Here is a 115,343-nt window from a genome sequence, read left to right on the forward strand (position 1 = left end):
TGTATACAGAGTTGAACCCTTGTTTATCGGCGCTCAGTTCACGGATCAGTGTTTCTGTAAGACGTGTATCCACACGGCTCCAGATATCCACGATCTGGTTATAACGCTCGTTATTGGTGATCAATCCCATGTTATAGTTATCCCACACTTCATCTACCTCTCCTTTTGCATTGTCCAGCAATTCCTGTTTAATATCAGGAATGATCAGGTCATTGATGCTGAAGGACAAACCACCCTGGAAGGCGGTACGGAATCCTAATTGTTTGATATCATCCAGGAACTTCGCCGTTTTAGGAACGTCGGTGATCTCGATGATGTCGCCAATGATCTCCCGCAGGTTCTTCTTGGTGAGTAACGCGTTTACAAAACCTACTTCTTCCGGTACATTCTGGTTGAAAATAACACGGCCAACAGTGGTTTCAATTAATTTCTTTTCCAGCTCACCGGTGTTTTCATTCCGCACAATGCCTTTTACCTTGATCCATGCGTGCAGGTCGATCTGCTTTTCATTGTACGCAATGATCACTTCTTCTGCAGAATAAAAGGCCTTCCCTTCTCCGCGAACCTTTTCGGTTTCGGTAGATTTCTTTCCTTTGGTAATATAGTACAGACCCAGTACCATGTCCTGAGAAGGCAGGGTGATGGGCGTACCGTTCTGAGGGTTCAGGATGTTGTGGGAGGCCAGCATCAGCAGCTGGGCTTCCAGGATCGCCGCATTGCTCAGGGGTACGTGTACCGCCATCTGGTCACCATCAAAGTCAGCGTTGAAAGCCGCGGTAACCAACGGGTGCAGCTGGATCGCTTTTCCTTCGATCAGCTTCGGCTGGAAGGCCTGGATCGACAAACGGTGCAGCGTTGGGGCACGGTTTAACATTACCGGGTGCCCTTTTAAAATATTTTCAAGGATATCCCAAACCACCGCTTCTTTTTTATCAACCAGTTTACGGGCCGATTTTACGGTTTTTACGATACCTCTTTCAATCAGTTTACGAATGATGAACGGTTTAAATAATTCTGCCGCCATATCTTTTGGCAGACCGCACTCATGCATTTTCATTTCCGGACCTACCACGATTACCGAACGACCGGAGTAATCCACACGTTTACCCAACAGGTTCTGACGGAAACGTCCCTGTTTTCCTTTCAACACATCACTCAGGGATTTCAATGCACGTCCGCCTTCCGCCTTAACGGCATTGGATTTTCTTGAGTTATCAAACAACGAGTCGATCGCTTCCTGCAGCATCCGCTTTTCGTTACGCAGGATCACCTCAGGCGCTTTGATCTCCATCAAACGCTTCAGACGGTTGTTCCGGATAATTACCCGGCGATACAGGTCGTTCAGATCCGAAGATGCAAAACGGCCGCCATCCAGGGGCACTAACGGACGCAGTTCCGGCGGAATTACCGGAATGTACTGCATGATCATCCATTCCGGACGGTTGGTGATCCGTGTATTGGCATCGCGGAACGCTTCCACCACGCTCAACCGCTTTAAGGCATCAGCCTTACGCTGCTGGGAGGTTTCGGTAGCCGCGGAGTTTCTTAAATCAAAGGACAACTGATCCAGGTCGATGCGCTGCAACAGGTCGTGCACCGCTTCTGCACCCATCTTCGCGATGAACTTCTGCGGATCATCATCGGGCAGGTACTGGTTATCTTTTGGCAGCGTATCCAGGATATCGAGGTATTCTTCCTCTGTTAACAGGTCGCCGTAGTTTTGACCTTTATCTTCACGCACACCCGCCTGGATCACCACGTATCGTTCATAATAGATGATGGTCTCCAGTTTCTTGGAGCTCATTCCCAGCAGGTAACCAATTTTATTAGGCAGGGATTTGAAGTACCAGATATGTACCACCGGTACCACCAGTTTAATATGCCCCATCCGCTCACGGCGTACTTTCTTCTCCGTAACCTCCACACCACAACGATCACACACAATCCCTTTATAACGGATGCGCTTGTACTTTCCACAGGCACATTCATAGTCCTTTACCGGACCAAATATTCTTTCGCAAAACAAACCGTCACGCTCAGGCTTGTAAGTACGGTAGTTGATAGTTTCAGGCTTTAATACCTCACCATGACTTTTTTCCAGGATGGTATCCGGGGAAGCCAGGCCGATGGTGATTTTTGAAAACGCTGCCTTTGGGCGATTGTCTTTTTTAGTAGCCATAATCTTATTGAAGATTTGAGATTCAGGATTTGAGATTTGTGGTCTTCAAAATCCTGGTCTCTATTTTAATTATGTTTTTTTGCTTTTGTTATTGATTCCGATTTGATGATCAATAGTGAAAGTCAACGGTGCATTCACCATTGACCATTCACTATTTACTGTCTTTATTCAAAGGTCAGGTCTAATCCCAAACCTCTTAATTCGTGTATCAATACATTGAACGACTCCGGTACACCTGCTCTTGGAATGTTATCCCCTTTTACAATGCTCTCATAGGTTTTTGCACGACCTATGATATCATCCGATTTAATGGTTAACAGCTCCTGCAGGATGCTGGATGCCCCGTAGGCTTCCAGTGCCCATACCTCCATCTCACCAAAACGCTGACCACCAAACTGGGCTTTACCACCCAGCGGCTGTTGTGTAATCAAGCTGTATGGTCCGATAGAACGTGCGTGCATCTTGTCATCCACCATGTGGTGCAGTTTGATCATGTAGATCACACCCACGGTTGCTTTCTGGTGGAAGCGCTCCCCGGTTTCGCCATCGTACAGGAACGTGTGACCGAACTTAGGAATAGTGGCATCTGCACAATACTTTTCAATCTCTTCCGGCTCAGCACCATCAAAGATCGGAGTGGCAAATTTTACACCCAGTTCTTTACCGGCCCATCCCAGTACGGTTTCGTAGATCTGTCCCAGGTTCATACGGCTTGGTACCCCTAACGGGTTCAGCACAATATCCACCGGACTTCCGTCTTCCAGGAACGGCATATCTTCCTGACGAACAATTTTCGCTACGATCCCTTTGTTACCGTGGCGGCCCGCCATTTTATCCCCTACTTTCAGCTTCCGTTTTACAGCCAGGTATACTTTTGCCAGTTTCAATACACCTGCAGGCAATTCATCCCCGATAGAGATATTGAATTTCTCGCGTTTGTATCGTCCCAGCTCTTCGTTGAACTTGATATTGTAGTTGTGCAACAGGGTATTGATCTGATCATTGATCTTCTCGTCATTGGTCCAGCCCAACGGGTTGATGTTGGCATAATCCAATGAACCCAGATTTTTTGCATGGAATTTTGATCCCTTGCCGATCACGATCTCATCAAAGCTGTTCATTACACCGGAAGAAACCTGGTTTTCCAGGATGGTACCCAGTTTTTCCAGCAGTACATTCAGCAGGTCCTGTTCGTTCTTTTCGTGTGCCTTATCCAGTTTTTCGATCGCCGCTTTCTCACGCACTTTTGCATTCTTATCTTTCTTGGCGCGCTGGAACAGTTTTTTACCAATCACCACACCTTCTACCCCGTTCGGAGCTTTTAAAGAAGCGTCTTTTGCATCCCCGGCTTTGTCACCAAAGATGGCACGGAGCAGTTTTTCCTCAGGAGTCGGATCGCTCTCTCCTTTCGGAGTGATCTTACCGATCAGGATATCGCCTTCCTTCACCTGGGCGCCGATACGGATGATACCGTTTTCGTCCAGGTCCTTGGTCGCTTCTTCTGAAACGTTCGGGATATCGGAGGTCAGTTCTTCTTCACCCAGTTTTGTATCACGCACTTCCAGTTCGTATTCGGAAATGTGGATGGACGTGAACATATCTTCTTTTACCACCCGCTCGCTGATCACGATGGCATCCTCAAAGTTGTAACCTTTCCAGGGCATGAACGCCACTTTCAGGTTTTTACCCAGGGCCAGCTCACCGTTTCTGGTGGCATAACCATTGGTGAGGAAGTCGCCTGCTTTTACCTTCTGCCCTTTCTTAACGGCAGGGTTCAGGTTCATACAGGTTTCGTGGTTGGTTTTGATGAACTTGGTCAGTTTATATACCTTCAGGTCTTCTTCAAAGCTCACGAGTTTCTCATTCACATCACGGTCGTAGCGCACATGGATTTCGTTGGCATCTACAAACTCCACGACACCATTTCCTTCTGCATGGATCTGGATCCGGGAATCTCTTGCCGCCTTGCCTTCCAGGCCGGTACCCACGATGGGTTCGTCCGGACGCAGCAGCGGAACAGCCTGACGTTGCATGTTTGATCCCATCAGCGCACGGTTGGCATCATCATGCTCCAGGAACGGAATCAGAGAGGCGCTCAAACCTACGATCTGGTTGGGCGCTACATCCATATATTCAACCTCACTCTTATCAAGAATCGGGAAGTCACCGGTTTCGCGGCTTTCCACGCGCTCGTTTACAAAGTTGCCCTGCTCATCCAGTTTGGCACTGGCCTGCGCGATCTTTGCCGAATCTTCCTCTTCTGCGCTTAACAGTTCCAGTTCCTTCATATTTACCTTACCATCGGTAACCTTGCGGTAAGGCGTTTCGATAAAGCCCATTTCATTGATCTTCGCATGTACGCAAAGCGTAGAGATCAGACCGATGTTCGGACCTTCCGGAGTTTCAATCGTACAAAGACGACCGTAGTGCGAGTAGTGTACGTCACGCACCTCAAACCCGGCACGCTCACGGCTCAAACCGCCTGGCCCCAGTGCAGAGATACGGCGTTTGTGCGTGATTTCCGATAAGGGGTTGGTCTGATCCAGGAACTGCGACAACTGGGATGTTCCGAAGAACGAGTTGATCACAGAGGAAAGGGTACGCGCGTTGATCAGGTCAACCGGCGTAAACACCTCATTGTCCCTCACATTCATACGCTCACGGATGGTACGGGCCATACGGGCCAAACCAACACCGAATTGCGCATATAATTGTTCCCCTACTGTACGTACACGACGGTTGCTCAGGTGATCGATATCATCAATCTCCGCTTTACCGTTGGTTAACCGTACGAGGTATTTAATGATCTCAATAATATCTTCTTTTGTCAGCGTCTTCTGTGTAACCGGCGCATCGATATTCAGTTTGCGGTTGATCTTGTAACGGCCTACTTCACCCAGGTCATAACGCTTGTCGCTAAAGAACAATTTATCAATGATACCGCGGGCGGTTTCGTTATCCGGTGCATCTGCGCCTCTTAACTGGCGGTAGATGAACTGAACGGCTTCCAGCTCACTGTTAGAGGTATCTTTATTTAATGTATTGTAGATAATGGCATAATCTCCACCCACATCTTCGCGCTGTACAAAAACGCTCTTCACATCCATATCAGCAATGATGTCGATCGCTTCTTCATCCAGCACCACATCCCGCTCCATCACGATCTCATTCCGCTCAATGGAAACCACTTCACCGGTATCTTCATCTACAAAATCTTCCACCCAGGTACGTAAAACACGTGCAGCAAGGCGTTTGCCCAGTTGCTTTTCCAGCGATTTACGGTCGCCCGGAACTTCATCAGCCATACCAAACAGCTCCAGGATATCCTTATCGGTTTCATAGCCGATGGAACGCAGCAGCGTGGTAACAGGGAATTTTTTCTTCCGGTCGATATACGCATACATCACGTTATTGATGTCTGTCGCAAATTCCATCCAGGATCCTTTGAAAGGAATCACACGGGCAGAATAGATCTTTGTTCCGTTCGGGTGTACAGACTGGCCAAAGAATACGCCAGGAGAACGATGCAGCTGTGAAACCACTACGCGCTCTGCACCGTTAATCACAAAGGTACCGCGGGGCGTCATGTAAGGGATATTTCCCAGAAATACGTCCTGCACAATGGTTTGGAAATCCACATGTTCTTCATCATTACAGCTCAGCCGCAGCTTTGCTTTCAGGGGTACTGCATAGGTCAGTCCACGCTCCATACATTCATCGATCGAATAACGGGGCGGATCGATAAAGTAATCCAGAAACTCCAGTACAAAGATATTGCGGGTGTCAGTGATGGGGAAGTTGTCCTTAAATACCCGGAACAGGCCCTCAATATTGCGTTTGTCTGGTGTGGTTTCTAATTGGAAAAACTCCTTAAAGGATTGAATCTGAACTTCCAGAAGATCGGGTGTTTCAGCTAAATGCTTGATCTTTCCGAAATTTACTCTTGAATTCACTTTTGTTGATGACATATGTTATAAACCCGGTTTTTAATGATTGATCAGGTACAAAACAAGAACAGGATTACTCTTATTGCTAAAAGAAATCCATTGAAATTCAATTACATGAACCTATTTTGTTTAATCAATTTTTTATTGGCCAAAATAAAAGGAAGGCAAAGTTAAGGAAAACTTTGAAAAGAAGAAAACTTCTCACAAGAATATTGCCAGATACTGACATTTCTAAAAATTTATTGGAAAAGTTTGCGGAAATAAAAGCACCTGTTTTCCGCCGTTTTTTTGCAGGAGAGTCGTTGAAAATATATAAGCAACTGATTGTCAATTAAAGTTCTGTTCCGTTGACGGTCCTGCTCTAGTTCGGGTTTCCGGTCTTAAAAAATGCCGTACCAATCAAGAAGCAGGTCCGGATGTTTCCGGACCTGCTCAATATTTCCGGAATCAGCGCTTTGCTGCGTTCCGGTTTCTAAACTGCAATAAAGGTGTTTATTCTGCCACCACTTTTACAACTTTTGAATAATTGACGGTAGTGCCGTCTTTATTCACCTGACCAATTCTTACAAAGGTGGTTGGATACTGATCCATTTTATCCAGGTCCCGATCTTCTTTACGGCAGCCGATTCCTATGGTGATCAACAGCACGAGGGAGCCCAGCATCGCTCCTTTTTTAGCGCGTTTTGCCGAAACAACCACGGAGATCACCAGGAGCGCCATAATGGCCAGCTGCAGCGGGGAAAAACCAAATTTAGCCGCTATCTCCTGCCAGCTCTTGCTGTAGGTGTATTTGATCTGCTCGCTGGAATTGCCATCAGGAGCCTGGGTATTTACCTGGTCGATTTGAACAAATGTTTCGCCGTCTTTAGATCCCTCAATGATAAAGGATTTATTGTCCTTTTCGGAAAAGGTTTCCCAGTCCACCTTCAGTTTTCCGCCAGTAAAGCTGGCACTGGTAAATCCAAAGGCCACCGGCAATGCGCCGTCGGTGTAGGCATACGCAGAGGTATTGTCATTGTCTGTTCTGATATTGCCACCGGAACCGGTCTGAATATTTACATTTCCTCCGTTCTTGCTTTCCTGGGGGTCCGACTGTGCTGAAGCCGCGGTAAACCGGATGTCAATCGACACCGTACCGCCCACCGGAGTACCACCGGCGCCTGGTATATCGGCCTTCTGGGTACCGGTAATGGTAGGCACACCGGATATTAATGCATAGGTCCAGTCGAAGAAATCAGCTCCGGCACCGGTTATCTGAGGGGCATTGCCACCACCCAGCACAGGAGCCAGCTTGTTAAAACTGATCGTAACAGTGGTAGCCAATCCTCCTTTAACAATTGGAGCACCTGAAAGATTTTGAAAATTAAAACTAAATTTCCCCTGACCGTTTACCACTCCCGGGCTGGGTGTAATTACCGCTCCATTTACCGCAGGATCCTGGGCAAATAAAAAGTTGTTCACTAACAAAGCCAGGACAAAACCACATATCTTTTTCATTGTTGCTTATTTTTTGTTTTAAAATGTGTCTTTACATATTATGCAATGGGTAACGCTGGCGTACTAATTATTGGGCGCCGGCGTATACTTGATCGTTTCTGTATCCGCGTTATTCAATTCATTATTATCACCGCCGGAACCGAATACAATCGTAGCAAGTACATTATCCGAGCCGGAGTTATTACCACCGTTAAAGCTTACCGTAAATCCAAACGATGATACCGATGATGCGGCAATGGATGTTTTATTGTTGGTTCCTCCCAGTTTAAAGATATAGTTCAGACCTTGCTGATCTTCTCCTACATAGGTCCAATCCGCATTCTGTACTGCCTGGTTGGTGTTAATCACCGTTAAGCTTGGATTATACGGATCAATCGTGAAGTTGGGAGACTTGGCGATACGTACAGATACTTCAGTACCATTTGTAGCGCTGGTTCCGGTAAATACGGCTGCTTTTATATTTACTGTTTTTGCCCCAACTACCTGTGCAGGCAGTGCCATAAGGCTCATACCAATATCCACGGCTCCACCGGCGGTATATACATACAGGGTTCCATTGGCACTATTTCCTTTATTATCATGGATTTCATATGCGAACCGTGCGGTGCCGCTAAATCCGGCTTTAGGAGTAAAGGTATAAGCGCCGTCCGTTCCTACTGTAAATTGACCAAATGTTGGGTCGGTAACTGTTTGCTGCGTTACAGTTTGAGGATCGCCGTCCGGATCGATGTCATTATCTTTTACATTTCCGGATACCGCTATTCCCGCATTCGTTACAGCAAAATCATCCGTTGCGGTGGTAGTGTTGAGCGTGGCGGGTTTTACTTCTATAAACACATATGCATATCCGCAAAGATTGGTACCTGGTGTTTCGCAAACTTTGTATACGATCGTATCCTTTCCAACGAATCCATCTGCCGGTGTGTATACCAGCTGATTGCCATTCATGGTAGCGGTACCATTTGAACCTTGCTTGAATACTTCCGGTGTACCAAGTGTACCACCTTCATTACCGGCATGGTCATTTGCCAGTATATTCACGGTAACGGCTGCTCCGGCATTGGTTGCTGCGATATCCGTATTAGCGATCGGTGAATTTGTATTAACCGCAGGGTTTGTAACGATAATTGTAAGGTTCTGCACCTCTGTATACGTTCCGTTGCTGGCCGTAACATTGTAGCTATAAGAACCCGGAGCAGTAGTAACAAAAGTATAGTCACCACTTCCGTCCACATTCAGCGAAAGCGTTCCACCGGCAGGATTGGGCAAACCGTCTGCTCCGTTTACCGCAACCGCATTGGTGTATGCCGTTCCGGAAGGCACTTTATCGTTGGTAGCCACAGATCCGTTAACCGGTTTATTGATTATGGTATAGTTGATATCCGGATTGGTTTTGAAAATCGGACAGCTGATGCCCGGTGTACCGGGGGTAACAAATCGTGTATCAACCGTAGCGCCGTACACATCAATATCGAGGCTTGCAAGCAGATTGGCACTTACCAATCCGTCCTTCACAATGCGGATCTCGTCATAATCAGCAGGCGCGGTAAAGCCCACATTATATACAGCTCCCTGGGAAGAACCAACAGTGATCAGGTTCAGCAATTCGAGGCTCAACAATTGAGAACCAGTCGCGCTTCCAACCTTTGTACCATTGTTCCAGATTTCAATTGACAGCCCTTTAAACAGATCAAGTCCGACCAATGTATTATTGGTCCGGATGGTAAATCCGGCGATAGTACCTGCAGGGAATGTGCTTGCCGGTGCCTGAACAGAAATCGCGGTGTTTGATGCTACGTTTGCAGCAGCAATCATTCTTGCATAGTTATTCAAATTCGCATCGATAACATTGCCGATATTTTCAATGGAGCAACCGGCACAAATAGCACCAGATACGCCAGACCGTTCATTGTTTATGATCGCTCCAAAGCCGGTCGGGCTATTTACAATCACATTGGAAGTTTTACAATCAAGCGCATGGTCACAGCTTTTCTGGATATCAATTCCATATATCTTCACTTCGCCTAAATCGGCCCCAACCGGTTTGGTAAATTCGATAGAAGCTTCATCGAAATCAGCGCTTGCTACAACACCCACTTCCTGCCGGGTTCTATTATTGCCCAGCAAGGTCGTTTTTGCGCCAACCAATAGGGCGTTGCCACTGCTGGTTTGCACAGGTGCTACCTGCCCCGTTTTGTACAGTTTTACAATGGCGCTGCCCAGTACATTTGCACTAAGGATCGAATTGCTCTCTACATCAAATGCCACATAGGTACCTGTGGGATAGTTGGCGCCTGTAGCTTTTTTTACAGAGATAGTGGCATTCGATAATACATTGGCCGTCGTACTGATGGTGGCAGCGGTTGAAGTATTGCCATCGATAATGTTATCCAGGCCGGTTAAATTATTATTTACAGAAAGCACTCCGCCTACACCGGTTCTTGCCCAGTTAATATACACCGGGTCTATTGTACTATTTAAGGAAGTTAATGTATTGCAGGCAAAGCTCGGCCGCAGATCACAGAACTTCTTCACAACCACCTGGTAGATATTGGTGCTTCCCAGGTTTACATCAGCCAGGCCGGTGGAATTAAATACCAGCCGGGCCTTATCAAAGGCCACAGTAGATACACCCCCAAACATAAACCGGTTGCCGGTCAATGCATCAACACCCAGCAAGCCGCCTGTTCTGCTGATGGTTTGAAGTACGGCCCCATCATTGTTAGAGAGTTCAATGCTGTACCGCTCAAGCACACCCAATGATAAGATATTGGTGTTCTCAATATCAAATGCAATGTAAGTGCCTGCGGGATATTGCCCTACCGTATTTTTAATAGATACACCGTGAGAACCCAATGCACTGAGCACAGGTACCATTGTTGCCGCAGTGGCGGTGCTGTTATCAACCATGTTATCCAGGTTGGTAATACCACCGAGTGCCAGAACGGCGCTGGTGCTGTTTTCAGCAACTACCGGATACGCAGGAAAGGACTGCATCGTTTGTATGTTGCAGGCCAGGGCATTGGCATCAAATGTACACGAACCTGTACCGCGCATAAACGCATAGAAGATGCTATAGGAACCAAGACCGATCGTTGCATCAATCGTAATACGTGTTCCGTAAAAATCCTGGTTGGTATAAAAACCTACTTCAGATGCGCCACCCAGGGAAACTGCAAGCAGATCGGCACCGCTTTTACTTTCAATTACGTTTCCGCTTGCGTCCAGTGTAGATATTGTGATCGATCCCAATGCAGAAAGTCCCACAGATGTCAGCCGGAAACCAACATAGTTTCCAGCATTATACTTGGTATCATTTCCAACGTCCCTTACATTCAATGTAAGCGATCCGGTAACAGCAATTGTACCGGAGTAAGAATTCGTCAGGTCATTATCTGTTACTCGAGCGGCCTGACCTGCAGGCCCCCAAAAAGATAATCCGGATGTGCTGGTGGTAACGGCAAATCCATTCAGCGGCGAATTATCAGTGCCACTGCCTGGATCATTGGTCATAGGTACATTGGTCATACTACAGGTCAGCGCGCTTTGCTGTGCATGCGCCCGCCCTACATCAATGAGTAGCAGGCAGAGTAAAAACACAAATACGGCTGCCCTTTTAAGGGCAATTTCAAGAGGTTGATTGGTTCTCATAATAGATATATTTTATACCCCCAGGCAAAACAGAGCCCAGGTATCTTTAAATACAAAACACCATACAGTACCGTTCGAGCGCACGCTACAGCACATCACTGCTTAAGGTGACATACAGCTCCCTTTGCCCGATACAGCACATTAACTGGCAGCCCTGGTAACAGGACGTAGCCGTAAATTGATATGTCGACTCTATGTATTCACGTTAGCCGGTTTTGAGTAATCCAAAAACACAGCGCTTTGGTGCACACATTTACAAAACCTATAATGAAGAATAACATTTACTAAAGGGCCTTCTTCATTTGAGCTATCACAGTGTGGAAATTTTAGTAGTTTTTTAATAGTAAAAGTAGGTTTACAATGCAATAGCTGGTAGTAAAGATAAACTTCCCTATAACAATAATCCAAATTTTGTTAATTTTTTTTTTATAAAGTTTTTTTTTGTTATATTTCAGAAACACCATCCTTTAACCAATGCTAAAATGTTAATCTATGAACGCGTACTTACGATTTTCAAAAAAAGAGTTAGCAGGTTTACTGCTATTAATTATGGTGGTACTGCTTTTTGCAGTACAGCCTTTTATTCAGACAACAACAAAACGGCAAAAGCTGGATGCCGCTTCCCGAAGGGCTTTCAGCAAGATCATTAACACACTTGAAGTTGCTGACAACAATGATCAGCCGGATGCAATGCCGTCATCACCCAATGCCTATTCTTATTCAAAGCGAGCGTACACCTCCTCAACAAAAGGCAGGCTTTTTACATTTGATCCTAACACACTGGACGCAGCAGGCTGGCTACAGCTGGGGCTGCGGGAGCGCACCGTACAAACCATTATCCGCTACCGGAATAAGGGAGGCCACTTCCGGAAGCCGGAGGACCTGCAGAAAATTTATGGATTGCACAGGGATGAATTTGAGCGGATCAAACCTTATGTGGTTCTAACAACCCCGCCCTACCCGAATGCGGATGCCACATCCATTGCTTCAACGACGCGCAAAACATTTATCCGCTCAGTACCGCAACCGATCGATATTAATACAGCAGATACCACTGCTTATAAAGCACTGTATGGTATTGGCAGCCGGCTGGCTGCAAGGATCGTTCATTACCGGGAAAAGCTGGGCGGCTTTTACAGCATCGGGCAGGTGGGTGAAACCTATGGTGTTCCGGATTCGACCTTTCAGAAAATAAAGCCGCTGCTGCTGTTAAATCATCCGGACCTCCGGAAGCTTTCGATCAATACCGCATCGTACGAAGCGCTAAACGCACATCCTTATATCAGCAGCAAGCTGGCCTACCTGATCGTTAAGCAACGAAGCATTGCCCCCATTGCTTCCCCGGAGGCGCTGCAGGTCCTCGTAACCCAAACCAACGATGTATTTGAAAAGCTGGAGCCGTATATCCGGTTTGAATAAGTCACAGCGGCACTGAGTTTTGTTATTGAAGTGCCTTTGAAGGGAGCCCTGGAAGCGCTGAAGGTTTCTGTTCTTGAAGCAGCATCAAAATAGCCGGTAGCTCCGGCCTTGAAAGGCACCCTTTTAAAAATCTAAGTAATTCAGAGCTTCTGCGACTACCTTAAAATACTACTATGAAAAACAAAAATTTTAATCCAGGAAACTATCCGCTGCAACGGGAAACGGACATCATCATAAAATATGGAATCAATATCCATAAAACCCCTGGAGCTGGCTTCCTTGAAATCTTTTTATAAAGATGCTTTCGAATATGAGTTCAGAGAAAATAGCGTTCTTTATAACAGGGAAAGAAGATACCAAATACCGTATAAGAAAATTATTTTGCCGCATCGCTTTCATGCCGACTTCATTGTCTTCAACAACGTAATACTGGAAATAAAAGCCAAAGAAGGTGGCATTGCAGCGGAAGACCTGGCCCAACGATCAATTATCTTAAATGTTCCGGATGCAAAATAGGGTTGATCCTGAACTTTGGGAAAATGGTACTGCAGATCAGGCGGGTCATTTTTTGAATATGAAAATTGAAGCCTGTGCTTCAGTGGCATTCCATCTGCCACTGAGAAGCTGAAACACTGAGATACTTAGGACTACCAGGATCCGGACCACTCTAAAAAATTCAGCGCTTCTGTGGCATACCATTTGCCACCGAGGCACTGAAACATCGAAATATTTAGGGGCTACCAAGACCAGAACCACTCTAAAAAATTTAGTACTTCTGTGGCACAACAAAAAAAGTCCCATAAGATCCTGCGACCTTATGGGACAAATATGCTTTACAAAAGAATTAAGCTACTTCTACTTCAGCACCTGCTTCTTTCAATTTAGCAGCGATGTCTTCAGCTTCAGCTTTAGATACACCTTCTTTTACTGGCTTCGGAGCTCCGTCTACCAGTTCTTTTGCTTCTTTCAGACCTAAACCAGTCAGATCTTTAACGATCTTAACTACGTTCAATTTAGAAGCACCTGCACTCTTAAGGATTACGTCAAATGCTGTTTTTTCTTCAGCAGCAGCCGCACCACCTTCGCCACCGCCAGCTACTACTACCGCAGCTGCAGCAGGCTCGATGCCGTACTCAGACTTTAAAAAATCTGCTAATTCCTGTACTTCTTTTACAGTTAAACCTACCAGGCTTTCTGCTAATGTTTTGATATCTGCCATTTTGCTTTAATTTTTACCGTCTTCATTCCCCCCCGACAGTTATCGGGGACCGGGTCCGACGGCGGGTTTAAAAAAATTGTTTGTTTATTAAATATAGATCGTGACTATATTAAAAATTACTCAGCCGCCGGAGTGGCATCTGCTGCAGGTGCTTCCGCTTCAGGAGCTGCTGCAGTTTCAGTTGCCGGAGCTTCTGCTGCTACCGGTGCTGCTTCGCCTTCGGGTCTGTTCTGCAACGCACCAATCACACGCTGGATCGGAGACAGTAACAAGCCGATCACTTCACCGATCAGTTCATTCTTCGTTTTGATCTTAACCAGGGTAGCCAGTTGGTTATCGCCGGTATACAAATCTCCGTTAATGAACGCCAGTTTCAGTTCTGGTTTTTCTTTTTTTGCTTCGCTGCGGAAAGAGCTCAGGATTACAGCAGGATCCTTGGGGTTTTCAGAAAACATCAGGGCCGTTACCTTGTGCAGGGAATCATATACCCCTGTGTACTTTTCTGCATCCAGTCCTTCCAGGGCTTTCCGGATCAGGGTGTTTTTGGCCACTTTCATTTCTACATTCTTGTCGAAACAAGCGCGGCGCAATTTACCTACCTGCTCTACACTAAGCGACTCGGTATCTGTGATATAAAAGTTGCTGTATTGAGAGAATTTTCCCTTCAATACCTCAATTACTTCATTTTTTTGTTCTTTAGTCATTTTATTGCGGTTTGACTGATTTTAAAAATTAGAACCGGTTAAGCCGGGTGATTACTGTACAAAAGATTTTGTATCCAAAGCAATTCCAGGGCCCATAGAGCTGGCCATAGAAATTCCTTTCAAATAAGTACCTTTTGCTGTGGTGGGTTTTGCCTTAATGATGGCATTTAAAAACTCCTGGCCATTTTCAGCAATCTTCTCAGGGCTGAAACTTACGCGACCGATGGAAGCATGCACGATACCGGCTTTATCCACTTTAAAAGCGATCTTACCACCTTTTACCTCGTTAACAGCAGCAGCTACATCATTGGTTACTGTTCCTGTTTTAGGGTTCGGCATCAGGTTACGGGGTCCCAGGATCTTACCTAATTTACCAATCTTCGGCATTACTGCAGGCGTAGCGATCACTACATCCACATCTGTCCAGCCACCTTCAATTTTCTGTACAAATTCGTCCAAACCAACATAATCAGCGCCGGCGCTGTTTGCATCGGCTTCTTTATCGGGTGTACAAAGTACCAGTACACGTTTTGTTTTACCGGTTCCGTGGGGTAAGGTTACCGTACCACGAATGGCCTGATCGGCTTTTTTAGGATCTACACCCAAACGAACGTGCAGATCAACAGAAGCGTCAAACTTTGCAACGCTTGTATCTTTTACTATTGCAGAAGCCTCTTTCAGGCTATACGCTTTATTAGCGTCTACCTTTGCGTTTGCAACTTTTCTTTTTTTACTAATGAATGCCATTTGTCAATTCTTTTTAGGCCTGCCAGCCGGCAGGCGGGTTCGTAAAATGGATTAATTTTCCCACGGGGCTTTTCCTTCAACATTCAGTCCCATGCTGCGCGCTGTACCGGCTACCATTTTCATAGCAGAATCAACGGTAAAGCAGTTCAGGTCAGGCATTTTGTCTTTTGCAATAGCCTCTACCTGCTCCCAGGTAACCTTACCCACTTTGGCGCGGTTGCTTTCTTTAGAACCCTTCTGAATTTTAGCGGCTTCCATCAGCTGAATCGCTGCGGGAGGCGTTTTGATTACAAATTCAAAACTTTTGTCGCTGTAAACGGTGATTAATACGGGAAGTACTTTTCCCATTTTGTCTTGTGTGCGGGCGTTGAATTGTTTGCAGAATTCCATGATGTTTACACCTTTGGAACCTAACGCCGGCCCAATAGGAGGTGCAGGATTGGCCTGACCGCCCTTACACTGTAGCTTTACAAAGCCAGAGATTTCTTTTGCCATTTTATTCGATTTATTGGTTCAAACGTTCCGGCAATCACCGGAACTCCCAAATTCCTCCGTCCTGTTTTACTCCGGCATGTACCGGCACAGGAACTATAAAAGAACTAATTGGGGGTGCAAAGGTAGTTATTTTATGATCGTTAATATCGATTATTTCCAACAAAAAATAACTGACACCCCGATACCGACCTAAAAAACTGATTTTCAGTCGAAAAATCACGATACCGCTTCCTCTCAATTACCGCAAAAACAGTTTCCCCCTGTTTTTTCCGCTCAAAACAGCAGCGGCCCATCTCAGGATGCTATTTTCAACAGGATTTTTTTATCCAGGAACCAAAGCATTCCCTTACCCCCAGTTCCCAGGAAAATATCCGGGTTGCCTGTATAATCCGGTTTGCTAAACTGCAGCTCCGCCTGTTGCGCACTGTCAAGCCACGGAAAACCAAATTGTTCTTTTGCATAGTTCCCTTTGGGAAACCCCGCCTCCATATATGCATTCAGGATATCGCCATAGTTTTTTTCATCATAATAAAGAATGGCTTCCAACCCGCTTAGATCCCGGCCATTCCATTGAAAGGTAACGCCTGAAGGCGGATATGTTTTCAGGTCGATCAGCCGGCCCAGTGTTTCCCTGTCTTCGGAAATGCCCAGCCCCGTTTGTGGCTGTAACGGCGGCGCTGCTACATGTGCAGCGGGAGGCTGTTCCTGATTTTGACAGGCCAGCATCAACAGCGGTATCCAATATATAATAAGGAGTCGTTTCATAAAATTCAATCAGATCAGGTTGATCATCCGCGGTATAAAGATCAGTAATCCCACAACGAAGGCTCCGGCCGCTACCAGGAGAACGGCCGCCGCCGAAATATCCTTGATCTGTTTAACCCGGGCATCTGTTTGGGGATGCACCAGGTTACAGATCTTTTCAATGGAGGTATTGATCAGTTCGACCCCCGTTACGGCACTGATACATACGATAATAACAAGCCATTCATAAACAGTTATCCTGAAAACGAAGGCCAGCAATACCACTATGAATGCCGCAATTGCATGTATCCGGAAATTTTGCTCTGACCGGAATGCGGTCTTTAATCCGCTGAAAGCATATCCAAAATTTCGTATTAATTTCTTGAAGGAAAACAGGCGCCCCATATTCAAAGCTACGATAAAAGCCCAAAACAGTATTTCAGTGAGCTATTATATATATGCACCTGTTAGCGGAAGTTGAAAGCTTCGTTGCACAGGTACTGCAACACCGGTTTTACCGCTTTCCTTTTACAGCTTTTTGAGGTGCTGCTTTTTTTTCGTTGGATGCCGCTTTTTGGGCCTCTTCCTCCAGTGCCAGCGAAAATGCGGCCCATACGCAACGACGACAGCCCAGTTCGCTTCCTTTTTCCAGTACGTCCTTTGCTTTTCCCTGGTTTTGAAGTGCGGAATAATACCCGCCCAGCACGGCGTACCCTTCCATATCCCCCAGTTGCAGGGCTTTTTCTATAAGGGCCAGCACTTCCGGATCGGCGTCCTTGTTGAGCAACAGCTCCTTTCCACCCAGCAGTGCGCCAAGCCCACCCATGTTTTCGATGATCTTCAGTCCGGCATAATCTAAACAAGCCTTGGAAAGGCCGCTATCGCAAAGGTTTTTTATTTCTCCGGCAAAGCCATCGTCCGTTGCGCCCAGCAATGCCATCTTATTTTTTGAGGTTACTTCATAATACCGGTTCATCAATCCGGCAACCCGGTCTGCGGCTTCCGGGTCTGTGCGCTTATTTTCAATGACGGTATCTTTTGCCAGGGTCCACACTCCACCATCCACCCATTCGGAAACGCCCTGCAGCTGATCGCCGTTTAATAAAAACTTAAACATGCTTTTGTCCGGGTAAAGGATCAGGCTATCGCCCTTTTGAAAATAGTAGCCGTCTCCCAGGCCTCCAATATCTACTTTACCGTTTCCATCAAACGTAAAATGGCTGTAGAGCGTTGTATCGGAGGTAGCTTTAAAATATCCCTGCAGCCGGTTGGTGATCTCCTGTGCGTTGCTGCGGACAACACCCCCAAACCACAACACAACGGCCACAATGCTATATTGAAAATAACGGAGCTTTTTTCCAGGATGCTTCTTCATCATAACAAAATTTTAAACCCGCGCAAATATATCAAAAAGCCCGGCCGGACTGTTAGCCGTTGCAATAAGTTAAGCGGGATCAACCAGCGCCCATAAAAAATGCGGAGCCGCCGGGCTCCGCACTTAAAACAATTAAAAAGACAGGGGTTATGCTTCTTCGATGGCCGCGATACCCGGAAGTACCTTGCCTTCAAAAAACTCCAGCATGGCACCGCCACCGGTAGAAACATAACTTACTTTATCTGCAAAGCCAAACTTGTTCACCGCCGATACACTGTCGCCACCGCCTACCAGTGAGAAAGCTCCGTTCTGCGTAGCCTCCACCACCGCTTCCGCAATGGCCTTGGTTCCGCCCTGGAATTTTTCCATTTCAAACACGCCCATCGGGCCGTTCCAAAGAATGGTTTTAGATTTTTTGATCACATTTGCAAACTGCTCCCGGGCGTTCTCGGCAATATCTAATCCCATCCAGCCTTCGGGTATAGCGTTGCTGGGAGAGGCTGCAGTGTCCGCATCCGCCGCAAATTTGTCGGCAATAATACTATCGCTGGGCAGGTGGATACAAACTCCTTTTGCGGCTGCTTTTTCCAGGATCTCTTTGGCCGTATCCAGCCGGTCTTCCTCACAAAGCGATGTACCAATACTGCCACCCTGCGCCTTATAGAACGTATAGGCCATTCCGCCACCAATAATGATATCCGTAGCTTTTTCCATCAGGTTTTCGATGATCAGGATCTTATCCGAAACTTTTGCTCCGCCCAAAATTGCTGTAAATGGTTTTTCGCTTTGGGTCAACACCTTCTGAGCGCTGTTCACCTCGTTCTCCATCAGCAGCCCGAACATTTTTTTATCTGCAGGGAAGAATTTTGCAATAACCGCGGTAGAAGCATGCGCGCGATGCGCCGTACCAAAAGCGTCATTCACATACACATCTCCCAGTTTACTCAGTTTTTCGGCAAAAGCTTCATCGCCTTTTTCCTCTTCCTTATAAAAACGAAGGTTTTCCAGCAGCAGCACTTCGCCCGGACGCAGCATATCGGCCGTAAGATAGGCCTGCTCACCAATACAATCATTGGCAAACAACACGGTAACCCCCCCCAGCAATTCGCTGAGGTGGTTTACCAGGTGTTTGAGGGAGAATTTGTCCTCCGGCCCGTTCTTTGGACGGCCCAGGTGGCTCATCAGGATCACTTTACCACCATCTGCGAGGATCTTTTTGATGGTTGGAACGGCCGCCTTCATACGGGCATCCGAAGTAATTTCCAGCTGGTCGTTCAGCGGAACGTTGAAATCGACCCGGATCAGCGCTTTCTGATCTTTGAAGTTATAGTTTGAAAATTTTGACATTGTTAAAGGTTTTGAGATTTGAGAATTGAACGCTGAGCACCGGTAGCTATCAGGATGGCCGCCACATGCACTTCCGTTAAACTGAGCGTAGCAACAAAGATGCCATCTGTCCTGCAGCCGGTATATAAAAAGAAAAAAGCGGAACAAGCTGTTCCGCCTTCACTATTTTTTTCAGCGTTACTTGCTGATCAGTTTCGCAAAATACTCAACCGTGCGAACCAGCTGCGATACATAGCTCATTTCATTGTCATACCAGGAAACGGTACGTACCAGTTGCTTGTCGCCTACAGTGATCACCTTTGTTAACGTAGCATCGAACAAAGAACCGAAGTGCGTGCCAATTACATCGCTGCTCACGATTTCATCTTCGGTATAACCGAAGCTTTCGTTAGAAGCGGCCTTCATTGCAGCATTGATTTCTTCTGCAGAAGTTTGTTTCTTCAGAGTTACGTTCAGCTCAGTGATAGAACCCGTAATGGTAGGCACCCGCTGTGCGCTGCCATCCAGTTTTCCTTTCAGGCTGGGCAATACCAGGCCGATGGCTTTCGCAGCACCGGTGCTGTTGGGAACGATGTTGGCTGCTGCAGCTCTTGCTCTTCTCAGATCTCCTTTTGGATGCGGAGCATCCAGGGTGTTCTGATCGTTGGTATACGCGTGGATCGTGGTCATGATACCCAATTCGATACCAAAAGTATCATCCAGTACTTTCGCCATCGGAGCCAGACAGTTGGTGGTGCAGGAAGCACAGCTGATGATGGTTTCGCTGCCATCCAGGATATCATGGTTTACATTAAATACCACGGTTTTCAGTTCACCGGTAGCTGGTGCGGAGATCACTACTCTTTTAGCGCCGGCAGCGATATGTGCTTCTGCCTTTGTTTTATCGGTGAAGAATCCGGTGCATTCCAGCACCACGTCTACATCATGATCTTTCCATGGAATCTGGGAAGGATCTTTTTGTGCATATATTTTAATTTCATTACCGTCAACGATAATGGAGTTCTCAGTGCTTTTTACATCTTGATTAAAACCACCCTGGGCGGAGTCGTATTTTAACAGGTGAGCTAATACTTTAGGGCTGGTCAAATCATTGATGGCAACAACGTCGATACCTTGTTGGTTGTAGATTTGACGATAAGCCAAACGACCGATTCTGCCGAAGCCGTTGATGGCTACTTTTACTGTACTCATAGTTGTGTAAAAAATTTAATTAAGTAAGAACAATTTTTGGAGGCGTAAAGTTACAGCATTTTGTACGGAATACATATTAAACGATTTCGATTTTTCGACCCTATTTTTTTAAAAGCAATTATTTTTTAATTTTTTTTTGGCCAATCCATTTTGGTCCATTATCTTTGCACTCCCAAAAAACGGGTAACGCCGCGTTGGTCAAGGGGTTAAGACGCATCCCTTTCACGGATGAATCACGGGTTCGATTCCCGTACGCGGTACAAAGCCGGGCTTTTCAGCCCGGTTTTTTTATGCCCGGAATGGCCGGTGCTCGGTTATAATTTTCCGGATCTTATTTCTATTTTATTACAAACAAGGCAGGAAATAAAAACAGGATACCCGTACAGGATATCCTGGGACCAAGTCAGGCAAACTTTATTTAGAAATTCAGATACTGGCCTTGCGGAGTTAAATAGTCGTATTTCATATTAATATTTACCCCAAGTTTAGAAACTTTAGGCAACACCCTTACATTAAAACTAGCAGTTTGTGTAGACCCTCTAACTAAAATTCTGCTATCGGGCGCCCCGGCTACCGGCTGCAACGACGGATAGTCGGTTCCCACGGGCATGTCTGTTTCAGTTCCACCTACAACATTCTTCAACTCCCAAACCAGGGCGGCACCATCTGGTACAAAATCCAACCCGAATGTATAAGACCTTATAGTGCCGGGTCCGCTCCCAGGCCATTCATACGTATAGGGGATGTATGGATACACATATTCAAAAGCATACAAGTCTTCCTGAGAAAAGCCATCACCTTTCGCATAGGGCCATCCTGCCGCCATTGTGGTTGCAGTTTGCGTCCACGCTCCGTATACCCATCCATTCATGATGGAGCCCGGATCCGGGTTGGGGTTACTTGGTGAGGCAACCGGAGCAGTTGAAGATGCATTCACAAGGTTATATACCTGATAAGTAATTGGGTATCCCAGAGGCCAGAGTGTTGCATACCCCGGAGGTAAATCTGTATGCATAAATCCAATAGTATGTCCCAATTCATGTGTCATTAATGTTACTTTATACCGGGTTGCTCTATAATTGAAATTGTATCCCGTATTAATGACCATTTCAAAGCCGGGCTTTCCATCAAATGGCACTATCGCCATCCCGCCCCATTTATATAGGGAGGTATCCATATTTATCAACTTTACATCAATATCAGATGTACTACTTGACGCCACCCTGGTAAACCTGACATTAGATCCCGCTATCAGTGTATTAAAATTTGCTATTGCCCAATCCAGCGCATCTGAGTAATCATTCAGCTCATAAACGTCTATACCTGGTTGTGCCAATACATTGGAATCTACCTCCAGAGACACTTTAATGTTTCGCTGGTACTGATTTTCAACCAGAACATACCCCATTCCCGGTGCTAAACCGGTATTTTGTTTTGCACCTTTATCTCGGACTATTTTCGATTTTTTATTGAGCAAGGCTCCATCCCGGACCTCAAAATCTGAGTTAGTTACAGCAGTTTTTAAATTTTTCACAATAGTTATGCCCGGCTTTAACGCCGCATAGTCAATTCCTGCATTTTTCCCTTCTGTTTCTGGCACTTTGGTTTCCGGTGTTTTTGTTTCCTGGATATCCGACTTACGACAGCCTATAACCAGCATCAATGAAAGAGATGCTAATGCAACGATTTTGAAATTTTGTTTCATTTTGTGATTTTTAATTTGGTTTTTTAAAATTCCTGACTCAGTAAGATATATAGCGTTATTTTGAAAATAAAGGCCCTGAGCATACGACTAAGCGTCTTTCAAGCCGGTTATTCAAGACATCCGATAAATAACCGCCTTTATATATTTTATGATTTTCGTTTTTCTTTAAGCAGTCTTTGGGTTCTCCTTCTTAATACCTCCTGATTCTTTAAGTACATATGTAAAGAAATCATCGCAGTCATCTTGGCTTTTTTCAACCTGTTATTTGTTGAGTCAAACGGTTACCGCAAAAAATATCTACCCGGCACTATTACTTCTTGCCCCCCTTATAAAAAGGAGCCCGATATTTTCGATGGAACATTATTTGCTCACATGGATATAATCTGCGATCTCACAACGGACGTCCGGAATACCAATAACCCTGCCCTTCGGGCTCCGCTCACCGATGAAAATTCAGAATCGCAATTCAAAATCCAAGCAGCTTATTCATTACATTAAGCTGCACAAAATTTCTTTATTTAATTTTTAAGATTTATGTTTTGGGGTTAGATTTGGTTTGGGGTTTAGAAATTCCAGGCTCATTTATAATCTGATATAAATTTAAGAATATTAAGTTATATAACCAAATGGTTCTCTAAGATATTTTCAAAAAACAAGTAATTACTACTGTGACATATCTGTTTGTTTGGAATTATTATTATTGTCATCACAAATTCAGCATAGGGTACAAATTTTTTTATCCCATTGCCTTAGGTAAGGGAAAAATTCTACTGCATTTTCCCCTTTATTACAGGTATCATAAGATGATAATTTTTGTAGTAAACCCCACTTTAGTACCATATTTTACATTCCATAAAAGTTCACAAAACAGTTCACGGCAACTACGTTAAGGTAAATCAACTGATACGTTCTGCCATTCCCGGCAATTAGGTAAAGACAAACACTCCCGGGTTCAAAAACCGGCTAATCCCCAATGTCTTTACCAGACAGATAGCTGGGGGCGTATCCAAATCGTTTTTTAAAAGCAAAGGAAAAATGAGAGAGGTTTTCAAATCCCACTTCATAGCAAACGTCCAGAGGCTTTTTCTTCTTTTCGGTAAGTTGATAGTGTGCCAGCTCCAGCCGCTTTTGGGTTAGCCAGCGCTGCGGAGTCATACTGAAGGCTTTTTTAAAATCACGTTTAAAGGTTGTGAGGCTCCTGCCCGTGAGGTAACCGAATTGCTCCATAGACAGGTTGAACATAAAATGCTTTTCCATATAGTCCACCAGGCTGATTTTTCCCGGTTCTTCAAAATTAGCCAGCACATGATCAATCTCGTTGTCCAGTGTTCTGAGAATACTAATAGCTTCGGTGATCTTAATGGAGGCAATATCTTCCGGTATATCCTTCATGTCAAAATATGGAATAAGAGAGGCCAGGCAGCTTTCCAGCAAGGGATGATTACTGAAATGATAGATCTTCTGATACTTCATGGATTGAGATTTTATATTCCTGCCGGCATAAAAATCCCTGAGCCTTTCTACTGATAAATGCATCACTACCGTTTTATGTGGCTGCCCCTCTTTAGGGTAGTTAATAATAGTGGCCAGTTGATTTCTTGGGATCAAAAAAATATCGCCTTTCCTGAAAAAATAAGTTGCATCTGCCTGCACGATCTTGGTTTCGCCGGAGAGAAACCATACCAGCATATGTTGATCGAACATGATATCCGATTTAAAGAACTTGTCCTCGTAACTGGAAAGCTTTATGTCTTCAGTAATATACCTGGCGCTGTATTCCATGTTCTTGTATTTTTAAAGAAAGGAGTCACTAATTACAAAAATATTAAATAGATTGCCCTCCATCCACTAAAAAATTAGCGCCTGTGAGGAAAGCTGCTTCTTCGCCCGCCAGATAGTGTATCATGCTGGCCACTTCTTCGGCTTTACCCATTCTTCCGGCGGGGATACTTTGTACCAGCAGGGTCTCCAGCGCCTCATCGAGCCCTATCTTATTCATAATCTCTGTGGCTATCGGCCCCGGGCTTACAGCATTGACACGAATTTTACGGGATGCCAGTTCGAGCGCCGCAATTTTCACCACCGCATTGATGGCAGCCTTACTCGCTGCATATACCGAAGCGCTTTGCGGAGATATGGTTGCCGAGGTGGAGGACAACATAATCACTGATGCTCCGTCTTTGAGCAAGGGAATAAACCGGCTCAGTGTAAAATAGGCCCCTTTAAAATTAATACTCATCATTTCATCAAACAGGCTTTCTTCAACCTGCTCTATGGTTGAGAATCTGGTAATACCTGCATTAACCAGCAGGATATCTACTTTGCCGAATTGATCTTTAACCTGCCTTGCCAACGCATCAATATCCGTTAATTTCGCCTGGTCTGCAACCAGGCCTTCTACATGAAGTTCCGCTGCGGCTTTTTCAACAGCGTCCTTTCTTCTTCCGGTTATAATTACATCAGCTCCATATTCTTTGAATCTTTTTGCGGCGGCATAGCCAATACCGCTGTTACCACCCGTGATAACGGCAATTTTATTTTTAAGATTTTTCATCTTGTTTTTTAAATGGTAAAAATTGAGCAGATCTTATATTTCGAACTTTAAGCCCGTCATTTCCTCGGTCAGCGTCCATAGTTTTCTGGCAGCGGTTTCATCCAGGGAATAAGGATTCACTCCCTTTTGATGAGAAATGTCGGAACAGAGCACGGCAATATCTGCGTCTTCACAGTATACCCCACCTATGTTGTTCAACAAGGGACTGGAAGCACACCAAATTGTTGTAGCTGCTCCCTGAGGAATTGTTTTTAATGCCGCAGCCACTTCAGGCAGCATCTTACCGGCGGCATCTACAAAACCCATTTTCTGAAACAGCTCTAGAGGAGCTTCCCTTCCTAACTCGGTGCCGCCGATAGATCCGGGATGTACAGCATACACCCTGATATTGGATGCGCGGGCGCGATGGTCCAGTTCCATGGAAAAAAGATTAACAGCCGTTTTCGACTGTCCGTAACCTTGTAAGGTTTCGTATTCCCTGTGAAGAAAATTAGGGTCTTCAAAGTTAAACGGAGCGAAATGATGCCCGTGGGAAGAGACATTGATTACCCTGGCGCCGTTTGCTTTTTTTAATGACGGCCATAATTTTGAAGTAAGCCGGAAGAGCGCCAGATAATTAGTAGCCAGTTGTGATTCTATACCATCCCCATCCCTGCGTAGCGGCACCCACATAATGCCTGCATTGTTGATCAGTATATGTAACGGTCTTCCGGAAGCGAGAAAATGATCTGCAAATGCATCAATAGATGCCGGTGCCATTAAGTCCATTGTTGCTATTTCCACATTGGGAACGCCCTGTAGATTTTTACTGGCCTTATCTATGTCCCGCGCGGGTACAATAACGGTTGCACCGGCTGCAGCAAGTGTGCGGGTCGTTTCCAGGCCGATACCCGTATTACCGCCGGTTACTATGGCGATCTTACCGGTAAGGTTAACTCCTTTTATTACATCAGTGGTTGTTGATTTTGCATTGAAGCCTGAACCGATTGGATGTTGTAAGGCTCCCTGGTAATTGTTTTGTTTCATTTTAAATTTGTTTTTGTTGAAACAAAAGTAGAACGCCTTACACCCGGCCACTTTGTTGAAAAGGCCTAATTTACTTTGTTTAAAAGACCGGCCCCTGCCGTTATCATATAACCATTCCTATACATCCTTGATCACAGGATCCAGCAGCAGCAAGCCCTGCAGCCCGGTGATTACCCATATATGGATACTGCAGCAACCCGCACCTTTTTGACAGCCTGGATCCTTATTATTTTACCTATACCGATAATTTCACCATACCCGATCTGCAAAATGCCCAACGGTTCCGGTTCCGGCGCGGGCGGTCTTCAAAAGGTATTAACCTGATTCACTCCACAGCTAATGGAGCAACAGCCTCGACCTTTTTGGCATTCCCTGTGACAAGTAATGTTGTACCGCTACTCCCGGATCCAACGCCGCTGGCCGCATGCGGGCTTCGGTAAAGCAGCAGCCACGGAGCATAAAAATATTATTAAACTTGGTGATACGGCAGCTGCTGCAGCAACACGGTGCCCTGCCGCCCATGGACCGGGGCAATAAGGCGGCGGCGGGTTGACAGGCATCGGACAGCCGGAACTAACGGGCAATACACCCTGCATCAGATCGCGGATAAAAACCCGTAATGCAGGTAACAGTTTATAATAGCGCAAAACCATGCCGGCATTTTATACAAATTACAAGCCTGAGAAAAGATGATGACGTTGCCGGAGAAGGATTCGTTATTAAAGGGTTCTATTGATCTGCGTACAGCGGCAGGGCTACTGCAAAATGCCCACGCATACCAAAACGCTTTGCTCCTGGTGGCGCAGGGGGCCAGGCCTTCCTATCCTATTTAAAAAAGGCATACCTATCGCTGTTGCTGTTTTCATCTTTTCAAAACAATAGCCGGACACATGGTGAGTAGAGGCGTTATTCAAAGAGGCGTTCTTCCAACTTGACAAGAACGGTATCTCCGACTTCTTTTTGAATGAGGCTACGCAGCGCCGCTTTCACAGGTAGTTTGTGCGTGCCATTTCCTAATGCCATAAAAGAACTGCGAAATGGGTGATTATCTATAGTCCCCCGCACTTTGACAAGTCCTTTGGTACCAAAAAATGTGACAGATTCCAGCCACACCAGGTAGGTCCATCCTCCTTTGTTTTTACTCCTGACCAGCTTTGCTGTGAACTGCTTATTTAATTTCTGATTAACTGTTTGTTTCATATGTGTTAGATTTTAATCAGGCGGACATTCTATTTATGCCAAGGGTTGGTTCGGGTAATAACCAATAGTCCATTTAATACCAAATGGATCGCGAATCACTGCCATCTTCCCCGAAAAGAAGTCATGTAGGGGAAATATAATAGCGCCTCCTGCTGAAAGATTGGTGAGGTAGGTGTTCAGCTCGTCTTCTGTACTGCAGCTCAATGACAAAGACAGGGCATTCTCTATTGGATTTATCGTTTCATGAGAACCCATTTCGTCTGAGGCTAACAGCACTATTTCCCCCTTTGTAAGACTGGAATGCAGGATGCTATCTGCCATGTCAGTAGGAAACCGGGCAGCCATAGGAGATTGTCCTACTGTTATTATATCAAGGGGCACATTCAGCGCATCTTTGTAAAACATCATGGCGTTGCGACAGTTGCCGTTGAACGTAATATGCGGGTTAATCTGTGACATATCTGTTTGTTTTTGGGTCATCCATTATGATCACCACAAATGTAGCATGGGGCACATTATAGCAAGAGGTGGGATAACGTCAAAAACAAGGAGTTTTACGCTATGTATCTAACACTATAGTTACAGCGTATAATAAATTATGGTAATGGGCTACCTGATAGCAGGCCTAACAGAAAATATCTTTAATGAATCACGGCTCTTATGTTGCGGTTATTCTGTAGCGTGGCGCATGGCGCCAGCCACCTCTATAAATCAAAAGCGTGAAATTTTTTAGCGCTATATTTACCTGCCAGGTTGTACCTGCAACAACTCGTTAAAAAAAGTATTGATCCGGTTTTCCAGCTCAGCATTACCGGTGGCAATATTATTATGATCCCGATCAGGATAGATAAATAATGCTACCCGGTCTCCGGCGCCCGATTTTTTCATTTCGTTAAATAACAATTCCGCTTGCGTTGCCGGTGTTATACGATCGTTTTGGCCGCAATGAAGTTGTGTTTTGGGTAGCCGATTGCAAAAATATACCGGCGATGCAGCAATCATCCGTTTTCTTGTTTCCGCTATTGTAGCCGTTCCATTGATAAGCGCTTCTATAAATTGCCTTTTATAGGTAGGATCATTGTAAAGTGCAGCGGTCAAGGCTATAAAGTCTGAGTTGAAGGCAACCGGAGCCACCCGTTTAAAACGTTGATCACGTATACCAGCCAGCAGCGCCACGGTTCCTCCCCGGCTGCCGCCCCTGATCATTGCCCTGCCGATATCTGCCTGCTGAAACAGATACCCAACAGCGTTCAGGCTTGCAATAACATCGTCCGTTGCACCATCAAAAGCGTCGAACCTGGAGCCTCCTGATAAAGGAGATTTTAACCGTTTATCACCAACCTCCATGCTTACATACTGGCCTTTCATAGCCGGAACTATATACATAAAAGGAAGATCTTCCCCGGGCAATTTGATTTTTATGGAATTAACAGGCTCCTGGTCTGTACCAAATCCTCCGATATAAAATAACACGGGTATGCGTTGATCCGTTACAGGTGTTAATACTGCGGCATACTCTTTAATGTTGCCCAATTGGAAGGAAATAATATGCGCGGATAATTTGGTGTTGATCTGTTGGCTTTCTTCGATGGTCACCTGCTCAGGTTTTAAATTTCGCTGCGCCCAGGCCTGCTTCACGGCATCAATTTCAGCCGCAGTTGGCTGCGCAAACAAAGCAGCCTTGTCAAATCCCTTGAGCAGGTCTTTCTTTTTACAGGATGGCAAACCGAAAACCAGACAGATCAGGCAGAAAACAGAATACGTTTTCAATTTTTTAATTTTGCGATGAAAGTTATAACCAATGACAACAACGGATCGTTTATCTTTTGCCAATTAACAAAAGATAAACGATCCGTGCCATAAGTAACGCTGTTCATCAAAAGGCCCCAGGTTTACACTGGTGCGAATTAAAACGACCATGCAGACACACAATTATTCCATATAGCGTTCCACCCTATTCTATGTACAGCCTGCTATATATGCTGCGGAAATTTTATGCGGCAATCGCTTCGCTTTAAATCATTTGGGTTTAAATGTTGATTTAGTTTGATATCCACGGGCAAGAGCGGATTGAAGCTGTTTGTATCAACCCGGAATACGGTCCTCAATCTCCACCCGGTGTTTTATATCCCCGGCTACCATTGTCATGCGTATGTTTACCTGCGCATCAAAGAGCACGATATCTGCATCTTTGCCTGCTGCCAGTTCGCCCTTTGTTGCATTGACACCCATTATACGAGCGGGGTTCTGTGTCATCATTTTTACAGCCTCCTGCAACGGCACGCCGGCATCATTGATCATTGTACGCACCAGGCGGTCTGCTGTGGCCACACTACCCGCAAAGCCCGACCGGTCCGGCAATTTGGCCACTCCATCTTCTATGATCACCTTTAACCCGGTATGGATATTCCCCAATATACTTTCGCCTTCCGGCATGCCCGCGCCCCGCATGGCGTCTGTAACCAGGGCTACGCGATCGGGTCCTTTGATCTTGCAGATCAGCTTCAACAGCGGGGCAGGCAGGTGGATGCCATCCGCAATGGCTTCCACATCCATTTCATCGATCAGGTAACCGGCTTCTATGGCACCGGCATACCGGAATGCATTGCGGCGCGTAACCCCGCTCATGGCCGAATAGAAATGCGTGGCCAGGGTATAGCCATTGTTGAATCCTTCCAATACCTCCTCGTAAACAGCATCCGTATGGGCCAGCGCCAGTACCTTTCCTTTTGACCGTACATAGCGCCCAAACTCGATGGCGCCGGGAAGCTCCGGTGCGGCGCTCCATCGTACGATATCATCTGAATAGTCCAGTATTTTCTCATATTCCGCAGGATCGGGATTGCGGATATATTTCGGATCCTGTGCGCCCCGCTGGCTCAATGCAAAATAAGGTCCCTCCAGGTGCATACCCATCAACTGTGCTCCCCTGCTGTTTTGCCGGTTGGCTTCCTTGTAGGAATCGAGCGTGGCAAAAAGATCACTCACCTCGCTGGTTAAGGTGGTTGGGTACATCGCGGTAGTACCATAACGGACATGGGTTTCTGCAATGCCCAGGAAGGCTTCCACTGTGCCATCCATAAAATCATAGCCACCGCCACCGTGCACATGCATATCGATGAACCCCGGGGCAACATAAAGCCCGCGGGCATCGATAACTTCCTCACAGGGCAGGTCGATGGGTGCATTGCTGAGGGCCACTATTTTACCATTATCTATGACGATGCTTCCTCCATGAATGATCTCCCCGGGTGTAATAATCGTTCCATTTATAATTTTCAGCATACGGTTCTTTTACCAGTTATTATTTTATTGAACGCCTCCTGTTTTTAGTTTGCCCGGGCGCACCGGCCGTATCGGCGATCCTTTTTATAAACGATACCACCTCCCCGCTTTTCTCTGCTTCAATAATCCGGTAGGCGGCATGCCCCTTGCCCTCCATAATATGAAACTCGGACAAGTGATTGCCGGTTTCCGTCATTCGCTGTTGCAGGGCTGCTGCATAAGCTACATGGATGGTTTCATCCGCATTGCCATGATACACCAATACCGGCGGTGCCTCTTTTTTTATTACTGCCGCATCTTCCAGTCCGCCCCAGAAATCGATCACCCCGCTGATCTTCAGCGGAAGTGCCGGTTTTACATATGCTACATAGAGGGCCGTCATGGCTCCCGCAGAGCCGCCGGAAACCATTAGCTTTTGGGCATCCATCGAATAATGCGCCGCATGGTTCTTCAACCATTGCATTGCAAGCGCCGCATCGTCGGCTGCTATGCCGATGGCTTTTTGAAGCTCCGGATGAAAGTGCCCGCCTGCCGGCAGCCCTTTAGCCATATTGCCCCCCGCGCTTGCACCTGCAGTTTTATGGTATTTCAGATACAGACGGTAATTAACCGAAACCACCGCAATCCCCGATCGGGCAATTTTTTCGCAGAGCGTTGCATTGCCTCCTTTATCACCACCGGCAAATCCGCCGCCATGGATAAAGATCAGTACCGGCCATTTTTTGCCGGCCGGTGCTTCCGGAAGGTACAGATCGAGCGTTCTGTCGCAACTCGAATCCTTATCAAAAGGGGCGGAAGGCATGGGCGCATACCGGATATTTTTAATACGCGTTACGCGGCTTTCGGTTGTTTGCCCAAACACCATTGCCGGAGAAAAAAGTACGGTCACAATCAAAAGCAGGCCACCAATTATTTTTGTTTTTTCAGCACACATAAACGGATCATTTATTTTTTAAAAAATAATCAAAAAAGCGATACGCCGCTTCGTTGGACGCATCATTCGGATCATGCATGGGTCTGTTGGTCATGGCCACCCTGTTGGTATACCCCAGTAAGCGGTTTACCTGAACCACCTGGTTGAGCGCCGTCCACCGGCCTACCGGATCAGAAGACCCACCCGATACCAGGAAGGGGCGCGGCGCCATTAAAGCCATGATCTCATGCAGGTCATAGCCCTCCTTTATCAATTTAGGATAAAGGCCCCGCGCATCCGCCGTGCTTCCATTCTTTCGCCAGGTATCTTTCCAGGGTGGCGGGTAATACCCCAGGTACCAGGGCTCCCAGTAATTGACGGCACTTCCTTTGGTATCATCAAATACCACACCTGGGTCTGACCATACGGCACAGGCAAATTTATCAAACAGGCAGGAGGCAAACATGGCCCATTTACCGCCGAAGGAATGCCCCATGATCCCGATCCGCTTAGAATCAACATAAGAAAAGCCGGCCAAAAGGTACCAGGCATTTGCTGCCGTATAGGCCAGCATCGACAGCGGTGCTACCGTTGCATTTTCAATTGAAGGGTAATAAACCGAATAGGTGCCCGCTTTGGACGCTTCGGTGGTACCGATAGACAGGGTAACATAGCCTCTTTTAACCAGCTGATACGCAAAATCGCGGTTGGGCTTCCCGTTCCCGATGGCGGTTTCCGGTTCATAAAACGTGGTGATTACCGCCGGCAGCTTTCCCTTTGCCCTGGGCACGCAGAGGTACGCAACGGTTTTTTCATTGGGCGTCCAGTTGAACCGGATGCGGTACTGTGTAAACCCATCTCTTTGCGTGGTTTCCAGCACTTCCATTTGCTGCTTCTTTATAAAAGCCGGCCACCGGCCCATCATCCGGTTCCAGGTGGCTGCAATTTCGGTCCGCCGTTGCCTCCATGCCTGCCGGGTTAAAACGGTATCACCGTTATAAAACCGCAACAGCGGCCGGTACGGACCAAGGTCGTCTTTTAACGCAACGGGTGGGGAAAAGTACCCGGATATCCGCTCATCGACTGCATCCTTTGTGGACCGCTGGCTATGTGCCATACCCGTTACGCCAACGATTAACAGCAATACAAGCGGTATGTTTCTATGCTTCATATCTGGCTTTTAGAATGTTCTGTTTCGTTTATTTGTCATTATCTGACTGTATCAAAAATCTTCTACTTGTCATGCTGTCCCCATCAATCGGGACCGTTTCAGCATCTGTCTCCGTTAGGTCCTGAAACAGGAACAGATCCCGGAACAAGTCCGGGATGACATTGTTCAGGATACCTGTTGATACGGCCAGGTTGGTATCCAGGATCAGGGCGATGCGGATGCCCGTTTGTGCCCCCATCAGCGGCCATTAACCTGCTATCCGTCTTTTTTCCGGGTCCTCCGTTCCTGTACGGCCACTTCTGTAATCGAATCGCTGTTGTTATGCCCCCAACGGCTTCTTATAAAATTAAGCACCGCCGCCGCTTCTTCATTATTCAGAAATTTAAAGGACGGCATGCGGTTGGGATTGTCCTTTGTGCTTTTGCCAAACAAAAACACATCAATCAGCTGCTGCGGCTGCTTCAGCAAAGGTGTGGTCTGCAGTGAGGGAAATGTACCCGGACTGCCGGATCCATCTTCCTTATGACAGCTTGCACAGTAAACCGTATACAGTCCCATTGCATTTTCCCTGCTAACCTTTGTTGCGGGTGCTTTTCCAGGGAGCAGTTGGGCCGTAACACGATCCACTTTCGTGATGCGGATGATCTTATCGTCATCTGCCGCCGGTTTACTATACGGGTTCCAGTCGTGGTTACTGGTAGACAGGTACACATCGCCTTCCGGCGATACACAAACCGCCCGTAGCCGGCCATACATTTTATCCAGGTAGATCATCTCTTTTACAATAGAACGGCCGTCTTTTGAAAGGCTGAGCACCCGGAGGTTCCGGTCTTTTAAGGACACCAGCAGCAGGCTGTTTTTCCACTCGGGGATTTTGGGGTTATTATAAAACGCCATTCCTGCAGGAGCGATGGTAGGGGTCCAGGCCAGTAACGGATCCACGGCTTTTACACTGTCTGCAAATGCTTTTTCCTCTGCGAGGTTGGCATTTCCCTCGATAGCAGACCATCCGTAGTTACCGCCCCTGCGGATCAGGTTCACTTCATCGTCCGCGGCATCTCCATGCTCCGATGTATAGAGCCGGGCACTATCTGAAAACGTAAGTCCCTGTATGTTCCTGAACCCTTTGGCCCAAACCGGGCTTCCGGGCACCGGGTTGTCTGCCGGAATACTGCCATCCAGGTTAAAGCACAATATCTTTCCCTTAAGATTTGCTGCATCCTGGGTGCTGCCCTGCTGCGCCCCATCGCCTGTTGCCCAATACAGTTTTTGATCCGGCGATATGGCTACGCGGCTGCCATAATGCCCGCGAAAACCGGGAACAACAGCAATGATTTTAGGCTCAACGAGCGTGTCTTTCTGAACCAGGTACCGTACCAGCTTTAAACCAATGCTATCCTTTATGGCAAATGTAGAGGCCGCAAATAAATAAGACCGGCCGGTTGCCGGGTCTGGTGCAGAGGCCGCCATACCCAGGAGGCCCGCGGTGGTCTTTCCGGCCACATCATTCATACGAAGCATTAATGTACGCTTTCCGCTGGTAGGGTTCAACCGGTAAATGCGGCCTTCCTGTTCATTATACCAAAGCATATTATCAGGCCCCCACATGAGCTCCCAGGGCACTTTATTATTGGTTGAAATTTCCTGCACCCCCAGCACGGAAGCATCCAGCACAATATTGAACCGGGTCTGGGGATCCCGTTGCACCTGCCGGCATTGAAAAAGGATACAGCTGATGACCACAGCACATACACCGGTTATGATTTTAATACCCGCCGATCTTTTTTCCATTTTATTCTGGTTTATGGTTCTTTAATTTTTCCAGCAGCCAGCCGTCCATCCGTACCCGTTGCTCCGGGGTATACTGATGTCCGGATTCCTTAACAATGAGCAGTTCTTTAGGCGCCCGGATCGTATTATAAACAGCATATGTGGTTGTTGGCGGGCAGGTTTCGTCGTTGAACCCCCAGCTATAAAAGCCGGGTATGTTGATCAGCCGGGCAAAATTGGCCATATCATAATACGCAGAAGTTTCCACTTCCTCCTTTGTTACGTTAGCTGCATCCTTGAGCATATGCGGCCAGCCGCCGGTGCGGCCATGTAAGTAACCGGTTAAATCAGCCAGCCCGGGAAAATAGGCTACCATATAGCGCACCCGGCTGTCCAACGCCGCTGTTGCAATGGTAAGCGCGCCACCCTGGCTGCCGCCGGCTACGGCCAGGTTCGTTCCATCAAACTGGGGTAAGCTGTACAGAAAATCGACCGCACGGATACATCCCATAAATACCCGTTTAAAATAATAGCGATCCCTGTTGTCATGATCAAATAACGGGTATCCTTTAAGCCTCCCGTTTGCGATGGCTTTATAAGCGCTGTCCGGAAGTGTAAAGGGCAGGCCATGAATGCCGATCCGAAGCACGATCACTCCTTTTTCCGACAGGGAAATATCGGGGCTGTAACGCCCCACGCCTGCTCCCGGTACTTTTAAAACAGCCGGATACCGGCCTGTCTTTTTGGGCATGCTTAATACCCCGTAAATACGGGCGCCCCGCTGGTAATGCTGAACACTTACTTCATATACGTTTACCGTTTCAGTGCACTGCCCGGACAGCAAGGTCATCTTTGCATCCGCCGGGACCCGGCCGGCATCGGCCTTCGCTTTATCCCAAAATGCCATAAAGTCTGCCGGCATCGTTGTTGTGGGCCTGATCTGTTCCGGCTCAAAGGCGGCAGTGGCCAGTCCGCGGTAAGGCTTACCATCGATACTAACGGTAACAACGCAACGCAGAAAACCGGGTACGTTCAACGTGCCGCCATCGATCATTCCGCCGCCTTTTTTAAGGACCAAGTCACCCGTCACCGTTGGGGGCATACGCTCGAGACCTGTCTCGTACACAACCGTTACATCCTCCAAGGGCTTATTGTCCTTTGTTACCATTATTGAAAACCGGACCTTTTCCCCCGTTTTATAAACCCAGTCCGCATGATCCGCCACTACCTTAACGGCTACAGACTGTGCAGAAGCGGTTATACCGGTTACGGCCCAAAACAGGCAAACGGTCATGAATTGTATGGAACATCTTATCATACACAAAATGCGTTAAAGCGGTTATTATACGTGTAACTTCCAGGGTTCCCGGTACGCATACGACAGCCATTTATTGGCTTCTTCTGAATTTGTAAACCGTTCGTTTACTCCATCCCATTCCAGTCTTTGTTTTGTATGCATCGCTATGGTGCCTAAATGCGCCATGGTGGTGGACCGGTGACCTGTTTCCAGCGTGGCCCAGGGTTCTTTGCGCGATTTTACACAATCCAGGAAGTTCCGGATATTACTAAAGGTGCTGTTCTTATAGCTGCCCTGGGGAAGTTCCGGATCATGCTTATCCAATACAAAATTTTCCGCCGGCACCGGTGATGGCCAGGTTTGGAATTGCCCGGGTTGGGCAGGCACCACTTTATAATCATCCTCCCCGGTATATAAGGTTCCGTTAGTGCCTCTGAGCTCAAGAAAGCCATGCGGCACAAAACTGCCGCTACTAGCCTCCAGGATCGTTGCCGTTACTAAAACACCGGATCCGAATTCGTAGGTTACATGCATGGTATCCGGAATGGTGCGGTCATCATCCAGCACATACTTACCCCCATGCGCACTAACGGCAACCGGTGCTTCTTCGCCAATCAGCCAGCGGATAAGATCCAGGTAATGAATGCCATTATTTGACAACTGGTTTGCATAATCATCCCACCAGCGAAACATATAGGGCGCTATATTGTATTGATACGGCCGGTACGCTCTCGGACCCAGCCACAGATCCCAATTAAAATTTGCAGGCGGAGCTTCGGGCTTCAGTTTTCCAATGCCGTTGAAGCACATGTTGCTTACATGGCTGCAGGTGGCAAAGGTCACTTTCCCAATTTTGCCCGCCGGTATCTCCCTGGCCAGTTTTTGAAATGTGGGCGCAGCCCGCCGGTTCAGCCCAACCGTTATAATCTGTTTACTGTTCTTTCCTGCATTCACCATCGCCCTTCCTTCCTGAATTGTTTTTGACAGGGGCTTTTCAACATATACATCTTTCCCGGCTTTAATGGCATCGATGGTTTGTAACGCATGCCAGTGATCGGGGGTAGCAATACATACCGCATCAATACTCTTATCATCCAATACCCTGCGGTAATCGGCTACCCGCTTCACCTGGCCGGGAAACCGTTCTCCCATTTTGGGAATCTGGCGGGGCATTGCTTTTATATGCCGGGGATCCACCTCCGCGTAGTTGCGTGTAACATATGGTTTGTATACATCACAGAGCGCGGCCACCTCGCAGTCCGGCTGTTCCATAAATAAACTCAACAACTGGGTACCGCGGTTACCGACACCAATGAAGCCGGTACGCACCCGGTCATTAGCCCCTATAATCCTTCGCCCGGAATCGATGAATGGCGCGGCAAACGTTGTGGTACCCACTCCCGACACGGTTATGCCGGCCAACGCCAATGACGAGCTTTTTATAAAATTTCTCCTTGTCGGTTGTGTTGCCATACAATTGTTTTTAGTTGAAATTCATTTAATGCCTTTTACAAAAGATACCGGGCCGAACGCAAATAACCGTCATATGATTCTTTAGCCATTTTTAAACCCGCATTGCCGCCGATGCGCAGATTTGCCGGCGCGCATGCATTACAGCAATATTTCAAAAAATCCTTCTCTCCCAATATACGGGATCGACGGCCCAAACATTATGCAGCTGCTGAAACCCGGATCTTTACACCTGAAACATTGAACCCTCCCCTTACCAGCCCGGGTTTTGTTTCAGCTTGTCGTTCAGTAAAATTTCGCTTTCCGGAATGGAGTTCAGGTAGTCGCGGCCCAATTTGAAGCCATACCCGGAGGGCAGGGATTTCTGGAACGGGTCAAGGAACCCCTGCTCATCTACCGGGAAGGGATTTTTTGCAATCTGCGAAGCCTTGAAGCCCTTGGGCCGGGTGCCCACAATCAATTCATCCGCTGCGGCCCAGCGGGCAATATCATTCCACCGGAATCCTTCTGCGGCCAGCTCTACCCGGCGCTCGCGGCGGATCTCGTTGATCAATGGTGATAATGCCGGGAATTCCCATTTAGGATCCGTGGCAATGGCAGCCATCAACAGATTGGGCATGGCTACGCGATCGCGCAGCGGCTTAATTGTTTTGTCAATATCGGCCTGTGTAAGGGTACCCAGTTCGGCTTTGGCCTCCGCATAATTGAGCAGCACCTCCGCATACCGGTAAATGATGCCGGGCGACTCTTCGTATTGCTGCACATGGTATACAAGGTTGGGATTGTATCCCTTCTGGATGATATAGCCGCTGGGGGCGTTATAATCGGCGGCGCTATTGAGCTGGGCATAAGCCCCGCTCCAGTTTTCCGTACTGCCGTTGATCTGAATTTTCCAAACCTGGTCCGGTGTGGCAATTGTTTGATAAAAGCGGGGATCCCGGTTTTCGGCCTCCAGCGCCAGCGTGTTGTACCCGTGAAACTGTTCATTACCGGTGATGGGTTTGCCATTAGTGCACAGATAGGCGTCTGCCAGTTGCCGGGTGATGGTACGGTTGGTGGGAGTCCGCATCCGGTAAAAGCGGTCATTTGTGAAATCCGGATCGCCCCCCGTAAGGTTATTATCATACTTTCTCCAAAACATCATTTCGGTGTTGGTACTATAGTCCATCAGGGCAAACAGGTTTTTGTAATCGGACTGGGGATTACCGGTACTGTACACGCTGTATACTTTTGCATCCATCACTTTACCTGCGGCTTCGGCTGCTTTTGCAAAATACACTTCCGGTTTGGCGTTGTCTACTCCGAAGACCGTGCCGGCATGGTACTTCTCCCAACTGCCCTCGTACAATGCCACGCGGCTTTGGATCAGCAGGGCGATCCAGCGGTTGATACGCCCGGCACCGGAGGTTTTATCGGCGGTGAGATAAGTGGCCGCGGAATCCAGTTGCCCGATGATAAAATCGGCTACGGCATTCCGCGGGTCCCGCGGATTAAACAGCTCGGGCGAATCGACCCCTAACTCTTTTGTAACGACCTGTATCGCCCCATAGCTCTGCAATAACTTAAAATAGATCAACGCCCGGAAGAAATATGCTTCACCCAGGTATTGCTGGTATTGCGTAAGGGTATGATTTTTTTCTACCCGCTTGTAATTATCGAAGAAGAAATTGATCCGGCGCACATCGGTAAAGCTTATCGTACCGGAAGTGGTAACCGTACGTGTACCCTGGAGCCGCTGATTGGGCGTATTGGTTACCTGGTTGTCGCTTTCATAATCGCTCCCGTGATTTTCGTACTTTGGAAAATTGCCGGAATTATAGAACGTATTCATATAGGTACGCATCTGGTCGGGCGTTTCAAAAAACACGTCGGATGTGGTCGCATCCAGCGGTCTGCGGTCCAGAAAGTTTTTATTACAGGCACTGAGCCACACAATTGCGATGATGATGACAACATACTTTTTCATAATCTTCATGGTTAAATATTAGAAAGTAAGATTCAATCCGAATGAAAGGGAACTGGTTTGCGGGTAAATCATACCCGCCGTCTGGTAGCCTCCAAAGCTCCGGTCCGAAGCGATCATCGTTTCGGGATCAAACACTTTGGGTACGTTGGTAATCAGCAATAAATTTTCCCCGGAGAGATACACCCGGAGGTTATTGATCTTAACCCGGCGCAGCCAATCTGCCGGCAATGTATACCCCAGCTGAACGTTGCGGAGCCTGAGATAGGCCGCGTTGAGCAGGTACCGGCTTTGAACCAGGCGGTTCTTATTTGTTTCTGCCGTAAAATAGGGCTTCGCCAGGTACGCATCGGTATTGGGCCCCAGGATATTGGTTTCATCGGCCGGGCGCCAATAGTCCAGGTTCGGTGAGTTCTTAAACACAGCCGACCCGCCCCAGGCGGTGGTCAGGCCCCAAAACACCGGCGAATCCGTACCGGGATAGTAATCCTGTTTTCCAACGCCCTGCCAGAACATCGAAAAATCGAACTGCCGCCAGTTTACGCCACCGGTAACACCGATATTATACCGCGGCTGGTTGTTGCCGATCACCACCAGGTCCCCATGATTGCTTAGTGACCGCTGGCCATCGTTAATAATGCCATCCCCATTTACATCCCGGTACTTCATATCACCAGGCCCCCAGGTATTCCAGTATTTGGATTGGTCGGCCATCGGTTCACCCTGGCTTTGGATCAACCCGTCACTGATAAAGCCCCAGATCTCACCCACCTGTTTACCAATATACCATGTATCTATACTTCCTTTGTCATTGCGGTATTGCAGGATTTCTGAACGGCTGTCACCAAAGCTCACACTGGCATTGTATCCCAACCGGGGCGATACCTGGTCCCTCCAGGACAATACCAGCTCAAATCCCCGGGTCGACAACTTTGCATTATTGGTACGGGGAACGGCCGCGCCGATCTGGTAAGGCAGCGTAATGGACGGGCCCACCATATCATCCGTTATCCGTTTGTACCAGTCGAAGGTCAGGTTCAGCCGGTTATTCAAAAATCCGGCATCGATCCCCGCGTTAAACGAGGTAATGGTTTCCCAGGTCAGCTCATCGCTATGCAGCAGGGGAACGTCGGCATAGGGTGGCCGCTCCCCGTCGATGATCCAGTTCAACTGGCTGCCCGTTGGAATTGTGGCCAGGTACCGGTAATTGCTTGCGTTGTACCCGAGGCCTTCAATGATGTTTTGGTTGCCCAGGGCACCATACGAGGCCCGCAGCTTAAGGGTATTCACATATGCCTTGAGCGGCTCCCAAAAACGTTCCTTGGAAATCGCATATCCAACAGCTCCTGCCGGGAAGAAGCCCCAGCGTTTTCCCGGCGCAAACCGTGAAGATCCGTTATACCGCGCACTGAACTCGATCAGGTATTTTTCGTCGAAGTTGTAATTAAGCCGGCCGAAAACGCCCTGTGTGGCCCAATGGTAGATCTGGTCCGTTACCACCCGCTCACCCAGTGAGGTATTGATCGATGGTACATCTACATTGATGAGGTTGGCCCCCGAGCCGCTCAGCCCGGTATAATAACGGTATTCCTGTTCATAGCCCACCATCGCTTTCAGATAATGTCGGTCCAGCTTTCTTTCATAGGAACTTGTTCCGTTGATGAGCGTATAGATATTCTGAGAAAACGCCGAGGCATAGCCGGCAACGGGTTTGCCGATATTACCAAACTGGCCCGTGCCCAGCTCAACCGGTACCGGCCGCGGGTTAGACGTACTCCGGTAGCCCTGGTTATTGTAATTATAAGAAAACACGGTTTTCCATCCCTTAACCGGCTCAAGCTCTCCGCCTAACATGAGGAAAAAATCATTGGAATAACCATTGTCGCGCCCGGTGCCCTGCAGGTACCGTACCAGCGGGCTTTGTACCGTACCGTTGATATTGTAAAACGGCATCATCGGGGCAAAGGTCAGCAGCCCGTTAAAGAAATGCTCGCGTCCTACGGTCGTATAGCCGATAGGATAGTCTGTTTGCCCGGATGCATATTTTACACTGGAGTTGAATTTGAGCCAGGTAGTGATCGTTGTATTATAGTTACCGATGAAATTATACCGCTTATAGCTGTCATTGCCCCACTCGTAAAGCCCGTTCTCATTTACATACCCGCCTCCCAGGTAGTATTGATTCCGCTCATTGCCTCCCGAAACGTTGATGTTGTGTTTTTGACTGAATGCATTGTCGCGCATCAGCAGGTGCGGCCAATCGTTATTGGCATTCCCGTCCCGGCGGCCGCCAAATAAATTATCAATCGGTTTATCCGGGTTATACTCATACGGATAGGAACCATTGATATAATCCTGGATGCGCTTCATTTGCTCCTCGCTGTATACGGCCGTTGCCTTGGCATTGGCCGCCGCCTGGTTATAGGCTGTTGCCCAGGTGTAGGAATCTACAAAGCTGGGCAGGCGAACCGGGCTGCTCAGCGACAGGTTGTTGGTGTACTGAATATTGACACCGCCTGTTCTGCTTCCCTTTTTGGTGGTGATCAGGATCACCCCGAAAGGAGCCCGGGAGCCGTAAATGGCAGACGCGGAGGCATCTTTCAATATGGAAACGCTTTCGATGGATTCCGGATCCACATTATTGATGTTCATTTCCACCCCATCTACCAGGATCAACGGCGAGGCGTTCCCTTCAATGGAACCCATACCCCGGATATTCCAGCTGCTGCCGGAGCCTGGCTCACCGCCCCGCATATTCATTGAAATGGTAAGATTGGGCGAAGCCCCTTTTATAAGATCGCCAATATTATTTGCGGCACGATCTTTTAGCCGCTCACCGGAGATTACGTCAATGGCGCCTGTCAGGTTACTTTTTTTCTGTGTTCCATACCCCACTACTACCACTTCATCCATGGCACTTTTTGATAGTTTCATGACCACATCCGCCGTTGCTGCTGCACCCACCTCCAGCCTCACGGTATCCATGCCTACATAGGTAAAAATCAGCACCGCCTTTGCGCCGGCGTTGATTGCATACCGTCCTTCCTTGTCTGAAAGGGTATTATCAGCGGCCCCCTCCACATTTACGGTCACCCCTTCCAAAGGGGTATTGCTTCCCTCCTGCGTAACCCTGCCCGTAATGGTTTTTGTTTGGGCACGCAACTGAAAATGGCTGATGCCCGCAAACAAAAGCCAGAGAAGCAGGCATCGGTACAAGCGATTTCTTTTTTTCATGTGTAACCAATTTTTCGTTTTCGTTTAGTATTTATTAAGCGTCCGATAACCGCGGCCGATCAGCTGATTGGTTACCGGCTTTTTCTAAAGCATGCACTGAACTATGGTCCGCACAAGCTGTTCGCAACGCCAACCGGTGCCACACACCGTCAGGCTTGTACAGGTAACAGCACCGCCACGGACACCCCGGGAACCAACGGGCAAATGAAAAAATCCGGTTCCCTCCTGTTGATTTTAGTTTGAGCAGGCATCCTTCCTATTTAAAGAACATACTGATATCGCTCCAGCCGCTCCAGCCTTTGGATGCGGCTCCATACCTTGGAAAGCTGCCGATCATTACCCGGCCTGTTATTTGCTCGTTTTTATTATTGCGGATCTTTATAGCATCCGTATTGATACCAAACTGTTGCAGCAGCAATTTTTTCCGTTCATCCGGTTGTCCGTTCTCGAGTATCGTACCTTCGGCGGCCGTTAATAGGTAATGTTTACCTGCCGGGTCAAAACCATAATGATGAAAGGCAATGGCATACCGGGTATTTCTGAAACGATTGCCGGTAAATGTGTAGTGGGTGGCAAAGGTTTCATCACCGGGATCAATGTTATTGAAAAGCGGTATAGAAATAAACGGGTATACCGGGAATATGCCGGTTCTTATAAAGGTTGAGTTGGTAACGCTGCCATAATCGCAATGATCCCGGAACCGTACAAAGTCGCCGGTACAATCTTCAAAATAACAATCCCTTACCCGCACGTTGGATGCATGATGCGCATGATACATAAAGTGCGAATGGCTGTCGATACCCACCCGTTTAAATGTGCATCTGCTATATGTAACGGCGGACGTTCCCGGCTGATGCGCACCCGTTGCACCGAAAATGATCCCCCGCATATCCGTCCAGGAGCATTCCTCCACCAGTATGTTGCTGGTAGTTCCTCCTTCTCCGGATGTGATCTGCAGGGCATACCCCAGCTTTCCGCTGCCGGTAAAATTAAAATTACGGATCACCATGTTCCGCGTATTCTTTACCACCATCAATACAGGCTGTTGTGTATAACCAACGGGCACCGGGAATATCGTTCGATCTCCTTCCCCTTCCAATACCAACCTGTTTTTCCGATTTCCCATATCCGCCAGTATGAACGCTTTTTCGGTATACGCCCTCCGGTAATCGCCCCCGGTAAATGTTACGGTTACCGCCTCCTTCTGAAGGAGGATTTGAATACCGGCCCAAAAACCGGCATCTAAAAAATCTGCTGCATGGGCTGCAGTTAACCCGCTGCCATCACCCCGTTTATCAGGGGCCACATACCGGGTAGCCGCATTACCCGGTAATGCGGCAAACAGTACCCATAAGAAAAACAATTGTTTCATTTCATTTTCTTTTTCTGCAGCGGCCTTCGTTCATTTATAAGACCTGTAAAATCACTCGTACCGGTTTTGCATGCAGGCCGGCAAGCCGATCAATCGATCGTTTCTTTTGGCGGCAAGTTCCGCCCGGCTCCTACATAGCCCTTATTCTGATTGATGATCCCCTGCGAGTTGGCATCAATAACGGTTTGCGGCACCGGCCATAATACATGATAAGGGCTCAGCGTAAATTCATCTCCTGCAACCGTTTTAACGCCTTTGTTAAAAAATTCCGTTTTCTCCATTATACGGTCATACCAGAAATTCACCTCTGAAAAATTCTGCAGCGCATACACTTTACCGTTACCGGCCGCCTTCCCGGTTTTTGCAAACAGGAATGCGATCCTGGTCAGCTCACATTTCCGCGGCTCTTCATAGAAAAGCTCCCTTGCCCGTTCATCCAGGATGGTGCCTATATTCAGCGCGCCGGCATTCGTATAAGAAGCAGCTCCTGCCCTGTTCCTTACTGCATTTACATCGGCCAGTGCCAATGCATTTTCGCCCTTCCAATAATGCGCCTCTGCACGGAGCAGGTAGGTTTCTGCCAGCCGGAAAATATACCAGTCCGTATTGCCGCCCCGAGGCTGTACCCGTATGGGGTCCGGTATAAACAGTTTATAATGCGGCCATCCGCCACACCAGTTACGGATCGTATCCTTTGTTAACACGCGGCCCTGGTCATCTGTGAGCTGCAGATGCTTCCCATAGTAGGAATCCTTACCCTTTAACTGAGGATTGTTATAAACCAGGTCCTCCATGCGCATCCAGTTGCCCGGCGCATGCCGCAGGTCATTGGCATCGTCCCAGATCATGCGGGTACTGTAATTGGTACCCCGGCCTTTATTTACCCCGCCGCCTACCTGTTCTACCTGTGGGATCTCCAGGCCATTGACCTTGGAACATCCGGGATTGCCATTGGGCGTCATGATGGCATTGGTAGTATTACCCCAATTGGGCGTAAAAATATACATCGACGTCATGCCGGCGGCCACATTCCCCGGCATCCCGTACCGGTCGATCACTGAAAATATTTCTTCCTTATTGGCCGCACTTGTTTTGTTCAACGGCCGGTGCAGGTCCCAGATCACATTCCGCGCGGGATCATTTACATCTGTTCCAAACCTCGCCGTCATTAGTTTATAGTTACCGTCAATCACTTTTGAAGCCGCTGCAATGGCCTCATCAAATGCTCCCAGCGCCAGGTAAACCTTTGTGAGCAAATGATAACAGGCGGCCCGGGAAATTTTTCCCTTATCAATCGTTTCAGGCACCCACTGTGTAGCAAACTCAAGGTCTGCTCTTAGTTTCTTCAGGATCGCCTCCCTGCCTGTGGAATAAAAGTCCAGTTGGGGCGACGCTATCTGTTTGGAGATCCAGGGAACGTCTCCAAAACGGTTTACCAGGAGGTAATACCAGAAGGCCCGGTGAAAATAGGCGGTTCCCAAAACTGCATTTTTTTCTTTATCGCTTGCATAGGCAGGTTTGTCGATGTTATAAATAACAAGGGAAGCGCTTTTTATAGCATCGTACGCCTTGTTCCAGCAGTCGCCGATACGGTTGTAGCTGGGATCATTCAGTACGCCGTCAGGAACCACCAGGCGGTTCATATCCCTGCTGGGAAAGGTTTTATCCGTAGTACCGTCTATCATCGACTCTGTAAACAAGTACTCCGTAAACATCGCAGGTGCAAATGTGCCATCCATATAATGATCCCGGATGTTCCGGGTACTGGAGGCCAGTACGGCATACATAGCTTTTGCATCCACCAGGGTTGCGTCAGGTGTACTGATGGACAATGGATTCGGGCGCAGAAATTCTTTTTTACAGCCGGTTGCTATACAGATCGCTGCAAATAAGACCATTCCTTTTATAGATATCAATAACCGGTTCATAATAAAATAATTTTAAAAATTCCTATAATGAAAGATTCAGACCAAAGGTTACATAGGAAGGGGTTGGCCCTATATATTCCGGGTCCCAGAACACATAATTCTTTGTAAACACCGCCACATTCCTGGCTGAAACATTGAATCTTAACTGTGATAGTTTGGCGCGCTCCAGCCACTTTTTGGGCACGGTATAACCGATGGAAATATTATCGAGCCGTATAAACGAAATATTCTGCCATACATCGAATGTTACGCCGCCCACATTTGAATTGAGGCGGGCAAAATCATTGCGGGGATCTTCTGTCGTCCAGTAAGGTATCTTAAATGAATTGTATCGTTCCAGCGTGATGGAATAGCTGTGTTTTGCCTCGTTGAACAACCGTTTTTGCCCCCAATAGGAATAAGCGGAAAACGAAAAATCAATATTTTTAAATAACTGGAATTCGTTGCGCAGGGAGAACCGGAAACGCGGTTCCGTATACCCCAGGAACTGTTTGTCTTCATTGGTAAATGCGTAATCCTTATTCACATCCTCCAGTTTCATATCTCCGGGCGACAGTTTATATTTTGCGGCTTCTGCTTCTTCGCCCTGCTGCCATACTCCGGCCACTTTAAAACCCCAGATCGCATCAATGGCATGTCCTATAAACCATTTGTTCAACAGGTCATCCGCCTCCCGCTGTCCGGTAACATTACCCTGCGCATCCAGTATATTTGTTTTATTGCCATACAATGCAACGATCTTATTCCGGTTCAGTGAAAAATTGAAGGTTGTATTCCAGGAAAAATGATCCTTTATGATATTCCGCGACTGCAAGCTGATCTCAAAGCCCCTGTTATTTACCTGCCCCAGGTTGGCCGGCACCGATGCATATCCCGTAACGGAGGGCAGTACCCGGTTCACCAATAAATTATTGGTCATGATGGAATACCCTTCCAGGCTTCCGCTGATCCGCTGATCCAGTAAACTAAAATCCAGGCCCACATTTAACGACCGGCTGCGTTCCCATTGCAGGAACTCATTTCCCATCGCATTCGGGTACAAATAGGATTCCTGGTACGGGTTGCCGCTTCCGTCTACATAAGTGATCAGCCCATTGCTCAATGTGGGCAGTGCTTCATAGATACCAACAGAACGGTTGCCCGTTTCGCCCCAGGATACCCGCAGTTTTCCGTAGCTGAGCCAGGAAGTTTTCATAAAAGGTTCATCGGAAAATACATAACCCAAAGCAACCGACGGAAAGGTAGCCCGCGGATTATTGATGCCAAAGGCCGAATAGCCATCCCGCCGTACCGTTCCTGTGATCATGTATTTCGATTTAAAAGAGTAAAACAGGCGGGCCATATATGCATCTCCCGTGCTATAGGTATCTGAACTGGTTAGTTTGGTTACCGTGGCAGCGCCCATATCATGATAGCCCAGCACATCGCTTGGTACAAACCCGCGTCCGTCCATCGACTGCTGCCAGGTCTGGTATTTCTCCGCATTGGCCAGTAAGGTTACATCAAACTGGTGCACCTTATTGATCGTACGGCTCCATTTTAAGAGGTTATCCACCTGCCAGTTAAAGGCGCTGGAGGTGTTACGGATTGCTATTCCTCCCTGTACCTTATACTCCGGGTGCTGCGACATATTGTGCAGATACAGTTCATTGTTGGTGAACCGCGGTGAATAATATACTTCATAGGAGATCCCCAACGGGAGCGATAATTTGGCAAACAGGGTATTATCAAGCGATTTATAGGTATAGGACCGTTCTGTATAAAACCGGTCGATCAACGGATGCCGGTTGGCCACCGCATCATCGATCGGGTAGATCTTATAGGTGCCATCCGGATTGGTAGGCTGTCCCCAGGGTGAAATACCGTCATATTGCCCCCAGGCCACGGGTGCGCCACTTTCATCCCTTATGGAAAACATAGAGTTGACACCCACCATTAAAAAATCCGTAACATTCGCATTCAGCCGTAGCCGGCTCCGGTAAACCGAATAATCATCTCCAACCACGGCGCCTTCATTCTTGTCGTGCCCTACAGACCAATAGTAATTGATCCGGTTTGCTTTACCGGAGAGGTTGGCATTATAGCTCTGTTGCGATCCGGTTCTGAAAACCATATCCTTCCAGTCTGTACTCTGCCCTTTCACATAGTTTTGCCGTTCCACCTGCGACATGCCCAAACGGCGCAGCCAGATGTCCGTAGGATCGCCCTGTGCGTTATCGAAGGCCCGCCAGTTTTCCAATGTAACACCGGCAGGCAATTGATTGGGATCTTCAAACACATAGCCCGGTGCGGTGCGGTTACCGCTTTTTAACACATCCGACCGCCATTTAATAAATTCATACGGCCCATAAACATCTTCCGAACGGAAAAGGCTTACAATTCCCCTGGTAACGTTAACGCCAACCTTCGGTTTTTCTGTACGCCCGGTACGGGTATTTATAATGATTACCCCATTGGCTGATTTGGCCCCGAACACGGCGGCCGAACTGGCATCTTTCAGCACATCCATCGATTCAATATCGGTCGGATTGATATCTGCAAGATCCCCGTTATAGATCACCCCATCTAAAACGATCAACGGCGATGAAGCGTCCGTTTTCAATGTCCGTCGCCCCCGGATCTCAATACCGCCACCGCCTTTTGCGGTGGTGGTAAGCCCAATATTCAAACCGGACACATTTCCCCGCATCAGCTCCTGGATATTCCTGGGATTTTCAATCTCCAGCTTCGCTGTCTTTATGGTACTTACGGATCCCGTGAGATCTCTTTTGCGCATGGTTCCATATCCTACCACCACTACTTCGTCCATCGAGCTTTTGGACAACTTCATGATCACATCCACTGTTGCAGCAGCGCCGGCTTCGATCCGCACAGTATCCATTCCGATGTAGGTAAACACCAATACCGCAGCAGGCCCTGCTGCAATGGAATACCGGCCCTGCTTATCAGATACGGTGTTGCCGGCCGCTCCCGCTACATCTACGGTAACGCCTTCCAAAGGGGCATTACTTCCTTCCTGTGTAATTTTCCCCGTAATCGTTTTTGTTTGTGCATGCAGCCGGAAATGGGTTGCGCCTGCAAGCAAAAACGAAATAAGCAGACACCGGCACAACAGTTTTCTCTTTTTCATTTGTAACCAATTTTTCGTTTAATATTCATTCGTTCCTCGTTCATCACCGGCAATATGGTTATTGCCGGCCGCCCCGCTTTTCCCTTGTTGCTGTTACCAGGTAACCGCAACAAACCTGTACACCCGATCTATTTTATCATCTTCAGGTTGGTATCAAAATCCGTATAGTGATAGTAATTACCGGCCATCCAGAAAAGGAGCGGCCTCCGTCCCCGGCCTCTGCTAACCGCATAGGGACGTATGTTATCCACCAGCGACCGGCCGGTAACGGATACCCGTTGCGCGGTGTCCCCTGCCTTCAACTGCTCTATTTCAAACTTTCCGTTTATTTGCCGGGATAAATAGATGCTCCCGGGATTGGCATGATCCAGTACGATACCGCCCGAGTAATGGGCTTCCAGCAATTTTTTACCGGGCTTAATGATGGTTATATAAGGGCCCGCATCCGCGATCTTTTTTGTATTCCATTGTCGCCCGTTCCATCGGGCATAATAATACTCGTGCTTTGTTTCCGAAGGATATCTTGCATAGGTAACCACGGGCCGGTTTGCGGCATCCAGTGCGATGTCCCAGATCCAGCTCCGGGCTTTTCCTGCTTCCGGGTCATATACTTTGTTCACATCGCTGATCAACACGGGCAGGTCACCAAACCCGCCGATCTTCTTCCCGTTTGTCTGGAAGAAAGCGCCCTTTTCATAATACATATGATGTACCGAAATATCGGCGCCCTGTTTGGGATGACCATTTGTAAATAAGAAATCAATCCGCGATTTATTATCGGTGGCGTATTTTACATATTGGGGGGTATTGCGGCCGCTGTTATCGAGCAGGTTTGTTTTTTTGCTCCAGGTACTGCCATCGTCATCGCTGTAAATACAATAAATACCCGTTTCGCCCCAGGGCTGGTTGATGCCGTTTTTCCTGCGAACGATATTCCTTCCGAAAAGATAGATCCGGTTATGCTCATCCCGCAGCATAACGGGGTTCATATAGCAATATAAATTAACCGAATCTTTCTTCAGGATCACCCGTTCTTCTTCCCAGGAGCTGATATCCTCGGGATTTACCGTTTTACGCATAAAAATATCGCCGTTGTGATGGCAATAAAATGCCAGCAGCCGGTGATCGGGCAGGAAGAGAAAAGAAGGAACGTCATGATCATCCTGCTGCAGTTTTTCATGAAGGGTATATTCCTGCATTTTATGGGTGCGCAGATCCAGCGAGCGCACCATTACATCGCCACTGCTATTGATATATCCAAAGTATACCGCCTCTTTTTTCTCCCTGTGATAGAGGGCACGGGGATCTGAAAACCAGCACCAGGCAGCATCCGTTGCGGCCACCGTACTGCCCTCCTGCGCCTTTGCAGGTTTTGCCGGAAAAAGCAATGCCAGTAAAAAAACAAATAGACGATAGTTCATATAGATCATGATTCGTTGCGCGTTAACGACCGACCTCTTCCGCATCCGCTACTCCGGTTGCAGCAATTGTTCATCCAGCAAGCGGGCACTTTCTTCATCCAGGAACACCGATGCATTCTGATGCGTTGTTAAGATCGTAGAAGGATATAGCGGGGATAATGCTTTGTAAAACGTATTATATACCGCCTGTGCCTTTGCAGCCGATGGAACAATACAGTACAAACCGGATCCTTTCATCAATGCCGGAATGGTAAGGGTTAGTGCCGTTGCCGGTACTTCCTCCAGTAATTCAAAGCAGCCGTCGTTCACCTGCTGCTGTCTGCAAATAGCATCCAGCGCCACCACCTTCACCGTTTCACGATCTGCAAAATCAGCTACCGGAGGATCGTTGAACGCCAGGTGCCCGTTTTCACCAATGCCCAGGCAAACTACATCGATGGGGTGCTCATTGAGCAGTTCGGTATACCGGTTACATTCGGCAGCCAGGTCCTGCGCATTTCCATTTAAGTAATAAACGGCCCGGAACGGGGCTTTGGAAAACAACCGGTGTTTCAAAAAATTGCCAAACCCCTGCGGCGCATCGGCCGGCAATCCCACATACTCGTCCATGTGAAAAGCGTTGATCCGTTCCCATTCCATATCCTGTAGCAGCAAGGCAGCCAAAAACTCGTTTTGGGAGGGTGCTGCTGCAAAAATGATATTCACCACTTCCTGCTGCCGGAGCAACTGCCCCACCTGCCGGGCTACAGCAATTGCAGCAGCCTCACCCATAGCCCCACGCGTGGAATACTTTTTTATGCGCACATTACTTTTTACTTCACCCATTTCCATTTACTTCTTATTAATTGATTAAATTTTAAAGTGTCTTTCCCGTTAACCCACCATTCCTGAACAGGGTGCATACCGGCACAACGTTTGAAAAACCCGGTACGTATGATCCCTTCCCTTTCGTTGCTACCAGTTCCTGAGCCGGTGCCCGCGTATCGCATAAAATATTAAATAAGCATAACAGGGAATCAGGATCCCGTATGCAACGCGGACGTTGAACACATCCGCAAAGTATCCATATACCAACGGCATGATGGCGTTGCCGCAAAGCCCCATGATCATCAGCGAAGCGCCCAGTTTTGTAAAGCGGCCCAGCCCGTCCAGCGCCAGCGGCCAGATGCCCGCCCATACCAGTGAATTTGCCAATCCCAGCAACACCAGGAACCAGATGGAGATATCGGCTTTATGTCCCAGTATGGTAACCGGTCCTTTGGCAAAAAGGATCAGTACGGACAATACCAGCCCGAGGGTCGTACATATCTTCAAAGCCGTAGCCTGACTGAAGAACCGGGGTATACAAACAATTCCGATCAAATAGCCGGTGATGGTGGCCGCCAGGGTATACGAGGGAAAGACCTTGGCTTCCAGCAGCTGAATGCCCATGCTTCCTGCATAATTGATGATGGTATCGATGGCGACGATCTGTGTGCCTACGTGTAAGAAAATTGCGATGGCCCCCAGCACCAGGTGCGGAAACTGGAAAATGGAGGTTTTACCCAAATTAGCCTGCGCCACGGTTCCGCTTTCCGCTTCTGTATTGATCTCGGGCAGGGGAGAATACCGCACCATGATGCCCAAAACAAAAAGCACACTGCCCACCACGGTATAGGGAATAATTACCCGGCGGATCAGCTCATCCAGTGCAGCGGCTTTCTCAACAGGAGCCATTCCGGGGATCTGCTGAAACAAGGTCGCATCTGAAGACCGGAGAATAACCGCCGCAAAAATGAGGGGAGCCAGGATGCCGGCACCCTTATTGCAGATTCCCATAATGCTGATCCGTTGTGCAGCGCGTTCCTTTGCGCCCAATATCGTTATATAGGGATTGGCAGCGGTTTGCATGATCGCAAGACCGGTACCCAGCAAAAAAAGCCCCGTCAAAAAAAGTCCGTAGGTACGACTCAGTGCTGCCGGTACAAACATAAAGGCACCTGCCGCCATTACCCATAAGGCGATCATCATTCCCTTTTTAAACCCTGTGCGTTTCAGGAGATAGGACGATGGAACCGAGATCAGCAAATAGGAAATATAAAATGCCAGGGCTACGAGGTAGGATTGAAAATGGGTTAATTCGCAGGCTATTTTAAAATACGGGATCAGGATCGCATTGATCCAGGAAACAAATCCAAAAATAAAAAACAGTACCCCTATGATCAATAACGACGTAACCGTATCTCTTTTACTTAACAGGTTCCCTTCCATTACCGGCATTTTTATCTGAAAAAATTAATGACAAATCGCTCCCATTACCGTTCCGAAGCAGAACAGTACGCCTGGAGTTATACCCCATCCAGGTTACGCTATATGTAAACGTGCTTTACTAATTTATATACGCGGTTCCCAACCTTTTTCATAACTGCGCGTCCATAACTTCATGGCTGCTGCATCGGAGCGTATATGTCCGTTTGCAGGGTCGGTTATCAGCATTCCCGAGGTGCGCTGTGCAATGTTACCCAACTGCACCAGTAAGGTGCTTTTATACCCTTCCTGAATATCCGAATGAAGAGTAGCATTGCCCTTTATGGCTTCAAACATATTCTGAAAATGATATCCGTCCAGTTTTTCGGTAGGGTTGGACAGATCGCCGGCCTTGAACTCCGTGTTATCTTTTACTTCTTTTATCAGTTTATCATCCAACCCGTAAATGCTGTAACTATTTCCCCCGTTGATCTGCAGCGTTCCCTTCTCCCCGTAAAAAATCACCCCTACAGAAGCACCTTCGTTGAATTTACCATTGGCGCTGCGACCTTCCCAGGTGATCATGCTTTTGTTTGCAAACTCTAAGGCGATCATTTGTGTATCGGGTGTTTCCCAATCGTCTGAAAACGCAAAGGTGCCGCCACTGGATTGCACTTTTGTGGGATAGTCTACCTGCAGGCCCCAGCGGGCCAGGTCCACCATATGCGTACCATTATTGAGGGCTTCTCCAGTACCCCAGTGCCAGAACCAATGCCAGTTATAATGGATCAGGTTATCCTTGTAAGAACGCCGGGGTGCGGGCCCCTGCCACAGGTCAAAATTGAGCCACGCAGGTACCGCGGCGGGTTTACCAACCCCGATCGGTTTACGGCTGTTGGTATACCAGGTCTTTGCAAAATAAGGCCGGCCAATAACGCCATTATGAATTTCATGGATGGCCTGGGCAACATTGGGCCAGGAACGGCGCTGGTTGCCCATCTGCAATATTTTGCCATATTTTTTTTGAGCAGCTACCAGCATCTCCCCTTCCTTTGGATTGTGACTGCAGGGCTTTTCGAGGTATACATTTTTGCCTGCCTGCATGGCCAGCAATGCCGCCGGTGCATGCCAGTGATCCGGGGTCGCTATCACCATCACATCCAGGTCCTTTTTCTCCAGCGCTTTCCTGAAATCCGGCTGGGCTACCGGTTTAAACTTCTGGATCGTTTCCAGGCGGGTAATGCATTTATCCGCTGCCCGTTGGTCTACATCGCTTACATAACGCACCACGCAATTGGGCTGTTTGGCAAAGTTGCTGGCCAGCGCAAGCCCACGGCTGTTAACCCCCATTACGCCCATATTGAAGCGTTCATTGGAACCTACAATACTCTTATAACTCCTGGCGCTAAAAGAGGGTAATATACCTCCGAAAGTTAGCGCTGCAGAACCCAGCGCCGCCTTTTTCACAAAATCCCTTCTTGAATTGTTTTGTTGCTTATCCATAAAATAATTTTATTCCCTGTTCCGTTGCCTGCAGGGTTGGTTAAATGTATTTTTTCAATAAAAGGGTCATATCTACCGGGTTACCGCCGCCTTTTTTGCTTAAGTCGGCGGCTTCCATAAATGCCATGATCTCCAGTGTTTCTGCTTCCGGAACGGGTGCATTGCCGGTTTCAAAAAAACGTACGATCTCCATCAGCAAAGGATCATAGCCGGCAAAGGGGCCCAACACCAACTGATTGGTTGCGCCAAATACGGTACCGCCAAAGCCCTCTTTGCCACTGCGTATTCCGCGAAATGTGCCTACCCTTCCATCGTCCCAGGTACCAATCACAATATCTGTATCTGCGGTATAGATACGACGCACAGTCTTACAGCCCGTTCCCATGGCCGTAAACAGGGTTTCCACGCCGTGTATCCCATACCAGAACAGATCCGGATGCGTGGCCTCCAGTTTTGCCGGACTATATGTTTCTGCGCCGATCACTTTCCCGATCTTTCCATTTTTTACTTCCTGCATGCCGGTAATAAACCGGAGTGAAGAGCTCGAAAAAACCGGTGTTTTATACCTGCGGGCTGCTTCAAAAATAGCACTTCCATCTTTTAATGAAGCGGCCATCGGCTTATCGATAAACAACGGCTTACGCGCCTTCAGCACCTGCAGGGCCTGCTCCAGATGGAGGCGCCCGTCGTTGGTTTCCAGCAACACCACATCCACCAGGCTAAGCAGTTCCTGGATAGAGTTTGCGATCGTTACATTGTTTTTCTTTACCTCTTCTGTATACCCGGCAATGCGGTCCACACTGCTTTTAATGTCGCGGCTTCCATAAGGATACGCCGCAACCACTTTATATCCCATCCATTTTGCATCCGGATTTGCAGCATTCAATGTTTTTACAAATGCTACCGCATGTGAAGTATCCAGCCCGATAATACCCACTCTTTTACCCGCTGCTTTTTTGCCGGTTACCGCAGCCATCACCTTCATATTACCTCCGATCATACCGGCGGCGGATGCTGCGCCCATTATTTTTACAAATTTTCTCCTATGCATATAACATTGTTGTTAAAAAGTAAATCAGCTACTACTGCTATCATCAAAAACACCCTGTATACAGATCGCAACCCTGTACATTTAATAAAATCCTGCTGCGCAAAAACTGCACGTTTCCCTGTTGGGGCAAATGATGCAATGCGTGTTTACCTTATGCTGCACCGCAGGGGCGGAGCTGGTAATACCACTCATCGCGATGCTCTTTCCGGTTATCCCGAAGCCGCAACGCTTTGTTCCTACTTATTCCATATTACCTGCACTGTACCGGATCGGGCGCCAATCGTTGTACAGTGTCTGGTCTTTAACGTATCACCGGTATGATCTTTCATATGACCGGTTCCAGGTGCATCCGGGTCCTTTAAAGACCGGCCTGCATCCCTATAGCAATCCTTGAATATCGGGGGCCGCAATGATAGCCTTTATAGAGGCCCGTACATAAAATTAGCGGGCCCTGAGAAATTTATACGATCGATTTGCGCAATCAGTGTTTCAAAAAACGCAAATCTCAAACTGGTTTTGCAAATTTTTTCAGGTATGCGGTTGGTGTATATCCCTTGAATTTTTTAAACGTGCGTGACAGGTTCCTGCAATCACTAAAACCGGAGCGTATGGCCAACTCCAGCAACGATAACGCAGGATTCGCCAGCAGCAAGTCTGCCAGGTACTCGATCCGTTGTTTCAGTATAAACTGATAGAGCGAAATGCCCATCGAGTTTTTAAACTTTGTTTCCAGATTCCTTCTTGACAGCGGCACGCGGCGGATGAGTACATCAATAGATATGGGTGTTGTAAATGAAGACTCGATATACTGCACCACTTCCCGTATGTATTCATTGGATAGGTTATATTTTTCGGTAGACTGCCTCAGCTCGATCCGGACCGGGTTCACAATAATATTATAAGGTTTTGTTCGCTCCTTCAGCACCAGCTTATGAAGCAGCCGGCCGGCCTCGTAGCCACCCCGCTCTACATCCAGCTCTATCGATGAAATAGAAGGGTCTGAAAAATTACAGATCAAATCATCATTGTCTACCCCCAGCAGTGCCACATCCTCCGGAATTAAAATATTATTGATCTTACATATATCAGAAACCTGAAGCGCAAAATAATCATCACAGGCAAACAGGGCGACCGGCTTGGGAAGCGACATCAGCCATTTATCAAGCTCTTCATGATCACTTCCCCATTGTTCTTCATTCAGATGCTCGGATTCAAAATAATAAAACGTACCGCCATATTTTTCTACCTCCGTTTTATAGCCCTCGGCTCTTTCTATGGACCATACCACATTCTTACTGCCATAAAAAGCAAAGTTGCGGTACCGTCTTTGTATAAAAAAGCGGGCGGCCATTTCTCCGGTACCACGATAATCGCCGGTCAGATTGGAAAAATAATCACTCCGCTCTCTATAATTTTGAATAATTACGGGAATACCAAGTTTTTTCAGATAACCGATGTCATCCAGGTCTGCCTGGGCGATAACCGCGTCAGCCTTCCATTCCCGGGCCAGTTTCAGGATACCTGCTTCCCCATATAAGTTTTTATAATACGTAGGCAACCGGTAAAACAACCAGGGACCGTTATCCTTTGAATATTTCACCATTCCCCGCAGCAGTTTCCTGCTGAACTTACTGGAATGGTCGATGAGCAACAATATCCGGATCAATTTTTTTTGTTAAAAATAACATTCTAACGCATTGCATGACGCTGTAAACCGGAGTTGTTTCAATTTTTGTTGTTTAAAGAACCGGATAGCGAGGGCGGGCTTGTGTGTTCCCATCCAGGTGAAAATCTGTTTACATATAGTACCAGCAAGGCGTTGAAGCCGCGAGGCCACGCATTGGTCTGCACAACCGTAGCCCTTTTCCCATAAAGGAATATAAAAAAGGAGCGCTCAAAATACAAGGCCTTATTATAAATCGTGGGGCTTTGCAAATTTACGCATCCGCAATGCACCACAGACGGATGGCATACGCCGTTACCAGCAATACATTCCCCGGGGATAACCATCCGTAGCCCCGGGAAAGGAACCGATCCCGCATGCTCCTGCCTGCAGGATGGCGGCGGCTCAACCGCTGATCGTGTTTCCAAAGTATAGCACGAAAAATACCAATAGCCGGCTAATAAAAAGCCGGTTTGTCGCCATAAATACCTGGTTTGTTAACCCCCACACTGGCCTTTACATCTTTGCCAGGATGAAGGATAATAGCAGCGATATATGTGCCAACGGCTTTTCTCGCTACCTCTGTTCCGCGAAAAGCTTCTCCCTTTTGGGTGGTCTCATAATCTGTTTCGTCCTTGTTGGTTAGCCATGATGGACGAACAATCGTATAATCCAGATCCGAGTTTTCAATAACATCGGCAGCTTTTCGATATCGCACCAATTCAGCACCTATCATACGGTTGTTCCATTCGCCGAACTCGCCGGTCACCTCATTATAAATGCCCAGGGCCGTTACGAAAATCAAACGCCTAACCCCATGGGTATTCATGGTTGCCACAATCGATCTTGCCATCTGGTCTACAGGACCGGAAAGATTGGCATACACAATATCCTGCCCTTTAACAGCAGTACCTATATCTTCCTTATTTAACACATCACCCTCGATAATTTTTGCAGATGATTCAACATGCAACTGTTCAGCATTTCTTGCAAACAGCGTAAGTACTATATCGCTGTTTTTCTGAAGCGCCGATATCACATGACGAGCAATGGCTCCGCCAGCCCCCAATATCAAAACTTTTGTTTTCATGTTTACAACTTTTAAATATTTTTTACTGATTGTATTGCGAACCGGCCACCTGCTCAGGCCAAACTACAATACCCCTGTTAAAATAAAAAACTACAGAAGATCGTGGGACCTTCTGTAGCATTATTTTTAGTTCATATATTTATCCAGAAAAGCCAATGCCTTTTCCGGCGTTCTGCCAAAGTAGTTGTACCCATCCTTAAATCTCAATGTACTGTCGATCCAGATAAGTTCTTTGTTATTTCCCGGGATCGCATCAAATGTAGCCTGGTCTGTTTCGGGATTTTTTGTCCAGGAGTCGTGCTTCACCTGCCACATTAATAACGGCATTGTTACATTTTTTACATACTTTTTCGGATCCATTTCTCTGCGGGTAAACCCACCAGCTTTCAGCAATTCAAAATCCAATAAATCCAGGTATTGCGATACGCCCAATGGTTCGGTAAATGCCTGGAAAATAGCGCCCATATCCGGCACGAGCGGACTTAAGAAACATTGTACGTTAGTAAACAATTCCGGCTGTTTATCCAGGGCGATCCATTGTGAAATAGCTCCCAAACATTGATTGAACAGGGCTACTTTCATTTTGCCCAATCTTGGATGGTTGTCTACATATTTTTTTGCACCAACGCAATCACGCCATTCTAATTGGCCGATACCACTTACGCCACCATTTGCTGTTCCACTTTGTCCGTGATTTCTAAGATCATAAGCCAATACATTGTAGCCTGCATCGGTTAAAATTTTCATCTGGTATACGAAATCGATTTCAATGTCGGTAAAACCTGCCCAGGGCATTCCCATATGACCCTGAAAACCGGCACGGGACATGGGTAATGCGTGGTTAAAAATGATCAGTTTATTACTTTCACCGCCTTTTGCCGGAATGTACCATCCGCTAAGCGGCACGCCATCATCTGCGGGGAAATAAATATCCTCCCAATTTGCCATTCCATAATCGTCCGGCGTTTTGTGAAGGATACTGCGCCATTCTCTCTTGCACACATTAACCATGCCCATAATTTTAGCATAATCCTCCGCCGAAATTTCATCGATTTGTTTTTTGGCTGCTTCCAGTAATTCTTTTGACATTCTTGCGGTAGCAGTTGGCTGATGCTCCATTCCTGCCAAATTGATTTGATTTTCCATTTTTTAATTTTTATGTTGACTACTTGGTTTGAAATTACACACCCGATGCACTTATTTTCTGCACCCGTATAGAGACACATTGTTCAGTCGTCCACCACAGCACTTATCTCCTCCTTATGGATATGAAGGTTCGCCAATAAACATGGTTCGGCAGTGCATTAGCCCTGATAGCGGGCAGCAAAAGCAAGGACGATACATTCTCCGCTCACCCTTCCTGAAGCGTATATTCAGCCGGCTCCTGCCCTATGCCTCCGGAAGGCGATCAATACTATTCCTGGGATATATGTTTGTTTTGTAAAACCTTCACGAAGGAAAATACTTCCAATCATGACGGTTTCCGCATTTGTGAAATTTTATCTTCTGGATCATGACCTGATATTGTATTTGTTTCAACTTGATAGAACAAAGTTATACCGGTCAGTAGGCCATGCCTGAAAACAAATCACTTAAAAAAAGAAACATTTTACTGATTGCGATATGTTTTTGGAGCAATTCCGGTTTTTAACCGGAAGAAACGTGTAAAATAGGTGGGGTATTCAAAGCCCAGGCTATATGCTATTTCATTAATGGTAAGTTGGGTTTGACGGAGCTTTTCTTTGGCAACCTGGATAATGTATTGATGAATATGCTCCAGGGGCGATTTGCCGGTAAAGTGCTTGATAAGGTCACCGAAATAATTAACCGAGAGATTGCTCATTGCCGCAAAATAGGCTACGGTAGGAAAGCGCGGTTCCTCTTTTTCAGCAGCATAAAAACCATCGAGCTGCCGGTAAAAATCGGCGACAACCTGGTTGTAAATCTTGCTTCGCGACTGAAACTGCCTTTCATAAAACGTTTGGGTATAAGAAAGGATCAATGCCGTATAGGAGCCAAGTACGTCTTCGGAAAAATCGACCTGCTTGTATTCGTCATGAGCTTTTACAAAAAGATCGAGCAGGATCCTGCTTTCGCGCTCAGTTAAATAAAGCGCCTCATGCCTGTTATATCCCGTAAAGGTATAATCCTTGGCATACTTCTTCAATAACTTTTCACTGACAAAAATGCCATAGCCGAAAAAGGCATCGGGAAGATCCCATTCCAACAAATTTCCTGGTCTGTCCAGAAACAGGTAGGAAGCCGACATTTCCTCAATGGGAGGCTGTACATCGATGTTGCTTTTTATAGCAATAAGATAAAAGTCCAGCTCTACGGGTTTTGATTTCAGCAACAGATGCGGATGCTCATCATAGTGGATCACCTGGATGGTGTCACTTGCCGATCCATTAACATTAATGTATTTTAAAAATGAAGATATATTATACTTCTTTCCCATTGTTATCGTAGTAGCGTTACAATTCCCAAAGTTAGAAATTGGATAAATAAAAGCGCTATACTTTTAACGGATAAAACGAAACAAATCACCGTTCGTTTTATAGTATCCCAGGGAAAAACGCCGCATACCGCTCGGCAGGCATTTCACTCGAGCTAAAATCTAAAGGAACAAATATACCGGAACCGACGGCGTTGCATAACCGGTTAATCCCGGGATGGAACCAATGTAAAACGCCGTTTCAAGCGCAAAAAAGGTCTTTCAAAATAGTTGTAGGACAACAGGGAGATGCTTACCGTTATGAGAAAGGCTATTACAAGCCCCACTTCATGCTTCCATTCGTACAAACCGATGTTATTGCTGAAAGCGGCTAACTGATTTTTAAAAATATTGTATACGATCCAATAGATGGTAATATGAAAAACATACATTCCGTAAGATATACGCCCAAGATAGGCCAATACGGATGGCATGCGTTTTGCCGAAGACCCGAATAAGGAAAAAAAGAACGCCATTACGCCCAGAAGGATCAACAACCAACCGCTTACCGATTGAGCAATCGTAGCCTGGTGCGGCGCATCCGCATTCACCTCGCAAACGATTGAAGCAATTAACCAGCAGCCATATCCTGCAACAAACAACAGGATCCGTGTTGCGGCATTCCACCTGGGCTGTTTGCCTTTTAAATAAAGCGCCACCAGGATCCCCGCTCCAAAAAACTGGAACTGCACAAAACTGTTCGTCCACTGCCCGCTAAATCCGGCTGTAGGTCTTTGAGCATAATAAACGACAGCGATATATGCACCGATAAGCGCTAAAAAAGAAAAAACCGTCAATCCTTTTTTCCCGGTAACGTATAATATCAACGGAAGCAAAATATAAAGCTGCTCCTCCACAGATACACTCCACAACGGGTTGATGCAATAAGACTGCCATTCATTAAATGTAATGTACCAGTTGCCTGAAAACAAGGTAAACGCCAGCTGCGCCCCGGGTGGTATGCGGCCGCCAAACCATGATGTTGTGGAGGTCAGCAACACCATTAAAAAAAAGAAGGTGAAATACAATGGCCATATACGTAAGATCCGTCTTATATAAAAAGACTTAACGTTGATTTTACCAAACTGATCCTGTTCTCTTATCAGCAATTCGGTAATCAGAAACGCGCTTAAAAAAAAGAAAAGCGGTACCCCGTAATTGCCCACCAGGCTTATATGGTACCCCCAATAGTATTTTGCGGGATCAACCGGGGCCAGGTCCAGCCGGTGAACAAAGAATACAAAAAGAAATGCGCATAAACGAAGCACATCCAGTTCGGGCCGGTAATATCGTAGGATTGTCATATGAAAAGAATCGATTTAGGATGACTCATTTTCACCGGTTTGCGCAACCAATTCACAAATCCGGATCAATCATTTGCTTATAAAAATACGCATTTAGCGGATTCCCGTTCAGCTATCTTTAAATAGAACATTACAGCAGACGGTCTTGCCTTCTGTTTCCAATTTTGTTCATTTTTTTGTCGATTTGTATCATACCGGTATACCATACACCTTCCATCCATTATAACGGTTCAAACAAATTATTGATTTTTAAACGGCTACCGGTATTACCCGGCGGGGCACCTTGCGCCTTCCACCGGTCCGGTACTTGTTTTATAAATGCCTTTATATCTATCTTTGAATGAACGAATGATGAGTTTTTATTACCGATGGTTTTTAAGCCTGGCCTTGCTGCTTGCCACTTCACTGTGTTCCGGGCAATATTACTTTAAGCATTATCAGGTGGATGACGGGTTGGTGCATAATGCCGTAACCGCGGTCATACAGGATAGCAAGGGTTTGCTATGGATCGGAACCCGTGGCGGTCTGAACCGTTTTGACGGCTATTCCTTTAAAACCTACAGAAATACTAAAGACAAATTCGGAAGCCTGGGCAATGATGTCATTAACAGTATTGCTGAAGACAAAAACCGGATGATCTGGATCGGCACCGGTAAAGGCCTTTTTAAATACGATCCGTACAAAGAAGTGCTTACCGAACTGGAAGCCGTTCCAAAAGAATACACCAACAATCTCGTGGTTGACAACGACAACAACCTGTGGTTCCTCTCGCAGTTTTCGCTGTATAAATATACACAGTCTGCCAACCGGCTCGAGCATTTAAAAACACCGGCTTCCTGCATTGCGCTGGACGCAGATATGAACTTATGGATGGGAGATGACGATGGCAACATTCATATTTACGGCGGTCAGCAAAAGTCCGGAGCAACCGTCCGGATCGTGGACAGGAGCCTGCCGGCCAATGCCCGGTCCATCAGCAAAATATACCCCATCGGGCATGGCCGGCTATTAATCGGATGCTTTAAGCAGGGGCTAAAAAGCTACGATGTCCAAACCGGTACCGTGCGCTCTCTGTCATTGGGCGCACAGGAAAATAACGACATATTTGTTCGCGACATTGCAACCGATAATAACGGACAGTACTGGATTGCTACGGAGTCCGGAATTTACATCTATGATCTGGCGGGCAACAAGGCCGTTAACCTGAAAAAACGGGCAGGCAACCCCTATGCCCTGGCCGACAATGCCGTGTATGCAATATGCAGGGATAACCAGGGTGGTATGTGGGCCGGTACTTTTTTTGGCGGGCTGAACTATTATTCAAAGGACAATGCCCGATTTGAAAAATACTACCCGTTGCCCGATGTGAATTCCATTGCAGGAAATGCGGTGCGGGAAATTTGTGCGGATCAGCAGGGGCATTTATGGATCGGTACCGAAGATGCAGGCATCAGTAAACTCAACCTGGAAACCGGAATATTTACGAACTATACCGCCACCGGTCAAAAGGGGAGTATCTCTTATCCGAATGTGCACGGTTTACTGGCGTGGGGAAACACGCTGTTTGTAGGTCCCTTCTTACAGGGCATGGAAATTATGGATATGCGTACCGGTTTGATTACAGACCGGTTCAAGCTGATTGGAGATAAAGGCGGTGGCCCGGTAAGCGATTTTATCATCTCCATCTACCGTACAAAGGACAACCGCCTGCTGGTGGGCTCGGCCTATCGCAACGCCGGGTTATTTGAATACAACCCGCAACAAAAAACCTTTAAGCGCATTCCCCAGATCCCCTTTAATACATACGTCTATGATATTTTTGAAGACGCTGCGGGAAATATCTGGACGGGCAGCGTAAAGGAGGGCGCCTTCTGGTACAACCCCAAAACCGGGCGGCACGGCAATTTACAGTTTGGCGATACCACCAGGGGCCATACCATCAACGAATTTCCCGTATACCATATTTTTGAAGACAGTGATCATGCATTGTGGTTCGCCACCACCGGTTGCGGGCTTATAAAACTAAGCCCCGACCGGAAAACCATGAAACGGTATACCACCGCAAACGGCCTGCCCAGCAATGTTATCTACAGCATCCTGGAAGACAATGCAAAGAACCTGTGGATCAGTTCCCTCAAAGGGCTTATCTGTTTAAATATTACCACGGAAAAAGTAAAAGTCTATACCCGGGCCAACGGGTTGATCACCGATCAGTTCAATTATAATTCGGCCTATAAGCATACCGATGGCAAAATGTATTTTGGCTCCGTTAAAGGAATGATCGCCTTTAACCCGGCCTTATTTGATCAAAGGGAGCCCAGTCCGCCCACCTATATCACCGGCTTCCAGATCAATAACAAAGAAGTGACCCCCAATGCAATGCACAGCCCCCTCGCCCGGTCTATTTTATACACCGACACCCTCCTGTTAAAATACGATCAAAACAACTTCAGCATTGAGTTTGCGGCACTGAATTTTTCTTCACCGGAAGCAACCCGGTACAAATACCAGATGAAAGGCATTGACCAGTCCTGGACCTATCTCAATACCAACCGCAACGCCTACTTCACCGATCTCGCACCCGGTAAATACGAGTTTATTGTTCAGGCCGAAAGCAATACCGGGAGCTGGACCGGCAAAGAGCGCCGGCTTTATATCCGCATCCTGCCCCCCTTCTGGAAGAGCAACACAGCGTACCTTATATACGTGTTGCTGATTGCTACGGCCGTATTTATGGCCATCCGCTTGTACCACCGGTACCTGGAGCGGAAAAACCTGCGGAAACTGCAGCTTTTTGAACATGAAAAAGAAAAGGAAATCTACCAGGCTAAAATCGAATTTTTTACCAATATCACGCATGAAATACAAACCCCGCTCACGTTGATCGCAGGGCCCATTGAATGGCTGAGTAAAAAATTTGATACGGATCCGGGCATCCGGAAAAGCCTGGCCATCGCCGAAAAAAACACGCAGCGCCTGGTGGCCCTGACCAGCCAGCTGCTCGATTTCAGAAAAACGGAGGCCGATCAGTTCAGTTTAAATTTTGTAAAAACAGATATTGCCGCGCTGATCGCAGACCTGGTAGCCGGCTTCAAAGAGCAGGCCGCCGGTAACCATATTCAGCTGGATATGGTGTTGCCGGAAAACCCCATCATGGCTTTTGTAGACCGGGAAGCATTTATTAAAATATGCACCAACCTGATATCGAATGCCGTGAAATATGCCGCCACCCGGGCAAGTGTACATGTGGGAAACGTGAGCGACACCGATACCTGCTTTACGGTTTACTTTAACAATGACGGCAAAGGCATTCCGGAGGAGTTCAGACAGCAAGTGTTTGAGCCCTTCTTCCGGGTGCGTGCCAACAACAAACCGGGAACCGGTATCGGGTTATCGCTTGCAAAATCACTTACCGAGCTGCACAACGGTTCACTGCAACTGAGCTCCGGTGAACAGGATTTAATTATTTTTGAACTGCGACTGCCCATACACCAGAAAATCGAATTTCAATTAAGCAGTTGGAAAAAAATAACATAGCATGACCGAAAGCATTCTGATCATTGATGACAACGAGGATATCCTGGAGTTCTTATCTGTTGTTTTAGGCGATACGTACAAACTGCATCTTGCAGCCGACGGAGCCATTGCGCAAACCATTTTAGACCAGGAGATCATTCACCTGATCATATCCGATATCATGATGCCGGGGATCGATGGATTTGAGCTCTGCAGCCGTGTTAAGTCAAACGTAGAGTATTGCCATATCCCCATTATCTTACTAACATCAAAAAACACCTACAAAGCGCATATCGAGGGGCTGGAGGTTGGAGCGGACGCTTATATTCAGAAACCTTTTTCCTCCGAATTGTTGCAGGTACAGATTGCCAACCTGCTCAAAAACCGGAAGAAAATCAAGGATCATTTTGCCAGCTCGCCCTTTGAAGATGTACGGGTAATGGCACATTCAAAAACCGACGAAGCGTTTTTAAAAAAACTGGATGAATATATCCAAAGCAATATTAAGGAGCCCAATATCGATATCGACATGCTTGCCGAGCATATGTTCATGAGCCGTACCACGCTTTACCGCAAGATCAAATCCCTCTCTTCCTTATCCCCGAAGGAGCTCATTGATATTACCCGCTTGAAAAAGGCCGCCAGCCTGATTGCTGAAAAAGAATTTTTGTTATACGAGATCTCAAGAATGGTCGGTTACAGCTCGCAGAGCCTCTTCAGCCGTAATTTCCAGAAGCATTTTAAAATGTCGCCTACAGAATATTTCAACACCCTTCCAAAAGCATAAACTACGTATAAGGGCTTTATTTATCTGCCGCCGGGTCATACACGGCAACGCCCACCCGGCTGTCTGCACAACCATAGTACAGGAACCATTTGCTTTTGAAATAAACCAGTCCTTCAATAAAAACGGTGCCGGCCGGATACTGGCCGCTTTTTTCAAAAGATTCCGTAGGTACAAAAAAGGGCTTATCCAGTCGGCTAATGACCCTGGAAGGATCCTCCGGATCAAATAACACCTGGCCCGCGGCATAGGTGTTGGCCGTGTAGCTGGTATCCCTGCCCAAGCCCCCCTTATTTTTACCATTGTACAAAACCAGGATGCCTTTATCTGTTATAATTGCAGGCGGTCCGCATTCGGTCAAATCACTGTCAAAATATCCAGGCCTGGGCTTTACAACCATTTGCAGGCCGCCTTTTTCATCCACCGCAGGTTCCCAGTTCACCAGGTCGTCTGAAGTAGCAATGTTCATAAACCGCTCGCCCCAGTACATCATATATTTCCCTTTCACCTTTGCAATCACCTGCTTTCCGTTTTCTACTTTAGTAACGATGGATGCCGATTTACTGAACTGATCTTTAAACCGGCCGTTATACGCTTTCAAAAATGCGGGTCCGTGTTTCGTCCATCTTTTCAGGTCTTTTGACGTAGCTACCGCCAGGCGCGCCACTTTCCTGTTCCATTGCGTGTACAACATTACGTACAACCCTTCTTCTGTAACCGCAATGCGCGGGTCTTCGCATCCTCCCGGCCATTCATATTCCTTTTGGGCATCTTCATCCGGGTAAAAAACCGGCTCCGCTTCTTTTTTCATTTTAATACCGTCCCTGCTTTCAGCTATTCCCAGCCGGGATGTCCGTTTGCCGATACCCATTCCGGACCGGTCTTCGGCACGATACAATACATAGACGTTGCCGTTCCTTACGGCTGCTGCCGGGTTAAACACATCGCCGGCTTCCCAGGCCAGCTTTTTCCGGCTCATCGGATCTAAGAAAACGCTTTGCGTATCGGGGGACAGTACCGGGTTTACATGAGCCGGTCTTATAAACGGGCCCAGCGCCCAACCGGGAAGTTTATACTGTGCGGTTGCAAAAAAGGCAACGGGAACGGCAACAATCAAAAACAGTATCCTTAAAGTTATACCATTCATAACCCTGTAATTTTTAAATCTGTTTGCTGGTGTCCAAAGCGGCAATCCATCACCGGCATCCACTGTAATATTACAAAGTTACCCGTTTGCTGCTTTCCGTTTTATGACAATATGTGCTGTATACCGGCGTTCCCCGCCGCTCTTATTCCTTAAACCGGAAGGTTGATACTTCTGCCAACCCGGGCTGGCGCTGACTGTCGTAACCGGATTTGGGCACCAGCTTAAAGTAACGGAATTGTTTGCGTTGCGGCAGATCGATGAATTGCCGCAGCAGATTGACATCATTGAGCGTAAACAGTCCCAGGCTTTCCCAGGTATTGTTATCATTACCAACAAGCAGTTCCAGCTCCTTTATCTTGCGGTCCCCGTCCTTTTGCGAAATGATAAAACCATCCACGGTGGCGGTTTCCCCCATATCTACCGTTAGCCAGTGGCCGGGATAATCTGTTGGATCCACCGAATAGCGGCTGATCCATATCGTGGTGAGGTTATCGTCAATAACAGAGGAAGCAAGGCGACCATTGACAGGCTCTTCCGAACTGACGCCGGCAATAGACCACCTGGTTTTAGCATGTATGTAGCGCCAGGGCTCGCCGGATGGCCGCCTTTGCAGTGTCGACATACTTGTGGGCAGACCAAAATTGGGCGACCCGTCCGGGTTCCAGGTAAAACGCTGTATGCGCGGACTTCGCCCGCCCGAGGCGCCCTGGTTGGCCACAGAGCGTGCATGGTAAATGATCCAGTCTTCTTTACCGTCGGGCGATTTAAAAAAGCCGTTATGTCCCGGCCCGAAAACACCGCCTTCCGACCGCATGGAAAAAACCGGGTGCACTTTTTTTGACCAGTCGCCCGGGTTCATCGGGTCTCCGCCCTCCCGCAGGTTCAGCTGCCCGAGGCAATAGCCGTCTGACCAATAACCACTGCCGGAATAGATGAGGTATACCCGCCCCTGCGGGTTGATGAGTACCTGCGGGCCTTCATTGATCGGGTTCCCATTTTTTTCCCATGCAAAGCCGGGTATTGAAATCATTACTTTTTCACCGGAGATCGTCCAGGGATTGCTCATTTTGGCGATATAGATATTCTGCGGAGGTGCACCGGCATTTCCTCCTGACCAGATCATGTATCGCTGTCCATTATTATAAAGTATAGTGCCATCGATGGCCCACATATCTGTTGGGTCAGACAGTTTTCCCTTAAATACCCAATTGCCCTCTACGGGGGTTGGCGCCGTATTCTCCAGTACATACATGCGGTGATGAGCGTTGTCACCGTCATCGGCAGCAAAATAAAAATACCATTTGCCGTCAATTTCATGCAGCTCCGGCGCCCACAGGTTTTTTGAATAGGGCTGACCAGCCGGCGGGGTCCATACATCATACCGGCGTGCAGTGGCCAGTTCCGATAAATTTTTCGTTTCCAGGATCACCAACTTACTTCCCTGGGTATACGTGTAGTAATAGGTTCCGTTTTTCTGTACCACCCATGGATCCGGACCGCCCGGCATAATGGGGTTGCTGAATGTACTGTCGGGCGTAAAGCCCCACCACGCCCCCTTGGGTACCTCCGGTTCCTGGGGTTTCTCCGGGATGGGGTCGTAATACGGTTCCTTTGTTTTTTGGCAGGCGCCCGATAGCAATAAACAACCAAGCACACATACCGTTATTACGGATCGTTTCATGTGTATGTTTTTTCCTGATTTTATTTTTTTATTAGTTGCTCTTTACCAATCGATCGCCTGATCTTCATCCGGTATCAATATATTCCGTTGCCGTTCCATCGTCATGGAGCCTTCTGCCCGGTACCGTACCGGTATGCCGGGCATGGTTGTAATATCATCATATTTGTACCGCAGGTTCACGGTGCAATATTGCTTTACCAGGTATTTCTTGGTGGGATCTACCGTTTGCGTGATCTTGTAGGTGGGCTGTCCCAGCATTTCGAAATGAATGGCATCGTTGGTGGCATACACATTTAAGGCACCTACTTTATCGCCATTGGCCTCTGTAACAGGCTCTAAAAATTCCATGACGATTTTGTATTCGCCCCGGGCCTCGGATCGTTCTTCGGTTACGCCCGCGTAAAAAAACACCGATTGTTCATCTACCACCCATGCCGTCCGGGTACTGGATACAAGCGGGTTAGTGGTTTGCCCATCCAGGTATACATTCATAGATGTAGAGGAGTAATTGCCGGAATAATCATTAAACGGTATCACATTCAGCAGCGCCTTCCGCCAGCCCTTGCGATAGTTTGAAATATACGCGGGATCGTCTATGATCGTAAGTGGCAATACATAACGTTCCACCAGATCCAGATTATCAAATTTAAATTTTACCGGGTAATTGACGGTACTCGACCCTTTGGGAATAAAACAGGCAGCCGAAGGCAGTTCAAAAAACTGGCCGGGCAGCTGTTTAAAATACAGATCGGTGCGGTGCTGAAATTTTTCACGGTTATAAATCCCCAGTGTGTCATTGTCAACGCCTATTTTCACATTTAAATCCTGTTGGCTTGGCTGCGATCCGCTTACGATCACCGGCAGGTTATAGATCACCTCCCCGTTTTTATTATACCGCAGGTATACCGGAGAAACGCCTTCGCTGTTGAGCCGTGCTTTAAAAGAAACCATCTGTACATACAGTTCGTCTTTCCACTCATTGTTGCACGCGCTGAACACGAGGCTCAATGCTGCTATTATGATATATATGCGTACACTTTTCATTCGTTCATGTTTTTACGATCTAACAAAATCACCACCCTTTTAAATTAATCAAACGAAGGCCAGCCCGGTGCCTGGGTCAGGCGTTTATTCTTCTTCAGTTCATCCCATTCGATGGGCCAGAAATACATTTTCCTGGAAAACGTGGTTTGCAAAAGCGGCACCCGTATCGGCGTGTAAAAAAGATCAGCCTGATCCTTGGTCATAAACGTATTAAAGCCGTATATCTGCTCCGCTTCATCCACAGGTGCATCTTTCCAGCGCCTCAGGTCGTAGTAACGCTGGTTTTCACCCATCAGCTCCACCTGTCGCTCGCGTTTTATTGCTGTACGTAACGCTTCCTTATTGCTGTATACAGACATCTCGTGGTTGGGCACACCCGCACGAACGCGTACCTGTCCAATGGCCTTTTTCATTTCATCGATATTCCGGGATATGGCATGGGTGGTGCCGCCATCCCATGAAGGAATATTGTAGGAACCGCCCAGTTCATTGAGTGCCTCAGCATACATGAGCAGGATGTCGGCATAGCGGATGGCCAGATCTACTTTAGGAAAGATCTTTCCGCCATTGCCGCTGTTATTGTCTTTGGGATTTACGAATTTCATGATGCCGATACCGGTAGGCAGCCAGGTATCGCCGTTGATGTATCCATTAAATTCGCCCCGGTAATAAAAAATCTGCTGGTTGGTAACGGTAGGCAGATTATTCACCGCGCTGGACATGGTCCATAATGCACCGCTGAAGGCTACCGAAGCGTAAAACCGCGGCTCGCGGTTGGCGAACTCCTTCCATACATTTACCTGCAGGGGTTTAAAATTGTCTACTTCACCGGACTGCACAAACATGTTAGCGCCATATTTGTTCCGTATTTCCTGCCGGTCAAACGGTCTTCCGTCGTTCATGGAATAGGCATCGCATTGCTTGAGGGTAAGGCCGTGCGAATTGTAGCCGCCGCCCGTCTTGGGCATCTGAAGCCTTGCCAGGGCCATCACGCCACCCTCTGAGCTGATCTGGTTATCACCCCTGGTAAAGATCATTTCAGGGTTTTCAGAAGCATACAGTTCTCCGTTGAACAATGACCGGTAGGATTCAAAAGGATCGATATCCGCCCAGCCGTCGGGAAAATTCTTTTCGGAATACCCGGCATGGTAGGGCGGAGGAATGGTAGCCGGATAATCCGTGGTGCCCCTGGTCTTAAATACCGCGGTGTATAATTTATACGTGCCCAGGTCGATCACATCCTTGCAGGCCGCCGCCGCTTTAGCCCATTTTGCTTCCTGGTATTGCTGGGATATCAATACGTTCCCTTTATCATCCGTAAAGTCGGCCATTTCTGTATTGCCGTTTGCCAGCGGGCTTGCGGCAAAGAGCAGCGCTTTGGCGCGGGTAGCCAGTGCCGCACCGCGGGTGGGACGGGCAATATTGCGGTTGTCCCGTTTTAACGGCAGATCTTTTGCAGCCAATGCCATTTCATCTGCGATGTAACCGGCCACTTCATCGTAGGTATTACGGGGGTATGACAGGTTATCATAGCTGTCGTCATAGTTTACACCTTTATCGGGCATAATGGGCACCGGACCGTACTTACGCAACAACAGCCAGTACAGGTAGGCCCGTACAAACCGGGCCTGTGCTTTATAACCGGCAACCTCTTTCTCGGTAAATGTGCCGCCTTCGGCCATACGGTTAATCATCACCGATGCCTGGCGGATACCGCCATACGATTGCGACCATGACTGGAGCCAGGTGTGATCGTATTCCCCGAATTTGAATCTCCGGTAGCGATCTCCATTGCCGCCCCCGGATTCGTTAAAATACATATCATCCGAATAGTTGGTAATGTTGTTACCCGTATTGCCCATTTCGAGGTTGTTATTGAGCAAGGCGTTATAGGCATTGGCGAGCCACTGCTCGGTATAATCCTTGCTGTTGAAGATGCGCTCCTCGCTCTGGCGGTCATCAAAGTAATGCTCTACGCTAAGGTATTTGCGGCAGGAACCCAAAGAGGTCATTACACCTGCAAGGAATAAGCCTATTATGATCTGTTTTTTCTTCATGGCCTTTTATGTTATAGGTTTACGGTTAAACCAAGTGTGAATGTTTTAGCCAGCGGGTACGCCTGGCCGTTCGTGCTGTTCATTTCAGGATCCCACATTTTAAATTTGGAAAACGTAAACAGGTTGGTGCCCAGGAAGTAAACACGCATCGTTTTTATACCCATGCGGTTGGTGAACACCTTGGGAAACGTATACCCGGCATCCACTGTTTTTACCCGCATGTACGAGCTTTCGCGCAGCCAGTAAGAAGATGCACGGTAATTATTGGCGCTGCCACCGTAGCTTAGCCTGGGGTACGTGGCGTTGGGGTCTTCATTCTCACCCAGGATCCAGCGGTTGGAGTTTACCACATCTGTAAGAATATTGCCCCAGTCGCCCTGGCTGAAGGGGTATACCGTAAAGCCATTGATAAAGAACGATGACTTACCGGCACCCTGGAACAGCACACTGGCATCAAAACCTTTCCAGTTGGCCGACAGGCCAAAACCGTACACGAGGTTGGGATACCGGGTGGCCCCAACGGCTACGATGTCATTGTCGTCGATGGTGCCATCCCCGTTAATATCCTTATACTTAATGTCACCAGGGGCAACTCTGCCAAAATTCTGGGTAGGGCTGTTCCGGATATCATCGTAATCTTTAAACAACCCCAGAGCTACCAGTCCCTTGTTCTGGTTGACACGGAATCCTGCACGGGTGGTATAGGGATAGTTGCTGTATTGCTCGTCGGCTTCCAGTATTTCGTTCCGGCTGTAAGTCATGGTACCACGTGCCGTCAGGGTCAGTTTGTTGATCTGCTGGGAAAACTTCACCTGCCCGTCAAAACCTTTGGACAAGGTAGCGCCCACGTTGGCACGTGGATCCTGTCCGCGCAGCCCCACGATGTCGGGGATATATTGCCGTTCCATATAAATACCGTCCCGCTGCTCGTGAAAATAATCCAGGGCGCCGCTGAATTGATCATTAAAAAAGGAGAAATCAAGCCCCAGGTCATGTTTGGTCGAAACCTCCCAGGTAATGGTGTTGGAAGCAATCCTTGAGTAGGTAAGTCCGGAATAACTGTTATTGCTTTCAAGATCGCCCCAGTTATAGCCTCCGGCCGTTGAGGTAAACTCTGCGAGGTAGGGAAAGCGGATCGGCTGGTTATCGCTCCCGCCTATATAGTCGTTCCCCACCCTTCCGTAAGAATAACGGATCTTGAACATGTTCATCCATTTCAGGTTTTCCTGTATCAATTTTTCTTCAGCTACGTTCCAGGCGCCGGAAACAGCAGGAAAGAGTCCGAACTGATGCCCGGTGGCAAAATTTTCAGAACCATTGTATCCGAAGTTGATGTCAAAGAAATAACGGGACTGGTACCCATAGGTAAGCCGGCCGGCCAGGCGCTGGTTGCGGCGTTCGATGCCCTGCATGATGTCGGTGCCATAATTGGATGTATTCACCTTTTTCTCTTGGGTATATTGCACGATTCCTCCCAATGTGTGGCTTTTAAGGGTTTTGGTGTAGTGCAGTTCTCCCTGCAGGGTTTCGGCCCTGTCGCCCGTTGCATCAGAAGTTTGGGTAAGCAGCTGTTCGGTAATGGTACGCCGCAAACGAAGATCCCCGTTTGATTCCCGTTGCCGCTCGGCGATCCAGCCTTCGGGCCATTTCATCCTGCGGATATAGTTTTTGTTATTGTTATCGTAGCCAAACCGACCCACGAACCGGAGGCCGGGCGTTATAAACCTCAGGTTTTGTTCCAGGGTAACGTTGGTCTGTATCTTGTTCTCCCAGTTTTCGATATACCCCTGCTGGGTAATGAGCACCCAGGGATTTTGTTTTTCGGCGCCCCCCCTGGAGGCTACCTGGCCGGTGGAATATTTAATCGGGATAGAAATAGGGTTTTGTCCCATCAGCGATGCCCAGATCTCGTTATACGTGCCGCCAGGCAGGTTTTGCTTGCCCAGTGAACCACTCACGCCCACTCTCACAAGAGTTGTTTGTGTCAGGTTCATATCAACATTGGCGCGATAGTTCCACCGTTTATAATTGGCATTGGTGTTGTAATTTTTCAGGTTCTCATCGGTTTCATACATACCGCCCTCATTGATATAACTGCCCGATACGAAGTAACGCGCCAGCGCACCACCACCATCAAAATTGAGCGAAGTACGCTGTGTAACGGCGCCCGGCTTCAGGAACATATCCATCCAGCTGATATCCGGAAACAGGTCCGGATCCAGCTGGTTCCGGATCAGGGTAAGGTCCTCCGGCGTATAGAAAGCCTCTTCGTTCCGGGTAACACGGGCCTCGTTCATCAGCCCGGCATAAGTATACCCGTCTACAAACTGGGGTGTAAACGTCCGGGTATTGTAAGAGGCTTCATATTTACCGTTGATGCTTACTTTATCCATCTTCCCTTTTTTGGTAGTGATCAACACCACCCCGTTTGCCCCGCGGGAACCGTATATGGCCGTGGTAGAGGCATCTTTAAGCACCGTAAAGGATTCTATGTCTTCGATGTTTATTTCGGTGAGGCTTCTTTCAAAACCATCCACCAGCACAAGCGCCGATGTACCTGCACCAAACGTGGAAATACCGCGGATCCAGAACTCCGAGGAGTTGCTGCCCGGCTGCCCGCTCCCCTGCATGGCCAGTACCCCTGACACATTGCCCGCAAGCGCATTGGTAATGCTGGATGTGGGTGTTTTGAGTGTGGTAAGGTCTACGGTAGTGATGGCACCGGTCACCGTTGCTTTTTTCTGACGGCCCAATGCCGTTACCACGATTTCGTCCATGGCTTTTTGTTCCGATGCCTTAAGCGTTACATTGATGCGCAGCGCATCTTTTATCAGCACCTCCTGCTGTTCATAGCCTACATATGAAAAGACAAGCCACTGGTATTTATTGGCAGTTATGGAGTATCCCCCATTTTCGTTGGTACTGATCCCAAGTCCCGGCTGGTCTTTTACAGCCACGGTTACCCCCTGCAGGGGCTCCTTCTGCTCATTCAGTACCGTGCCGGTAATGGTAACGGCGACGCGGGCTGTATCCTGTGCAGAGGCGCCGGCAACAACCCCGGCAACCGCAATCAATATAAAAATAATTCGTTTCATTAATCTGTATTCAGTAATTGCTTGGCAGCCTTGTTTTTAAAGCCTGGTCTATGTAGCTCCGCAAAGCAATCGGTTAAAAATAAAGGGATGATAAACGGCGGGGTCCTACTCTACGGTTATGGTACGGATGCGTTTGTTATCTCGCTCCGCGATGTAGAAGATCTTCCGCTGCGCATCGTAATCGATTCCGGTGGGGTCGGCAAAGCGGGCCTCCTTTCTCGGGTCGCCATCGATATAACCTTTTACGCTGCCATCGGGTGTGGGGCTGCCTTTGCCGGCAAAAGTACTTACGACACCAGCGGGCGACAATGTGCGGATGCTTTGGTTGTTTTGGTCGCAGAAATAAAAATCGTATTCATCGGCCTGGCCTGCATACGCCGGATTCTTTACAAATACCCCCTGGTATCCCCGGCCGATCCGCGCGGAAGTGCCGATGGCATCGACATCGCCACCAGTAGCGCTGCCGGCAAAAAGAATGGGTGGTTCCAGCTCCCGGGTCTCCCAGTTGTAAATGCTCTTGTAGATGCGGGTATAGGAAACGATATAGGCATAGTTGCCGGAGGGATGAAAAAAGATGAGGGAAGACTGGTTGGTACTGCCCCCTACCCTGAACAGTAATTTGGGAAGCAGCTCACCGGTTACCGGGTCCGGGATGGCTTTCTTAATACCGATGCCCTGAAGGCCGTTGTAGAACATTTCATTTGTTACCGGATGAGGTGCGGTGGAGAAACAGGCGGGATCGTAAATATACGGATGTACACGGCGATAGTTTTCCGAGCGCAGGGTATAAGCAACCGCCACCTTGGTCCTGCTTGTAAGGTTTCCGTTATCATCCGACAGGAACAAAGTGTCTTTATTGGCGCTGAGTGTGGTCGTCTGCATCTTGGTGAACGCCGCCTGCCCGTTGGTGATAAGGGTTGATACCATTTGGGCATTCAGGTCTATTCTTCTTACCGCGCGATCGAGCTCTGTTACAAACAATACATTACTTTCCGGCTCATAAGTTACCCAGGCCGGATAGGAGAACCGTGCATTTTCAAAATCGCCGTCCACGATGGAAGAGTTGCCGAGTTCGTCCACATTTCCCACCAGGGTGCCTACCGTTGTGCTTTTAATGTACGTGAAGGGGTCATTAAACGTATGTTCGACAGGCGTACCGGAATCACCGTCTATGACTACTCTTACCTGCCCGGTACTGGTTTGCCCCGGAACCCAGCAGTAGATCTGCTTTCCGTTGGCGCCTACTACTTTAAGTTCCCTTTCACCTATATAAACATGGACCCTGGAAATATCCGTACCAAAATTATCCCCGTAAATATAGAGCCGTGTCCGTATCGCACCCTTCTTGGGTGAAAAATCAGAAAACACCGTAGGTTTACCCGGATCATACTTGTCTTCCCGGATTAAATCTTTGTCTTTACAGGCATAAAAAAAACTGCCGAAAAACAGGATGAAAACGAAAAAGCAATGCATTCTCTTTTGAAATTTCATAATGGCGTTGTCTTGTATTTACAAATTATTAGATGGCTGCCGTTCTCTGCATCCACTATACAATAGTTCTGAATCGTTTTTTCTATTTTAATAAGCGGTTCCGCTTCTGGCAAGGGATCAAACTTAAATCTCAATCAACCGTTGAATCGAAAAGCAGGCGATCCGTTAGCTTATCCCAACAAAGGAAATCAATACACCCGAAATATTTTGTTCATTATTTTGTCGAATCGTTCCAAAATCGGTACCGCATATTTATACGATGCAGTTCATAAAATGCAGGCTATTGATGCTTTAAAACAAAATTTTTAAAGTAGCCAACTTCCCCGGCATTGCCCTTTGAAACCAATCCTGCACGTACGGCCCGGTCCCAGGGCGGCAGGTAGGAAATATCTGCCGGCTGCTTATTCAATATGTGAAACTGCTTACCATCCATACTGTACATGAACGTAGCCTGCGTATTGTTTACGACCTTTACTTTCAGCACCAAACGCGTTGGCATCCGGATGGTCTTTTCAGCAATCACCTCCGTTTTGTCCTGCTTCAATTGCAGCAGCTGAAGCTTGTTTTTATAAACAGCGGCGGCAACCATATTTTTATCGTCTCCGATCAGGGCAAGTCCGGCTTTTGAAGAAGAACTATTCAGCAGGGTCACCTGAGATTCATAATTGGCGGCCAAAACAGATTGCCCTATATAGGCTCCGCAGGCATCCGGAAGAGCATTTAGCTTTAATGTATTGCCCGCAACGGCATAAGTGACGTTCCGGAATATGCTCCAGTGCCAGCCATCGGCCAACGCAGGAGTTGAGAAACCATCGTTTACAGTGGCCGGTTTTACAGTGTTTGCTTCATTGGGGTTATCCAGAAAACGCAACCATCCATCCCCGGTAAATGCAAACTCGTTTAATAAACCCTGCCGCCCGGCATATACTCCGCCTTCTGTGCTGTACCCATGGTACAGAAAATAAAACCGGCCGTCTTTTTCAACAGGCGTTCCATGCCCCGGACATTTCCATTGAGCATTATCCATAAGTACCGGGTTCCCTGGATATTTTTCCCAGGGGCCAAGCAGGCTTTTTGACCGGGCAACGCCGGTACCGTAATTACAGGTTCTTCCGCAACAGGCGGCGCCTGCATAGAATGCATAATAATAATCATGGTGCCGGATTACAGACACGCCTTCTACCAACCCCCGTTCCCACGGCATGTCAGCCCGGAAAAGCTCTTTCTTCTCTCCGGCCAGCGCCGTCCGGTCCTCTTTCATTTCGGCCGCCCAGATGGGCGTAGGCTTTCCCGCGCTATTGCCATCTTCTTTCCATAAAATAAACAGTTTACCATTTTCATCCCGTGCCGGAAACGCATCAATGGATCCGTCTTCCTGGCACATCAACGGACCAAGATCCCGGTAGGGTCCTTCGGGTCGTTCTGCAACCGCGGCGGCAATACACATGCTCCCCTCTTTTTTGCGTGCGGAATAATAAACATACACCTTCCCGTTATCATAGGTAATTTCCGGGGCCCACATATAATAGCCGGCCCAATCGGGCATTTTGGTAAATACATGCCCGGCAGCCTTCCAGTTGACCAGGTCCCTGGAACGGTATAACGTAAATGCAGGAAACCAGTTTGAAGTGGTGCCGGCGGCCCAATATTCATCGCCGATTTTGACCACCGAGGGATCCGGATGATCACCCGGCAACACGAGTTGCTGTGCCTTTGAATAAAATATAAGTATAACTAAAAGAACCAATAATGGCAAACGCTTGGCAAACATCGATACAACTAAATTGAATTATTTTCTAAATGAATTACGCTACGATCAAACCGATCTGCGAAGAAAATAAATACCTGTTGAATATTTTGTTCAATCCTTTGTCGATTCATTCCAAATGCGCCAAAAATGAATGCCGTTTGTATTGGGCATTTAAAAGAGAGAGATGCTGCAACAATCCCGGGCTACTGGCATGATTAATAAATATCATTTTGTCGTCCTGAACTTGTTTCAGGAGCCGATAGGATTATAACAAATGCTGAGAGATGTCCGGCATGACTAAACGTTTACTTTGTCGTCCTGTCCCGATCAATCGGGACAGCATGACCAAAAGCGCAATTTGTCGTCCTGAACTTATTTCAGGAACTAAAAGCGTTTGCAGACAAAACAGCAGCCGGCGGTTGGTTACAGTATTTTTCATTCATTCGGTCAATCTTTAGTAGTAATTTTTATTCATATAGCAGCTGATCCTTCGGGCAATAAAAGCTTCGCCTTTTCCCCTTTCCTGTATATTTTTTTACCAGCTGTGCTCCGCATTTCGGGCAGGTACGCTTCGTATGCACCAGCCAGTGCTTTTTTAATACAAAGGCTCTTTTCCATTCCAGGAATTCGAAACTATATTTCCGGGCTTCTGCAATCAACGCGGTCAGTTTCCGGGGAGGCAGGCTTCCTACCAGGCTCTCCGGCTGAACACCGATCCGGAACAATACCTCGTTTTTGATGATATTGCCTACCCCGGCAAATATATCCTGGTCCAGCAACGCATCGCAAACCATCATACCGGGTTGCTGTTTTAATTTTTTCCGGGCCTTGGCGGCATTCCAGTCGTTGCTTAAAACATCAGCTTCCCAGTCAACCATCGCCAGCAATGCATTTTCCACCAGTCTTACCGCACAGGTGTAAAAATACATCGCTCCTGTTTTAAAGAACAAGGCGAGCCGCAGGCTTTTATCCGGCTTTGTTTGTTCGTTAACACTATAGGAGCCGAACATTAGTAAATGGATCCGCACACTTACGTTATCCAGCACGAGAAAGGTTTGTTTTCCAAAGGTTTTTATTTCGACGAGCCTTTCCCCTTTTAGTGCATCCATTTCTATTTTCGCGTTCCCCTGTGCATCAGTGATCTGCCCCCCGGTAAAGGGTTGCAGTGCTTCTTTCATCAATAATATGGAGGGTCCTTCCGGCAAAAGAAACGGTACTTTTTACAATACGATTTATTTCTATAACCTTTTTATGCCCTCAGGCAATAAAGGAACCGACGAAAAGGTGGTTATTGCTCTACCGGCTACTGCCGGCACCTTGATGCAGCAGTCTTCCGTTAGACCAGTATTGCATTACCAACCACAGCTTCGTCCGTTCCTTCAGCCTGCGGGTCGGTCTATTCTTCAGAGGCTTCTACATTAATATTATTTTCCGCGATATTGGTCAAAGTATCGTCGGCCTCCTTTTCTTCCGCCAGTGTTTGATCCAGCAAATTGGCCACGTCCGTTAAATTCAGGGTCTTGGCCAGTACCGAAAGTCCGCCGTAAGTGGCAATTTCATAGTGCTCTGTTTTTTGGGCGGCCAGTATAATACCCACATCGCGCGTAGCAGTGCCGGCCTCCGTATCTTCCAGTACGCCTGCACCTTCTTCAGCAAGGCCCTCCATCGCTTCGCATTTTTTCGCCTGCGGCCGTTTATCCAAAAGCTCAAATACCTCTTCCAATCTGGAAACGTGGGTTTTGGTAACTTCAAGATGCTCATTGATGGCATCTCTTAACGCTTCGGATGCGGCGCCTTTTGCCAACTTGGGAAGCGTTTTTACCAGGTGCTTTTCCGCCCAGTAGATGTCTTTTATTTCATCTACAAATAACTCCATCAGTGCGGATGCTGCTTCAGGTTTGCTTTCGTTGCTTTTGGGAGACCGGGTTGTTTTTTTCGGTGTAGATTTCTTAGTAGTTGCCATAATTCCTGTTTTTATTTTTTTGATATTAATTCATTGGATATGCTGAAACCTGGGCTCAAGCCCTGCGTTCAAACGGGTAAACATCTTTTATAAACTGGTTGAAATACGTACCCTTGCTTTGAGCCGTTTTAAATTTTTGGTATATCGCTGCCGGTACCCCATGGTAATGATATACAGCTCCCGAAACAAAGCGGATCCCGAGTGTTTTTGTTTCAGGATTATAATCGAAGTGCGCAATAACCGTAGACGGCATGGCTCAGATTTAGGACGGCTTTAAGGAGTTCGTCTTTATGACCAAACCGGTTCAAAAAAAATGCCGGATTTTAAAAGAGTTCTATGTCCGTCAGGTGCTCCTGCCCTTACAGCAGCCAATGCTATTGGTGCGCAGCCAATGAAGCGGCAGGTTCTTTCAGCAGGCTTATTACCTGGCGGGCCGTAGCACCCGCCGAGAGGGGGTTTTGCCCGGTAACCAACAACCCATCCATTTCCACATGACTCACAAAAGGCAGTACCGCACTGCGAAAATCCGCACCCAATTCCTTCAGGCGGCTTTCCAGTTTATACGGGATATAATTTGCGCGCAGGGCCAGCACTTCTTCTTCATTGGTAAACGCAGTTATTCTTTTGCCGGCGAGTAACCCTGGTTTCAGTGCCGCTGCTATCAGCAATGCTGCCGGGCCATGGCAAACGGCACCAACAGGCTTACCCGTTGATAAATAATGAAGAATCAATCGCCCGCTGAACTCATTATTGGCAAGGTCCCATAACGGGCCATGTCCGCCCGCATAAAAAACCGCATCAAACATCGTGGGGTCTATTTCACGCAGCATCAATGTATTTTCAAAAGCCGCCCGGGCAACCGGATCATCAATAAACCGGCGGTTAGACCGGGTGATGTTCTCCGTTACCGTACTAAGCGGGTCTACCGGGGGCTTTCCTCCTTCAGGACTGCAAAGGGTTACCTGGCAACCGGCATCTGTAAATTCGTAATATGGGTCCGTACATTCACCCAGCCAAACGCCGGTGGTACGCTCCGTATTTTTCATCTCCGCATGCGAGGTCAACACCATGAGTATCCGATTCATGAACGGGCAATTTTATGTGCTCCGGCGGACGACTGGAGCCGGCTTCCGCTAAAAATTTATTTTGCTTTTTTAAGGGCTTTTACATGCTCCAGGTGCGTTCTTAATACCGGCAGCGTTTTTATTACGAACGCCTTCAGATCACTGTCCTGAACGTCCTTTTCCGCATCTTCAAAAAGCTTGATCGTTTTTTCGTGGTCGTCGACCATTTGTTTTATATACGCTTTGTCAAAATCTGCACCGCTTTTTGAAGACAGGTCCTTGGCCACTTTCTGCATGTCATCACCCGGTGCTGCCGGAAGTGTGATGTTCTTACCCGCTGCGATCATTTTTAATTCATCATTTGCTTTCGAATGATCATCTACCATCATCTTGCCAAATTCTTTTACACCCGGATCAGTACCCTTGCTTTGGGCCATCTCTCCCAGTTGCACTTCCGCCATTCCTCCATTAGCGGCATCCACTGCAAACTTGGCATCCTTTTCCGCAATTGCCGGAGGAGTACCAGCGGTATGGCTACTATCGATCATTGCCTCGTTTGTACTGTCTGCTTTTGAGGTAGTGTCTTTTGATTCCTGGCCATTACAGCTCCACATGAATGCTGCGATTCCTACGGTCATTAATTTCATTCCGATTTTCATATACGATTCTTTTAATGGGTTTACCAAATGATGTTATAAATTCTGAAACACATAACGGTATCAACAATTACCGTTCCTGACTTGGTTAAAGCGCCTTTACCGCATTTTTCCGCCGGCGTTTGTTGACTATTGGGATCAATAAGGTAAAAAACGGGGAACAAATTCCACAAACCGGCAAATGCCCGCAGGCTATTCCGTTATGATGCGCACGACCCCGTATACGGCCATTCCGTTATGGTATAATGTTTGAAAAACATTTATTGGAACGGTACCAACCGGCATACGGCGATGCGGCGCCAGCCGGGGGCTAAACCAGCCACTATTTAACAATCCAAATAAACATCATGAATGCACTAAAAAAATATACCCTTATAACGGGTGGCAGCCTGGGCATCGGCCGGGAACTGGCACATGTATTTGCCCAGAACGGACATAACCTGATCCTTGTAGCACGCAGCCGGCAGGAGCTGGACGACGTTCGCACGGAGCTAAGCAGTACCGGCGTGGATATTATTACGATCGAAAAAGATCTCTTTAATCCCGGCGCTCCGTTTGAGCTGCACCGGCAAACCACCGAGCAAAACCTGTATGTAGACATCCTGGTAAACAATGCCGGCCAGGGGTTGTACGGGTTGTTTGAAAACACTAATATCGACAGGGAATTGGCTATTATCCAGTTAAACATCGCTTCGCTGGTTGTACTCACCAAACTATACCTTCAGGATATGCTGGCGCAGGGGGGTGATGGGAAAATTCTGAACCTTTCTTCTATTGCCAGTAAATCGCCGGGACCATGGCAATCCGTTTACCACGGCACCAAAGCCTTTGTGCAATCCTTTACAGAAGCATTGAGAAGCGAAGTAAAGGATGAAGGCATTGTGGTAACCGCCCTCTTACCCGGCGCCACGGACACCGACTTCTTTAACAAGGCGGGCATGACAGACTCAAAAGCGGTTCAGGATAAAAGCCAGCTGGCCGATCCCGCCCAGGTAGCCCGGGACGGGTATCGTGCGCTTATGAACAATGCAGATATGATTATTTCCGGGTTCAAAAACAAGGTCAACGTGGCGATGAATAATCTTACGCCGGATGACCTGGCTGCGGACAAGATGAAGCAGCAGCAAAAACCGGCAGATTCCTAAATTGTATGGGTCGCCATTCGATCAACAGGCTGTGTTTATCGACAAACGCAGGCATTTATCTACCAACACCGCTATTTTCATGCTTCGGGTGTATCTTTATCCCTGCTGAAAAATGGGTTGATTGATTAAAAAGTATCCGATACTGCAACACTTATTCTATTGGCTGACGGCCTTTAGCCTATTGGTATTTATATACAGTACGGCATACGGAAGCTATCATTTGGGTGTACAGGTAATCCTGATATTACTGCCCGTTCATATGTGTTATTTCTACCTGTTGACCGGCTGGGTAATGCCTCGCTTTTACTTCAGGGGGAAGTATCTGCAAACCTGTCTCCTGGTGATCCTGATCCTCCCGGTAATGGCGGTTTTATACCGGCTGACTGAAGTATTTATTGCAGATCCGTTTATCTATCATTTTTATAAGGTCCGGGACAGCAGTTTTACCTGGGCCGATCATGAACGGCCGCTGAGGGAGCAACTCCTCAGTCCTCTTGGCTTTGTAAACGCAGTGGAGCGCAGCAATACCGTGGTATGGATCTGCGTAACCCTCAACCTGTTTATTTTATGGCATCAACGGAAACAGGCGGTGCTCCAGGCCGAGCTCAATTTTCTGAAGGGTCAGCTGCATCCGCATTTCTTGTTCAATGCGCTCAATAATCTTTATGCGTTGTCCTTAGACAAAGCGCCGCAAACGCCCCAGGTTATCCTTGGAATTTCTAATATCCTCCGTTATGTATTGTACGAATGCACGGCCGAGCAGGTACCCTTAAAAAGGGATATTGAAGTATTGAATGATTATATCGAACTGGAAAAACTGCGCTATGAGGACCGGCTGGAGCTGAACGTACACATCGACCCGCATGCAGACCATATACAAATAGCACCGCTGTTGATGCTTCCGCTGGTAGAAAATGCGTTTAAACACGGAGCTGCAGAAAGCACCGATATGCCCTGGATTAATATCGACCTGTATCTTTCGAACAATGATCTTACGTTCAAGATCGCCAATAGCAAACCGGAGCTGCCCGTTGCACAAGCCTATGGTCAAAAGTTCAAAGGAGAAATCGGCATACACAATTTACGCAAGCGGCTGGAATACATCTACCCGTCAAAACACCGGTTCCGGTATTTTGATGAAAGTGATTGCTTTATTGCCGAATTGCAGATCCAGTTATCATCAACATCATAATACACATAATGGTTATCCGTACAATTATAGTAGACGATGAGCCGCATGCGATGGAAATCATAAAAAAATACGCGGCCAATATTCCTGAAATAGAAATTGTAGGCACCTGCGGCAATGCCATAGAGGCCTTTCAAACCATTCAGCATTCCAAAGTAGACCTGGTATTCCTGGATATCAAAATGCCCCGCCTTTTGGGAACCGACCTGGTACGCAGCCTTAAAACACCTCCCCTGATCATTTTCACCACCGCATACCAGGAATATGCCATTGAAGGTTTTGACCTGAACGCGATCGATTACCTGCTAAAGCCGATTCCGCTGAAACGCTTTCTCCAGGCCATTGATAAGGTTATGCATTTTCTGAATGCAGATTATAAAACAGATGAAGGGGCCGCATCAACCGAAGATGCGGCAACGCCGGCCGCGGCTCATTTCCTTTACCTGCGCGTAGAGCGGCGTTTATTGAAAGTCAATACAGCGGATATCCTTTGGATTGAAAGTATAAAGGATTATATCAAGGTGATCACCAAAGAAAAATCGTTTCAAACAAAGCAAAAGATCAGTGTTACCGAAAAACTGCTTCCTATGGGCGCATTCATGCGTATCCACCGGTCTTTCATTATCCCGGTAAACAAAGTAGAGGGCTACCATCCGAACTATGTGCTAATTTCCGGAAACAAAATCCCTATTGGCCGCAATTATAAACAGGCATGCGCGCAGCATTTCAACCCCGAAACCGGGTATCCCTATTGCCCGGGATAAGTGAGCACGATCCTTCCGCAAAATGCTGTTGCGGCTGATGCAATACCGCTGTACCGAACAGACCCTATCAAAAACGCTTTTATAAGCGCTGGCATTTAGATCGCACAGCCGTCAATTTTTGGGCCGGACCTACGGCCTTCTGTCCCATGTTATACGCTATACGGTGAACTGAAGTTCGCGGTTAATGGTCGGCCGAGGCCACGCCGCTTGTCCTTCGAACGCAACACAGGAGGTTATCAGCCTGAATCCTGCCTCAGCTCCGGGATTCATTCCGGGGATAGAACTGCTTGTCTGAAACGAAGTGCCGTACCTGCGATACATTTCAGACAAGTATGACCAATAGGTATATCATCCGGCCGTTCCCACGGCTATGAGCACAGCCAGATATTTGCCGGCTTTATGAACCGCGTCCCGATGGGAATAATCATTTTTTCAAATAACAGCTACCACCGTTCGGCCATACAAACCTTTCCTATGGCGACAAATAAGGACATCCGTCGCCTGTATTTGCACAGCTGTTAAAATAGTTTCAACCTTGCATTTTTCTTACCATTACCGGCTAACAACCGCCCCAAAAAAATGATGAAAAAACCGTTGATACTGCTTTATATCGTTATGCTGATCTTTTCCATACGCATCAATGCCATGGAGAAGCATGCTGCTTCCTGTAGCTATTACTGGGTAGCCGAAACCGGTCCCCGTTCAAACCCATATACCATCATCCGCTTATATGACGGCACCCATAAGGCGCTGACAGAAATATCCATGTCGGGTTTCCGCTTGCGGGTTAACAGCAGCATGAAAAAAAAGTTAACCCGCCTTACGGCCGCAACCCCTTTGGAAGATCCTGAAAAAATAGCCGTGCTGCTGGGCATCCGTCCCTGTCGCATTACATCCGTTAAAAAAAACGGGTAAACAAGTATTTCATTTTCTAACACAACAAATATTTACAAATGGAACATTCAAAAACGCCTTCCTATCGAAGTTACCAGGGAGGTTATTTCCGCACACTGATCGCACCGGATCAAACAGGCGAAGCACTGGCCATACTGGAGCTTACCCTGCCCCGGGGAGGAGAACCGCCACCACATATCCACACCCATGAAGATGAGGCCTTTTATGTAGTGGAAGGGACAATAGACGTAACCATAGCAGGCAAAACCACATCGCTGAAAGCCGGAGAAGCGCTGTTTGCACCCAAAAATGTGCCGCACTCCTTCCGGATCCTCACAGAGCGCGCCACACTGCTGAACCTGATTACCCCCGGAAGACTCTGGAATTATTTTATTGAATTCAGTCAGCCGCTCAGCGAAGTTCCTGAAACTGTGGCTGCGCCCGCACCTCCGTCACCGGACGTTTTAAGCAGCATGATTCATGTAATCACAAACACTTATAAAGTAACTTTTGTACAACCCACTAATTCATAACAAATGAAGACCCCTTTTTTTAGTTTTATCATCCTGGTTTTATTAACAGCGTGCTCCCATAAAGACGCTCCGCTTTTAACGGCATTTAAGGTAGACGAAGCACTTTCTTCAGTGGAGTGGAAAGGCAGCGCTCCCACACACTTTCACAGGGGCGCGTTTAAGGTTACCGGCAACCTTACCACAAACGGGAAGGGTACCATAACAGGCGGCGACTTTTCCATCCCCATCGCCAGTATCACCAACTTCGACCTTACCGATCCGGTAGAACGGAAACAACTGCTGGATCATCTGATGACCATCGAATTTTTTAACCTGGCTGTGCATCCGCAGGCAAGCTTCCATATTACCAAGGTGGTCCCATACAGTGATGCCGCCTCATCTGCCAACACGATGATCACCGGCGACTTTACGATGATCGGGCAAACCCACACTATCCAGATCCCCGCGGTAATAAAAACCGAAAAGAACAACATTTCGGCAGAAGGCAGCTTTAAACTGAACCGCCTGCAATGGGGTATGGACAGTTATAATGATCCCGAAAAGGGCCTGTATATCCTGCCGGATGTAGAGATCACCCTGAAGCTCCAGTTTAAGCCCTCGGGTTCATAAGCTATGCTGCAATCCATTTTATACAAACACCCTCGCCGGGCGGCACACAGCGGCCCGGCGTTTCTTTTCTTTATTCATCACAAATCAATTTTATCATGAAACTTTTCTATCTTCCCCTTATTACCTGCATTGCTTTTGCATGCTGTTCAAAAAGCCAGGACAAGGAGTCCGGCAACAGTACCTGGGGCCAGCAACCGGCCCTGCCCGTGGTAGACGGCCATTCAAGTTCCACCATTTCCGGTAATCAATACTATGTGAATGTTATGGGCAGCACCCTGCCACGGATGCCTGTTTTTCCTTCCCTGTCTGTAAAGCCGGGTATTGCCCGGGGTTATGTGGCTGATTTAAGCGGTAAACCCATGAAGGGCGCGCATATAGGCGTTTCGTCTTCTATGACCGGTGGATTTTATTCCAGCGGAAGCGGGATCACGGACGATAACGGGTATTATGAGTTTACCATTCCCGGCGGTGCGGCCTACTTTTTTGGCACGGCTACCACGATCACTTATAATGAAACGCCCGCAGTTGTTGCGTTATATCCCGTTGGCGGCACTTCTTCTTTTCCCTCAGGCAACGGGGTGGTTAAAAACTTCGTGTTGCTTTCCTACGGTCCTGCCAATCCGGATGAAGTAGCACAGCAACCGAATAATGAAAGCAATTATTACGGAGGTGCGTTGTCGTTCTGGTTCAACACGAACGACCCGGACGACCCCTATCAAAACCCTGAATACCTGCCGGATAACGGTATCATTGAAATTGAGCTGATTCCCGTGGGAACCGGCTTATACGGAGAAACAAGGTCCTTTAAAATTACCCGGCAGATAGGCACCCAGTCTGCATTTGCCATTCACAATATCCCGGTAGGTAAATATACCATTAAGGCCAAAATGAGTGATGGGCACCCGCTAAAAATGAACGCCATAGGTACAAAAGCCAATGTGTATGAGCATCTCGGACTTAAACCCGACAATGCTATTGGTACGTCTACGGTAACCTTTACGCCCAATCATCAATATACACCGGTAATGGTCGCATCCTTTAAAAGCAACTGGGATGCACTGGAAATCGGATTAAAGATGGAATAGCACGGTTACCATTTATTGCCCAATACCCACTCCAGGAAGCAACCGGCACTTAGGCTTCTTATACACAAAATGAAACAAACTCATAATGCGAAACAACATATACTTTTATATAATCTGTTTAGCTCTATTCCTGGCATCCTGTAAAAAAGAAGGAAACGCCAGCGAAACCGAAACAGGTTATGCAACCGGAAAAGTGGTCGATACCCAGGGAAAGCCACTGGGCGATGTAGAAATAACAATAGAAAACACACTCACGGGTACGTATGTATCCTATGTTGGAAAAACAGACATCAATGGAAGCTATAAGATCAAAATCGGCAAGGTAGGCACCTATCATGCCAATGCCTACCTGGTAAAAAACTATAACGGTAAAAGCTATCGTCTGCCGCTGCACCCAGACAACGACGCCGTTTTTAGCAATGCGGGAGCCATCAGAAACTTCCAATGGAAACTTTCCGGTGCCATGCCGGAGGATGGACATTATGGCTCTCATATTGAACTTAATGATGAAATAGGAGTAAACATTGATGCTCAAAGTATTGAATACACCCTGACACCTGCGGGCAAACTAATTGACGGCTCAGATGGCACCGTGTTAACACTGCATACAGGGCAACCCAACACCCCTTCTTACAATAAACTGACCGATATACCGATTGGCCGCTACACCTTAACCGCGGTATATGTTAAGGATGGCACAAGACACCCGCTTCGGCTTAAGTACACCCTTGGGTCAGACAACTACCAATCCGGTTTAACCATCGATTTTCCGGAACCGTGGTATGAAGGAGTTGCGGTAACGTACAATTATTAAATATATCTCAGGTAGCAGGATCCGGCAAAGGTGCTTTATGAAGCGCTGTTGCCGGATCTTTGTATACAGGCACCGGTGCTTCCCCCAAAATCGGCGACTGTTTACGGCAACCTTGCTTCTATACCTCCCAGCGAACAACAGCTTCCTTTGAACCGGGATTCATCATACTGCATGCTGCGACGTCAATATATTGGAATACTTCAACATCGTTATAAAATACTAAGGTTTTTAAAATAGCAGGAATCGCCGTTTATCCGTTATATACTGTTATATGAACTGTTGTTTGGAATAACTAGGAAGCCTCCTGTTGCGGCAATATTCCTGATGACGCCATAATAATCTTTAATTCGTAAAGATATCCGGAGAGCCCCTATCCAGGCCTTCAAAAGCCATGGTGCGGAAACAGCTCAGCCGGTTATGGCAAGTGCATCTTTTTTCGCATGACAGGATTAAAGGTTCAGAAAACGCCGCGTTGCAGCGCAACGAAAGGTCTTTATTGCTACATCGGCATGGTTACGCAAACAAACGAGCCACACTTTTACCGGGAGTAAAAGCATGGCTCGTTTGCACTAAAATTGAAATCAATATTGGTTTATGATCGAATTCAATTTGCTATGATTCGTATTTTTTATTTCCGTCAAATCTATGAAATAGTTCGCCTGCCAGGCCTTTGTTTTTTCGGCTTGCTGATTCAGGCAAAGATCCCAGTTTGTATATATCCTGAAACCGCGTTTACCCTCCTTATTGCCAACCGTCAGGATTTTCTTTGCACCCAATATCGATTTCGGGAAAAAGAAAAACCCGGATCGGTTTTGCCAGGCAGTTGCGATCATAAAAAAATCAACAGCACCGGCAAGGTTCAATGGCTGGGTTTGCCCTTCAGGATCCCGTTTCCACAGGGTTACAAAATGACCCTCTTTTTTAGGCGTGCGTTTTGCCTTGCGGAAGATTACACTCCGGTTTTCTATTTGAAAGCTGCATCCCGAATAGGCCCGGCATTCCGGGTCTTCGGTTAAAACGGCTATATGCAGCCCGCCCGTTTTTAATAGCCACTGTTCTATATCATTTAATACCTGATCCATCTGCCTATGTATGACTACAATACCGGTTTACCAGTTTTTTCTGAAGGCCCGAAATTCCGGCAATAAAATTTAATAACCCAAAAAAAGGAATCATCAGGGCTCCGGCTCCGGCAGGGCGCATATCGCTTATTTTGGAAACCACGGCCAATGCCAGCAGGCTTTTGGGGATGCCTTTTTTATCTGTTTTACGGTCACCGGCCAATCCGTACAGGATCCGCAAGGCATTTTCAAAACCTTCAGATCCGGGAAGTACCACGGTGGTAAAAACGACCGGCTCCGGAGATACATTGGAAAAGCGGTGCCACTGGCCGGGCGCCACGGTTAATTTTTGCCCGGCACCCAGTACCAGGGTTTCCTTCTTCATCGTAATGGTCAATGCCCCCGTAACCACGATAAAGGTTTCCGAAAAATTGCGGTGATAATGCAGCGGTGTGCCCCCACCCGGCATTAGGGTCACCTGTAATGTAGTGATCCGCCCATTGGTGGTTCTGGCCGTTTGGGTAAAAGTTACCTGGTCTTTAATAACCGGATTTATAATTGTCCGTTCCATATAAAGGGTTAAAATGATTTAAATAAAGCAGTACACCCTTTCAGGTGCTGTTGGTTGCGTACCCGGTAGCGAAACTATCACAAGCCGCAATATCTTCAAAAGCCGGTCGACATAAGCAGCAGATTCCATACAAACAACCCCCAAGGTCGACCAATGTGCAGGTGCATCTTTGTTTACCCCATCAGGTCTGCAGTCAACCAAAAAGGATACACGGCCTTCTTCCGGCCGGTTACCGGAAAAGCGCCTTCTCCATTACAACGATGTTCCGGTTTCCCATCACCATCCGCTCCAATGCCATCCAGCCAAGCCTCGTGTAAAGTGCTTCCGCCGTGTGGGTAAACAAATGTATTTTTTCGAGGCCCAGGTTCCGGCAATGGCCGTGTATATAATTACATAAAGCAGCTCCATATCCCCGGCCTCTTTCGGAGGGCAGGGTATATACCAGGGCCAGCCAGTTTTTATAGATCTTCAAATGCGGCACGTGGTCCAGTAATCCTACATGTTCGTAAATGCCACCGGTGGCAACAGGTGTTCCGTTCAGCAGCAGCAATACCTGGAAGGGTATTTTACCTGCTACCATGGTCATGAGTCGCTCCTGCGTGTGTTCAGCCGGAATCTGCCACTCTGAAAAATACCAGCCGGCGATCAGCTTTAATGATTGCTGATCATCCGGCTGTACTATTTTAAATGCAATGCTGTTCATTTATTTATTAAGCTGCTGTATATATCCGTTGATTGCAGCCGCATATGCGGCGATCGCCTTCTTGTACAAAACGGCCTTTATGCAGCCATCCAATGGTATTATTCAATCTTTTGTAATGTGGTAGTAGACGCTGTATTGGTAACGATCTTTTTGATTTCACCGGTAGGCAGTGGGATCATCGATACCAACGTGGCAGCCGATTCCTGTTTTACCATGCCCACACCGTGCGCCATCCAAACGGTGATCTTTTCACTGCCGTTGGCGGTTTCCTCTTTGCTTTCGACCTTTGACGTGATCTTGGTGATCACTTCATAAGAAAATTTATTACATACAAAGCTGCCGGCCGGCACCTTAATGGTTTCAACTGTTCCGGATCCGGGCGCCTGTCCGATCTCCTGCCTGGAAGATCCGAATTTACCGTTATTGGTATATTCAATAAGCTGCTCCTGCGCCAGGGGGCCATCTACGGTGATGACACTGCCCTCCTTTAATGCATTCTGCATGATCAGATACGCAGGGTATCCGGACACCGCGGCCTTGGTTACTTTTATATTGGGCATTTTGCCGAACAGTTCCACATATTTATACCAGGCATCGGGCACTTTTATTTCAGTATAGGTTTTACCATTCAGGGTAAAAATTTTGTTGTCCATTGTCAGGGAAGAATCTTTGAATTGTACTACGGCGTGCAGGTTATATACGGCAATACCCGAAGAATCCTTACTGCCGGAGATATTTTGCGTAACCGTACCTGTAGTCCCTCCGTCGCTTTCTACTTTGTAAATAAATTTTTTATTCCTTGCGGGGATAAAGTTGCCTGCTTTTTCCGGATTTTTAGGGTCATCGATATCGCTGCTGTCCGGTTCGCAGCCGGTGCAGAGGACGGCCGCCAACAATACGGCCATTGCCGGCCTGCTGATGTTGTTCATTAATTTGTTGTACATGATGATAAATTTATTTGGGAGGCAAATGTATCTACGGTGCATCGTCCTGTAAAAACAAGGCGATGAATACGGCCGTTTGCCGTCAGACAACCGTTTTGGCCGACGATCTCATGTTTTATGCTGCTGCCTTTGCGATGATTGCAGATGTTTGTGCGCTTTGCAATTAAATTTTTAACCGCAAGGTGCGCAAGGTTTTTCGCAAGGCACGCGAGAGTATTATCAGATATTGCGTCCTGTTCTGTCGCGTCCTTCGCGGATGCTTTGCGGACATTGCGGTTAAATGCTACATCACCAGGTACGCTAAAGAAATTTTCATTATTCTGGTTCCCGTTGCAGATACTTGGTACGCTTTGTGATTAAATTTTTAACCGCCATTTTTCGCAAGGCACGCGAGGGTATTATCATATCAGTGCTTCCTGTTCTGTTGCGTCCTTTGCGGACTTTGCGGTCAAATCCTAAACCGCCAGGTGCGCAAGGTTTTTCGCAAGGCCCGCGAGGGTATTATCATATCAATGCTTCCCGTTCTGTTGCGTCCTTTGCGGATGCTTTGCGGACTTTGCGGTTAAATGCTACCACTCTAGTATTGGTTACAGGGGCGGCTGCCCATTTCCAGTACCAGCTTTCCGCCTTTTACCAGTTGTTGCCAGGGCACAAAAGGCCTATGCAGTTTTTGCTGATTGAGCGCTATAGATTGCAGATAGATATGGCTGCTGTCGTTATGTTTTGTTTCAATAATAAAATCGCCACCGCTATAAAACTGTGGGCTAAGCCGGATGGTTATTTTATCAAACAGCGGGCTACCGATACCCATTTGTGTATGGGGACCGGTTAGTCCTTTGATATCAAACAAGCCGATGGAGGCCATTACAAACCAGGCACCCAGCTGGCCCTGGTCTTCATCCTGGCCAAAGCCATACCCATGCACACCCTCCGTACCATAAAACTGGTTGCAGATAGCCCGCACCCATTTTTGCGTAAGCGATGGCCTTCCGGAAAAATTAAACAGCCAGGAAACATGCAGGTTCGGCTGGTTGCCATGATTGTAAATGCCGCCCACACCTGCAAAGGCATCAATGGTTGCACCGCCGCCAAACAAGGATTTTTGCGAAACCGTGAAAATACTGTCTAACCGGTTATTGAAGGTTTGTGCGCCCATTTTCCGCACCAGCGCCTCTATATCATGTGGCACAAAATACGTGTATTGCCAGGCGTTACCTTCCTGAAACCCGCGCCAGGGCTGCGACGGATCAAAGGGTTCAACAAACCGGCCGTTTGCCAGCCGGGGCCTTACCAGCTTTAACTGCGGATCGTAGACCTTTTCCCAGGCTTTTGATAAACGCATCAGGGTATCCTGGTCGTTTTTCTTTCCCAGCATCCGGGCCCATTGGCCTACGGCATAACTGCTGAAAGCATATTCCAGCGTGTGCGAAACCGAGAACTGCCACAGCTCGCTGCTGCCGCTGCCCGAATCCAGGTGATTGACGTATCCGTACCTGCGGAACCGGTCCAGGTCCATTTTTCCAGCGCCGAAGGGCCGGTTCCTCCATTCCAGCTCATTCTTCCGTGCCGCCTCATAGGCCAGCGCCACATCAAAATCCCGGATGCCGGCCATATAGGCTGCTGCAAAAACAAGTCCCACAAAATTGGTTCCCACACCCGAAACGTAACGGCTGTTTGCAATGCCGTCTCCCAGCCAACCGGCATCCTTATAAACCAGTAACTGGCTTTTAATAAAATCTGAATAATATTCCGGGTATACCAGTGCCCAAAGCTGCGCCAGGTTCCAGTAAATACCCCATACCGCGTCCGTGTTGTAATGCTGGTGCAGCGGCCGGCCATTTTTATCCAGCGGGATCTGCCCGGTGGTGCCGTCATTTTTTGGATAAGCACCGTTTACATCACTGGCAAGCCCCCTTCCTAATACCGCATGATAAAGGCCTGTATAAAACTTCACCAGGTCGGCCTTGCGCCGGCCCTCTGCTTCAATCCGGCCCAGGCAGGCATTCCAGGTTTGTTTTGATTGTGCCCGGGCCTGGTCAAATGAAAGCCGGGATGCTTCCGCTTGCAGGTTCAGCCGCGCATTTTCAACCGATGTATATGACAAGCCGGCCTTGATGGTTACCGCCTCCTGTGCTTTTGTGGAAAAACCAAGATAGATGCCGGCGCCTTTTCCTTTTGCCTCTTTTACAGCTGCATGTATCGCCGTTCCGTTGAAAGCACCACAGGCACTGTATGCCTTATCAATCACCGCAGAAAAGTAAAGGGTCACCGATGCGCCGGGCTGATACTTTTGAATATACGCGGGCAGGGTGGTTACCCAACCTTCAATACGGCCATCCGGCAACACACGCACCTCGGCGTCCTTTACGGGTCCGCTTTCCCCCTGCTGGTTACCAATGTCAAAAAGGAGGTATGCCTGTTCTGCTGCAGGAAAGGTATAGCGATGAAAGGCCACCCTTTTGGTAGCCGTTAGTTCCGCCCGTATATGATAGTCTTTAAGCCACACAGAATAATAGCCCGCCGTACTGATCTCGTCCTTACGGTTGAAGCGCGACCGGTAGCCGCTATCCGGGGCTTCCAGTTTTCCCGGCACCGTTTGTAATGCCCCTGTAATGGGTGCAAACACAATACCCCCGATCTGGAACTCATGAAAGTTTGGAAAGCCCTCGATGGAACTGTCCCGGTAATCATAGCCTGTTGCCTCCCAGCCGCTGGCATTCCCGTAGCTTCCGTTGGTAGCGGGCCCGGGCTTTGCCATCCCAAAGGGAAGCGCACCGGGCGCATAATGAAACCAGCGGCAGTGCGCCGTACCAATGCCCGGATCTACAAACTGCGTAAAATCTTTTTGAGCATCCGCATGATTGCCCCATAAAAAAAATAGGATGGTTACATAAACCGGAAGCAAAATTGAATGCCGCACTTTTAAACCATTTATATAAAAAAAAAGTTACCTGCCTGCAATTTGCCGGCGATGCCAGCTTCCTGCGGCACCATACAATGCAGCAGTTTCTCCCAATATCGACCGTTTTACTTCCACGAAGGGAAAGCGTTTGTGCAGTACCTGTTCCATTTCCTGTTGAAAGGCCTCGTAAGCACCGGTAATATTTCCGCCGATCACCACGGCTTCCGCCGGGTTCATTTCAATGAAGCATCCTAAAAAGGTGCCCAGGTTCTTACCAAACTCTTTAAACAGCACGGGTATTCTTGTATCTGCCGCTGCATGTGCCGCAATTTCTTTTACCCCTTTGAGCACGGTTCCGGATACGGCTGCATACTGTTGTACAAACCACCTTGTACACAGGTAATCTTCAGCAATACCCTCCCGGAACGGATGTTGCCACAAATCGGCATTTTCAGCAATACCATGTTCGTAAAATGCAGAACCCAGACCTGTGCCTAACGTAATCCCTACCACTTTATCAAAGCCACTTGAGGCGGCGCCGGCAAAGATCTCTCCCTGCAGAAAACAGGCTGCATCGTTTTTAATAAAAAGCTGTTGCGGATCTGTACCCAGTTGCGCAGCAAGCAGTTGTTTTATGTTGAGCCCGTACAGCGCTTCGTATTTTCCCTGAGCCGTCATCAGACTTACTCCGCCCTGGTAATCGAACGGCCCCGGCATGGCAATGCAAATTTTAGATACCGTAGCCTCCTGCATCGCTGCTTTCATGCAGGTACTCCAGGTAAGCACAACTGCTGCTGCCGCTGCACCCGAGTCTACCGGCGTTCGCACCAGGGATGACTCCAGCAGGTGCCGTTTTTCCACATCGATCAGTGCCGCCGTAATATGCGTTCCGCCGATATCAACCGCCAGTACAAGGTTATTCATTGTTTTCTGGAATGCGTTATTTTATCTATTGAATCGTTGATGTTTCGTTCTTTTGCAGCTCCGGAAGGGAAGCATCTCCGTTCCATTCAGCCTCGATCTGTTCCAGTGATTTCCCCTTGGTTTCCGGAAGCAGCCGGTACACGGTAATGAATGCAATGATACCAAAAACAGCAAAGATCCAGAACGTGCCTCCGGTACCCACTGCTTTTAAAAGTATGGGCGTTAATTGCCCCACAATAGTATCGGCGATCCACATCACCATAATACTGATGGCCATCGCCCTTCCCCGGATCTTACCCGGGAAGATCTCTGCCGCCACCACAAATTTCAGCGGCCCGATCGAAAAGGCAAAACAGGCAAGAAAGGCCATTACACAGATCAGTAACCATACCGTAGCAGTAGCACCTGTTGCAAAGCACAGGCCCGTTAAGAAAAGCGCAATGGTGGCTCCTGCCGTACCCCAAAGATACAGCGGCCGCCGTCCGGCACTATCCACCTTCCACATGGCCACCAGGGTAAAGATCATATTGGCAAATCCAAAGATCACCTGACTTAACAGCGAATTACTTAATGATACCCCGGCATTACTTAAAATACTGGGACCATAATAAATGATGGCATTGATGCCACTGAATTGCGAAAACAGCGGAAGCAGTATCCCCAGCAGCAATGCTTTTCTCCAGCGCGGCGCAAACAGTTCGCGGTACGAGCCTTCGGCACCCGCGCCTTGAGCCTGCGGGTCTGCACGCACTTCATCACCCGGTGAAATAGCGCTGATGATCGCCCGGCCTTCTTCGGTTCTCCCCTGCTGTATCAGCCAGCGGGGACTTTCCGGCACCAGGAACAAACCCAATAAAAACAGGATGGCAGGTATGGCCCCCAACCCCAGCATTGCCCGCCATACTTCTGCTCCAAAGAGCACATCCGTCCAATGGCCCGATCCGGTTAACGGACGACCGGCGGCGCTGTTTACCAATGCGGCATTGCTCAGGTACGCAATAAGAATGCCCAGGGTAAGCGCAAACTGGTAAAACGTAACCAACCGGCCGCGGATCTTCGCCGGCGCTATTTCTGAAATATAGAGCGGTACTACATTTGAAGCCAGCCCGATACCTACACCGCCAAGAAAGCGGAATACGATGACCCCGGTTAAAGAAGGCATTGCGGCACAACCCAGCGCCGATAAAAAAAAGAGCAGTGCTGCAATAAACAACGGTTTTTTCCGGCCCCACCGGTCACTCAGTTCGCCGGAAACAGCCACCCCCGCAATACAGCCGATCAGCGCCACAGACACAAACCATCCCTCTTCAAAGGCCGAAAGCGAGAATTGTTTTTGCAGGAATGGTAATACCCCCGAAACCACGGCCATATCAAATCCGAAAAGAAAGCCGCCCAGGGAGGCCACAAAGGTGATGGTAAGAATGGAAGCTCGTTTAGTAAATGCTGGCATTGGCTGGAATTAGATGTTTCTATATGGTTTTATTCACGTTCGTAATGGATGCCGGTTCATAACGTTCATCAGCACCCGGCTTTAAATGATCGATGGACGCTTTTATAAATACCCGCACCATCCTGGCCCGCTGTGTTCCGTTATTGATCACCGTATATTGTTTTGCAGCTTCGGGAATGACAAATGTTTCCGCATAATGAAATACCTGTTCCGTTCCTGCTACCTGAACGGTTACGGAGGTTCCCTCCACCAGCATCAGCACATTGCAGCTTTCATCTGTTGTAAATGAAATACGGGAATCAAATTCCACGCGGTGCACATCGTAAAAGTGATGGGGATGCGTGGGCAGGTGATAGATCTCCCAGTCATCCCCATTGGATATCAAACGGGGATGGGCAATCAGTTCCTTTACTACGTCTGTTCCCTGATAATTAAAGCGCAGGTTCTTAAACGCATGCTCGATATTGATGGCGCGGGGGTCGCCGTTGAGATCCACCTGCAGCCAGTCATACATTTTAAAAGTGAAAATATACGGCGTGGAACTGATTTCCAATACCAGGTTGTTGGCGCCCGAACTGTGAACGGTGCCATTCGGAATCAGGAAAAGATCATGCTTATGTGCCTTATGCACCTGTACGAATTCCTCCACCGGAACCGGCACCTGGTTCCGGTGACTGTTTTCCAGCGCCTCCCGGAACACTTCCGGTTCAATGCCTTCCCGGAAACCCAGGTACACTTTTGCATCCTCCTGGCAGTCCAGGATATAATAGGTTTCATCCTGCGTAATATGCTCGCCAAAATGTTGCCGGATATAAGACAGGCGCGGATGACACTGGATGGATAGATTGCCCCCCTTCCAGGTATCCAGGAAATCGAACCGGATGGGAAATTCATCTCCAAAAAAACCGGCATGACGCCCGAGCACCGAAGTCCCGTTCCAGAGCATCAGGAAATCAAAGGCCAGTTCCAGCAAATAGCCGTCGCTTTCAAAAACGATCCCGTTCTCCGGCACGATCAGTTCAAAAGACCAGGCGTAGTTCACTTCTTCCGGATTCAATCCCGGTATCCGGTCCTTCATCCACTGTCCGCCCCATGCCCCCGGTTCAAACCAGGGTCGCACACGGAAGCTGCTTTGAGCCAGGTAACCGAAAGCCTCACGGATATCGGCCGATAACGCCCAGCTTAGGGTATCGTTCCATTGAACGTCTCCCAAAACAGCAATACGGCTGAGAATATTTTTCTTATGTGCGTTGTATACAACCCAGTCAACAAAATAAAAGCGTTTGTACATGGCAGCAGGAAGCGCAGGTTCTGTTGCTCCCAGGTTGGTAATGGCCCCGGCCCGCATGCGGTATTGAATTTCATTTTTGGGTACATCCAGATAAATCACCGGTGCCTCCCAACCGCATAAGGCTGCGCCCGCGCCCAACACCAGGGTACAATCGGCAGTATCATCGGCACTGATGGCGGTTAAACGGTCCATATCAAAAAAGTCGGCCAGGGCGTGCGTACAGCGTGTTCCCCAAACCGCATCGCTGGCTCCCAGGAAGGGACGCACCAATGCATCCATCTCAGCTTCAGGTTTTAAATAATCGCCTGCAAAGATCCAGTGCACCCGTACTCCTTTTTCCCGGAATATGGTATTCAACGATTGATATACCGTATCCCAAAGTACCCCGCTATAACCGTCGATCACTATTTTTTTCTCGCTGAGGATCCAATCTGCAAGGGAGCGGTATCCCTCATGGATCTTATTGCCGCCCAGTGCGTGAAAAGGATAAATGGAATAAGCATCCGTATCAACGCCGGTACGGGCCAATCGTTGCGGCATCAATGGTTGCCCGCTCTTCCGGAATGATTGCGGAACACTTTTTCTGGTTTCCATACGCGTCTGAGTAAGTTCAGTCATAATCAATATATTGCTGTTTGCCGCCCGGGTACGTTATCTGTTTACCTGCAACCGTTCCTGATCTCCATCCTATGGCGCGCAACCCGAAAACAGCGTGCATTAAAAATAATGCAAACCGGGCAGTCTTCATTATTTTAGGAGTAAATGTACATACATTTAAACATATAATGAAATCTTTCCGGATTTTATCATGTAGCCACACCGTTATGTATGCTGCCGCCCAGCGCCGGAGCTGGAACATTTTTGCAGCTGCCCCGCACCTGTACCCGTTTCCTCACCAGAAACGCCTATCTTTAAAAAAATGTTTTCTATGTGGGATGTACCCGATCTGTTGTACAGGATACCTTCGCTGATGACCGGCACTGCTGCTGTTGCGGTGTTTATTACAAGAAGAAACCCAGACAGTAACCTGTACGCCTGACCGATTTCCACTTATCCTGTTATTATCATGCTCACCCTGATCCTTATTATCCTGGTTTTTGTTATCGTTGGAGGATATACCCAACGCAATAAAAAATAGCACCTGCTGTTTTGATACCGTGTATTTAAGCGCGTTATTACTTCCGGCTCCACTTTCCCTCCCCGCCTGCCCATCCGTTGTAAGGATACTGCTGGCTACCTGTCCATGATGGCTTACGATCCGGTTGCAGATATATCCGTGATCTTCTTGTTGCCTTACCGGGACCTGAGCAGTAAGGACCGGTTTGAGCTATGCCTGAAGGCGTTGGCCAGGGCCGGTTTGGCCGCCCGTATAGCGCTGGGGCTCACGGGTCAATAACTAAAACACAAAGCCTGGTACCGGAAAACCGGACCAGGCTTTTCTTACCACAAACACCTACAACTTAGTTGAGTTCTGTAACGAACTGTGCTTTATCTTTTCTGACCTTCGTTAAATTTACCAGCCAGTCTTTCTCCGTATCCCGGTATCCCAGGGCTATGATTACGGCGCTCCGTAATCCTTTTTCTCTTAAACCCAGTATTGCGTCCAGCCGTTCCGGATCAAAGCCCTCCATCGGCGTGCCGTCCACACCTTCTGCTGCTGCCGCTACAATGGTTACGCCCAGTGAAAGATAGGCCTGCCGGGCCGCATGTGCATAGCCCCTGTCCTGGTCCATACGTCCAAAATTATTCATCAACGACTGGCGCTGCCGCTCCAGCCGCTCCGGATCGCCGCCTCTTTTTGCTGCGGTATGCGCAATAAATGCGTCAATACGTTCCGGTGTATAGCCATCCCAGGCCGCAAACACCAGCAAGTGCGAGCAACCCGTAATCTGCGGCTGATCGAAGGCTGCCGGCCGGATCTTTTCTTTTAATGCCTGGTTGCTGATCACAATGATTTCAAAGGGCTGCAATCCATTGGAAGAAGGCGCCAGCCGGGCCGCTTCCAGGATGCGGTCTATTTTTTCCTGCGGGATCTGCTGCCCGTTCATCGCCTTGGTGGCATACCGCCAGTTCAGCTGTTCAATGATTTCCATCGTGTTTATTTTTTGAGGATCCTAAAAAATGTAACGGTCCGTTACCGTTTTATTGCTGCGGCTGCAACTCCAGGAAAATGGTTACATCCACATCCTTTGCTACTGCAGTTCCGGTTGGGTCAAACGGAATGTGGTAATCAAAACGGTTGATCCGGAACGCGGTCTGAAACCCGATCACTTCTTTTCCCATCTGGTTCTTTGTGCGGCCCCCATAAGTGGCCTCCAGCACTACCGGTTTTGTTACATCTTTAATGGTCAGGTTGCCGCTCAGCTGGTACTTGTTCCCGGCTTTCTTTTTAAAGCCGGTACTTACAAATTTCATTTCAGGAAACTGCTCCACATCAAAAAAATCGGCAGTTTTCAGGTGCTTATCGCGTGGCGCAACGCCCGTATTGACGCTGGATGTTTGTACGGTGAACTGGATCCTGGCATCGGTAAAATCTGCCTTGGCGGCCTGAAGTGTGCCCTGGAACTGATCAAATTTTCCGGCAACAAAACTGATGCCCATATGCTTAATGGTAAAGTTGATGGACGAATGCATGGGGTCTGCCGACCAGGTGGTTTGGGCCCATAACTGGATAGTGAATATTGAAAGCCCGAGGAATAAGAAAACTTTTTTCATCTGTTGATAATTTTTTAAGAACATATACTGCTTTTCAAATGCAGGTGCAAAGCAACCACAAGTGCTGGTATTAAAAAATAACCTAGATTAAGTGGCGGCCCGAAAGACCGTTCTTTGGGAAACCATTAAGAAATGAAGTGGCATGAAGCCCGCTAAAATCTTAATGTCCCTTAATATCTTAATGGTTTTAAAAAAAAAGCGCGCCCCCCAAAAACAACCAGGATCAAGAGGCAATCAAAAAAAGTTCTTCAGGTACTCATTAAGCAACCATTAAGAAATGAAGTGGTATGAAGCGCAGTTAAAATCTTAATGTCCCTTAATATCTTAATGGCTCCAAAACAAAAGCCACCAGGATCATTCCCGGCGGCCTTATTATTTAATTATATTACCGAACGGCTATCCCACCATCCGCTTGCTTTCCTCCCACTGTATCCGGCCCAGGCCCGGATGTACATGGCGGTCGCTATGATAGGAAGAACGTACCAGGGGCCCGCTTTCCACATAGTCCAGTCCCATTTCATAACCGGCATCCTTGTAAAACGCAAATTCGTCCGGATGCACGAAGCGCTGTACCGGCAGGTGTTTGGGTGTAGGTTGCAGGTATTGGCCAATGGTTACCACGTCGCAACCGTTGTCTTTCAGGTTCCGCAGGGTTTGCAGTACTTCTTCCCTGGTTTCACCCAATCCCAGCATAATGCCGCTCTTGGTGCGGGCGCCGCCTTCTTTCAGGGTCCGGATCACCTCCATGCTGCGCCAGTATTTGGCCTGGATACGCACCTGTTTGGTCAGCCGCTCTACGGTTTCAATATTGTGGGAGATCACTTCCGGAGCTGCTTCCAGCACCGTCTGGATATCTTCTTTTTTCCCCTTAAAATCGGGGATCAGGGTTTCCAGGGTTGTTTCGGGATTCAGTGCTTTTACCGCCCGGATGGTATTGAACCAGATCGAGGCTCCTCCATCCTTCAGTTCATCCCGGTCTACCGACGTAATCACCGCGTGTTTTACCTTCATCAGGTAAATAGCTTCGGCCACCCGTTGCGGTTCATCATAATCTACCGCCTCCGGGCGTCCGGTGGCCACGGCGCAAAATCCGCAGCTGCGGGTGCAGATATTTCCCAGGATCATAAAGGTGGCGGTTCCCTCTCCCCAGCACTCGCCCATATTCGGGCAGTTACCACTTTCACAAATCGTATGCAGCTTATGTTTATCCACCAGACCGCGCACATGCTTATAGCTCTCGCCAATCGGCAGTTTTACACGCAGCCAGTCGGGCTTCTTAATCTTCGTTGTTACCGGTAATTCGATCATGACGCGAAAATACTACAATTTATGCTCACTATTTTTCATTTGGGGCTGTGCACTTCAGAACACAACCCGGCTGCGGTTCCCGCTGCTCCGGGCTACGGCCCCGGGCCTGCCGGGGCTAAACCCTGCGCATCGGGCAGCCCATCTACTAACAACAGGTGGCAGCAATTTGTTCATGCCCCGGTAACTGGTTCGGCTTGCAACACCCTGGTTGGGCGCAACTTGCAGTTGTACCCGGTTATTTTATCGCCCCCGGCGATTTCAAAAAAACTATCTTTACCTTCAAATCAATCAACAATGACTTCGGAAGTTTTATACAACGGCGATTTACGTACGACCTGTACCCACTTAAAGAGCGGATCGCATTTTGAAACAGATGCCCCTACCGATAACAACGGCAAAGGTGAACGGTTTTCTCCTACAGACCTGCTGGCTACCAGCCTTGCGGCCTGTATGATCACCGTAATGGGCATCAAAGCCCGTACCATGGACTTTGACCTGAACGATGTAAAAATTGAAGTACTGAAGAAAATGGCGGCCGATCCCCGGCGGGTAAGCGGTATCGATCTGAAGGTACATATCCCGGAAAACCTCGCCGTGATCGATGCCAAAACCATCGATATCCTGAAGCGGACGGGTTACACCTGCCCTGTGGCCAAAAGCCTGCACCCGGATATTGAGGTAAATATCGAGTGGGGCGCCTGGGGTTGAGATTGGAGATTCCAGATTTGAGATTCGAGATATGAGATTTGAGATGCGGAACCGGAGAGCCAGGAGATCCATTACTGTTTTAGATCCATGGTTATAGTCTGCATCCTGTTGGTTTTATTTCCCCGCGATTGACCGAGCAAATGAAAACGATTCAAAGACTTTTTCTCTTTCTTTTTGCGACCCTGGGGGTTATTCATCAATGCCCGGCACAACAAGATCAGCCTGCATTTAAGGTAATCGCTTTTTTTACGGCCCGGAATGACCCGGCACATATCAGTTTTGTGCACGAGGCCAACAAGTGGTTCCCGGCAATGGCACTGAAATATCATTTCCGGTACGATTCCACCAATAACTGGAATAACCTCAATGATACATTTCTTGCCCGGTATCAGGTTGTACTCTTCCTCGATACCCGGCCCGAAACGCCGGAGCAGCGAAAAGCGTTTGAAACTTACATGCAGCGGGGAGGCGGCTGGATGGGTTTTCATTTTGCCGCATTTGCCCTGCCGGGATCAGCCGTTCCCGATAACTGGCCCTGGTACCACAACCAGTTCCTGGGCTCCGGTAATTATGTAAGCAACACCTGGCGCCCGACTGCCGCCGTTTTAAAAGCGGAATTGAAAAAACACCCGGCGTTAAAGGGAATACCGGCCTCATTCCGCACCGCGCCCAATGAATGGTACCGCTGGCAACACGACCTCCGGAAAAATCCGGACATTGATATTCTCTTGTCCATCGATTCCAGCAGCTTTCCGCTGGGCACGGGTCCCAAACCGCAGGAGATATGGCACAGCGGATATTACCCGGTGGTATGGAGCAATAAAAAATATCGTATGATGTATTTTAACATGGGACATAACGATATCGATTATGAACACCATACCAACCAGGAATTATCGTTTACATTTACAAACCCCGTACAAAATCAGCTGGTGCTGAATACGCTGCTTTGGCTGGGTGGCCAAGGCAACCAAGGAGGCAAAGCCCAATAACCGGCTTGCTGCCGCAGCCTGCTTACCGGACGGTCTGCCCCCCGGGGTCACCCGGTACCGGGATAACGACCGGTTAATAGTTAATACTTTCGTCGATATCGTATTTCATTCCCGGGTAATCCAGGATCCGGCGCATCAAACCGATCTGGCCAAACAGGTAATCCTCACGTCCGATGCACATACCCACCATATTCAGCTTGTTTTCCTCAACAAACCCCACGCCCATACCAAAGGGATAGGCTTCGTTTAACTCCGCATCGGTTACCGTTTGCAATTTTTGAAAAACCAGGGGGGATATTTTATGCCATTCTTCTTTCAATGCCGTAAGGGAAGGATAGCTTGCCGCAGGATCCAGGGCCTTTGCATCCTTAAACAGCTGTTCATTCGGATCCTTATCGGCCATCCCCAGGATATTGGCCAGCCAATACCGGCAGTTTACCAAATTGCCGGCCATCCATACAATATGGTTGGTACGGTCTTCGATCCGTTTTAAAGCATCGGCCTCGCTAATGCCGTCAATTGCATTATTGAACTGCTGCGTATGCATCCGGTAGGCAGGTATAATCAACTGCAACCGGCTAACTGTTGTTTCCATGTGTTGTTGTTTTTAAAATTGAAGGATCCGGCACGCTTCAGCGTTCAGCATTTAGCGTTCAATGCCGTTTCCTTAGTGATTTTTATGGTTGCCACAGATTGCGCCTGTGGCGCTTTTCTGTGACATTGTTGCTGTTAACGCGGATACCAAATCTGCGCATCTGCGGCTTTAAAGAAACGACATCGATTTAGAATTTAGCGTTCGGCCTTTAGCATTTACCATTATCTATTTACTTTCCTGGCGGGCCGAATAATTGATCATCCAGTACACGCCGAACTGATCCTGGAAGCTTCCGAAATAATCGCCCCAGAACTGATCCGCCATGGGCATTTCTACCGTTCCGCCCTGGGATAACGCACCAAACAAACGATCGGCTTCCTCCCGGCTTTCGGGGAAAATAGAAATATAATTATTGTTGCCCACTGTCAGCTTGTGGCCCATTGAAGGAACGATATCTGAGGCCATCAGCAGATCGCCGCCAACAGGAAGTGCCACGTGCATCACCCGCCTTTTCTCATCTTCCGGCAGATTTTCGGTACCCGGAGCATCGCCCATGCGCATTACGCCCCCAACGAACTCCCCGCCAAAAACGGATTTGTAAAAATTGAACGCCTCTTCAGCTGTTCCGTCAAAATTTAAATAAGGATTTAATTTTGCCATTTTATGTTGTTTTTTTATTGAGATATCAGAATTGAGAATTGAGAATTGAGATTCCAGAATTGAGATTTGAGATTCCAGCCCCGAAACTTCGGGGGAGGATTTGGAAATGAGCGCCTGTTACTGTTCGGCCAGCGTTCTTACGGTTTCGAGCCCTTTCATGAATCCGTTATCCATCATTTCCTTGTACTTCGGATCTACGTCTACCAACACCTCAAGCGTGGTGATGCCGCCTTCCTCTTTCAGGTAGTACCGTTCCAGGGAACCGGCCCATTCTTTTATGGCGTCGCTGGTGGTATCCTCCACGCCGTTCTCAATAGAACCGAGATGCTCAAACACCAGTTCCTCCGGCGCCTGGATACTACGGATGGTACTCACCATTCCATTACCCTTTCCATCCAGGAAACGGGTACGTCCTGCTACCTTCCAATCAGATTCCATGGTAGAGCCCGGCGTAAAAGCCGCGGTCCATTGCTGGTAGGTACCGGTATTCCATAGGATATCCCACACCTTTTGTGCAGGTGCGTCAATTTGCTGTTTATACGAATAGGTTTCCATAACATTTATTTTATTTGGTTTATGTGTATCATCACTACAGGCCGGTGTACTAAGACTTATCGCCCTTGTAAGCGGCTTCCAGCGCGGCAATATCCAGCTTTTTCATTTTCATCAGGGCCTGCATCATACGCCCGGAAGCCTCCTGGTTACCGGCTGCCATTAACCGGCCCAATTGGGCAGGAATGATCTGCCAGCTCAAACCGAATTTGTCTTTTAACCAGCCACACTGGCTTTCTGCGCCGCCATCTGCAATCAATGCATTCCAGTAGTGGTCAATTTCTTCCTGCGTATCGCATTCCACTACCAGTGAAATGCCCTCATTAAAATTAAAAGGATGCGCCAGCGAGCTGTCCATCGCCCCAAGGGTATAACCGCTGATGTGGAACTGGGCATGTTGCACATTACCGGCGGTATCGCCGCCGCCCTCCGCGTATTCCATAATACCCTCCGTTTTTGAACCAGGGAACAGTTCCGTATAAAGGCCGATCGCTTCTTTTGCGCGTCCGTTCTGTTTGTTGATGAACATCAGCGTTGGCGTAAAATACTGGGTGGTGTCTCCCCGTTCCCCGGTAAATAGTTGCCAGGATACCCCGTACTTATCCTGCACCCAGCCATACTTTTTGCTAAAGGGGTATGCATTCAGCGGCATCAGGGCAAAGCCGCCATTGATCAGTTCGTTGTATAACCGTTCTGTTTCTTTTTCGTCCTCATTTGCAATCAGGAAAGATACAGACGGGTTGGGTGTAAATACGGGGCCTCCGTTCAGCAGCATCAGCTTCTGACCACCACACTCAATCGTTACCACCATGCCGGAGTCTGCGCTGATCCTTGTATCCGGAAAAATACCGGAATAAAATGTGGCGGCTTCTTTGCCGTTTGCATCAAACCAAATACAAGGGTAAATTAACTGGATCATGACTTTTATCGTTTTAGTGATGAGTTGTTTTTATTACTGTTTCTTTTTGCCGGCTTCCGCCTTTTTCATTGCTGCTTTTGCAGCCGCAGCCTTTACCCGGTATGCGGTCATTTCCCGGATCAGTTTTTTGGGCAGGGCCGCATCCAGGGGAAACTGCACCGCGCCTTTTGAAGTTTTATATGCCGCCAGCCGGTCTGCAAATGCAAGGATCGGCGCTCCTGTAGGATAAAAACCGATATGCTTTTCGTAGGCCGCATAATATACCAGTACCTCGCTTGTTTTAATCGCCGGCATATTATAACTGATCACCTCCACCGCGTTTTTTGGAGCCGCCGCTTTTACGATCTCCCGCATTTCCTCCAGCTTCTTTTTCTGGATGCCGGAGAACGCCGCGATATATGCTTCTACCGTTGTAAATTTTGTAGTGATCATATAGTCCTGTTTTAATCAGTTCCTGAATGTTAATCCGGATGCATCCAGGGCCGCTTTTAAAACCGGCATGGAAGTGGGGCCAATGCCATGCAGCGCCAGGATCTCTTTTTCTGTATGCTGTGCCAGTGCGGCCACAGTACCAATGCCGGCATGTTCCAGTGCCCGCCGCGCCGGAGCTCCCAGCCGGGAAAGAAAACCGCTCTGTGGCTTTTTCTCCTGCTCGCATAGGGGGCACACCGGGCAATCGCTGCTCTTATAATAACGATGCCCTTTGTCGCAGATTCTTAACGTGCCTTTTGCCATAACGATTGATTATTGCTGGTTAAAATACGGCTGCATTTGTTGTAACTGACGCGTATGCCTCCGCAAATGATAGTCGGCGAACAATACCCACTCCAGGCCGGTGAGGTCACCAATGGTTGGGAACGGTACACCCGCACAAAGCATCAGCAGGTCTTCTTCACGGATCCGGGCGCCGAGCGATTCACGGATCTCTTTTAATGCCTTTAACAATTGCGTTCTGTCTATCGGTTCATCTGAAGGCACCACCACCGCCGGAGCTTTTGCTTTCCGTTCAAAATTTAAAAATATCTCCCGCAGCAACGGCTCATGCGCATCCGGGGCACGTTCGGATGTTGCTTTCGGAACGGACAGTGCACTTTTTGTACCATTTAAAAATTTCAATACATGATCGCCCACCTGTGCCGGCGACCAGCTGCCTTCAAACGGAGCCTGGTTAAACACCTCCGGGGAAAAAGATTCCAGAAGGTTCGTAAAATGATCGGCTGCCGCTGTAAAATCCCGGAGCAATTCCGTTGTATCGTTTGTTATTGTTTGCATAAAAAATAATTTAATGAATGGTTTGGGAAGTATCATTCTTAATTTAAAATATCTGCACGATACCCCTTTAACTTCAATGAAAAATGTACCCGCCGGATATCGATCGGCTGCCGGGATTCAATCCGCAGGATCCGGTCACAATCTTCCAGGTCAAAATTAATTTTCGACCGGGGAAAGACGCGTTTGAGGTTCCTCACCAGCATCCTTGCCGTAGCCTTATCGAAAACATTGGTTCTAAAAATCTCGATCCGTTTCATCACCTGGGTTTAACGCGGTTTTCGTGAACAGTTTTATAATGCAGGCGAACGATCCCCGATGGAAATGTTCGTGCCTCCAGCAATTGTAAAGCCGTTGGATCCACGTCCTTAAAAAAGGGTTTGCCCCTGCCCAGCAACTGCGGATCCAGCAACAGGATATATTCATCAATGAGTTGCAGTTCCTGCAGCGCCATACTTACCGATCCGCTGCCCAGCACCACGATATCTTTTTTTGCGGTTTCTTTTATGGCACGGACCGTATCCCTGTTGAGCACGTTGTGAAAAGAACTATGCGGCCAGTGGCTGCTGTTAACCGTTGTTGAAAAGGAATGTTTCGCCGTTTCATTCATATACGCTGCCACCTCCGGATACGCTGCCGCGGCACCAGGCGTGGGCCAGAAGGCCTCCATCATTTTAAACGTTACGCGTCCGAATAAAAGGGTATCCGCAATATGCAGCGCCGAAAGGTTTGCCGCTTCCAGCTCCGGGTCGCTGGTAAACCAATCGGTTTCTCCATTGGGACCGGAAAAGATACCATCTACAGAAATCCAGTTAAAGACAAAAATCCGGCTCATATATATCCGTTTTTAGTGCTTCCTTTTCCATACAAACCTACAACAGTCATGCGCATTTGCCGATATGCAAATACGACAATATCTGGGGTTGATTACGACATTCTTCTCTTTTATCTTTGCAGAGCTAAAAAATATGAAATGAAAAAAGTTGTCATTCTCCTGTTAAAGGGCGCTAACCTTTCCAGCATCGAAAACCCAAGACAGGGTTTCGAAGAAGCCAATCAATACCTCATCGCCAATGGCCGCCAGCCGTTGTTTCAGGTACAGCTTGCTGCCGCAGAACCAAAAGTGCAGTTAAACAACGGGCTCTACGAGGTGCAGGCGCAGCTCCTTGTTAGTGAAATATACCATGCAGACCTTATCCTTGTACCTGCATTACAGGAGCCCATCATCCGGTATGTGCAGGAAAACCGGGGCATCATTCCCTGGCTGGTAGAACAGTACCGGGCAGGTGCGGAAATTGCCAGTCTTTGCATGGGCGCTTTTTTACTGGCCGGCACCGGGCTGCTGAATAATAAAAGCTGTGTTACCCATTGGAAGGCCAGCAATGATTTTGCCCGGCTCTTTCCGGAAGTGAACCTGGTGGCCGACAAGATCCTCACTGATGAAAACGGCGTGTATACCAGCAGCGGCGCCTTTTCCGCTTCCAACCTGGTACTGTACCTCATTGAAAAATATGCCGGCCGTGATGTGGCCATTTATTGCTCCAAATATTTCCAGATCGATATCCAGCGCAGCAGCCAATCTCCCTTCATTATTTTTTCCGGCATGCGCGATCATGGCGACGATGCCATCCGGGAGGCACAGGAATATATCGAACAAAACTTTGAAGAACGCCTGCCCGTTGATGTGCTTTGTGAACGTTTTGCAATGGGCCGCCGCACCTTTGAACGGCGCTTTAAAAAAGCAACCACCAATACGGTGGTAGAATACATCCAGCGGGTAAAGATCGAGGCCGCAAAAAAACTGCTGGAACAGGGCCGCAAAACCATACAGGAGGCCATGTATCATGTAGGCTACAACGATGTAAAAGCATTCCGGGATGTGTTTAAACGCATCACGGGCATGACTCCGGTAGATTATAAACTCAAATACGAAAAAATACTGGTATAACCATTAATGACGCCGGTGCCGGTAGGGTTTCCGGAAAAAGGCCTCTACCCTCCGGTTAAAGGTCCGGCTATGGTCTACCAGGGTAGCATGCCCGGAGTTGGGTACAATCCACAATTCCCCCCTGCGGATATTGGCTGCAATCTGCCGGGTATGCGCTACCGGAATCAGGTCGTTATCGCCTCCGATGATCAGCGAGGGGCACTGGATCTTCCGCAGCTCTTTTAATGCAATATTGGGTTGTTCATAGTCCAGCATAAACACCTTATAATCGTTTTGCTCTTTTTCATCGGTAAGCGGCATCCGTTTCTGCCAGGCGTTATAATCCCGCACACCATCCCGCCACACATCGGGCCTTAGCCCCAGGGAATCGGCCCACAGGTTGGCACCCGTACTGGCCAGTTTGATCACTTTTTCCGGATGGCGCATCGCCAGTTCCAGCGCAATAATGCCTCCATCGCTCCAGCCCAGTACGTAGGCGGAAGAAATATGCATGGCAGACAATAAGGCGCTGTAGTCATCCGCCATCATTTCAAAGCTGAGCGAATCCGATGGATCCACCGAACGTCCATGTGCCCGGCTATCGGCAAGGATCACTTTATATTTTTTTGAAAAATACGGAAGGTTGTTGGCAAAAGCGCTCATATCGCCCCCGTTTCCATGAATCATCAGCAAGGGCTGGCCCTGGCCATATACCTCTGTATACATACGGAATCCCCTGATGGTATAGTATTTTCCAACGGCGTCATTATAGCCGTAGGTAGCCACCCTTAACTGTCCGCAACCCAGCATCAATAATCCTGTTACCCATAAAAGGACTCCCGCAATTCCATGTTTCATACCGTCCTGTTCCGTGTTTTTATCTGCTTCTAAAGGTAAGTGCATTCACCGGTTTATACAGCAAAAGTCCCGTGCAATTTTCAGCAACACGGTGGCCGCCCTCCAACCCGTTATTAAAAGCAAGGCTGCTTTGCCCTATCTTTACGCCAGAAGCTATGTTGATGCGTTTCATAAAAACAACCTTATTGGCACCCGCGCTGCTCTTCCTGCTTGCAGCCGGAGCACAGGAGCAAACACTCCGGTTTCCTTTTCAGCTAACGGCACAAAATAATTTGTCGGTTCCCGTCCTGATAAACGGTGCCGACAGCCTGTTCCTGATGTTTCACCTTGCGGCAGATGCAGTAACATTAACAGCGGAGACGACACGAAAGATCCATTCCGTCCGGTTTGAAACCACCGATAGTGTTTCAAGCTGGGGCGGCACCGGAAATGCATCCCGCTTTAGCAGCAACAACCGGTTGCAGATCGGCGATCATACCTGGGAGCATCTTCCGGTATGGGAGGATCAGTACTCCGGAAAGGGAACCGACGGAAAGTTCGGGCCGCACCTCTTTAATAAAAAAGCCGTGCGCATCGACTTTGATAAAAAACAAATCACCATTGATGATCGCTTCCCCGTGGATGGTTATAAAAAATTCAAACTGATCCATAAAAGCGGAATGCTGTTTATTGAAGCGGGGCTCCGTATGGGCGGCAAAACCTATCTTAACCAATACCTGCTGCATACCGGTTATTCTGGCGACCTGTTACTGGACGATGCCTTTGTAATGGAAAATCATTTAAATAAAACACTAAAAGTGACGGAGACAAAAGCACTAAAAGATGCTTTTGGCAATATCGTAAAAGTGCAGAAAGCCGTTGCTCCACAGCTCACAATCGGTCCGTTCCGCTTCAACAATGTACCGGTGGGTTTCTTTGAAGGAAAACTGGGCGCCCAGCAAATGAGCTTTATGGGTGGAGATCTTCTAAAACGGTTCAACCTCATTATTGACGCGGAAAGACAATTTATTTATCTCAAACCCAACACCCTGCAACACACTGTTTTTTTTAAAGGATAAAAAGCAGGGTTACTTTTTTTCTGCAACCGTATTAATGCCCGCTATGCGTGTCAAATAATTACATATCACCTGTTTTTTGCGATCCTCCACGGCGGAGCGTTTTGTGTATCGCATTCTTTCATTTTAAAATATTATTTTTTGGCTGTGCAAATAGATTGCACTGTTATGATTGAAATTTGCATTTTAATCATAAAGCAAATCCTTTCTTATTTAAAAACACTTTCATGAGTAAATTAAAAATAACCGGAAAAGAATTAAGACAACTGGGATACCCCGAAGGTCCGGTGATCAGTATTACGATGAACCTGGTGCAGAAGCACTATAAATATGCCTCCAAAGACGCGGTTTTTACGATTTTAAAAACCGTATTGCAAACTCCTTCGGATTTTGTATCCGATGCCGTGCTGGCTCCTGTTGCCGCGCAGCTGCTGCCGCCACCGCCCAAAGAAGAAGACGGAACAGCGGTATCATTGAACCAGTCCGGCATTGCCTTTAATATTTTCGGGCGCGAACATATTGAAGAAGGCGCCCTTGCCCAGATGTATACGGCGGCAAAACTGCCGGTTTCCGTTGCCGGTGCCCTGATGCCCGATGCGCACTATGGCTATGGGTTGCCCATTGGCGGGGTACTGGCTACACGAAACGCGGTAATCCCCTACGGTGTGGGGGTAGACATCGGCTGCCGGATGTGCCTGAGCCTTTTCGATATCGATCCAAAGGAACTCACCAACCGCACCCATTATTTTGTACGGGAACTGAATGAAGCTACGTTATTTGGCAGCGGGGCCCAGTTTACAAAAGCAGAAAACCATGCTGTAATGGACCACGAGGCGTTTCAGCAACTGCCCTTTTTAAAAGAGCTGCATGGCCGCGCCTGGAAACAACTGGGAAGCAGCGGAAGCGGTAATCATTTCGCGGAATTTGGCGTGGTGGAGATCCATGAGCAGGATGCCGTATTGGGGGTGGCTCCCGGGCGGTACCTGGGATTATTGTCGCATTCCGGCTCGCGGGCATTGGGAGCCGCCATTGCCGGTCATTATACAAAGATTGCCATCAGCAAAAGGCGGCTGCCGCAGGATGCTAAAAACCTCGCCTGGCTGGATCTGAATGAACAGGAAGGACAGGAATACTGGCTGGCGATGAACCTGGCCGGCGACTATGCATCGGCCTGCCACCATATCATTCATGCAAAGATTGCCAAACAGCTGGGACGTAAACCGCTGAAAATGGTGGAGAACCATCACAACTTCGCGTGGAAGGAAATGCTGGATGGCGAAGAAGTAATCGTACACCGGAAAGGGGCCACACCCGCAGGGAAAGACGTGCTCGGCATCATTCCGGGCAGCATGACCGCGGCAGGATTTATTGTAAAAGGCCGGGGCGAGGCAGCCGCTGTAAACTCAGCATCGCATGGTGCCGGCCGCAAAATGAGTCGCAGCAAGGCCTTACAAAGCATCACGGATGCGGATCTGAAAAAAGAGCTCGCTAAACATGGCGTAACGCTGATCAGTGCCGGTTTGGATGAAGCCCCCTTTGCGTATAAAGACATCGAAGTGGTAATGAAAAGCCAGCGGGCATTGGTAGACGTGGTTGGAACATTTACGCCGAAAATTGTGAAAATGGCCGGCGATAAGATCAAAAAATGGCAAGAGAAAGGAGCAGATTGAGGTGATACCCGGTGCGGCTTGTTGTGTTGATGCTTCTTGCTGTTTAAAATGTAAACGCAAAGGCCGCAAGGAATACGCAAGGGGCGCTATTATAATTATTGATGCATTGGCGCACTTTGCGAAACCCTTGCGTTCATCGCGGTAAAAAATAAACGGCGAAATACGAAAATATCCGAACGGCAAGAACAATCATCGATACTGCTTGTTGTGTTGACGCTTCTTGCCGTTTAAAATGTAAACGCAAAGGCCGCAGGGAATACGCAAGGGGCGCTATTATAATTACTGATGATTGGCGCACTTTGCGAAACCCTTGCGTTCATCGCGGTAAAAAATAAACGGCGAAATACGAAGATATCCGAACGGCAAGAACAATCATCGATACTGCTTGTTGTGTTCACGCTTCTTGCAGTTTAAAATGTAAACGCAAAGGCCGCAGGGAATACGCGAGGGGCGCTATTATAATTACTGATGATTGGCGCACTTTGCGAAACCCTTGCGCGCTTTGCGGTAAAAAAACCACCATACTTCCCGCAATACCCTTTCCTGAATTTTTATGGTGATGTAAGAAAAGCCCGTTAATTTAGGCCTCAAATAGTAACACATGATTTTTTCGGTAAGAAGAGCCTTCCTGGTCCTCGTTATTTTTATTTGCTATACCGGCAGCACCCTTGCGCAAAAACTGCAATGGGCGCCGGATGGCCGCAGCTTTTACAGCTTTTCAGAAAAAGGCATCGCCGCCATCGATCCGGTACAGCCCGGTAATAAAAAAGTATTCATGACGGAGCAGGAACTTACCCCCGAAGGCGCATCCCGCGCACTCGCCGTGCAAAGTTTCACCATTGCACCCGATGGTAACCGCATCCTGTTGTTTGCCAATACCCGGCGCGTTTGGCGCGAAAACACCCGGGGCGATTACTGGGTATTTGACCGTACCAGCAAAAAACTGACCCAGCTGGGAAAAGGCCTTCCCGAAGCCTCGCTGATGTTTGCCAAATTTTCGCCCGACGGCAAAAAAGTGGCTTATGTGTCGAAACACAATATCTACATCGAAAATCTCCAGGATCATACACCAACACCGGTTACACAGGATGGTACCGACCGGCTGATTAACGGAACCTTTGACTGGGCTTATGAAGAAGAGTTTGGCTGCCAGGACGGATTCCGCTGGTCGCCGGATGGCTCCCAAATTGCCTACTGGAAGCTGGATGCAAGAAGTATCCGGAATTTCCTGATGATCAACAATACCGATTCGCTTTACCCCTTTACCATCCCGGTAGAATATCCGAAAGTGGGCCAGGATCCCAGTTCCTGTACGATCTGGTTCTATGATGTAGCGAAGGGCACCACAAGGCCTGCGGCCGTTGAAGGCGATCCGGTACAGCATTATATTCCCCGTATGGAATGGACGCCCAAAGGGCAATCCATCATCCTGCAGCAGCTCAACCGCCAGCAGAATGATAGCCGTATTTTCCTGGTGGATGCAGCTACCGCAACGTCGAAACAAATCTACCACGAAACCGATGCCGCGTGGATCGATATTAAAAGCCGCTGGAATGATAATGATCCGGTTGGCTGGGACTGGATCAACGATAAAGGCGAATTCCTATGGCTTTCTGAAAAGAACGGCTGGCGCCAGATCTATAAGCTGGATCTTTCCGGGAAAGAAACCCTTATTACAAAGGGCGATTATGATGTGATCCAGT

General features: G+C 47.9%; 96 protein-coding genes and 1 tRNA gene (2 of these 97 only partly in view). 22 read left to right on the forward strand and 75 right to left on the reverse strand.

The window, feature by feature from the left end:
- Positions 1-2,179, reverse strand: partial view of a DNA-directed RNA polymerase subunit beta' gene (rpoC, locus tag LQ567_RS10525; RefSeq protein WP_231004459.1) — the 5' portion only. It extends 2,117 nt beyond the left edge of the window; 2,179 of the gene's 4,296 nt are visible here — the first part of the coding sequence; it begins with the start codon at positions 2,177-2,179; the stop codon falls past the left edge of the window.
- Between the two features lie 164 nt (positions 2,180-2,343).
- On the reverse strand, positions 2,344-6,147 hold the full coding sequence (gene rpoB, locus LQ567_RS10530; protein WP_231004460.1) for a DNA-directed RNA polymerase subunit beta: 3,804 nt from the start codon (positions 6,145-6,147) through the stop codon (positions 2,344-2,346).
- A gap of 161 nt (positions 6,148-6,308) precedes the next feature.
- Between rpoB and LQ567_RS10535 the strand changes: the two genes are divergently transcribed.
- Positions 6,309-6,461 (forward strand): hypothetical protein, encoded by a 153-nt coding sequence (locus LQ567_RS10535; protein ID WP_231004461.1) that lies wholly within the window; start codon positions 6,309-6,311, stop codon positions 6,459-6,461.
- A 157-nt stretch (positions 6,462-6,618) separates the two neighbouring features.
- Here the strand turns inward: LQ567_RS10535 and LQ567_RS10540 are convergent, their stop codons facing one another.
- Both LQ567_RS10540 and LQ567_RS10545 read right to left on the reverse strand, forming a co-directional pair.
- Positions 6,619-7,623, reverse strand: a complete 1,005-nt coding sequence (locus LQ567_RS10540) for a hypothetical protein (RefSeq protein ID WP_231004462.1) — start codon at positions 7,621-7,623, stop codon at positions 6,619-6,621.
- Between the two features lie 63 nt (positions 7,624-7,686).
- A complete protein-coding gene (locus LQ567_RS10545; protein WP_231004463.1) occupies positions 7,687-11,274 on the reverse strand; it encodes an Ig-like domain-containing protein in 3,588 nt (1,195 codons plus the stop codon).
- 492 nt (positions 11,275-11,766) lie between these two features.
- Here LQ567_RS10545 and LQ567_RS10550 point away from each other — a divergent pair, with 492 nt between their 5' ends.
- Complete coding sequence (locus tag LQ567_RS10550; RefSeq protein ID WP_231004464.1) at positions 11,767-12,693, forward strand: helix-hairpin-helix domain-containing protein; 927 nt, start codon at positions 11,767-11,769, stop codon at positions 12,691-12,693.
- Positions 12,694-12,933: 240 nt separating this feature from the next.
- The gene (locus tag LQ567_RS10555; RefSeq protein ID WP_231004465.1) at positions 12,934-13,209 is read left to right on the forward strand and encodes a GxxExxY protein; all 276 of its coding nucleotides are present in this window, start codon (positions 12,934-12,936) and stop codon (positions 13,207-13,209) included.
- Between the two features lie 328 nt (positions 13,210-13,537).
- On the opposite strand, the gene rplL is transcribed toward LQ567_RS10555, so the two are convergent.
- From rplL to gap, 9 genes are all read right to left on the reverse strand, one after another.
- Positions 13,538-13,912, reverse strand: coding sequence for a 50S ribosomal protein L7/L12 (gene rplL, locus LQ567_RS10560; RefSeq protein ID WP_231004466.1), 375 nt, complete (start codon positions 13,910-13,912; stop codon positions 13,538-13,540).
- A 116-nt stretch (positions 13,913-14,028) separates the two neighbouring features.
- Positions 14,029-14,616: a 50S ribosomal protein L10 gene (gene rplJ / locus LQ567_RS10565; RefSeq protein WP_231004467.1), complete on the reverse strand. Its 588-nt coding sequence runs from the start codon at positions 14,614-14,616 to the stop codon at positions 14,029-14,031.
- Positions 14,617-14,667: 51 nt separating this feature from the next.
- Positions 14,668-15,363: a 50S ribosomal protein L1 gene (gene rplA / locus LQ567_RS10570; RefSeq protein ID WP_231004468.1), complete on the reverse strand. Its 696-nt coding sequence runs from the start codon at positions 15,361-15,363 to the stop codon at positions 14,668-14,670.
- A 51-nt stretch (positions 15,364-15,414) separates the two neighbouring features.
- Positions 15,415-15,858, reverse strand: a complete 444-nt coding sequence (rplK, locus tag LQ567_RS10575) for a 50S ribosomal protein L11 (protein ID WP_231004469.1) — start codon at positions 15,856-15,858, stop codon at positions 15,415-15,417.
- 294 nt (positions 15,859-16,152) lie between these two features.
- Complete coding sequence (locus LQ567_RS10580) at positions 16,153-16,623, reverse strand: hypothetical protein (protein WP_231004470.1); 471 nt, start codon at positions 16,621-16,623, stop codon at positions 16,153-16,155.
- 9 nt (positions 16,624-16,632) lie between these two features.
- On the reverse strand, positions 16,633-17,007 hold the full coding sequence (locus tag LQ567_RS10585; RefSeq protein ID WP_231004471.1) for a diacylglycerol kinase family protein: 375 nt from the start codon (positions 17,005-17,007) through the stop codon (positions 16,633-16,635).
- A gap of 109 nt (positions 17,008-17,116) precedes the next feature.
- Positions 17,117-17,980 carry a hypothetical protein gene (locus LQ567_RS10590; protein WP_231004472.1) on the reverse strand — a complete coding sequence of 288 codons (864 nt, stop codon included), beginning with the start codon at positions 17,978-17,980 and terminating at the stop codon, positions 17,117-17,119.
- Between the two features lie 144 nt (positions 17,981-18,124).
- Complete coding sequence (locus LQ567_RS10595) at positions 18,125-19,324, reverse strand: phosphoglycerate kinase (RefSeq protein ID WP_231004473.1); 1,200 nt, start codon at positions 19,322-19,324, stop codon at positions 18,125-18,127.
- 177 nt (positions 19,325-19,501) lie between these two features.
- Positions 19,502-20,515, reverse strand: coding sequence for a type I glyceraldehyde-3-phosphate dehydrogenase (gene gap / locus LQ567_RS10600; protein ID WP_231004474.1), 1,014 nt, complete (start codon positions 20,513-20,515; stop codon positions 19,502-19,504).
- Positions 20,516-20,703: 188 nt separating this feature from the next.
- Between gap and LQ567_RS10605 the strand changes: the two genes are divergently transcribed.
- Positions 20,704-20,775: transfer RNA gene (locus LQ567_RS10605), tRNA-Glu, on the forward strand.
- A 158-nt stretch (positions 20,776-20,933) separates the two neighbouring features.
- On the opposite strand, the gene LQ567_RS10610 is transcribed toward LQ567_RS10605, so the two are convergent.
- The 24 genes from LQ567_RS10610 to LQ567_RS10725 all read right to left on the reverse strand — a co-directional run bounded on the left by LQ567_RS10610 (position 20,934) and on the right by LQ567_RS10725 (position 54,734).
- Entirely contained in the window at positions 20,934-22,220 is a 1,287-nt protein-coding gene (locus tag LQ567_RS10610; protein ID WP_231004475.1) for a M57 family metalloprotease, read from the reverse strand.
- A 963-nt stretch (positions 22,221-23,183) separates the two neighbouring features.
- Positions 23,184-24,002: a helix-turn-helix domain-containing protein gene (locus LQ567_RS10615; RefSeq protein WP_231004476.1), complete on the reverse strand. Its 819-nt coding sequence runs from the start codon at positions 24,000-24,002 to the stop codon at positions 23,184-23,186.
- A 43-nt stretch (positions 24,003-24,045) separates the two neighbouring features.
- Positions 24,046-24,774 (reverse strand): SDR family oxidoreductase, encoded by a 729-nt coding sequence (locus LQ567_RS10620; RefSeq protein ID WP_231004477.1) that lies wholly within the window; start codon positions 24,772-24,774, stop codon positions 24,046-24,048.
- Between the two features lie 33 nt (positions 24,775-24,807).
- A complete protein-coding gene (locus tag LQ567_RS10625) occupies positions 24,808-25,800 on the reverse strand; it encodes an SDR family NAD(P)-dependent oxidoreductase (RefSeq protein WP_231004478.1) in 993 nt (330 codons plus the stop codon).
- Between the two features lie 906 nt (positions 25,801-26,706).
- Positions 26,707-27,000: a DUF1905 domain-containing protein gene (locus LQ567_RS10630; RefSeq protein WP_231004479.1), complete on the reverse strand. Its 294-nt coding sequence runs from the start codon at positions 26,998-27,000 to the stop codon at positions 26,707-26,709.
- Between the two features lie 33 nt (positions 27,001-27,033).
- Positions 27,034-27,459: a VOC family protein gene (locus LQ567_RS10635; protein WP_231004480.1), complete on the reverse strand. Its 426-nt coding sequence runs from the start codon at positions 27,457-27,459 to the stop codon at positions 27,034-27,036.
- 282 nt (positions 27,460-27,741) lie between these two features.
- The gene (locus LQ567_RS10640; RefSeq protein WP_231004481.1) at positions 27,742-28,770 is read right to left on the reverse strand and encodes an alpha/beta hydrolase family protein; all 1,029 of its coding nucleotides are present in this window, start codon (positions 28,768-28,770) and stop codon (positions 27,742-27,744) included.
- A gap of 315 nt (positions 28,771-29,085) precedes the next feature.
- The gene (nagA, locus tag LQ567_RS10645; protein ID WP_231004482.1) at positions 29,086-30,285 is read right to left on the reverse strand and encodes an N-acetylglucosamine-6-phosphate deacetylase; all 1,200 of its coding nucleotides are present in this window, start codon (positions 30,283-30,285) and stop codon (positions 29,086-29,088) included.
- A gap of 19 nt (positions 30,286-30,304) precedes the next feature.
- Entirely contained in the window at positions 30,305-31,219 is a 915-nt protein-coding gene (locus tag LQ567_RS10650) for an alpha/beta hydrolase (protein WP_231004483.1), read from the reverse strand.
- A 7-nt stretch (positions 31,220-31,226) separates the two neighbouring features.
- Positions 31,227-32,369, reverse strand: coding sequence for a prolyl oligopeptidase family serine peptidase (locus tag LQ567_RS10655; RefSeq protein ID WP_231004484.1), 1,143 nt, complete (start codon positions 32,367-32,369; stop codon positions 31,227-31,229).
- A gap of 28 nt (positions 32,370-32,397) precedes the next feature.
- Complete coding sequence (locus LQ567_RS10660; RefSeq protein WP_231004485.1) at positions 32,398-32,607, reverse strand: hypothetical protein; 210 nt, start codon at positions 32,605-32,607, stop codon at positions 32,398-32,400.
- Between the two features lie 17 nt (positions 32,608-32,624).
- A complete protein-coding gene (locus LQ567_RS10665; protein ID WP_231004486.1) occupies positions 32,625-34,160 on the reverse strand; it encodes a PQQ-dependent sugar dehydrogenase in 1,536 nt (511 codons plus the stop codon).
- A gap of 1 nt (position 34,161) precedes the next feature.
- Positions 34,162-35,457: an acetylxylan esterase gene (locus LQ567_RS10670; protein ID WP_231004487.1), complete on the reverse strand. Its 1,296-nt coding sequence runs from the start codon at positions 35,455-35,457 to the stop codon at positions 34,162-34,164.
- Positions 35,458-35,481: 24 nt separating this feature from the next.
- On the reverse strand, positions 35,482-36,909 hold the full coding sequence (locus LQ567_RS10675; RefSeq protein WP_231004488.1) for a Gfo/Idh/MocA family protein: 1,428 nt from the start codon (positions 36,907-36,909) through the stop codon (positions 35,482-35,484).
- 250 nt (positions 36,910-37,159) lie between these two features.
- Positions 37,160-38,872 carry a RagB/SusD family nutrient uptake outer membrane protein gene (locus LQ567_RS10680; RefSeq protein WP_231004489.1) on the reverse strand — a complete coding sequence of 571 codons (1,713 nt, stop codon included), beginning with the start codon at positions 38,870-38,872 and terminating at the stop codon, positions 37,160-37,162.
- An 18-nt stretch (positions 38,873-38,890) separates the two neighbouring features.
- Positions 38,891-42,103, reverse strand: coding sequence for a SusC/RagA family TonB-linked outer membrane protein (locus tag LQ567_RS10685; protein WP_231004490.1), 3,213 nt, complete (start codon positions 42,101-42,103; stop codon positions 38,891-38,893).
- 256 nt (positions 42,104-42,359) lie between these two features.
- On the reverse strand, positions 42,360-43,475 hold the full coding sequence (locus LQ567_RS10690; protein WP_231004491.1) for a right-handed parallel beta-helix repeat-containing protein: 1,116 nt from the start codon (positions 43,473-43,475) through the stop codon (positions 42,360-42,362).
- Positions 43,476-43,564: 89 nt separating this feature from the next.
- Positions 43,565-45,403: a RagB/SusD family nutrient uptake outer membrane protein gene (locus tag LQ567_RS10695; protein ID WP_231004492.1), complete on the reverse strand. Its 1,839-nt coding sequence runs from the start codon at positions 45,401-45,403 to the stop codon at positions 43,565-43,567.
- 22 nt (positions 45,404-45,425) lie between these two features.
- On the reverse strand, positions 45,426-48,533 hold the full coding sequence (locus LQ567_RS10700) for a SusC/RagA family TonB-linked outer membrane protein (RefSeq protein WP_231004493.1): 3,108 nt from the start codon (positions 48,531-48,533) through the stop codon (positions 45,426-45,428).
- A 128-nt stretch (positions 48,534-48,661) separates the two neighbouring features.
- Positions 48,662-49,954 carry a BNR-4 repeat-containing protein gene (locus LQ567_RS10705; protein WP_231004494.1) on the reverse strand — a complete coding sequence of 431 codons (1,293 nt, stop codon included), beginning with the start codon at positions 49,952-49,954 and terminating at the stop codon, positions 48,662-48,664.
- A 48-nt stretch (positions 49,955-50,002) separates the two neighbouring features.
- Positions 50,003-50,779 (reverse strand): glucosamine-6-phosphate deaminase, encoded by a 777-nt coding sequence (locus tag LQ567_RS10710; protein WP_231004495.1) that lies wholly within the window; start codon positions 50,777-50,779, stop codon positions 50,003-50,005.
- Between the two features lie 129 nt (positions 50,780-50,908).
- Positions 50,909-52,204: a sugar MFS transporter gene (locus tag LQ567_RS10715; protein ID WP_231004496.1), complete on the reverse strand. Its 1,296-nt coding sequence runs from the start codon at positions 52,202-52,204 to the stop codon at positions 50,909-50,911.
- A 123-nt stretch (positions 52,205-52,327) separates the two neighbouring features.
- Positions 52,328-53,683 carry a Gfo/Idh/MocA family oxidoreductase gene (locus LQ567_RS10720; RefSeq protein WP_231004497.1) on the reverse strand — a complete coding sequence of 452 codons (1,356 nt, stop codon included), beginning with the start codon at positions 53,681-53,683 and terminating at the stop codon, positions 52,328-52,330.
- 40 nt (positions 53,684-53,723) lie between these two features.
- Positions 53,724-54,734, reverse strand: a complete 1,011-nt coding sequence (locus LQ567_RS10725) for a Gfo/Idh/MocA family protein (RefSeq protein ID WP_231004498.1) — start codon at positions 54,732-54,734, stop codon at positions 53,724-53,726.
- A 142-nt stretch (positions 54,735-54,876) separates the two neighbouring features.
- On the opposite strand from LQ567_RS10725, the gene LQ567_RS10730 reads away from it, so the two are divergent.
- Positions 54,877-55,128 carry a hypothetical protein gene (locus LQ567_RS10730; protein ID WP_231004499.1) on the forward strand — a complete coding sequence of 84 codons (252 nt, stop codon included), beginning with the start codon at positions 54,877-54,879 and terminating at the stop codon, positions 55,126-55,128.
- A gap of 111 nt (positions 55,129-55,239) precedes the next feature.
- Here LQ567_RS10730 and LQ567_RS10735 read toward each other — a convergent pair whose 3' ends face one another.
- The 5 genes from LQ567_RS10735 to LQ567_RS10755 all read right to left on the reverse strand — a co-directional run bounded on the left by LQ567_RS10735 (position 55,240) and on the right by LQ567_RS10755 (position 61,285).
- Positions 55,240-56,400, reverse strand: coding sequence for an AraC family transcriptional regulator (locus LQ567_RS10735; protein ID WP_231004500.1), 1,161 nt, complete (start codon positions 56,398-56,400; stop codon positions 55,240-55,242).
- Positions 56,401-56,854: 454 nt separating this feature from the next.
- The gene (locus LQ567_RS10740; protein ID WP_231004501.1) at positions 56,855-57,487 is read right to left on the reverse strand and encodes an SDR family oxidoreductase; all 633 of its coding nucleotides are present in this window, start codon (positions 57,485-57,487) and stop codon (positions 56,855-56,857) included.
- Positions 57,488-57,613: 126 nt separating this feature from the next.
- Positions 57,614-58,633 (reverse strand): alpha/beta hydrolase family protein, encoded by a 1,020-nt coding sequence (locus tag LQ567_RS10745; protein WP_231004502.1) that lies wholly within the window; start codon positions 58,631-58,633, stop codon positions 57,614-57,616.
- 463 nt (positions 58,634-59,096) lie between these two features.
- Positions 59,097-59,945: a helix-turn-helix domain-containing protein gene (locus LQ567_RS10750; RefSeq protein ID WP_231004503.1), complete on the reverse strand. Its 849-nt coding sequence runs from the start codon at positions 59,943-59,945 to the stop codon at positions 59,097-59,099.
- Between the two features lie 203 nt (positions 59,946-60,148).
- Positions 60,149-61,285, reverse strand: a complete 1,137-nt coding sequence (locus LQ567_RS10755) for an acyltransferase family protein (RefSeq protein ID WP_231004504.1) — start codon at positions 61,283-61,285, stop codon at positions 60,149-60,151.
- 336 nt (positions 61,286-61,621) lie between these two features.
- Between LQ567_RS10755 and LQ567_RS10760 the strand changes: the two genes are divergently transcribed.
- Positions 61,622-64,822, forward strand: coding sequence for a ligand-binding sensor domain-containing protein (locus LQ567_RS10760; RefSeq protein ID WP_231004505.1), 3,201 nt, complete (start codon positions 61,622-61,624; stop codon positions 64,820-64,822).
- 1 nt (position 64,823) lies between these two features.
- Positions 64,824-65,588, forward strand: coding sequence for a response regulator transcription factor (locus tag LQ567_RS10765; protein WP_231004506.1), 765 nt, complete (start codon positions 64,824-64,826; stop codon positions 65,586-65,588).
- A gap of 16 nt (positions 65,589-65,604) precedes the next feature.
- Here the strand turns inward: LQ567_RS10765 and LQ567_RS10770 are convergent, their stop codons facing one another.
- The 12 genes from LQ567_RS10770 to LQ567_RS10825 all read right to left on the reverse strand — a co-directional run bounded on the left by LQ567_RS10770 (position 65,605) and on the right by LQ567_RS10825 (position 81,536).
- Complete coding sequence (locus LQ567_RS10770) at positions 65,605-66,732, reverse strand: glycoside hydrolase family 130 protein (RefSeq protein ID WP_231004507.1); 1,128 nt, start codon at positions 66,730-66,732, stop codon at positions 65,605-65,607.
- Between the two features lie 142 nt (positions 66,733-66,874).
- The gene (locus LQ567_RS10775) at positions 66,875-68,413 is read right to left on the reverse strand and encodes a family 43 glycosylhydrolase (protein WP_231004508.1); all 1,539 of its coding nucleotides are present in this window, start codon (positions 68,411-68,413) and stop codon (positions 66,875-66,877) included.
- Between the two features lie 42 nt (positions 68,414-68,455).
- Entirely contained in the window at positions 68,456-69,457 is a 1,002-nt protein-coding gene (locus tag LQ567_RS10780) for a DUF4973 domain-containing protein (protein ID WP_231004509.1), read from the reverse strand.
- A gap of 44 nt (positions 69,458-69,501) precedes the next feature.
- Entirely contained in the window at positions 69,502-71,514 is a 2,013-nt protein-coding gene (locus LQ567_RS10785; RefSeq protein WP_231004510.1) for a RagB/SusD family nutrient uptake outer membrane protein, read from the reverse strand.
- An 11-nt stretch (positions 71,515-71,525) separates the two neighbouring features.
- Positions 71,526-74,609, reverse strand: a complete 3,084-nt coding sequence (locus LQ567_RS10790) for a SusC/RagA family TonB-linked outer membrane protein (protein ID WP_231004511.1) — start codon at positions 74,607-74,609, stop codon at positions 71,526-71,528.
- Between the two features lie 105 nt (positions 74,610-74,714).
- Positions 74,715-76,082: an IPT/TIG domain-containing protein gene (locus LQ567_RS10795; protein ID WP_231004512.1), complete on the reverse strand. Its 1,368-nt coding sequence runs from the start codon at positions 76,080-76,082 to the stop codon at positions 74,715-74,717.
- A gap of 298 nt (positions 76,083-76,380) precedes the next feature.
- On the reverse strand, positions 76,381-77,871 hold the full coding sequence (locus LQ567_RS10800; protein WP_231004513.1) for a family 43 glycosylhydrolase: 1,491 nt from the start codon (positions 77,869-77,871) through the stop codon (positions 76,381-76,383).
- A 446-nt stretch (positions 77,872-78,317) separates the two neighbouring features.
- A complete protein-coding gene (locus LQ567_RS10805) occupies positions 78,318-79,055 on the reverse strand; it encodes a DNA-formamidopyrimidine glycosylase family protein (RefSeq protein WP_231004514.1) in 738 nt (245 codons plus the stop codon).
- 191 nt (positions 79,056-79,246) lie between these two features.
- On the reverse strand, positions 79,247-79,813 hold the full coding sequence (locus LQ567_RS10810) for a YciE/YciF ferroxidase family protein (protein ID WP_231004515.1): 567 nt from the start codon (positions 79,811-79,813) through the stop codon (positions 79,247-79,249).
- Between the two features lie 55 nt (positions 79,814-79,868).
- Positions 79,869-80,066, reverse strand: coding sequence for a KTSC domain-containing protein (locus LQ567_RS10815; RefSeq protein ID WP_231004516.1), 198 nt, complete (start codon positions 80,064-80,066; stop codon positions 79,869-79,871).
- A 121-nt stretch (positions 80,067-80,187) separates the two neighbouring features.
- On the reverse strand, positions 80,188-80,898 hold the full coding sequence (locus tag LQ567_RS10820; protein ID WP_231004517.1) for a type 1 glutamine amidotransferase domain-containing protein: 711 nt from the start codon (positions 80,896-80,898) through the stop codon (positions 80,188-80,190).
- A gap of 56 nt (positions 80,899-80,954) precedes the next feature.
- Entirely contained in the window at positions 80,955-81,536 is a 582-nt protein-coding gene (locus LQ567_RS10825) for a DUF4142 domain-containing protein (RefSeq protein WP_231004518.1), read from the reverse strand.
- 344 nt (positions 81,537-81,880) lie between these two features.
- Between LQ567_RS10825 and LQ567_RS10830 the strand changes: the two genes are divergently transcribed.
- The 8 genes from LQ567_RS10830 to LQ567_RS10865 all read left to right on the forward strand — a co-directional run bounded on the left by LQ567_RS10830 (position 81,881) and on the right by LQ567_RS10865 (position 88,566).
- Positions 81,881-82,678 carry an SDR family NAD(P)-dependent oxidoreductase gene (locus LQ567_RS10830; RefSeq protein ID WP_231004519.1) on the forward strand — a complete coding sequence of 266 codons (798 nt, stop codon included), beginning with the start codon at positions 81,881-81,883 and terminating at the stop codon, positions 82,676-82,678.
- Positions 82,679-82,799: 121 nt separating this feature from the next.
- On the forward strand, positions 82,800-83,870 hold the full coding sequence (locus LQ567_RS10835; RefSeq protein ID WP_231004520.1) for a sensor histidine kinase: 1,071 nt from the start codon (positions 82,800-82,802) through the stop codon (positions 83,868-83,870).
- Between the two features lie 8 nt (positions 83,871-83,878).
- Complete coding sequence (locus LQ567_RS10840; protein ID WP_231004521.1) at positions 83,879-84,631, forward strand: LytR/AlgR family response regulator transcription factor; 753 nt, start codon at positions 83,879-83,881, stop codon at positions 84,629-84,631.
- Between the two features lie 579 nt (positions 84,632-85,210).
- Positions 85,211-85,546 (forward strand): hypothetical protein, encoded by a 336-nt coding sequence (locus LQ567_RS10845; protein ID WP_231004522.1) that lies wholly within the window; start codon positions 85,211-85,213, stop codon positions 85,544-85,546.
- Between the two features lie 38 nt (positions 85,547-85,584).
- The gene (locus LQ567_RS10850; protein WP_231004523.1) at positions 85,585-86,058 is read left to right on the forward strand and encodes a cupin domain-containing protein; all 474 of its coding nucleotides are present in this window, start codon (positions 85,585-85,587) and stop codon (positions 86,056-86,058) included.
- 3 nt (positions 86,059-86,061) lie between these two features.
- Positions 86,062-86,667 carry a YceI family protein gene (locus LQ567_RS10855; RefSeq protein WP_231004524.1) on the forward strand — a complete coding sequence of 202 codons (606 nt, stop codon included), beginning with the start codon at positions 86,062-86,064 and terminating at the stop codon, positions 86,665-86,667.
- A gap of 95 nt (positions 86,668-86,762) precedes the next feature.
- On the forward strand, positions 86,763-87,752 hold the full coding sequence (locus LQ567_RS10860) for a peptidase associated/transthyretin-like domain-containing protein (RefSeq protein ID WP_231004525.1): 990 nt from the start codon (positions 86,763-86,765) through the stop codon (positions 87,750-87,752).
- Positions 87,753-87,837: 85 nt separating this feature from the next.
- Positions 87,838-88,566 (forward strand): carboxypeptidase-like regulatory domain-containing protein, encoded by a 729-nt coding sequence (locus LQ567_RS10865; RefSeq protein WP_231004526.1) that lies wholly within the window; start codon positions 87,838-87,840, stop codon positions 88,564-88,566.
- 581 nt (positions 88,567-89,147) lie between these two features.
- Here the strand turns inward: LQ567_RS10865 and LQ567_RS26265 are convergent.
- From LQ567_RS26265 to LQ567_RS10905, 8 genes are all read right to left on the reverse strand, one after another.
- Positions 89,148-89,648: a MepB family protein gene (locus LQ567_RS26265; protein WP_394800367.1), complete on the reverse strand. Its 501-nt coding sequence runs from the start codon at positions 89,646-89,648 to the stop codon at positions 89,148-89,150.
- A gap of 4 nt (positions 89,649-89,652) precedes the next feature.
- On the reverse strand, positions 89,653-90,198 hold the full coding sequence (locus LQ567_RS10875) for a cupin domain-containing protein (RefSeq protein WP_231004528.1): 546 nt from the start codon (positions 90,196-90,198) through the stop codon (positions 89,653-89,655).
- Between the two features lie 229 nt (positions 90,199-90,427).
- The gene (locus tag LQ567_RS10880) at positions 90,428-90,901 is read right to left on the reverse strand and encodes a GNAT family N-acetyltransferase (RefSeq protein ID WP_231004529.1); all 474 of its coding nucleotides are present in this window, start codon (positions 90,899-90,901) and stop codon (positions 90,428-90,430) included.
- Between the two features lie 98 nt (positions 90,902-90,999).
- Positions 91,000-91,845, reverse strand: a complete 846-nt coding sequence (locus tag LQ567_RS10885) for a TapB family protein (RefSeq protein WP_231004530.1) — start codon at positions 91,843-91,845, stop codon at positions 91,000-91,002.
- Between the two features lie 577 nt (positions 91,846-92,422).
- A complete protein-coding gene (locus LQ567_RS10890; RefSeq protein ID WP_231004531.1) occupies positions 92,423-94,765 on the reverse strand; it encodes a GH92 family glycosyl hydrolase in 2,343 nt (780 codons plus the stop codon).
- A gap of 27 nt (positions 94,766-94,792) precedes the next feature.
- The gene (locus tag LQ567_RS10895; RefSeq protein WP_231004532.1) at positions 94,793-95,671 is read right to left on the reverse strand and encodes an ROK family protein; all 879 of its coding nucleotides are present in this window, start codon (positions 95,669-95,671) and stop codon (positions 94,793-94,795) included.
- A gap of 25 nt (positions 95,672-95,696) precedes the next feature.
- Entirely contained in the window at positions 95,697-97,121 is a 1,425-nt protein-coding gene (locus tag LQ567_RS10900; RefSeq protein ID WP_231004533.1) for a sugar porter family MFS transporter, read from the reverse strand.
- A gap of 19 nt (positions 97,122-97,140) precedes the next feature.
- The gene (locus LQ567_RS10905; protein ID WP_231004534.1) at positions 97,141-99,006 is read right to left on the reverse strand and encodes a class I mannose-6-phosphate isomerase; all 1,866 of its coding nucleotides are present in this window, start codon (positions 99,004-99,006) and stop codon (positions 97,141-97,143) included.
- Positions 99,007-99,655: 649 nt separating this feature from the next.
- Between LQ567_RS10905 and LQ567_RS10910 the strand changes: the two genes are divergently transcribed.
- A complete protein-coding gene (locus LQ567_RS10910; protein ID WP_231004535.1) occupies positions 99,656-99,808 on the forward strand; it encodes a hypothetical protein in 153 nt (50 codons plus the stop codon).
- Positions 99,809-99,872: 64 nt separating this feature from the next.
- Here LQ567_RS10910 and LQ567_RS10915 read toward each other — a convergent pair whose 3' ends face one another.
- From LQ567_RS10915 to lipA, 3 genes are all read right to left on the reverse strand, one after another.
- Complete coding sequence (locus LQ567_RS10915) at positions 99,873-100,505, reverse strand: NAD(P)H-dependent oxidoreductase (RefSeq protein WP_231004536.1); 633 nt, start codon at positions 100,503-100,505, stop codon at positions 99,873-99,875.
- Positions 100,506-100,554: 49 nt separating this feature from the next.
- Entirely contained in the window at positions 100,555-101,127 is a 573-nt protein-coding gene (locus LQ567_RS10920; RefSeq protein ID WP_231004537.1) for a YceI family protein, read from the reverse strand.
- Positions 101,128-101,523: 396 nt separating this feature from the next.
- On the reverse strand, positions 101,524-102,435 hold the full coding sequence (gene lipA / locus LQ567_RS10925; RefSeq protein WP_231004538.1) for a lipoyl synthase: 912 nt from the start codon (positions 102,433-102,435) through the stop codon (positions 101,524-101,526).
- A 294-nt stretch (positions 102,436-102,729) separates the two neighbouring features.
- Between lipA and LQ567_RS10930 the strand changes: the two genes are divergently transcribed.
- Positions 102,730-103,143: an OsmC family protein gene (locus tag LQ567_RS10930; protein WP_231004539.1), complete on the forward strand. Its 414-nt coding sequence runs from the start codon at positions 102,730-102,732 to the stop codon at positions 103,141-103,143.
- A gap of 140 nt (positions 103,144-103,283) precedes the next feature.
- On the forward strand, positions 103,284-104,135 hold the full coding sequence (locus LQ567_RS10935; protein WP_231004540.1) for a ThuA domain-containing protein: 852 nt from the start codon (positions 103,284-103,286) through the stop codon (positions 104,133-104,135).
- 73 nt (positions 104,136-104,208) lie between these two features.
- On the opposite strand, the gene LQ567_RS10940 is transcribed toward LQ567_RS10935, so the two are convergent.
- The 9 genes from LQ567_RS10940 to LQ567_RS10980 all read right to left on the reverse strand — a co-directional run bounded on the left by LQ567_RS10940 (position 104,209) and on the right by LQ567_RS10980 (position 108,965).
- Positions 104,209-104,730: a DinB family protein gene (locus LQ567_RS10940; protein ID WP_231004541.1), complete on the reverse strand. Its 522-nt coding sequence runs from the start codon at positions 104,728-104,730 to the stop codon at positions 104,209-104,211.
- 225 nt (positions 104,731-104,955) lie between these two features.
- Positions 104,956-105,390, reverse strand: coding sequence for a VOC family protein (locus LQ567_RS10945; protein WP_231004542.1), 435 nt, complete (start codon positions 105,388-105,390; stop codon positions 104,956-104,958).
- 117 nt (positions 105,391-105,507) lie between these two features.
- A complete protein-coding gene (locus LQ567_RS10950; protein WP_231004543.1) occupies positions 105,508-105,945 on the reverse strand; it encodes an SRPBCC family protein in 438 nt (145 codons plus the stop codon).
- Between the two features lie 49 nt (positions 105,946-105,994).
- Positions 105,995-106,861 (reverse strand): VOC family protein, encoded by an 867-nt coding sequence (locus tag LQ567_RS10955; RefSeq protein WP_231004544.1) that lies wholly within the window; start codon positions 106,859-106,861, stop codon positions 105,995-105,997.
- 33 nt (positions 106,862-106,894) lie between these two features.
- Complete coding sequence (locus LQ567_RS10960) at positions 106,895-107,293, reverse strand: iron chaperone (RefSeq protein WP_231004545.1); 399 nt, start codon at positions 107,291-107,293, stop codon at positions 106,895-106,897.
- 15 nt (positions 107,294-107,308) lie between these two features.
- Positions 107,309-107,596 (reverse strand): RNA polymerase alpha subunit C-terminal domain-containing protein, encoded by a 288-nt coding sequence (locus tag LQ567_RS10965; protein ID WP_231004546.1) that lies wholly within the window; start codon positions 107,594-107,596, stop codon positions 107,309-107,311.
- 9 nt (positions 107,597-107,605) lie between these two features.
- Positions 107,606-108,133 carry a DinB family protein gene (locus LQ567_RS10970; protein WP_231004547.1) on the reverse strand — a complete coding sequence of 176 codons (528 nt, stop codon included), beginning with the start codon at positions 108,131-108,133 and terminating at the stop codon, positions 107,606-107,608.
- 38 nt (positions 108,134-108,171) lie between these two features.
- A complete protein-coding gene (locus tag LQ567_RS10975) occupies positions 108,172-108,390 on the reverse strand; it encodes a hypothetical protein (RefSeq protein WP_231004548.1) in 219 nt (72 codons plus the stop codon).
- Positions 108,390-108,965, reverse strand: coding sequence for a dihydrofolate reductase family protein (locus LQ567_RS10980; protein ID WP_231004549.1), 576 nt, complete (start codon positions 108,963-108,965; stop codon positions 108,390-108,392). Before LQ567_RS10980 ends, LQ567_RS10975 begins: the two co-directional genes overlap by 1 nt.
- A 138-nt stretch (positions 108,966-109,103) precedes the next feature.
- On the opposite strand from LQ567_RS10980, the gene LQ567_RS10985 reads away from it, so the two are divergent.
- Positions 109,104-110,078, forward strand: coding sequence for a GlxA family transcriptional regulator (locus tag LQ567_RS10985; RefSeq protein ID WP_231004550.1), 975 nt, complete (start codon positions 109,104-109,106; stop codon positions 110,076-110,078).
- Between the two features lie 3 nt (positions 110,079-110,081).
- Here the strand turns inward: LQ567_RS10985 and LQ567_RS10990 are convergent, their stop codons facing one another.
- Complete coding sequence (locus LQ567_RS10990) at positions 110,082-110,960, reverse strand: alpha/beta fold hydrolase (protein ID WP_231004551.1); 879 nt, start codon at positions 110,958-110,960, stop codon at positions 110,082-110,084.
- A gap of 116 nt (positions 110,961-111,076) precedes the next feature.
- Here LQ567_RS10990 and LQ567_RS10995 point away from each other — a divergent pair, with 116 nt between their 5' ends.
- The 3 genes from LQ567_RS10995 to LQ567_RS11005 form a co-directional block, all read left to right on the forward strand.
- Positions 111,077-111,973 carry an aspartyl protease family protein gene (locus LQ567_RS10995; RefSeq protein WP_231004552.1) on the forward strand — a complete coding sequence of 299 codons (897 nt, stop codon included), beginning with the start codon at positions 111,077-111,079 and terminating at the stop codon, positions 111,971-111,973.
- 224 nt (positions 111,974-112,197) lie between these two features.
- A complete protein-coding gene (locus tag LQ567_RS11000) occupies positions 112,198-113,640 on the forward strand; it encodes an RtcB family protein (RefSeq protein WP_231004553.1) in 1,443 nt (480 codons plus the stop codon).
- 601 nt (positions 113,641-114,241) lie between these two features.
- Positions 114,242-115,343 carry the 5' portion of a S9 family peptidase gene (locus LQ567_RS11005; protein WP_231004554.1) on the forward strand. 1,073 nt of this gene lie beyond the right edge of the window, so the window shows 1,102 of its 2,175 coding nt (coding positions 1-1,102); the start codon lies at positions 114,242-114,244; the stop codon falls past the right edge of the window.

The organism is Niabella pedocola (assembly GCF_021044425.1).
Lineage (GTDB): Bacteria > Bacteroidota > Bacteroidia > Chitinophagales > Chitinophagaceae > Niabella > Niabella pedocola.

Excerpts from the sequence above, each read along its gene's own strand:
- LQ567_RS10695 (WP_231004492.1), bottom strand. The coding sequence starts at position 45,403 with ATGAACCGGTTATTGATATCTATAAAAGGAATGGTCTTATTTGCAGCG.
- LQ567_RS10945 (WP_231004542.1), bottom strand. The coding sequence starts at position 105,390 with ATGGCAAAATTAAATCCTTATTTAAATTTTGACGGAACAGCTGAAGAG.
- LQ567_RS10990 (WP_231004551.1), bottom strand. The coding sequence starts at position 110,960 with ATGCACTTACCTTTAGAAGCAGATAAAAACACGGAACAGGACGGTATG.
- LQ567_RS10970 (WP_231004547.1), bottom strand. The coding sequence starts at position 108,133 with ATGCAAACAATAACAAACGATACAACGGAATTGCTCCGGGATTTTACA.
- LQ567_RS10750 (WP_231004503.1), bottom strand. The coding sequence starts at position 59,945 with ATGGGAAAGAAGTATAATATATCTTCATTTTTAAAATACATTAATGTT.
- LQ567_RS10705 (WP_231004494.1), bottom strand. The coding sequence starts at position 49,954 with ATGAACTATCGTCTATTTGTTTTTTTACTGGCATTGCTTTTTCCGGCA.
- LQ567_RS10720 (WP_231004497.1), bottom strand. The coding sequence starts at position 53,683 with ATGGATAAGCAACAAAACAATTCAAGAAGGGATTTTGTGAAAAAGGCG.
- LQ567_RS10715 (WP_231004496.1), bottom strand. The coding sequence starts at position 52,204 with ATGGAAGGGAACCTGTTAAGTAAAAGAGATACGGTTACGTCGTTATTG.
- gap (WP_231004474.1), bottom strand. The coding sequence starts at position 20,515 with ATGAGTACAGTAAAAGTAGCCATCAACGGCTTCGGCAGAATCGGTCGT.
- LQ567_RS10765 (WP_231004506.1), top strand. The coding sequence starts at position 64,824 with ATGACCGAAAGCATTCTGATCATTGATGACAACGAGGATATCCTGGAG.
- LQ567_RS10880 (WP_231004529.1), bottom strand. The coding sequence starts at position 90,901 with ATGAACAGCATTGCATTTAAAATAGTACAGCCGGATGATCAGCAATCA.
- LQ567_RS10850 (WP_231004523.1), top strand. The coding sequence starts at position 85,585 with ATGGAACATTCAAAAACGCCTTCCTATCGAAGTTACCAGGGAGGTTAT.
- LQ567_RS10745 (WP_231004502.1), bottom strand. The coding sequence starts at position 58,633 with ATGGAAAATCAAATCAATTTGGCAGGAATGGAGCATCAGCCAACTGCT.
- LQ567_RS10985 (WP_231004550.1), top strand. The coding sequence starts at position 109,104 with ATGAAAAAAGTTGTCATTCTCCTGTTAAAGGGCGCTAACCTTTCCAGC.
- LQ567_RS10540 (WP_231004462.1), bottom strand. The coding sequence starts at position 7,623 with ATGAAAAAGATATGTGGTTTTGTCCTGGCTTTGTTAGTGAACAACTTT.
- LQ567_RS10865 (WP_231004526.1), top strand. The coding sequence starts at position 87,838 with ATGCGAAACAACATATACTTTTATATAATCTGTTTAGCTCTATTCCTG.
- LQ567_RS10580 (WP_231004470.1), bottom strand. The coding sequence starts at position 16,623 with ATGAAACGACTCCTTATTATATATTGGATACCGCTGTTGATGCTGGCC.
- LQ567_RS10550 (WP_231004464.1), top strand. The coding sequence starts at position 11,767 with ATGAACGCGTACTTACGATTTTCAAAAAAAGAGTTAGCAGGTTTACTG.
- LQ567_RS10840 (WP_231004521.1), top strand. The coding sequence starts at position 83,879 with ATGGTTATCCGTACAATTATAGTAGACGATGAGCCGCATGCGATGGAA.
- LQ567_RS10980 (WP_231004549.1), bottom strand. The coding sequence starts at position 108,965 with ATGAGCCGGATTTTTGTCTTTAACTGGATTTCTGTAGATGGTATCTTT.
- rplJ (WP_231004467.1), bottom strand. The coding sequence starts at position 14,616 with ATGACTAAAGAACAAAAAAATGAAGTAATTGAGGTATTGAAGGGAAAA.
- nagA (WP_231004482.1), bottom strand. The coding sequence starts at position 30,285 with ATGCTGAAAATTATAAATGGAACGATTATTACACCCGGGGAGATCATT.
- lipA (WP_231004538.1), bottom strand. The coding sequence starts at position 102,435 with ATGATCGAATTACCGGTAACAACGAAGATTAAGAAGCCCGACTGGCTG.
- LQ567_RS10935 (WP_231004540.1), top strand. The coding sequence starts at position 103,284 with ATGAAAACGATTCAAAGACTTTTTCTCTTTCTTTTTGCGACCCTGGGG.
- LQ567_RS10650 (WP_231004483.1), bottom strand. The coding sequence starts at position 31,219 with ATGTGTGCTGAAAAAACAAAAATAATTGGTGGCCTGCTTTTGATTGTG.
- LQ567_RS10800 (WP_231004513.1), bottom strand. The coding sequence starts at position 77,871 with ATGTTTGCCAAGCGTTTGCCATTATTGGTTCTTTTAGTTATACTTATA.
- LQ567_RS26265 (WP_394800367.1), bottom strand. The coding sequence starts at position 89,648 with ATGGATCAGGTATTAAATGATATAGAACAGTGGCTATTAAAAACGGGC.
- LQ567_RS10930 (WP_231004539.1), top strand. The coding sequence starts at position 102,730 with ATGACTTCGGAAGTTTTATACAACGGCGATTTACGTACGACCTGTACC.
- LQ567_RS10855 (WP_231004524.1), top strand. The coding sequence starts at position 86,062 with ATGAAGACCCCTTTTTTTAGTTTTATCATCCTGGTTTTATTAACAGCG.
- LQ567_RS10660 (WP_231004485.1), bottom strand. The coding sequence starts at position 32,607 with ATGGGGGCACAAACGGGCATCCGCATCGCCCTGATCCTGGATACCAAC.
- LQ567_RS10845 (WP_231004522.1), top strand. The coding sequence starts at position 85,211 with ATGATGAAAAAACCGTTGATACTGCTTTATATCGTTATGCTGATCTTT.
- LQ567_RS10770 (WP_231004507.1), bottom strand. The coding sequence starts at position 66,732 with ATGAATGGTATAACTTTAAGGATACTGTTTTTGATTGTTGCCGTTCCC.
- LQ567_RS10785 (WP_231004510.1), bottom strand. The coding sequence starts at position 71,514 with ATGAAGAAAAAACAGATCATAATAGGCTTATTCCTTGCAGGTGTAATG.
- LQ567_RS10610 (WP_231004475.1), bottom strand. The coding sequence starts at position 22,220 with ATGAAACAAAATTTCAAAATCGTTGCATTAGCATCTCTTTCATTGATG.
- LQ567_RS10545 (WP_231004463.1), bottom strand. The coding sequence starts at position 11,274 with ATGAGAACCAATCAACCTCTTGAAATTGCCCTTAAAAGGGCAGCCGTA.
- LQ567_RS10775 (WP_231004508.1), bottom strand. The coding sequence starts at position 68,413 with ATGAAACGATCCGTAATAACGGTATGTGTGCTTGGTTGTTTATTGCTA.
- LQ567_RS10595 (WP_231004473.1), bottom strand. The coding sequence starts at position 19,324 with ATGTCAAAATTTTCAAACTATAACTTCAAAGATCAGAAAGCGCTGATC.
- rplA (WP_231004468.1), bottom strand. The coding sequence starts at position 15,363 with ATGGCATTCATTAGTAAAAAAAGAAAAGTTGCAAACGCAAAGGTAGAC.
- rpoB (WP_231004460.1), bottom strand. The coding sequence starts at position 6,147 with ATGTCATCAACAAAAGTGAATTCAAGAGTAAATTTCGGAAAGATCAAG.
- LQ567_RS10860 (WP_231004525.1), top strand. The coding sequence starts at position 86,763 with ATGAAACTTTTCTATCTTCCCCTTATTACCTGCATTGCTTTTGCATGC.
- LQ567_RS10975 (WP_231004548.1), bottom strand. The coding sequence starts at position 108,390 with ATGAAACGGATCGAGATTTTTAGAACCAATGTTTTCGATAAGGCTACG.
- LQ567_RS10965 (WP_231004546.1), bottom strand. The coding sequence starts at position 107,596 with ATGGCAAAAGGCACGTTAAGAATCTGCGACAAAGGGCATCGTTATTAT.
- LQ567_RS10755 (WP_231004504.1), bottom strand. The coding sequence starts at position 61,285 with ATGACAATCCTACGATATTACCGGCCCGAACTGGATGTGCTTCGTTTA.
- LQ567_RS10680 (WP_231004489.1), bottom strand. The coding sequence starts at position 38,872 with ATGAAAAAGTATGTTGTCATCATCATCGCAATTGTGTGGCTCAGTGCC.
- LQ567_RS10675 (WP_231004488.1), bottom strand. The coding sequence starts at position 36,909 with ATGGCAACACAACCGACAAGGAGAAATTTTATAAAAAGCTCGTCATTG.
- LQ567_RS10710 (WP_231004495.1), bottom strand. The coding sequence starts at position 50,779 with ATGGGTGAAGTAAAAAGTAATGTGCGCATAAAAAAGTATTCCACGCGT.
- LQ567_RS10895 (WP_231004532.1), bottom strand. The coding sequence starts at position 95,671 with ATGAATAACCTTGTACTGGCGGTTGATATCGGCGGAACGCATATTACG.
- LQ567_RS10655 (WP_231004484.1), bottom strand. The coding sequence starts at position 32,369 with ATGAAGCATAGAAACATACCGCTTGTATTGCTGTTAATCGTTGGCGTA.
- LQ567_RS10790 (WP_231004511.1), bottom strand. The coding sequence starts at position 74,609 with ATGAAACGAATTATTTTTATATTGATTGCGGTTGCCGGGGTTGTTGCC.
- LQ567_RS10900 (WP_231004533.1), bottom strand. The coding sequence starts at position 97,121 with ATGCCAGCATTTACTAAACGAGCTTCCATTCTTACCATCACCTTTGTG.
- LQ567_RS10665 (WP_231004486.1), bottom strand. The coding sequence starts at position 34,160 with ATGGAAAAAAGATCGGCGGGTATTAAAATCATAACCGGTGTATGTGCT.
- LQ567_RS10555 (WP_231004465.1), top strand. The coding sequence starts at position 12,934 with ATGGAATCAATATCCATAAAACCCCTGGAGCTGGCTTCCTTGAAATCT.
- LQ567_RS10910 (WP_231004535.1), top strand. The coding sequence starts at position 99,656 with ATGATGGCTTACGATCCGGTTGCAGATATATCCGTGATCTTCTTGTTG.
- LQ567_RS10955 (WP_231004544.1), bottom strand. The coding sequence starts at position 106,861 with ATGATCCAGTTAATTTACCCTTGTATTTGGTTTGATGCAAACGGCAAA.
- LQ567_RS10625 (WP_231004478.1), bottom strand. The coding sequence starts at position 25,800 with ATGAAACAAAACAATTACCAGGGAGCCTTACAACATCCAATCGGTTCA.
- LQ567_RS10950 (WP_231004543.1), bottom strand. The coding sequence starts at position 105,945 with ATGGAAACCTATTCGTATAAACAGCAAATTGACGCACCTGCACAAAAG.
- LQ567_RS10780 (WP_231004509.1), bottom strand. The coding sequence starts at position 69,457 with ATGAAAAGTGTACGCATATATATCATAATAGCAGCATTGAGCCTCGTG.
- LQ567_RS10820 (WP_231004517.1), bottom strand. The coding sequence starts at position 80,898 with ATGAATCGGATACTCATGGTGTTGACCTCGCATGCGGAGATGAAAAAT.
- rplK (WP_231004469.1), bottom strand. The coding sequence starts at position 15,858 with ATGGCAAAAGAAATCTCTGGCTTTGTAAAGCTACAGTGTAAGGGCGGT.
- LQ567_RS10995 (WP_231004552.1), top strand. The coding sequence starts at position 111,077 with ATGCGTTTCATAAAAACAACCTTATTGGCACCCGCGCTGCTCTTCCTG.
- LQ567_RS10915 (WP_231004536.1), bottom strand. The coding sequence starts at position 100,505 with ATGGAAATCATTGAACAGCTGAACTGGCGGTATGCCACCAAGGCGATG.
- LQ567_RS10795 (WP_231004512.1), bottom strand. The coding sequence starts at position 76,082 with ATGCATTGCTTTTTCGTTTTCATCCTGTTTTTCGGCAGTTTTTTTTAT.
- LQ567_RS10725 (WP_231004498.1), bottom strand. The coding sequence starts at position 54,734 with ATGCATAGGAGAAAATTTGTAAAAATAATGGGCGCAGCATCCGCCGCC.
- LQ567_RS10630 (WP_231004479.1), bottom strand. The coding sequence starts at position 27,000 with ATGAAACAAACAGTTAATCAGAAATTAAATAAGCAGTTCACAGCAAAG.
- LQ567_RS10875 (WP_231004528.1), bottom strand. The coding sequence starts at position 90,198 with ATGGAACGGACAATTATAAATCCGGTTATTAAAGACCAGGTAACTTTT.
- LQ567_RS10620 (WP_231004477.1), bottom strand. The coding sequence starts at position 24,774 with ATGAAAAATCTTAAAAATAAAATTGCCGTTATCACGGGTGGTAACAGC.
- LQ567_RS10920 (WP_231004537.1), bottom strand. The coding sequence starts at position 101,127 with ATGAAAAAAGTTTTCTTATTCCTCGGGCTTTCAATATTCACTATCCAG.
- LQ567_RS10590 (WP_231004472.1), bottom strand. The coding sequence starts at position 17,980 with ATGATGAAGAAGCATCCTGGAAAAAAGCTCCGTTATTTTCAATATAGC.
- LQ567_RS10740 (WP_231004501.1), bottom strand. The coding sequence starts at position 57,487 with ATGAAAACAAAAGTTTTGATATTGGGGGCTGGCGGAGCCATTGCTCGT.
- LQ567_RS10825 (WP_231004518.1), bottom strand. The coding sequence starts at position 81,536 with ATGAAAATCGGAATGAAATTAATGACCGTAGGAATCGCAGCATTCATG.
- LQ567_RS10940 (WP_231004541.1), bottom strand. The coding sequence starts at position 104,730 with ATGGAAACAACAGTTAGCCGGTTGCAGTTGATTATACCTGCCTACCGG.
- rplL (WP_231004466.1), bottom strand. The coding sequence starts at position 13,912 with ATGGCAGATATCAAAACATTAGCAGAAAGCCTGGTAGGTTTAACTGTA.
- LQ567_RS10635 (WP_231004480.1), bottom strand. The coding sequence starts at position 27,459 with ATGTCACAGATTAACCCGCATATTACGTTCAACGGCAACTGTCGCAAC.
- LQ567_RS10585 (WP_231004471.1), bottom strand. The coding sequence starts at position 17,007 with ATGGGGCGCCTGTTTTCCTTCAAGAAATTAATACGAAATTTTGGATAT.
- LQ567_RS10700 (WP_231004493.1), bottom strand. The coding sequence starts at position 48,533 with ATGAAAAAGAGAAAACTGTTGTGCCGGTGTCTGCTTATTTCGTTTTTG.
- LQ567_RS10670 (WP_231004487.1), bottom strand. The coding sequence starts at position 35,457 with ATGATAAGATGTTCCATACAATTCATGACCGTTTGCCTGTTTTGGGCC.
- LQ567_RS10690 (WP_231004491.1), bottom strand. The coding sequence starts at position 43,475 with ATGAAACAATTGTTTTTCTTATGGGTACTGTTTGCCGCATTACCGGGT.
- LQ567_RS10685 (WP_231004490.1), bottom strand. The coding sequence starts at position 42,103 with ATGAAAAAAAGAAATCGCTTGTACCGATGCCTGCTTCTCTGGCTTTTG.
- LQ567_RS10905 (WP_231004534.1), bottom strand. The coding sequence starts at position 99,006 with ATGGAAACCAGAAAAAGTGTTCCGCAATCATTCCGGAAGAGCGGGCAA.
- LQ567_RS10615 (WP_231004476.1), bottom strand. The coding sequence starts at position 24,002 with ATGGAATACAGCGCCAGGTATATTACTGAAGACATAAAGCTTTCCAGT.
- LQ567_RS10810 (WP_231004515.1), bottom strand. The coding sequence starts at position 79,813 with ATGGCAACTACTAAGAAATCTACACCGAAAAAAACAACCCGGTCTCCC.
- LQ567_RS11000 (WP_231004553.1), top strand. The coding sequence starts at position 112,198 with ATGAGTAAATTAAAAATAACCGGAAAAGAATTAAGACAACTGGGATAC.
- LQ567_RS10830 (WP_231004519.1), top strand. The coding sequence starts at position 81,881 with ATGAATGCACTAAAAAAATATACCCTTATAACGGGTGGCAGCCTGGGC.
- LQ567_RS10815 (WP_231004516.1), bottom strand. The coding sequence starts at position 80,066 with ATGCCGTCTACGGTTATTGCGCACTTCGATTATAATCCTGAAACAAAA.
- LQ567_RS10885 (WP_231004530.1), bottom strand. The coding sequence starts at position 91,845 with ATGTACAACAAATTAATGAACAACATCAGCAGGCCGGCAATGGCCGTA.
- LQ567_RS10960 (WP_231004545.1), bottom strand. The coding sequence starts at position 107,293 with ATGATCACTACAAAATTTACAACGGTAGAAGCATATATCGCGGCGTTC.